The organism is Clavibacter tessellarius (assembly GCF_001618005.1).
Taxonomy (GTDB): Bacteria; Actinomycetota; Actinomycetes; order Actinomycetales; family Microbacteriaceae; genus Clavibacter; species Clavibacter tessellarius_A.
Genome location: NZ_LQXA01000003.1, coordinates 1 through 103,036 on the forward strand (window position 1 = coordinate 1; position 103,036 = coordinate 103,036).

A 103,036-nucleotide genomic window follows, 5' to 3' on the forward strand; every position below is an offset into this window, starting at 1 on the left:
CCGCCGCGCCTCCTCCAGCCGCGCCGCGAGCCGCGCGACCTCGTCGGCCTCGGTGCGCAGCGCCTCCGCGCGCGCCATGAGCGAGCGGCGCCGCTCGAGCGCCCGGGTGATCCGCTCCGCCTCCGCGAGCGCCGCCGCCGTCCGGCGCCGCGCGGCCTCGTCCTCCTCGCGCGCCGCGTCCGCCGCATCTGCCAGCTCGGCCAGGAGCCGCACGGTGTCGGCCGCGTCGTCGACCGCGAGCGCCTCCACGCGCGTCGCCTCGCGGAGGCCCGTGAGCGCCTCCGCCACCTTCGCGTCCGCCGCGTCGGTGCGCGCCTTCGCGGCCGTCCGCATCTCGGCGAGCTGCTTCGCGGTGACGTCGTAGACGGCCGTGCCGAACAGCGACTGCAGCACCAGCCGCCGCTGCTCGCCCGTCGAGCGCAGGAACTCCGCGAACTCGCCCTGCGGCAGCACGACGGTCTGCACGAACTGCGCGCGCGTGAGCCCCACGATGCGCGCGATCTCCGTGCCCACCTCCTGCGTGCTGGTGCCGAGCACCTCGCCCGCGTCGGCCTCGGGCGACGACAGCCGGAACAGCTTCGCGGTCGCGTTCTGGTTCGTGGTCCCCGTGCCGCGCGCCTTCGGGCGCTGGTGCTGCGGGCTCCGGCGCACCCGGTGGATGCCCGCGGCCGTCTCGAACACGAGCTCCACGTACGGCTCCACGCCCGGCGCCGCGTGGTGGCTGTGCAGGCGGTCGCGGCTCGACCCCTCGCTCGCGAGCGACCCGTAGAGCGCGAACACGATCGCGTCGATGAGCGTCGACTTGCCGGATCCGGTAGGCCCCTCCAGGAGGAACAGCCCCGACCTCCCGAGCTCGGCCACGTCGATGACGTGCTCGCCGGCGAACGGACCGATGGCGCGCAGGGTGAGGCGGTGCAGGTCCATCAGGCGCTCCGGTCCGCGGCGAGGGCCTGCTCGTACGCCTGGCGGAGGACGAGCGCCTCGGCGTCGGTGGGCGGCGCGCCCGTCGCGTGCTCCACGAAGTCGGCGGCGACCTCGAGCGGATCCGTCGTGGCGTCCACCACCCGCGACCGCACGCCCTCGACGCGCCCCTCCGGCTCGTGCAGCACCACGAGCGCGTGCGGCAGCGCCTCCCGCACACGCGCCACGAGGTGGGCCGGATGCACCGGATCCGTCACGTGCACCCGCAGCCACGCGTCGGCGAGGTCGGCGTGCCTGCCGTCCGTGATCTCCGCGAGCGTGCCCGTGACCTCGTCGAGCCGCCGCGGCACGGGGGCGTCGATCAGCCCGACCGTCGTGGACCCGTCGGCCCGCAGCTCGACGAGCGCGCTCGACTTGCGCTGCATCCGCTCCCCGAAGGAGAAGGCGAGCGGCGAGCCGGAGTATCGGATGACGGGCCGTGCCGATCCCGCCGCCCGCACCTCCTGCGCCCCGTGCAGGTGCCCGAGCGCCACGTAGTCCGCGCCCCGGAACGCCGAAGCCGGCACCTGGTCGAACCCGCCCACGCGGATGTCCCGCTCGCTCTCGCTGGGCGCCGCGCCCGTGACGAAGGCGTGCGCGACCACGACCACGCGCGCCTCCGGTCGTCCGGCGGCGTCGGCGCGCACCCGGTCCATCGCCGCGCCCAGCACGGCCTCGTGCGAGCGCGGCAGGGGAGGGGCGCCGGCGGCGGCGAGCGACGCGCGCACGGCATCCGGATCCAGGTACGGCACCCCGTAGAACGCCACCGGCCCGTCGGCGTCCTCCACCACGACGGGCCGATCCAGCGTCTCGACCGAGGCCAGGATGTGCAGGCCGTCCCGCAGCAACCCCGACGCGAACCCGAGGCGCGCGGCCGAGTCGTGGTTGCCGGGCGTGACGATGACGGTGGCGTGCGCGCTCAGCCGCGCGAGCGCGTCGCCGAGCAGCGTGACGCTCGGCACGCCCGGCACCGCGCGGTCGTAGACGTCGCCGGCGACGAGCACCACGTCCACCGGCCGCTCCTCCACGAGTGAGACCAGGTGGTCGAGGAACGCGGCGTGATGCGCGTGCAGGTCCTCGCCGTGGAGGGTGCGCCCGAGGTGCCAGTCGCTCGTGTGGAGGATGCGCACGCGGGTCCTTCCGTGGGGCTGCCGGCGGTGCCCGTCACGCTACCGGAGGGCGCCGACACGGCCGGGCCGCCCGGGCGGCTGCCGCAGGAGGACCGGCCGGACCGCCTTGGTAGGATCGAGTGTGACTGGAGAGAACCTGCTCGGCGTCCCCGAGACGCGCCTGGCCGACGAGCCCGAGGTCGCCGCCCGCATCGCGAACGCCGACGGCGATCACGACACGCTCGGCGCCATCGCGGCCGACCACCCGCAGTCGTCGCTCGTCTGGGCGCTGCTCGCCGACTCCGCGTACGTGCAGGGCGACCGCATCGCCTCCTACGCGTTCGCGCGCGTCGGCTACCACCGCGGGCTCGACTCGCTGCGCAAGTCCGGCTGGAAGGGCCAGGGCCCCGTGCCGTGGAGCCACGAGCCGAACCGCGGCGTCCTCCGCTCCCTCTACGCGCTGCGTCGCGCGGCCGCCGCCATCGGCGAGGAGGACGAGGTCTCGCGCCTCAGCGCCTTCCTGCGCGACGCGGATCCCACGGCCGCCGGCCACATCGAGGCCGCGACCGCCGGGGCGCTCCCGCCCACGGAGGCCATCGTCATCCGCGGCCAGGACTGACCCGCCCGCTCCGCGCAGCACCCCGCACCGCAGCTCCGCCCGCACCACCGCACGCCACCCGATCCACCCCGACCGACCCGCCCCGACGAGGAGTGAGCCATGCCCGCAGTAGTGATCATCGGAGCCCAGTGGGGGGACGAGGGCAAGGGACGCGCGACCGACCTCCTCGGCAGCCGCGTCGACTACGTCGTGAAGTTCAACGGCGGCAACAACGCCGGCCACACGGTCGTCGTCGGCGACGAGAAGTACGCGCTGCACCTGCTGCCGTCGGGCATCCTCACGCCGGGCGTCGTGCCCGTCATCGGCAACGGCGTCGTCGTCGACATCGAGGTGCTGTTCCACGAGCTCGACGCGCTCGCCGCCCGCGGCGTGGACGTCTCGCGCCTCCGCGTCAGCGCGAACGCGCACGTCATCACGCACTACCACCGCACCATCGACAAGGTCACGGAGCGCTTCCTCGGCAAGCGCCAGATCGGCACCACCGGCCGCGGCATCGGGCCTACGTACGCCGACAAGATCAACCGCGTCGGCATCCGGATCCAGGACCTCTTCGACGAGAACATCCTGCGCCAGAAGGTGGAGGCGGCCCTCGACGCCAAGAACCACATGCTCGTCAAGATCTACAACCGCCGCGCCATCTCGGCCGACGAGATCGTGGAGAGCCTGCTCTCCTACGTGGAGCGCCTGCGGCCCATGGTCGGCGACGCGTCGCTCGAGCTGAACGCCGCGCTGGACGAGGGCAAGACCGTGCTCTTCGAGGCCGGCCAGGCCACCATGCTCGACATCGACCACGGCACGTACCCGTTCGTCACGTCCTCCAGCGCCACCTCGGGCGGCGCGGCCACGGGCTCGGGCGTCGCGCCCAACCGGCTCGAGCGGATCATCGCGGTCGTCAAGGCGTACACGACCCGCGTCGGCGCCGGCCCGTTCCCCACCGAGCTGCACGACGCGTCGGGCGAGTACCTGCGCGCCAAGGGCTTCGAGTTCGGCACCACCACCGGCCGCCCGCGCCGCTGCGGCTGGTACGACGCGCCCATCGCGCGCTACACGGCGCGCATCAACGGCGTCACCGACTTCGTGCTCACCAAGCTCGACGTGCTCTCGGGCCTCGCGACCATCCCGGTCTGCGTCGCCTACGACGTCGACGGCGTGCGCCACGACGAGGTGCCCGTCTCGCAGTCCGACTTCCACCACGCCACGCCCGTCTACGAGGAGCTGCCGGGCTGGCAGGAGGACATCACGGGCTGCCGCACCTTCGCCGACCTGCCGAAGAACGCGCAGGACTACGTGATGGCCATCGAGCGCATGAGCGGCGCCCGCATCTCGGCCGTCGGCGTGGGCCCGGAGCGCGAGCAGGTCGTCGTGCTGCACGACCTCCTCGAGGCCTGACCCTGATCCAGGACGGCTGGGCCGACGACGCCCGCCTCGGCACGGACGCCGCCGACCTCGCGCGCTTCCTCAGCCGGGCCGACGCGCGCACCATGAACCGCGAGCGACTCCAGGCGGATCTCGACATGGGCCAGGAGCAGTACGTGGCGGCGTGGCGCGAGCTGCACCGCTTCGGCTACGTGTCGTCGGCGGAGCTGCGGCGGCTGGTCGTCGAGCGGTAGGGCCCCGAGGCTCGCGCGCGCATCAGGTCAGACCCGATCGATCGACCAGGATAGTTGGCGATCGACTACGATCCTGGGCATGCAACTGCAGCATCCGTTCCGCACGATCACTCCCACGATCGATGGAGACGTCCTCCGCGTGCTCGCCCGGTCGGACTCGTGGTTCACGGTCGCGCGGATCCGCAGCCTCGCGGGCTCGGGATCGCCCGAGGGCATCCGCCGGGTCCTGCGCCGGCTGGCGGAGCAAGGCGTGGTCGACACCCAGTCGGCCGGGAAGGCCGTGCTGCACAAGCTGAACCGGGACCATCTCGCAGCTCCGGCGATCCTGGAGCTCGCGCGTCTCGATCGGGAGCTCCACGACCGCATCCGGGCCTCCCTCGCGGCCTTCCGCGTCGCACCCCTGTTCGCCGTCCTCTTCGGCTCGGGGGCGCGGCTCTCCATGCGGCTCGACAGCGACCTCGACCTGCTGCTCGTCCGGGATCGGCCCGCCTCCGACGAATGGTCCGACGACGTCTCGGAGCTCGCACGCCGGATCCATCGGTGGACGGGAAACGATCCACGGATCATCGAGTACGGTCGCGACGACATCCGCGGGGCGGCCGCGGAGGAGCCGCTCCTGGAGTCGATCGCCGACGAGGGGATCGTGTTGACGGGGAGCGCGGCGCGCTTCCGGAAGGAGGTCGCAGGCACATGACGCCGACTCGCGAAGCAGGGCGGACCGAGGCGGACGGTCGATTCCGCAAGGCGAGGCAGTTCGCGGACGCCGCGGAGCTGTTCGCCGACGCGGCCTCCGATGACGCCGACGAGTTCGGCGATGCCTACGTCACCCTCGCGGTGCATTCCGGCATCGCCTCCGGGGACGTCATCTCGATCGTCGCCAGCGGTGAGTACTCCCCGACGGGCAACCACCAGGAGTCGGTGGCGATGCTCCGCCGGGCGGACCCGGTGCGGCCAAGCACCTCGAGAGGCTGCTCGCTCTGAAGACCAAGGCGGGCTACGCGCATCGCCCCGTCTCCTCGGACGACGTGGCCAGGGCGCGTCGCGCACACGAGGCGCTGCTGGAGATCGCGTCCGCGGTGGTGGCTGGATAGCGCTGCACGACTCGCGGCTCGCGGCTCGCGCAGCAGGTGGTGTCACGGCGGCTGGTCGTCGAGCGGTAGGACGCCCCCGATCGGGCTATTCCGTTGCGCTGTATATCGTCCGACTGTACAGTCGGACGATATGAGGAGGGCGCGATGACGAGGGACCCGCTGCTGCCGCTCACCGAGACGGTGGCCTGCATCCTGCTCGCCCTGCGCGAGCCGGCGCACGGGTACGCGATCATGGCGCGCGTCGAGGAGATGAGCGAGGGCGCGGTGCGCCTCGCGCCGGGGACGCTCTACGGCGCCCTCGACACGCTCGTGAAGCAGCGGCTCATCACCCGGGTGGCGAGCGAGGATCCGCGGCGCAAGGTGTACCTCATCACCGACCGGGGATCCGAGGTGCTCGCGCAGGACGCCGAGCGCATGGCCCACCTCGTGCGGCTGCACGACCGCGGCCGGGGGAGCAGGGAGGGATGACCATGGTGATCAGGTTCTTCGTCGACTTCGACGAGGAGGAGCGCTGGCTCGACCGGATGGCGGCCGAGGGGCGGCTGATGCGGAGGCGCGGGTTCGTCTACACGTCGACGGACATCGAGCCCGGATCCGCCGTCGTGCGGATCGACTACCGGCCGAGCATGACGGCGGCCGACTTCGCCGACTACGTGCAGCTCTTCGCCGACGCGGGCTGGAGGCACATCAGCGGCAGCCGCAGGAGCGGCACGCAGCACTTCGCGTCCACGACGGCGGATGCGGACGCCGAGATCTTCTCCGACGCCCGGTCGCGGGCCGAGCGGTACAAGCGCGCGCTCGACGTGAACGCGGCGGTGCTCCTGCCGCTGCTGGTGGTGGTGTTCGTCCTCGCCGCGACGGAGGGATCCGGCGTCCGCGCGATCCTGCGCCCGGACGAGTGGTACCTGACGCCCGGCCTCTGGGAGATGGAGGGGTGGCGGTTCGCCGGCGCGTTCCTGTTCGAGACGGTGTTCGTGGCGATGCGGGTGGGACTGCCGCTGCTCCTCGTGGTCGGGTGCGTCGTGATGCTCGTGACGGCGGTGCGGCAGGGGATCCTCTATCGGCGCGCGGTCGCGGCGGCGGCGGAGGCGTAGGTCCCACCGTCCTCCACGGCCAGGCCCGGCGTCGCGCCGACTCCGTCGCGGCGGCGGTATGGTCATCCCGAACACGGGAGTCCGGTAGGCCGGGCTGAGAGGAAGACCACCAGTCTTCGACCGTAAGAACCTGATCTGGATCATGCCAGCGCAGGGAGGCATCTCTTGAGGGACCGCGCATCCGCGCGCGTCCCACCCGTGCATCCGCGACCACGGAAGGCACGCGCGTGACCAGCACCGCATCCCCCACCACCCGCCTCGAGGCGGCGCCCACCCCCGAGGAGTTCGGCGTCGGCGCCCGGCTCAGCCTCGCCGTCATGCGCGACGACTTCGTCGACGTGATCCTCGGCGCGCTCGCCGCGACGCCCGCCGACGGCCTCGTCGTCGAGACCGACGACGTGAGCACGTTCGTCGGCGGGTCCGAGCAGGACATCGTCCGCTGGCTCGTCGCCCTGCTCGCGCACGCCGCCGGATCCGGCGCGCACGTGCAGGCGACCATCGCGTTCTCGCGGGGCTGCCCGGGCGAGGTCGCGTGCGGCACGGGCGTCGTGCGCGTCGGCGAGGTGCCGGCGGCGGACGCCACCGGGATCGCCGCGTCCGCGCAGTGGGCGCTGTACCCGCTGTCCGACGCGGCCTCGGCGGATCACATGAAGGACATCCACGCGGCCATCGACCACGCCCGCACGGTCGGCACCTTCGCCGGGTCGCAGCACTTCGTGACGGCGCTCCGCGGCGACCTCGCCGACGTGATCACCACGGCCGCCGCCGGCTGGGTGCTCGTGGGCCGCTCGGTGGCGCACGTCACCAGCCACCTCACCGTCTCGTTGAACAGCCCGAGCCGGACGGCCGGCGCATGAGCGCGCCCGTCGAGGCGCGGGATCCGCGTCCCACCGCCCCGCGCCGCGCGCGCTGGGACCTCCGCGACATCGTGCTGCTCGTCACGCTGGGCGTGGTCTTCGGCTTCCTCTACTGGGTGCTCGTGCAGGGCTGGACCGCGCTGTCGGTCGCGGCCGGGCCGCTCGGCGACCTGACCCAGCACGTGCTGCTCGGCGGCTGGCTGCTCGTCGCGCCCATCGCGATCGCCGTCATCCGGCGGCCGTTCGCGGGCGTCGCGGCGGAGGTGATCGCGTCGGTCATCGAGGTCGTGTTCCTCGGGTCGGCCGTGGGGCCGATCCTCTTCGTGTCGGCGGCGATCCAGGGCGCGGGCAGCGAGATCCCGTTCGCGGCCGGACGCTACCGCCGCTACGGCTGGCTGCACTACGCGGTCTCGGGCGGTCTCGGCGCGCTGCTCGTCTTCTTCTTCTCGGCGTTCCGCTCCGACTGGTACGGCACCGACCTGTTCTGGGTGCGGCTCGTGATCCAGGTGGCTTCCGGCGTCGTGTTCGGCGGCCTGCTGGCGAAGGTGATCGTCGACGCGCTGGTCCGCACGGGCGCGGTCGACGACTTCGCCGTCGGCCGGGCGCAGGGGTGACGGACGCGCGAGGCCCCGTCGTCGCGCTCGACGGGGTGGGCGTCGCGTTCCGCTCGCGGGAGGTGCTGCGGGACGTGACCTGCCGGATCGGGGCGGGGGAGCGGATCCTCGTGATCGGCCCGTCCGGATCCGGCAAGTCGACCCTGCTGCACGTCGTCACCGGCGTGGTGCCGCACTCCGTGCACGCGACCATGACGGGGAGCGCGACCGTCGCGGGGCTCGTGGACGCGCCCGTGCTCGACCGGGTGCGGCACGTGGGCTTCGTGGCGCAGGATCCGTCGGCCGCCGTCGTGCTGCCCACGGTCGAGCAGGACGTGGCGCTCGTGCTCGAGAACCACGGCGTGGATCCGGCGGAGGTCGACGCGCGCATCGACGAGGCGCTCGAGGCCGTGGGCGCCGGCCACCTCCGGCACCGGGAGACGGACCGGCTGAGCGGGGGAGAAGCGCAGCGCGTCGCCATCGCGGCCGCGCTCGCCGCCCGGCCCGCGCTCCTCGTGCTCGACGAGCCGACCGCGATGCTCGACGCCGCGGGCGTGCGCGCCGTGCGGGACGCGATCGCGCGGCTGCCGGCGGAGGTCGCCGTGCTGATGGTGGAGCACCGGCTCGACGCGCTCGGGCCGGAGGGGCTGCCGGCGCGGACCATCGCGCTGGATCCCGCCGGCCGGCTCCTCGCCGACGGCCCCACCCACGAGGTGCTGCGGGAGCACGCGGCGGCGCTCGCCGAGTCCGGCTGCTGGGTGCCGGGGTGGGCGGCGGACGCGCACACGCCGGTCCCGCGCGCGTCCGCGGCCCCCGCGGCGGAGCCGGTGCTGCGTGCCGTCGGGCTCGCCGTGCACCCGGCGGCCGTGCGGCCGCGTCGCTTCCGCCGCGCGCCGGATCCGCTCCCGCCCGTGCTCGCGGGCGTCGACCTGGCGCTCCGGCCGGGCGAGCTGGTGGCGCTCATCGGGGCGAACGGATCCGGCAAGTCGACCCTGCTGCGGACCCTCGCCGGGCTCGTTCCCCCGGTCGCCGGGAGTGTCGCGGGGGCGCGGCCCGGCATGGTGTTCCAGGATCCGGCGCACCAGTTCGTGGCCGCCAGCGTGCGCGACGAGATCGCCGTCGGCCTCGCGGACGACGACCCGCGCATCGACGACGCGCTCCGCTGCCACCGCCTCGAGCACGTGCGGGACGCGTCGCCGCACCGGCTGTCGGGCGGGGAGAAGCGGCGGCTGAGCCTCGCCGCGATGCTCGTGCACGACCGGCCGGTGCTCCTCGCGGACGAGCCCACCTTCGGGCTCGACCGCCGCGATGCCGAGGCGGCCATGGGGGCGCTCGTCGATGCGTCGCGCACGCGCGCGGTCGTGTTCTCCAGCCACGACCTCGCGCTCGTCGGGCGTCACGCCACGCGGGCCGTGGTGCTCGGGCGCGGCACGGTGATCCACGACGGCGGGGTGGACGCGCTCGTCGCGTCGCCGGCCCTCCTCGTCGCGGGCGGGATCGCGTGAGCGGCCCGGTCGTCAGCGGCCTCGGCGTGAGCGGGCCACGCGTGAGCGGGCCGCGCGCGAGCTGGCTCGCCCGGCGCAACCCGTCGGCGGTGCTCGCCGGGCTGTTCGCGGTGTCGGCCGCGCTCATCGCCGTGCGGGATCCGGCCGTCGCCCTCGGCGTGCTCGTGCTCGCCGTGGCGCTGGCGCTCGTCGGCGCGCGCGTCGGCGTCGGCGCCGTCCTCCGCGCGCAGCTCGCATTCGGCGGCTTCGCCCTCGGGATCCTGCTGGTGAACGCGATGAGCCGGCCGGGCGCGGTGCTCGCGCGGGCGGGGGCGTTCCGGATCACCGAGGAGGGCCTCGACATGGGCGCCGCGCTCGCCCTGCGGACGCTCGCGCTCGGCACGCTGTCGGTCGCGTTCCTGGCGGCCGTGGATCCGGTCGACCTCATGATCAGCCTGCACCTCGACCTGCGGCTGCCCGCGCGCGTGACCTTCGCGGTGCTCGCCGGTCAGCGGATGCTCCAGCGGCTCCCCGCGGAGTGGGCGACGATCCGCGCGGCGCAGGCCGTGCGCGCGCCCCTCGACCGGCGCGGTCGTCCGCGGCGGGGACCCTTCGCGGCGGCGGCGTTCGCGCTGCTGGTGTCGTGCATCCGCCGGTCGGCCCGCGTCGCGCAGTCTCTGGAGGCCCGGGGCCTCGGGCTCGAGCCGCGCACGGTGTGGCGACGGAGGTCGCGGGGCTGACGCGCGGGCCCGCCGGCGGATCAGGCGCCGGACGCCCCGACGAGGACCGCGCCCGCGATCCGGTCGGCCGCCTCGACCGGCGTGATGCGCGACGTGTCGACGACCTCCGCCTCCGCGTGCAGCCAGGTGCGGGCCGCCTCCTCGTAGGGCTCCACGCGGGAGAAGCGGAAGGCCGACGGGCCGAGGTCCGCATCGTGCTGGATCCGGTCGCGGAGCGTCGCCGTGTCCGCGTGCAGCACGAAGTGGCGGATGGGGATGCCGTGCGCGGCGAGGCCGGCGCTGATCTCGCGCCAGTAGGCCTCGACGAGCACTGTCATGGGCATGACGAGCGTGCCGCCCGCGTAGTCGAGCACGCGCCGCGCCGTCTCGACCACGAGCGGGCGCCACGGCGTCCAGTGCTGGAAGTCGTCCAGCTTCGGGAGGGGCGGCCGGATGTCCATGAGCACCTCGCCGACCTTCTCGGCGTCGAGCACGCGGCCGTCGGGGATCCGCTCCTGCACGAGCCGCGAGGTCGTCGTCTTGCCCACGCCGTGGGTGCCGTTCAGCCAGATGATCATGGCCGGAGGCTATCGGCGGCGTGGCGCCGACGGCATCCGTCCGGCGACGTATCCCGGTCCGCCCTGGCCGCCGGCGTGCCGGAGGACCAGGCTGGAGGGGCGGCGGGATCCGGCCCCGTCCCACGACGCGCTTCCCCGCGCACGCGGAAGGACCCCATGCTCTCGATCGTCTACTCCAGCACCGCCGAGCGGTCCTTCGACGACGTCGACCTCGCGCAGCTCCTGGCCCAGAGCCGCGCGACCAACGCGGCGCACGGGCTCACGGGCCTCCTCGTCCACCGGCAGGGGCGCTTCCTCCAGCTGATCGAGGGCGAGGAGGACGAGGTGCGCGAGCGCATGGCCGCGATCCTCGCCGACGACCGCCACGGCCGGATCGCCACGCTCATGGAGGAGCGGATCACCGAGCGTCAGTTCCCCGACTGGACGATGGGCATGGCGAAGTACGACGCCCGCGTGGCCGAGCGGATCCCCGGCTACCGCGACACCTTCGACGACCTCGAGGGCGAGCGCCCGGACGACGCCATCCGGCCCGCGCTCCGCGAGCTGATCCGCTGGTTCCAGGAGGACACCGGCCGGCTGTCCTGAGGGGCGGGGCCCGACGCCGGCCTCACCCGCCCGGGTACCGGTAGAACCCCTCGCCCGTCTCGACGCCCGTCTTGCCGTGCCGCACGTAGTTCTCGTGGAGGTACTCGGCCCAGGCCCGCACCGTCGGATCGTCCGACATGCGCGCGGTGGCGTAGGAGTTGCGGAGGCCGATGACGTCGTAGATCTGGAACGGGCCGTACGGGGAGCCGGTCGCGGTGCGCCAGGTCGCGTCGATGGTCTCGACGTCGGCGTACCCGCCCACGAGGAGCTCGGCGGCGGCGCGCATGAACGGCGCCAGCATGGTGTTGAGCACGTACCCGGACTTCTCCCTCGTCATCACGACCGGCGTCATCCCGGTGTCTGCTGCGTACCGACGCACGGCCTCCACGGCCGCCGCATCGGTCGAGGGGGAGGGCATGATCTCCGCGGTGCCGTAGCGCCAGATGCGGTTCGCGAAGTGCAGGGCCAGGAACCGGCCGGGCAGGTGCACCACGTCGACGAGATCGCTCGGCACCATGTACGACGAGTTCGTGGCGATGATCGCGTCGTCCCGCGCGAGACGGGAGACCGCGTGATGAAGCTCCCTCTTCACGGAGAGCACTTCCGGCGCCGCCTCGATGACGAGATCCGCGTCCCGCACGGCCTCGGCCAGGTCCGTCGTGATGCGGAGGGAGGCGAGCGCGGCCGCCGTGCTGCTCGGCGTGGCGCCGACCACCGCATCCTCGACGTACGCCGCGGGCAGCCCGGCCAGGCGCCGTCGGGAGGCGTCGAGCGCCGTCTCGCTGATGTCGTAGGCCGTGACGCGCCGACCGCGGAACGCGGCGTGGAAGGCGATCTGCGAGCCGAGCGTGCCGATCCCCAGCACGGCCACGGTCTGGATCTCGGACATGCGGGTCCTCCTGGGGTGGGGTGACGCGACCCACGAGGAGCGGGTGCCGGACGACGCCCGGCCGCCTTCACGCCCGGGCGTCCGCGTCACGGTAGTCAGCCGCCCACCGGCCCGGGCTCGTTCTCCTCAGCTGGCGGGCGTCGCGCCCCGCCAGAATCCCGCGAGGAGCTCCGCGCTCGCCTCCGGCTGGTCGACCTGGGCGGAGTGGCCCGCGTCGGCGACCACCTCGTAGCGGGCGCCCGTGCGCTCGGCCATGTCGCGCTGCCAGTCCTGGGGCCACGCGTCGTCGGCGTCGCCGTGCGACACGAGCACGGGGAGGCCGGTGGCGCGGAGCTCGTCGGCACGGTCGCTCTGCGCCTGCATGATCTCCAGCGCGCCGAGCAGCTGCGCCGACGCCGTGCCGAACAGGCGGGTGCGGAACCACTCCACCTCGGGGTCGGCGCCGTCGAGCTGCTCGGGCAGGAACCACAGCGGCCAGAGGCCGGCGCTGCCCGACGCGCGGACCGCCGCGATCTGCTCGGACCGCTCGCCGCGGCTGCGGGGGCCCGAGTTCCAGTGCGTGTAGCTGGCGAAGCGGCCGGGATCGCGGATCACGGCCTGGAGGCCGACGACGCCGCCGAAGCTGTGGCCGAGGAGGTGCACGGGGCCGAGCGGCGCGGCGGGGGCGGCATCGGTCGCGACGTGACGGCCGCCGGATCCACCGACGCCCGCGAGAGCGTCGACCACGTGGTGCACGTCCTGGCCGAGAGTCTCGAGCTCGTAGCCCGACGCGTCCACGGGCGGCTCGGCCTGGCCGGGGCCGGTGGATCCCCACTGCCCGCGCTGCGAGAACGCCACCACCGTGAAGCCGCGGTCGGCGAGCGGGCCGAGCAGCGGGAAGAAGTCCTCCTTCGACCCGGTGAAGCCCGGCACGAGCAGCGCGACGGGCGCGGTCGCCGGATCCCCCGTGCGGGCGGGCACGCGCACGGCCGACAGCCGCGCCGCCGGGACCTCGATCACGAGGTCCTCCGCGTCCTTCGGCCGGTGCTCGGACAGGGTGCGCGGGGCGTGGGCGTCGGTGCTCATGGGGTCAGCGTAGGCCGGGGGTGCGGCGGCGGCGCGGTCGTCAGGCCGCATCCACCACCGGCAGCGTCAGCCGGAAGCGGGCGCCCGCGCCCGGGACGGCGGGCAGGCAGACGAGGTCGCCGCCCTGGGCGCGGGCGAGCGCGCGGGCGATGGAGAGGCCGAGGCCGGCGCCGCCGTGCTGGCGGTCGCGGCCGTCGTCGAGGCGGACGAGGCGGTCGAAGACGCGCTCGCGGTCGGCCTCGGGCACGCCGGGGCCGTCGTCGGACACCGTGACGTGCACGGATCCGTCGTCGGCCGCCTCCGCCGCCACGCGCACCTCGGCCGCGGCGTAGCGGGCCGCGTTCTGCAGGAGGTTGTCGAGGATCTGGGCGAGCCGGTCGGGATCCGCCCGCACGGCCGGGGGAGCGCCGCGCACGTCGGCGTCGATCCGGATGCCCGGGGTCCGCGCCCGCTGCTGCGCGACCGCGGCCTCCAGCACGGGCGGGACGCGCACCGGGCGTCCCTCGACGGAGAGGCCCTCGTCGAGGCGCGCCATCATCAGCATGTCCTCGACCAGGCGGCCCGCGCGGATCGCCTCGCGCACGACGTGCACCGACAGGCGCTCGCGCTCCTCGGCGCTCGGGTCGGTGCGCACGAGGGCGTCGGCGGAGGCGCGGATCCCGGCGACGGGCGTCCGCAGCTCGTGGGCGGCGTCGGCGACGAAGGCGCGCATGCGGGCCTCGGCCGCGAGGGCCTGGCGCTCGGCGTGCTCGATGTCGTCGAGCATCTCGTCGAAGGCGACGGCCGTGCGGCCGAGCTCGGTGGTCGGGCGGGTGGGGCGGAGGCGGCGGCCGCGGTCGCCGCGGCCGATGGAGCGGGCGACGCCCGTCATGACCTCGAGCGGGCGGAGCGTGCCGCGGACCACGACGACGAGCGCCACCGCCGCGAGCGCGAGGAACACGAGCGAGGTGACGGCGAGGATCCCGCGGAGGGAGGCCAGGGTGTCGTCCACGGATCCGGTGCCCGCCGACAGCTCGAGCACCGTCCCGTCGCTGAGGTCGGAGCGGAGGGTGATGCCGTCGGCGGTGGAGCGCACCGAGCTCGCGGAGACGGAGACCGCGTCGGCGCGCGGCGTGGCCGGGGCGGTGACGGATCCGCGCGCGTCGCCCAGCGGATCCGGCCCGGGCAGCGTGGCCCCGAGCGGATCCCGGCCGGGCCGCACGGAGACGGCCCCGCCGTCGGGGGTCGTGATCTGCACGGCCACGCCCTGCGCGCTCAGCCGCTCGGCGAGCGCGTCGTCGTCGAGCACGCCCACGAGCGCCGCGGCCGCGGACGCGCGGTCGGCCAGCCGGTCCTGGATCTGCTGCCGCAGCTGCGCCCCGAGGATCGTCTGCACCGTGAGCGAGAGCGCCACGAGCAGCACCGCGAGGAGCGCGAGCACGGCGAGGACAGTGCGGGTGCGGAGCGAGCCCGTGCGGAGCGGAGCGTCCGGCGTGCGCGCGGGAGCGCGGCGGTGCGCCAGGCGCCGCGCGCGGGCGACCGCGCTCACGCCTCCACCCGGTAGCCGAGCCCGCGGACGGTGTGCAGGAGCCGCGGCCCACGCGCCTCCATCTTCTTGCGGAGCGCGCTGATGTGGACCTCGACGAGGTTCGGATCCGCGTGGTCGTACCCCCACACCTGCGTGAGCAGCTGCGTCTTGGAGAGCGTGCGGCCGCGGTGCGCGGCGAGGTAGGCGAGCAGCTGGAACTCGATGGAGGTGAGGTCGAGCACCTCGCCGCCGCGGCGCGCGAGGCCGGAGTCGGGATCCACCAGCAGGTCGCCGATCTCCACCACGCTCGCGAGCCGGCCGCGCCGCCGCAGCACCGCGCCGACGCGGGCCACGAGCTCCGCGAGCGCGAACGGCTTCACGATGTAGTCGTCGACGCCCTGGCCGAAGCCGCGCAGGCGATCCTCGACGGCGTCGCGCGCGGTGAGCATGATGACGCTCGCGTCGCTCCAGCGGCGGATCCGCTCGGCCAGCTGGATGCCGCTCGGCCCGGGGAGCATCCAGTCGAGCACCACGAGGTCGGGCAGGAAGCCCTTGACCTCCTCCTCGAGCTCGACGCCCGAGGCGAGGCCGCGGACGACGAAGCGCTCGGCGGTGAGGGTGGAGACGACGGCGGCGCGGATGGCCTCGTCGTCCTCCACCACGAGGACGCGTGCGGGAGGGAGCATGAGGCGACCCTAGGAGGCCCGGATGGGCGATCCCGGCCGCATGTCCGCCCGGGACGCGGAACTTAAGCAGGACTTCAGATCCGCTGCCGAGCCTGGCAGTACCGACCCGGCGCATCCCGCGCCGCGGCGGACACGGAAGGAACACCATGGACGACACCATCACGGTCTTCGAGAAGGGCCGCGGCACGCAGAAGCCAGCGCCGCGGAAGCGCCGCGCGGGCATGGCCGTCGGCATCGCCGGCGCCTCCCTCGGCCTCGTCGCACTCCTCTCCTCGGCGGCGTTCGCCGACGGGAACGGCGGCGACACCAGCGGCGCCACCGGATCCGGGAGCGGCACGACCGCCACCTGCCCGGCGCCGCCCGCGCTGCCGGACGGATCCACGCCGCCCGCGCTCCCGACGCCGTCGAAGAACGCCGACGGATCCACCGCCACCGTGCCCGCGCCGCCGACGAACGCGGACGGGACGCCGGCCACGCCGCCCACCCCGCCGACGCCGCCCACGCCGTCGAAGAACGCCGACGGATCCACCGCCACCGTGCCCGCGCCGCCGACGAACGCGGACGGCACGCCGGCCACGCCGCCCACCCCGCCCACGCCTCCGACCAACGCGGACGGATCCACGGCCACCGTGCCGGCCCCGCCCGCCGACGGCTGCGCGCCGCCCGCCCCGCCGGTCGGCAAGGACGGCACGGCACCCACCCCGCCCGCCGCTCCCGCGGCCCCGGGGACGACCGGCGGCGCCACCGCCCCGGCCGCTCCGGCCGCTCCGCAGCAGTCCGGCGGCGGCTCGGCCACGACGCCGGCGCCCACGACCGGCAGCTGACCGGATCCACCGCCCGGCCGGGCCCGCGACACCCGCGGGTCCCGGCCGGACCTCTGCCAGGCTGGCCGCGTGACCGCCAGCATCCCCGCGCCCGTGCCGCTCGTCGGCACCCACGTCCGCCTCGATCCGCTCACGCCCGAGCACGTGCCCGCCCTCCATGCCGCCATCGCGCACCCCGCGGTCTTCGCGGGCGGCTTCGGCGGCGGCGCGGCGGGCCTCCGCGCGGATCCCGACGCCTTCGCCGAGTGGGCCCGCGGCTACTTCCGCTGGGACGACCTGCCGTACGCCGTGATCCTCGTGGGCGGCCCCCACGACGGGACGCTCGTCGGCACGAGCACCCTCACCGACCTCGACGTGCGGCGCGAGCGGATCCACCTCGGCTGGACCGCGTACGACCCGCGCGTCTGGGGCACCGTCGTCAACGCCGAGGCCAAGCGCCTCCTCCTCGGCCTCGCGTTCGACTCCGGGTTCGGCCGCGTCGAGCTCCAGGCCGACGCGCGCAACGACCGCTCGCGCGCCGCGATCCGGAAGCTCGGCGCCACGCTCGAGGGCGTGCGCCGCCGCGACCAGCGCCGCGCCGACGGCACCTGGCGGGACGCCGCGGTCCACTCGATCCTCGTCGACGAGTGGCCGACCGTCCGCGCCGGCCTCGACGCGCGCATCGCCGCCCACGAGGACCGCCCGGTGCTGTTCCGCACGCCGCCCGCATGAGCCGGATCCTCGTCACGGGCATGTCCGGCGCCTGACGACGTCGGCGGGCGGGGGCCGTCCGGCGATCCGCATGGCGTCCGGCGATCCGGATGCGCCGGGCATCCGGCCCGAGACCTGCATGCGCGCGCACGCTCGGGACTCCGGCGGAGCTATCCCGCGGGAGGCCGGCGCGGCGTGCCGGGGGCCGGACGGGGGCGCGGATGCGGTCCGGTCCGGGGGCGCCGCGCCGCCGTCGGGACGCGGACGGCGCCGTCCCGGTGGGCGGTCAGGAGCGCCATGCCCGCGGGCGCAGGCCCGGGCCCGGCGTCGCTCCCGGTGATGCGGATGGAGTGCACCCGCAGCGGCGTCCCCGCGGTCCCCTCGGCCACGCGGATCACCGCGGGCCCCCGCTCCATGCGCAGGTCGAGCGTGGTGGAGCGGCGCGCGGCCCCGGGCTCCAGCGGCGGGTAGCGGACGGTGCGCGTCTGCGCGCGGTCCAGCGCGAAGCCGAGCGCGAGCGGGACCTCGGCGGCGTGGTCGTAGGTCACCGTGACGGAGTGCACCCCCGCCTCCTCGGTCGTGACGGCGAAGTCGAGGTAGCTGCGGCTGCCGGGTTCGGCGGCGTCGGGCGGGGGTGGGCTCGCGTGGACGCGGGCGGCGTCGACGGCGGGGTAGCAGCGGACGTGGACGATTCCATGCCTCCGTGGTGCGCATAGGGGGGACGTCCGCGCGATCCGTCCGGCGTCGTCGCCGGTCGGAGGATGCGGACACCCGATGCTGCGAGGAGCAGCGGAGCGTCGCGGCCGGTGGGTGGACGGCGCGGGCATCGGGGCGGGACCGCGCACGGGACTCGGGTGTCCGGTCGGCACGTCGTTCGGCCCCGGCGATGCAGGGCGACGGGCTCACCCTACGGCGTCGGCGGGCGTCGCGGGCCCGCGCGTCGAGGTCGGCGGGCGGACGCGCCCGCCGCGTACCCTCGGGAGGACGGCAGGGGGAGTGATGGGCGACGGAGGCACGCAGCCGACGCGCGACGACGACTCCGGGGTCGGGGCCCGACGTCCGGCCCGCGGATCGCTCCACCACGTCGAGCTGCAGGTGCGCGACCTCGACCGGGCGCTGGCGGCGTGGGGCTGGATCCTCGGCGAGCTCGGCTACCGGGAGGACGCCCGCTGGTCCGACGGCGCGAGCCTCCGCCTCGGCGACGCGTACGTCGTGATCGCCCGCGCACCCCGCGACGCCGCGCACGACCGCCGCGGCGCGGGCCTCAGCCACCTCGCCTTCCACGCGGGATCCGCGGCCGACGTCGACCGGCTCTGGGACGCGGCGCCCGACCACGGCTGGGCGCGCCTCTACGCCGATCGTCACCCGTTCGCCGGCGGACCGGACCACCGCGCCGCGTTCCTCGAGGACGCCGAGCGCTTCAAGGTGGAGCTCGTCGCCGACGACGATCCCGCTGCTCGGCTCCCTCCACCGGCGGCCGCCGCCGCCAGCCGGGAATCCATTCCACGGCGGCCCGCACGATACCGCGAGCGCCGGCCCGCGGTGCGTTTTCGAAATACCGGGAATACCCTTCCTTGGGGGGTTCGCACCCTTCGAGGATGATGTTTTACTCGATGGGTCGCAGCACGCTTCCACGGTGACGCGAATGCGGGACGAGTCGTGTCCCCGTCGCGCCGGCCGTCGGGTGGCGCCTTTCCGCTGCGGTTCCCGAGTCCTCACTGAATCGATTGCAGGTGCGCACGTGTCCCTTCAGGAAATGCATGGCACGGATCCTGGCGCCGTGTACTACCCGGTCTCCGAGCAGAAGATGGTCCGCGGCGAGGGGGTGTACCTCTTCGACGAGGAGGGGAACGCCTTCCTCGACTGCGCATCCGCCACCTTCAACCTCAGCCTGGGGTACTCGCACCCCGCCGTGGTGTCCGCCATCAAGGATCAGGCGGAGCGGCTGGTGCACGTGACCAGCAGCTTCCAGACCGATCAGATCAACCATCTCTCCCGCCGCCTGGTGGATCTGGCGCCGTCCTCCATCACCCGCGCCCACCTGAAGGTCTCCGGAGGCTCGGAGGCGAACGAGGGCGCGATCAAGATGGCCCAGCGCGCCACGGGCAAGCGCGACGTCATCACGCTCTTCCGCGCGCATGTCGGACAGACCATGATGATGACGAGCATGTCCGGCAACGCCTTCCGACGCGAACCGTTCCAGACGCTCTTCCACAACTCCCTCCAGGTGCCCGACCCCTACTGCCACCGGTGCTTCTACGCGCAGGACGCCGCATCATGCGGGTCGCTCTGCACGGAGCGCCTCTACGACTTCATGGAATACGCGAGCAGCGGCAGCGTCGCGGCTTTCCTGGTCGAGCCGATATCGGGGAACGGAGGGAACATCATCCCGCCGATGGGGTATTTCCAGAAGCTCCGGCAGTTCTGCGACGACATGGGCATCAAGCTCATCCTCGACGAGATCCAGACGGGCATCGGGCGCACCGGGCGGATGTTCGCCGCCGAGCACTTCGGTGTCGAGCCGGATGCGATCACCGTCGCCAAGGGACTCGGCGGCTCCGGAGCGCAGGTCGCGGCGATCCTCGCCAGCGACGAGCTCGCGGACCTGCCCAGCGACCAGCACTCCTTCACGTACGGCTCGAACATCATGGCCGCCGCCGCGGCGAACGCGACGCTCGACATCATCGACGACGAGGCCTTCCTCGCGAACGTCCGGGCGACGGGCGCGCGCATCCTGGCGCGCCTGCACGAGATGAAGAAGAGGTACCCGTTCATGGACGACGTGCGCGGCCTCGGTCTCATGATCGGCGTGGAGATCGCGGATGCGGACGGCAGCCCCAACGTCGCGCTCACGAACGAGCTCGCTCGTCGGGCCATGGACTTCGGCCTGATCCTGCGCACGTCGCGCTACGGGCGGGGCAACGTGCTGAAGATCCGGCCCCCGCTCATCCTCACCATGGAGCAGGCCGACCTCATCTGCGACCGCTTCGACGCCCTGCTGGCCACCCATGCGGGCTGAGGAGCCGGATCTCGACATCCTGTTCGTCGGCGGCGGCTTCCGGACGACGTCGTTCCTCGCGTCGGCGCCGTGGCTGCTCGGCACGCGCCTCGGCATCGTCGAGCGCCGCCCGAGCCTCGGCGGCGGCGACTACCACGACTACGGGATCCTCAGCACGTCCGTCGGCGCGCGCTTCCTCAAGGACGTGGACCTGGCGGGGGACTGGCCGGAGCTGTGGCGCTCCCCGGTCGTGCGCGAGGTCGCCACGGCGGAGGGACCCGTGGACCTGCGCGAGCTCGCGGCCGCGCTCGACCGGATCGGGCAGGCGGTCACGTCCGCGCTGCCCGACGGCGCCGTCCTGTCCGGCCGGCACGCGTCGGAGGTGGAGATCGGGGGATCGCACCCCTCGGTGAGCCTGACCTCCGGCGAGACGCTCCGCGCCCGGCACGTCGTGCTGGCGACCGGACGGCGGGAGCCGCCGCATCCGGCGCTCGCGCCGTGGCCCGACACCACGCTGCTCTCCGGTCGCGTGCTCGATCCGCGGACCAGGCCCCGGATCCTGGAGCTCGTGCGCGCGCGACCCGGTGCGCCGATCGTGGTGGCGGGATCCTCCCACTCCGCCATGTCCGCGCTCCGCGTGCTCCTCGACATGCGCGCCGCCGACCCGAGGACGTTCGCCGGGCACCGCATCGAGGTCCTCGAGCGCTCTCCCGCGCGTCTGTTCTACGGGTCCCTGGAGGAGGCGCGCCGGTCCCAGGTGCCCGAGCGGGAGATCCTCGCGACGCCCGAGGCGGTCTGCGGCGTCACGGGCGCGGTGTTCCGGGACACCGGTCTCCGACACGAGTCGAAGCTCCTCTACACGAGGCTGTGGGACGGCGCCGTGCCCGACGTGCAGCTCGTGCGGGACACCGACGTGGAGCACGAGGCCGACCGGCTCGGCGAGGCGGCGCTCATCGTCCAGGCCCTCGGATACGTGGGTCGCGCGCCCGTGCTGACCATGCGCGGGCAGGGGGTCCTCCGGGCCGCCGACTCCCGGCGACGCGTGGACGCGGACGTCCGGGGTCGACTCCTGGTGGAGGGGCGGCGGCGTGATGACGTGACCGCCCTGCGCCTGGATCCGACGCCCCCCGGGCACCGCGACAACGCCCAGTACGGCCAAGACCTCTACGCGCACCTGTCGGATCGCCTGCGCGGGCTGCTCGACCCGGCCAGGGCGGGCACGTCGTGAGCGCGCTGCCCCGCCCCACCGCCGAGGGCGCGTCCGCCGAGGCCGCGTCCGCCGAGGCCATCGCCGCCGATGCGGTGGCGCGCGCCGCCACCGACAGGCCCTTCCTCCTCGGGATCACCGGTCCGGACACATCGGGGAAGAGCCGCCTGGCAGAGGCCGTCCGCGCCGAGGTCGTGCGGGCGGGCCGACGCTGCACCGTGGTGCACGTCGACGACTTCCACAACCCCCGCAGCGTCCGGTACGACAGCAGCCTGTCGGAGCGCGACGCGTACCTGACGCGCAGCATCGACACCCGGCGGCTCGTCGCCGAGGTCCTCGCCCCGTTGCGGCAGGCCGGATCGCTCGAGACGCGCCTCCGCCATCTCGATCTCGCGACGGACACCTACTCGATCGAACGCGAGTACCGCGTGCGGCCCGGCGACATCGTGATCGTGGAGGGGATCTTCCTGCTGCGGGACGAGCTCCGAGCCCACCTCGACCGCGTCGTCCACCTCCACGTGGATCCGCAGGAGATGCTCGACCGCGGCTTCCGGCGCGACGTCCCCGAGCAGGGGCCCGACGTGATGCGGAAGTACCACGAGAAGTACATACCCGGCCAGCAGGAGCACCTGCGCGCCCACCCGCCCCGGGAGCACGCCGACGTCATCGTGGACAACACGCTGTGGGAGCGGCCCCTGCTCGTGCCGCACGCCCCCCATCCACGCGCGGTGCTCGCCCGGTCCGACATCCGGTGGATCGTGTTCGATCTCTGGGAGACGCTGGTGGACCTGCCGCGCAGCACCAAGGACCACGCGTTCGCCGCGCTGTGCGAGAGCCTGGGGGAGGATCCGCGCCTGCTCCGCACCCCGTGGCAGGCGACCCGGTTCGCGCGCGAGACGGGAGACGTCAGCAGCTACCTCGACGAGCTCGCGAGCCTCCTCGACCGCAGCTGGTCGTCCACCCGCCGACGCGAGGCGCTCGCGGCGCGGCGCGCCATCCACGGCCGCGAATTCGAGCTCGCCGCGCCCCGGATCGTCCGGCAGCTCGGGCGCATCCGGGACAGCGGCATGGGCCTCGGCCTCGTGTCGAACTGCAGCTCCGACGTGCGGGACATGCTCGACGCATCCGGTCTCACCTCGGCGTTCGACGCGGTCGCGCTGTCCGCCGAGACGGGGGTGATGAAGCCCGACCCCCGGGCGTTCCGCGCCGCGATGGCGGCCCTCCACGCGGAGCCGGACGCGACGCTCTTCGTGGGCGATGGGTCGGACGCGGAGCTGGTCGGGGCGCTCGTGGCGGGGATGCATCCGGTGCGCATCGAGGTCCACTCCCGGGTGACCTGGCCCGGCACGGTCACCGCCTCGCTGGAGGACCTCGCGGACGCCGTCGTCGCGAGCACCGCCGCATGATCCTGCCATCCACCCACGCCCCACCTCAGGAAGGACGCCCATGAACGACTACCTCGACCTCGTCATCTTCGACTGCGACGGGGTGCTGGTGGACAGCGAGGTCCTCGCCGTGGAGGTGGACAAGCGGATCCTCGCGGAGCTGGGCTGGCACCTCAGCACGGCGGAGATCGTCGACCGCTTCCTCGGCACGTCCGCGCGCAGCTTCCAGGCCCAGGTGGAGGCGCACCTGGGCATCACGATGGCGCCCGACTGGGAAGAGAGGTACCGGCCTTGGTTCGTCGAGGCCTTCGAGGCGGAGCTGCGGGCGGTGCCGGGGATCGAGGACGCGCTCGACGCGATCACGGTCCCCACCTGCGTCGCATCGAGCGGGAGCCACGAGAAGATCCGGACGACGCTCGGGCTCACCGGCCTGCTCGGCCGGTTCGAGGGGCGCATCCACAGCTCGTCGGAGGTCGCCCACGGCAAGCCCGCACCCGACATCTTCCTGCACGCGGCCGCGCGGATGGGAGCGGCGCCCGAGCGCGCGGTCGTCATCGAGGACAGCAAGTACGGGGTCCGCGCCGCACGCGCCGCGGGGATGCGCGCGTTCGGTTACGCGGGCGGCCTCACGCCGGCCGCGTGGCTGGAGCAGGAGGGCGCGATCGTGTTCACCGACATGGCTGAGCTCCCTGCCCTCCTCCGCGCGCACGCGCCCGACCCGGAGTGAGCATCCTGCGACTCGAGTCGCAACCCGGATGACGACTCCGGCACCCTGTGCGCGCGCCGCGCACCCGGGAGCGTGGAGGCATGCACACGACACCGCACCCATCCACCTCCGGGGTCCGATCCCGGCGCCTCGCGCCCGTCGTCGGCGCCGTCGCCCTCGTCCTGGCGCTGCCGCTCGCGATGGGCGCCGCCACGTCCGCCGGCCCCGCGGATCCGCCGCCGCCCGCCCCGCCGCAGCACCAGCCGGGCGGGCACGACCTCCAGAAGGACGACGTCGACGCGTGGCTCGACGGCGTGGTCGGCGCCGCGCTGCCGACCACGGGCATCCCCGGCGCGGCCGTCTCGGTCGTCGCCGACGGGAAGGTGCTCACCTCCCGCGGCTACGGCCTCGCCGACACCGGCACCGAGAGCGGATCCGCCCGCCCGGTGGATCCCGCCGACACCCTCTTCCGCGTCGGCTCCGTCTCCAAGGTGGTCTCCGCCACGGCCGTGATGCAGCTCGTGGAGGAGGGCCGCCTCGAACTCGACGCCGACGTGCAGCAGTACCTCGACTTCGACCTCGACACCCCGAAGGGCACCGTGACCCTCCGGCACCTGCTCACCCACACGGCCGGGTTCGAGGAGGTCATCACGGGCCTCATCGGCGTGCCCGGCTCGGAGCGCGCCCTCGGCGACGTGATGAGGACGGATCCGCCCGAGCAGGTCTTCGTCCCCGGCACCACCCCCGCCTACTCGAACCACGGCGCGAGCCTCGCCGGCTACGTCGCCGAGCGCGTGGCCGGGAAGCCGTTCGTCGACCTCGTGCAGCAGGAGGTGCTCGACCGCGCCGGGATGACCTCGTCGTCGTTCGCGCAGCCGCTGCCGGCCGACCTCGACGCCCGCCTCGCGAAGGGCTACCCCGGCGACTCCCAGCCCGCGTACCCGACGGAGGTCGTCAACGCGGCGCCGGCCGGCGCGCTCTCCGCGACCGCCGACGACATGGCCCGCTTCATGCTCGCCCACCTGGGCGACCTGCCCAAGGATCAGGCCCTGCTGGATCCCGCTACCCTCGACGAGATGCACCGCCCCGCCCTCGGCGCCGACCAGCTCGGCACGTTCGCGGCCGGCCAACGCATGGCCCTCGGCTTCTTCGACGACAGCACGCCGGGGATCCGCGCGTTCGGCCACGACGGCGACACCAACGTCTTCCACACGGCCATGCGCATGTTCCCGGACAGCGACGCGGGGATCTTCGTCACGTTCAACGGCAACGGCCGCGACGCCGTCGACACGCTCGAGCTCCGCACCGCCGTGCTGCAGGGCTTCGCCGACCGGTACCTGCGCGAGGACGGCGACGCCGGATCCGCCGGATCCGCCGCCGCGACCTCCGCACCCGCGGGCGACCCCGCGGCCGCCGCCGAGCTCGCCGGCACGTGGCTCTCCTCCCGCTCCCCGTTCTCGAACCCGGGCGCGCTGCTGAACCTCAGCGGCCAGACCGAGATCGTGCCGCGCGCCGACGGCACCATCGCCGTCACGCCGAAGCCGCTCGGGATCACCACGGGCGTCTACGAGAAGGCCGGCGACCACCTGTGGCGCGAGGCCGGCGGCGACGCCCTGCTCGCGACCCGCGCTTCCGCCGACGGCGGACCGGTCGACGCGATCGCGTGGGGCGCGTCCTTCACGATGCTCCGGGCCGAGCCGTGGCAGGCCGCGTCGGTGGCGATCCCCGGCCTCCTCGCCGCGGTCGCCGTGCTCGCGGTGTCGGTGGTCGCCTGGCCGGCCGCGGCCATCGCCGGCATCGGGCGCCGCCGACGGGCCCGTGCCTCCGGTGCCGACGCGGTCGCCGTGCCGCGAACCCGCCGCAGCCGCGCGCTGCTGCTGTCGCGCATCGGCCAGGCGGTGACGCTCGTCGCGCTCCTCGGCTGGGCGGCGGCCGCCGTGCAGGCGCTCTCCCTCGTCGACGTCCCGGCCGGGCAGCTCCGCACGCTCCAGGTGCTGCAGGTCGTCGGGGCGCTCGCGGTGATCCCCGCGGCGCTCGCCGCGTGGCAGGCGATCCGCACCCGTCGCGGCGTCGGGATCGTGACGGGCCGGATCCTCGTGGTCGTCGCCCTGGTCGGCATCGCGGCCTTCGCGATCGGCTTCCGGCTCCTCGCGCCGAGCGTGAGCTACTGATGCGCGGCGGGGACGGGCGCGACGCCTGGCATGCTCGGGAGGTGACCGACCCGACACCCGACCGCGCGGACGCGGCCCGCGCGGACGCGGCTCCCGCGGTCGCCCCCGCCCCCGTCCGGCCGCGGGGCGCGCTCGCCGACCGCATCCGCCAGGCGCTCGCCCGCGTCGGCATCCGCACCGCCGCCCGGCGCGACGCGGCCGCCGCGGCCGCATGGGCGCTCCTCACCATCCCGCTACTCGGCGTGCTCGGCGCGCTCGTCTGGGCGGACGGCACCGCCCGCAGCATGTCGCCGGCGCAGGGCGCGGTCATCGCGGTCCTCGCCGTCGTGCAGTGCGCGCCCCTCGCGTGGCGGCGCCGGCATCCGCGGTCGACCCTCCTGGCCGTCTCGCTCCTCCAGGCGGCGCTCGTCGCGGCGCTCCCGCCGCAGTTCGGGTTCTGGGCCGCCGCGCCCGTCGTCGCGGCCTACACGGTCGGGGCACTCCTGCCGCCGGCGTCCGCCGTCCGCATCGTGGTCGCGGCCATCGCCATCGAGGCGGTGGGCGCGTCCCTCGCCGCCACCGGGCAGGTGCGCGCGCTGCTCGTGCCCACGGCGGTGGACGCGCGGTACGGCATCGACACGGTCGTCTCGGCCGCGTCGATCCTCGTCAGCGGGCTGCTCATCGCCGCCGCGAGCGCCGCCGTCGGATCCTGGGTCGCGCTCCGCCGCCGCCACGACGGCGACGTGCTCGCGCGGGCCGCCGAGACCCTCGAGCACCAGGCGGCGCTCGGCCGGGCCGCGGTGGCCGCCGAGCGCACCCGGATGGCGCGCGAGCTGCACGACGTGGCCGCGCACCACCTCACCGCGCTCGTGGTGCAGGCGGGCGCTGCCGAGCGGCTCGTGGACCTCGATCCGGAGCGCGCCAAGGACTCCCTCCGCGGCATCCGCGTGCAGGGCCGGGAGACCCTCGACGCGCTGCGCTCCATCGTCGGGATCCTCCGCCAGACCTCCGATGCCGAGGGCGCCGAAGGGATCGGCACCGTCCCCGTGCCCGGCCTCGCCGACCTGCCCGGCCTCGTGGTGGCGGCCCGTGCGGCGGGCACGGAGGTCGAGGAGCGCGTGACGGGCGACGCCTCGCCGCTCGGGCCGCTCGCCGACGTCACCGCGTACCGGACCGTGCAGGAGTCCCTCGCCAACGCGCGCCGGCACGCGCCGGGATCCGCGGTGACGCTGACCGTGCAGGCCGAGCCGACGCGCATCGCGCTCACGGTCGAGAACGCCCTGCCCGCCGCCCGCCCCGCGACCGCGCCCGGCTACGGCCTGGTCGGGATGCGCGAGCGGGCCGCGCTCGTCGGCGGACGCCTCGAGGCCGGACCCTCCGCGACCGGCACGTGGCGCGTGCGCCTCGAGCTGCCGGTCGAGCCCGTCGCCGCCGACCGTGCGGGCGCCGCGTGATCCGCGTGGTGCTGGTCGACGACCAGTCCATCGTCCGCGCCGGCTTCCGCGTCGTGCTCGAGACGGCCGGCGGGATCGAGGTGGTCGGCGAGGCGTCCGGCGGCCGCGAGGCCGTCGCGCTCGTCGGCCGGCTCGCGCCGGACGTCGTCGTGATGGACGTGCGGATGCCCGGCGGCGACGGCATCGAGGCCACCCGCGCGATCACGGGGGCGGACGTCGACGCCGCGGACGTCGCCGACGACCCCGCCCCCGCCGTCTTGGTCGCCACCACCTTCGACCTCGACGAGTACGTCTTCGGCGCGCTCGAGGCCGGCGCCCGCGGCTTCGTGCTCAAGGACGCCGAGCCCGAGGAGTTCATCCAGGCCGTCCGCGCGCTCGCCGTCGGGCAGTCCGCGCTCGACGGCGTCACCACGCGCCGCGTCATGGCCGAGTTCACGCGCCGCCGGGCCGCCTCGGCCGTGCATCCGGGCGCCGACGTGCTCACGCCCCGGGAGCAGGACATCGTGCGGCTCCTCGGCGACGGCCTCTCGAACGACGAGATCGGCGCGCGGCTCGTGATCGAGACCAGCACCGTGAAGTCGCACCTCACCCGGATCATGACGAAGCTCGCCACGCGCGACCGCCTGCAGACCGTCGTCTGGGGCTACCGCTCGGGCCTCCTGCCCTGACCGGATCCGGCTCGGCGCGACGCGCCCGGGACGCCGCTGGCGGTCGCGCGGATCGTCCTCCGCGTTCGCCCGCGATCCACCGTCCGTGCCGCGAACGTGCATGGAGAGCGGCGCACGCTCCCAGCCCGGTCGTGGTCTGATGGATCCATGGAACCCATCTACACCGCTATCGCGCACGCCTCCGGCGGAGGACGCGACGGACACGTCCGCAGCGAGGACGACCAGATCGACTTCGACACCCGTCCCCCCAAGGAGATGGGCGGCTCGGGCGAGGGCACGAACCCGGAGCAGCTCTTCGCCGCCGGGTACAGCGCCTGCTTCCTGGGCGCCACCCACCTCGTCGGCAAGAACGCCGGCGTCGACACGAAGGACGCGGGCGTCTCCGCCAGCGTGTCCATCGGCGACAACGGCCAGGGCGGATTCGGCCTCGCGGTCGAGCTCGACGTCTACCTCCCGAACGTGCCGGCCGAGCGCCGCCAGGAGATCGCGGACGCGGCCCACCAGGTCTGCCCGTACTCCAACGCCACGCGCGGCAACATCGACGTGAAGGTCACCATCGTCGACTGACCGTCACCGCTCGACCCGCGAGGCGGGCGTCCCGATGGGGACGCCCGCCTCCGTCGTCCAGGGGCGGATGGGTAGGGTCGTGCCATGCCTGAGAACACCGGCCCCGCAGGGGCTCCCCTCGACGACGACGCCCGTGCCGCCCTCGAGGAGCTGGGGGAGATCCGCGGGAGCATCGACAACATCGACGCCGCCCTCGTGCACCTGCTCGCCGAGCGGTTCAAGTTCACCCAGTCGGTCGGCCGGCTGAAGGCCGCGCACGGGCTGCCCGCGGCGGATCCCGAGCGCGAGCGCCGCCAGATCCTCCGCCTCCGCGCCCTGGCCGAGGAGTCGAAGCTCGACCCGGCCTTCGCGGAGAAGTTCCTCAACTTCATCGTCGCCGAGGTCATCCACCACCACACGCAGATCGCCGAGGACCAGGGCGCCGCCACCTCCGCGGTCGCGCCCGAGGACGGCGGGCCGGCGGCCTGAGGCGGCGCCTGCGGCGCCGCGTTCTCGATCAATCCGGACTCACGCGCGGCTATGGCCGAATGCGAGCAGATCACCGAGTCTTCTCTTCCGCCAGTCGTTGCATCAGAACCCGCCGCGTTGCCCCTCGGAGCTCGAATCGGCGCTCGTCTGCGTGAATCAAGGCCTCACCCGGACGCGTGCGGATTACTCCGCGGAATCCCTGGGGGTCCGTCCAAAGACCTTCTCAAGCCTCCCATCCAACCAGTCCTCCGAGCCCTCTTCCAATATCTTGGTTGGGTGATTGGAGTAGAGGAGTTCGTGGGACATCTGCATGTCGAGTTGGCGCGAGACGAGGTCGTAGGTGATGCGGTATTGCGTCGGGCGCGGGACGCCGGCCTCGTCGAACTGGGCCTCTGCGGTTCTGAGGTCGTTGCGCAAGAATCGCTGTACTGCGACTACGCGCTCGTCGCTCGCGTCCACACCGCGCAGCTGATTTGCGTAGAGGACGGCCCCTTCTTGCTCGAAGAAGACGTTGGCGTAGACGTGCCCGATCTCAGAACCCGCGTAGATGTATGTCCTGGTCAGGCCCGGGGCGCCCCCGCTGTATTCGAGGGCCAGGGGCACCCACTTGGATGTGAGTTCTTGCAGGATTTCGTATTCTGTCCTCGCCATGGCTGTCCTCGGTCAGTTTCCGTTCGGCGCAGGGGCGTCATCGTCGCCGAATATCTTCCTCAAGCGTCCGTCGAGCCAGTCCTCGGCGCCTTCTTCCATGATCTTCGCGGGGTGGTTGGCGTACATGGGTTCGTGTGATAGCTGCATGTCAAGCTGTCGTATGACGGTGTCGTACGCCACGCGGTATTGCGTCGGCACGGGGGCGCCGAGCTCGCGGAGCCGCGTCTCGGCCGCCTTGAGGTCCTTGAGCAGGAAGCGCTGCACGGCCACGGTCCGGTCCGGGTCGGCGTCCACGCCGCGTAGCTCGCTGGCGTAGATGACGGAGCCATCCTGCTCGAAGAAGACGTTCGCGTACGTCCTATCTCGCTCGGAGGCGGCGTAGACGAATATCCGGGTCAGGTCCGGAGCGCCGTCGGAGTACTCGAGGGCCAGGGATACCCAGCTCTCGATGAGTTCCGCCAAGACCTGCTCTTGATCCATCCGTCGCCTTTTCTCTCTCAATGGGAAGCGATGATCATCCACTCGCCATTGCAGCGGAGATCATCGATCGAACTTGCCCAGATGCTCCCAGTCGCCGAACTGGGGCACTCGTTCCCAATGGCGATCCATCTTCACCTCTCGGTACTCTGAGACGTGAGTGAGTGGATCTGCGTCATCCATGACGACGTGCTTGGCGTAGCCTTCGGGCTTGAAGACGAACTCCTCTACGGCGTTGGCCTCGTTGATCCGATGGAAGGACCGATCGGCGGGATAGCGGTGCTCCGTCACGTTGGACATGAAGAGCCGGCCCTGCAGGTTCGTGAACCCGTATCGAAAGCGCTGGCGGCCGAGTTCGTCGAGAAATGAGACATTGACGAAGTCGGCATGAGGGATGACTTCGAGCAGGAATTCAGGCACCGTGCGATCTCGGGCGTCATCCTTGAGTGCCGCGACGGAGAACCAATGGTCGGGCTCGGGGACCAGGCCGTCGAAACGGTTCCGTGCGTCGGCCTCCGACAATGGATTGATGGGCTCGTTGAATTCGCCGTCCCATCTTTCGCAGTAGATGTACTTCACCGGGAGTCCTCGAAGGCGTGGGCGTGGTCGATCTCAGCCTCCGCTCGGCGCAGGGGCGTCATCGTCACCGAATATCTTCCTCAAGCGCCCGTCGAGCCAGTCCTCGGCGCCTTCTTCCATGATCTTCGTGGGGCGGTTCGCGTACACGGGTTCGTATGATAGCTGCATATCGAGCTGACGTATGACGGTGTCATACGTCACTCGATATTGTGTCGGAATTGGTGCGCCCAGTTCTTGAAGCTGTGTCTCGGCCGCCTTGAGGTCGCGGAGCATGAATCGCTGCACTGTCACGGCCCGATCCCGACTGGCGTCCACGCCTTCGAGCTCGTTCGCATACACGACGGATCCCCTCGGCTCGAAGAACATGTTCGCGTAAGCGCTGTCTCGCTCAGGCGCACCATATACGAATATCTTTGTCAGATCGGGGGCGCCGTCCGCATACTCGAGGCCCAGTGACACCCAGTTCCGGATGAGGTCGTTCAAGATCGCCGCGTGATCCATCCGTCGCTTTCCTCCCATAGCCGCGTCCTCGCGCCGACGCTCGGTGCGCAGAGCCGAGGTGCCCCCATCCGGGGGCATCCCGACGACGTGCCCAGCATCCCCGTGCCGCGTCACCTCGTCAAGCGCCGGATGGGATCCGCGGGTACGGCCGCGAGGCCTCAGCCCTCCGGGTACTCCTCCCGCAGCACGCGCTCCAGCAACGCAGCTACCGCGCCCGGGCCCGAGGCGGGAGCGACCGCCTCGACGCCCGCGTTGTAGTTGGTGTTCGTGTTCACGTCGTAGGTCACGAGCCGGCCGTCGGCGGTCTCGATGAACTCGATCCCGGCCACCTCGATCCCCAGCCCCGCGAGGAATGCGACGTAGCGCTGCACGAGCGGATGCTCCGCGGTGATGTCCTCCCGCAGCGAGAAGATCGTGTCGCCCGGCTGCTGCGCGATGGTCGCGCCGGGCGGCATCACCAGCGCGCCCGTCGCCGGGTCGATCGCGCACGCGTCCGCCGGGCACAGCTGGTACCCGCCGCGCGCCGTGTCGGCCTGGATCGCGTAGACGAAGCGCCCGCCCACGATCTCCACGCGCGTCACCCGCGGGGTCGCCGCCTCCAGGAACTCCTGCAGCAGCGTGATCCCGTCCTGCGGCTCCTCGAAGTCCGGCCCGTCCACGTAGGCGGCCAGCTCCTCGACGCTGTCGAACCTCCGGACGCCGAGGCCCTTGCCGCCCTGGTTGTGCTTGGTGATGAACGGCGTCGGCAGGCCGCGCGCCGCCTCGACGATCCGGTGGCTGCCGATCACGGCGCGCGTCCGCGGCACCTCGATCCCGGCGGCGCGGAGGGCCGTGAGCTGGTCGACCTTGCTCACCTCGAGCTCGATCGTGCGGCGGCCGTTGACCGTGCGGCGGCCGTGCGACTCCAGCCAGCTCATGAGCGAGCGCGTGTAGTCCTTGGACAGCGCGTGGTCGCGCGTGTGGGCGGAGGCGCTGATCCTCGACCAGAAGATCCCCTCGGGCGGCGCCTCGTCGATCTCCAGCACGCCGTCGGTGAGGAGCCACTCCTCGTAGGGCACGCCGCGCGCGTCGAGGGCGGCGGCGAACGGCCCGAACCACTCGGGGTTCTCGTGGATGGCGAATACCTTCGGTGCGGTGGTCATCCACCCAGGCTACGAGGCCGGGGAGGCCGCGCCCAACGCGTGACGCGCGAGGCGTGACGCGCGACGTCAGCGCAGGCGCACGAGCGCCTGCACGGGCAGGTGGTCGCTCATCATGCGGCCCTGCCAGGCGAAGTCGTTGACGGCGGCGGCGCGCACGTCGACGCGGTCGCTGACGAGGATCCAGTCGATGCGCGGCGCCCCCACCACCGGCGGCCGGTAGTCGGGGAACGTGCCGAAGGCGGGCGTGGCCTGCCGCGCGGTGTCGAGCCAGGAGTCACGGAGGCCGCCGCGGCGCGTGAGCGCGTCGTAGGGCGTGGAGTCGACGGGCGCGTTGAAGTCGCCCATGAGCACGAGCGGCAGTCCGGCGAAGCGCGTGCGGACGAGCTCCGCGATGGCCTCGGCCGCGCGGTCGCGGGCCTCGGCGACGTCGTGGTCGAGGTGCGTGTCGAGCACCACGAGCGGGAGGCCGGTGGCCTCGTCCTGGAAGCGGGCCCAGGTGAGGATCCGCGGCATGGGGTTGCCCCACGTCATGCTGCCGATCACGTCCGGGGTGTCCGAGAGCCACATCACGTCATGCTCGAGGAGGGTGAGGCGGGAGGCCTGGTAGAAGATCGCGCCGTGCTCGCCGTGGCTGCCGCCCTCGCGGCCCTGCCCGATCATGCGGTACGACGGCGGCAGCGCCTTGTCGATGACCTGGATCTGCGGCCACACCGCCTCCTGCACCCCGAGCACCGTGGGCCGCTCCTGCTGGAGGAACCGGGTCAGCGGCTCCTGGCGCTCGGGCCAGTGGTCGGCCTCGCCGGGGCGGGTGCCGTGCCACGGCATGCGCACGTTGAGCGAGATCAGGTGGATGTCGTCGCCGGTCGTCGGGCCGATCGCGGGGGTCATGCCCACCATTCAACCCCGCCCGCCTGATCGCCGGGCCGCGGCGCGGCGAACGGATGAGCACCCGAGCGCGATGACGACCGCGGGGTCGTCGTCGAAGCAGCGGTCGGACGCCGCCGGCGTGCGCGCGATGCGAGAGGGCTCGACGGCGCTCGGGTCAGCCCCGGAGGCGGGACGCGCCCGTGCGGGTCACGGCCCGCACCGACTCGAGCACTGAATCGATGGCACGTCCGGCCTGCTCCCCGGAGGCGTCGTACGTGCTCTGCGAGCGGCGGTACGGGTCGACCACGTCGTAGTCGTCCTCCTGCGCGGGCGGCAGGGTGACGCCCCGCTGCGCCGCGATGAGCGGGATGAGCGCGCGCAGCTGCGCCGGGACGTCGCCGTCGCACGTGATGTGCTTCTCCTCCCCGCTCACCTCGACGAGGTGCGCGGAGAGCGCCGCGAACTCGCGGAGGGTGAAGGTGGAGCGGTTGGCACGCGGCACCTGGCGCACGACGGCGCTGCGGTGCTCGCGGGCCATCGTGAGCACGAGGTCCGTGCCCCGGATGATGTCGGGCGTGAGGAACCGGGCCTGGTGCTCGCTCGGGTCGCCGCCGTAGCGGACGGACAGCTCGGCCGCCTGCTCCGGCATGCGCTGCCCGTCGGCCGCGATCGTGCCGGCGCTGGAGAAGCGCACGACCGAGTCGGCTTCGGAGGCGTCGCCGCCGAAGATCGCGCGGACCCTCGCTCGGAGCACCTGCTCTGCGAGGGGCGAGCGGCAGATGTTGCCGGAGCAGACGAACAGCACGCGGAACGGGCCGTCGTCGACGCCCGCGGTGGATGCGGCGCCGAGGGCTGCGCGTGCGGCCCTGCGGCTCGTGGGGGGGAGTTCCGACATGGAGGGGAGATGTGCCTTGATCTTCTCGATGGGCGCCTCGGTCTTCCGACCTTCCTCGCCCTCGGTGTACCCGCAACTGTAGCCGTAGTGGCCCTGGCCGTCCGCCTGCGGACCCGGGCCGTGCGGGTCAGGCGGTGCGCGCGAGGCGGACCAGCGCCTGCACGGCGGCGTGGTCCGAGGGGGAGCGACCCTGCCACGTGTACGGGTTGATGGCCGAGTCGACCACCTCGACGCCGCGACCCGCGAGGATCCAGTCGATGCGCTCGCCCTCGGGCACCGGGTCGCCGTACGCGGTGAAGGTGCCGATGCCGGGCGTCGCGTGGTGCGCGGCCGTGGTCCAGGTGTCGGCGAGGCCGGCGTCGCGCGTGAGGATGTCGTACGCCGCCGACTCCTCGGCCGGCGCGTTGAAGTCGCCCGTGACGACGACCGGGGCGCCCGAGGCGACCTCCTGCAGGCGCTCGGTGATGAGGTCGGCGCTCTTCACGCGGGCGAGCTCCGACTCGTGGTCGAGGTGCGTGTTGAGGTGCACGAACTCGGCGCCGCTGCGGCGGTCGCGGAAGCGCGCCCACGTCGCGATGCGGGTGGTGCTGCAGCCCCACGAGCGCGAGCCGATGAGCTCGGGCAGGTCGGACAGCCAGAACTGGTCCCACGCGACGACGTCGAGGCGGCGCTCGTCGTAGAAGATCGCGCTGTACTCGCCGCCGGACCCGCCGTCACGGCCGTAGCCGAGCATGCGGTGGTGGGGGAGCGCGCGCGCGATGGCGGGCAGCTGGGCCGAGAGGGCCTCCTGCACGCCGAGCACGGTGGGCTGCTCGAGCTGGAGGAAGCGGGCGAGCACGGGCTCGCGGTCGGCCCAGTGGTCGGGGTCGCCGGGCTCGGTGGAGGGGCGGGCCAGGCGGATGTTGCAGGTCATGACGTGCACGAGGTCGCCCTCGGCCGAGCCGATGGTCGCCTGCTGGGGCGGGGCGGGAGCGACGGGAGCCGCTGCCGCCGGGCGAGACGGAGGGGGGTCGGCCTCCGCGGTGCCGTCCGGGCCGTCGGTCGTGGTGGTCGTCTCGTCCGCGCGCGGCCGCTCGAGGAGCGCCGTGCCGGAACCGCGGGTGGGGCGTCCGATGCCCGGATCCGAGGATCCGGCGCCGTCGAACAGGTCGCGTCGGCTGGATCCGCCGCTCGCCATCATGGAGATCTCCTCGGGTCGCACGTGTCTCGCATGATCAGCCTGCGCGTGCGTGCCCCTGCGGGGCACCAACGGCGCATGGCGGATGCGTGAACTGCACGGACAGGTCTACGCGAGGGGTGCGGGGATGGCAACCCGGGGGCGGCGTGTCGGCCCGTCGCGGAGGGATCCGCCAGGCGATGCCAGGCCCCCGGACAGACGCGCGCGCCGCCGGCGAGTTCCGGCGGCGCGCGGATCGGTGCGGGGAGCGGGTCAGCCCACGTGCTCCGCGAGGAAGTCCGTGAGCGCGCGCCAGGAGCGGCGCTCGGCGCGGTCCTGGTACTGCGCGCCGTGCTCGGGCGAGTCGACGCCGGGCACGGAGAACGCGTGCATCGCGCCGCTGTAGGTGACGACCTGCCAGTCGATCGCGGGACGCGTGCGCATCTCGTCCTGGAACGCGGCCAGCTTCTCGTCCGGGACCATCGGGTCGTCCGCGCCGGTGAGGACGAGGATCGCGGCCTTCACGTCCGCGACGTCGGCCGGCTCGTGCACCACGAGGCTGCCGTGCAGCGAGATGGCGGCCTTGATCTCGGCGCCCGCGCGGGCGACCTCGAGGGAGGCGCTGCCGCCGAAGCAGTAGCCCATGACGGCGATGCGCGACGGGTCGACGTCGGGCTCGGCGGCGAGCCGGTCGATGCCGGCCTGCACGCGGGCGCGCATGAGCGGCAGGTCGGCGTAGTAGGCGCCGGCCACATCCGCCGCCTCCGCGGGACCGGGGCGCACGTTGCGGCCGTACACGTCGGCGGCGAACGCGACGTAGCCGAGGCGCGCGAGCATCTGGATGCGCGCGGCCACGTGCCCGCCGACCCCGAACCAGTCGTGGATCACGAGCACGGCCGGGCGGCGGCCACCCTGCGACGCGTCGCGGGCGAGCAGGCCCTCGAGCTCGGTGCCCTCGTGCTCGTACAGCACCGGGCCCATCTGGATGTCCGCGCCCGCGGGCAGGGGCACGCGCTCGGTGAGCTCGGCGAGGGACGGCGACCAGACGGGGGTCGATGCGGGATCGGTCATGCTCAGGCCTCCACGGCGGTGCCGAAGCGGGCGGGCAGCGCGGCGCGGTGGATCCCGCGCAGCTCCTCGACCGACAGGGTGAACAGGCCCTGCAGCTCGAGGCCGGGCGCCTGCGCGTCCGTCACCCCGATGCGGAGCACGGGGTAGCCGCGCCCCTCGCAGAGGCCCTGGAACTTGACGTCGTCCTCGCGGGGGACCGTGACGAGCATCCGGCCGGTGGACTCGGAGAAGAGGGCGGTGGCCTGGTCGACGCCGTCGCGCTGGACGATGCCGTCGAGCCAGACGCGCGCGCCGACGCCGAAGCGCATCACGGACTCCGCGAGCGCCTGGCCGAGGCCGCCGTCCGAGAGGTCGTGCGCGCTCGCGACGAGCGACTGCGTGGCGCCGGCGGCGATGAGGGAGGCGAGCTCCTTCTCCGCGGTGAGGTCGACCACGGGCGGGACGCCGCCGAGGTGGTCGTGCACGGTGCCGGCCCACGCGGATCCGTCGAGCTCCTCGCGCGTGACGCCGAGGAGGTAGATGTTGTCGCCCTCGTCCTGCCAGCCGGACGGGATGCGGCGCGCGACGTCGTCGATCACGCCGAGCACGCCCACGACGGGCGTGGGGTGGATGGCCTGCGTGCCCGTCTGGTTGTAGAGGGAGACGTTGCCGCCCGTGACGGGGATCTCGAGCTCGAGGCAGCCGTCCGCGAGGCCCTCGACCGTGCGGCTGAACTGCCACATGACCTCGGGGTCCTCGGGGCTGCCGAAGTTGAGGCAATCGCTCACGGCGACGGGCGTGGCGCCGGATGCGGCGACGTTGCGGTACGCCTCCGCGAGGGCGAGCTGCGCGCCGCGGTACGGGTCGAGCTGGCAGAAGCGCCCGTTCGCGTCGGTCGCGACCGAGAAGCCGAGGCCGCTCTGCTCGTCGACGCGGACCATGCCCGCGTCGTCGGGGAACGACAGGGCCGTGTTGCCCATGACGTAGCGGTCGTACTGGTCGGTGATCCACGACGCGTCGGCCAGGTTCGGGCTGCCGAGCAGCTGGAGGAACTGGTCGCGGATGTCGTCGGGCGCGGTGGGGCGCGCGAGACGCGACGCGGAGTCGGCCTGGAGGGCGTCGATCCACGTGGGGTAGGAGACGGGCCGGTCGTACACCGGGCCGTCGACCGCGACCGTGCGCGGCTCGACGTCGACGATGCGCTCGCCGTGGTGGTCGATGACGAGGCGGCCGGTGTCGGTGACCTCGCCGAGCACGCTCGTCTCGACGTCCCACTTCGCGACGACCGCGAGGAAGCCGTCGAGCTTCTCCGGCTTCACGACCGCCATCATGCGCTCCTGGCTCTCCGACATGAGGATCTCCTCGGCGGTGAGCGACGGGTCGCGCAGCAGCACCTCCTCGAGCCGGATGTGCATGCCGCCGTCGCCGTTCGAGGCGAGCTCGCTCGTGGCGCAGGAGATGCCCGCGGCGCCGAGGTCCTGGATGCCCTCGACGAGATCCTCCCGGAACAGCTCGAGGCAGCACTCGATGAGCACCTTCTCCGCGAACGGATCGCCCACCTGCACCGCGGGGCGCTTGGTCGGGCCGCCGTCGGCGAAGGTGTCGCTCGCGAGGATGGATGCGCCGCCGATGCCGTCGCCGCCCGTGCGGGCGCCGAACAGCACGACCTTGTTGCCCACGCCGCGCGCGTTGGCGAGGTGGAGGTCCTCGTGGCGGAGCACGCCCACCGCGAGCGCGTTGACGAGCGGGTTGCCCTGGTACACGCGGTCGAAGTAGGTCTCGCCGCCGATGTTCGGGAGGCCGAGGCAGTTGCCGTAGAAGCTGATGCCGGAGACCACGCCGTGCACGACGCGCGCGGTGTCCGGGTCGTCGATGTCGCCGAAGCGGAGCGCGTCCATCACGGCGACCGGGCGGGCGCCCATCGAGATGATGTCGCGGACGATGCCGCCGACGCCGGTGGCCGCGCCCTGGAACGGCTCGATGTAGGAGGGGTGGTTGTGGCTCTCGATCTTGAAGGTGACGGCCCAGCCCTCGCCCACGTCGACGACGCCGGCGTTCTCGCCCATGCCGACCATGAGGTCCTTCTTCATGGACTCGGACACCTTCTGCCCGAACTGGCGCAGGTACTTCTTCGAGGACTTGTAGGAGCAGTGCTCGCTCCACATGACCGAGTACATGGCGAGCTCGCCGCTCGTGGGGCGGCGGCCGAGGATCTCGCGGATCCTCAGGTACTCGCCCTCGGTGAGCCCGAGCGCCGCGTACGGCTGCTCCTTCTCGGGGGTGCGCTCGGCCATCTCGACGGTGTCGGCGACGTGGCGGCGGGCGCTGCGTCCCTCTCCCGCGGGGTCGGTGGGGACGGAGGCGGGATCGGGGTGGACGCTCACTGCGCGAGGACTCCTTCGAGGACGGACGTGAAGAGACGGAGGCCGTCGACACCGGAGCGCATGGCGGCCGGGGTGTCCGGTCCGAAGCCCTCCTCGACGGCGTGCTCGGGGTGGGGCATGAGGCCGACGACGTTGCCGCGGGCGTTGGTGATCCCGGCGATGTCGCGCAGGGATCCGTTCGGGTTGCCGCCGAGGTAGCGGAAGGCCACGCGGCCCTCGCCCTCGAGGCGGTCGAGCGTGTCGGCGTCGGCGATGAAGCCGCCCTCGCCGTTCTTGAGCGGGATGGTGATCTCCTCGCCCTCGGTGAAGGCGTTCGTCCACGCGGTGCCGGCGGCCTCGACGCGGAGGCGCTGGTCGCGGCAGACGAAGTTGCCGGCCTCGTTGCGGATCAGCCCGCCGGGCAGCAGGTGCGCCTCGGTGAGCATCTGGAAGCCGTTGCAGATGCCGAGGACGGGGACGCCGCGCTCGGCCGCGTCCACCACCTCGCGCATGATCGGCGCGAACGCCGCGATGGCGCCGGCGCGCATGTAGTCGCCGTAGCTGAATCCGCCGGGGAGCACGACCGCGTCGACGCCCTGGAGGTCGTGGTCGCCGTGCCAGAGCGCGACGGGCGTGGCGCCCGCGAGGCGGACGGCGCGCTGGGCGTCGCGGTCGTCGAGGGATCCCGGGAAGGTGATGACCCCGACGCGCATCAGCGCTGCTCCGCCGCGGCCGAGCCGTGGGGGAGCGGGTGCGCGGCGACGTCGGTGTCGGCCGTGCCGCCGTCGGCGACCGTGTGCTCGTCGGTGACGTTGCCGGTGGACATGTCCGCCTCGGCGGTGAGGCCGAACCCGTCGAGCCCGGCGACGTGGACGCTGATGACGTCCTCGATGACGGAGTTGGAGAGCATGTCGGCGGCGAGCGACTGGATGTCGGCGAGCAGCGCGTCGTCCACCTCGCCCTCGACGGTGAGCTCGAAGCGCTTGCCGATGCGGACGCCGGTGAAGCGGTCCTTGCCGAGGCGGGCGAGGGCGCCGGCCACGGCCTTCCCCTGGGGGTCGAGCAGCTCGGCCTTGGGCATCACTTCGACGACGATCGTTGGCACGATGGGACTCCGGATTCCTGGAGGCGGGTGGATGCGCTCAGCGTACCGGACGGCCGCGTCCCGCCGGGCTGGTCCGACGGGGCGGTCGCGGGCAGCGTCAGCCGATCGCCTCGGGCAGCAGCTCCACGCGGTAGGCGGCGTCGATGGTCTCGCCCGTGGCGGGGTCCTCGAGCTGCACGCGCCAGCGCGACGCGAACTGGTCGACGCCCGGGACCATCGCGACCGTGCCCGAGATGAGCACCGTGCCGGGCACCCGGAGGCCGCGCTCGGCGAGCACGTCGAGCCAGTGGTCGGGCGTGAGGAGCGCGGCGAGCGTGGCGTCTTGGATGAGCTCCTCGGCGCCCTCCTCGCCGACCCAGCCGCGCAGGCGGATCGCGTCGAGCCGGTCGCGCACGTCGGCGAGGCGCCACGCCTTCCGGCCGAGCACGTCGGGTCCGGCGTTCTTGCTCCACGCGACGCCGTGCACCTCGAGCGCGCGGTCGGTGTGGTCGCACGCGACCGTGAGGAGCACGTCGTCGTGGGTGATCACGAGCGCCCACTCGGCCTCGCCGGAGGTGCGGCCGTGCTGCGCGGGGACGGCGTCCGCCTGCGACGCGAGGTAGGGCGCCACCGGGTAGAGCGCGGGCGTGACCTCGGGGCCGGGGACGCCGAGCTCGGCGAGCTCCGCGATGTGCGCCTGCACCTCGGCCTGGTCGCGGCCCGCGTAGCCGGCGTTGAGGAGGCGCACGACCTCGACGCTCGTGGTGGATCCGTCGGGCAGCTGGAAGCGCAGGGTGGTCATCGGTCCTCCGGTGGTGTTTCGAGCGTGTGAAGAGATGCGGATCCGGTCGCCCGGCCATGGTCATCGGCGTCCGGTATGCCTACTGTATACAGCACACCGACCGGACGCCCGGCGGGGTCCGCCAGCCGGATCCGCGGCGGCTCCCCACCCGGTCCCGCACCCGAGGAGACCCATGGCCGACGACCCCACCGCCGCTGCGGCGACCACCGCATCCGCCGCCTACGCGCCCGCATCCGGCGCGCCCCACGACACCCCGAGGCCGTCGCGCCGCGAGCTCGTGAAGGCCTTCACCGCGAGCCTCACCGGCACCTCGCTCGAGTGGTACGACTTCGCCGTCTACTCGGCAGCCAGCGCCGTCGTGTTCCCGATCGTGTTCTTCCCCGCCTCCGATCCGTACACGGCGATGATCCTCGCGTTCTCCACCTACGCGGTCGGCTACGTGTCGCGCCCCGTCGGCGGGTTCGTGTTCGGGCGGCTCGGCGACAAGATCGGCCGGAAGCCCGTCCTCGTGCTCACGCTGCTGCTCATCGGCATCGCGACGTTCCTCATCGGCGTGCTCCCGGGGTACGCGACCATCGGGCTCGCGGCGCCGATCATCCTCGTGCTCCTCCGCTTCGCGCAGGGCGTGGGCGTCGGCGGCGAGTGGGGCGGCGCGGTGCTGCTCTCCAGCGAGTTCGGGGATCCGCGGAGGCGCGGCTTCTGGTCGTCGGCCGCGCAGGTCGGCCCGCCCGCCGGCAACCTGCTCGCCAACGGCGCGCTCGCTCTGCTCACGGTGCTGCTCACCGAGGAGGACTTCCTCGGCTGGGGCTGGCGCGTGGCCTTCCTCCTCTCCGCGCTGCTCGTGGCGTTCGGCCTCTGGATCCGCCTGAAGCTCGAGGACACCCCTGTGTTCAAGGCGCTGCAGGAGCGCGGCGACCGGCCGAGCGCGCCCATCTCGGAGATCTTCCGCACGCAGGCCCGCCCGCTCGTGGCCGCGATCCTCAGCCGCGTCGGGCCCGACGTGCTCTACGCGCTCTTCACCGTCTTCACGCTCACCTACGGCGTGAACTCGCTCGGCTTCGAGCGCAGCCAGGTGCTCGTGGCGGTGCTCGTCGGATCCGCCGTGCAGCTGTTCACGATCCCGTTCGCGGGGGCCGTGAGCGACCGGATCAACCGCCGGGCGCTCTACGCGACCGCGGCGGTGGGAGCGGCCGTGTGGGCGTACGTGTTCTTCGCGATCACGGACGGCTCGTCGACCTTCGTGCTCGGCGTGGGCATCGTCCTCGGCCTGTTCTTCCACTCCTTCATGTACGGGCCGCAGGCGGCGTACATCATCGAGCAGTTCTCGCCCCGGCTCCGCTACACGGGCGCCTCGCTCGCGTACACGATCGCCGGCGTGATCGGCGGGGCCATCGCGCCGCTGATGTTCACGATCATCTACGAGGAGACCGGCAGCTGGGTCGGCATCGCGCTGTACCTCACCGCCGCGGTCGTGCTCACGCTCGTGGGCCTCGCGATGGGCCGCGACTCCGACGTGGCCGAGGACGAGGAGTACGTGCGGACCGGCGCCGAGGGCGTGGCCGCGCCGCGCGTCTGACGCTCCCCGCACGCGGCGACGCCCGGATCCCGTCGGGGTCCGGGCGTCGCCGTGTGCGGTTCGGGCCGCCGCGTCAGGCGCGCAGCAGCACGTCGAGCGTGACGGCGAGGTGCCGGTCGATCGCGTCGCGGGCCGCCTCGGCGTCGCCCGCCGCGAGCGCGTCGACGATGCCGGCGTGCTCCTCGCAGACCCGGTCCTGCCGGTCCACCGCGCGGTAGAGCGCCTCGACGCCCACGAGGATCTGCCGGGCGCGGAGCTTCGCGTAGGTGCGGCTCATCAGCTCGCTGCCCGCGGCGTCGACGAGCAGCTGGTGGAAGCGCCGGTCGTGCTCGATGAACTCCCGGCCGCTCTCGCGCGGCGGGCTCTGGACCATGGCGCGCTGCTGCTCGAGCACCTCGCGCATGGCGTCGAGCGGGGTGCGGTCGTGCTCGACGGCGCTCGTCGCGGCGTGCCGCTCGAGCACGCCGCGCAGCTCCATCAGCTCGGCGATCTCGCGGCCGGTGATGACGGGGATGCGGGCGCCGCGCTTCGGGATCATCTCCACCAGGTCGTCGGCGGCGAGCAGCAGCAGGGCCTCGCGGACGGGCGTGCGCGAGACGCCGATGCGCTCCGCCAGCTCCTGCTCGTTGAGGAACGCGCCCTGCTGGTCCGGGTCGGTGAGGACGTGCGCGTGCAGGAACTCGTAGGCCCGCGCGCGGCCGGAGAGGGCGCTCGCCGAGGTGCCTGGATCGCCCGCGCGTTCTCGCATACGCTATGTATACATCACCAGGAGGACCATGAAGATCGCGCTCGCACAGATCATCAGCTCGCCGGATCCCGCGGACAACCTCGCACGGATCGAGCGGTTCGCGGAGGATGCGGCCCGGCAGGGCGCCGAGCTCATGGTGTTCCCCGAGGCGGCGCAGCGCGCGTTCGGCAACCCGCTGCCGGAGGTCGCGGAGCCGCTCGACGGGCCGTGGGCGTCCGGGGTGCGGGCGATCGCCGACCGGCTCGGGGTCGTGATCGTCGCGGGCATGTTCACGCCGGGCGCCGACGGCCGGGTGCGGAACACGCTCCTGGTCGCGCGGCCCACGGGAGCGCAGGCCGAGGGCGCCTCCTCGTACGACAAGATCCACCTCTTCGACGCCTTCGGGTTCCGCGAGTCCGACGCCGTCGACCCGGGCGATGCGGTCGCGGTGATCGAGGTCGGCGGCACCCGCGCGTCCCTCGCCACCTGCTACGACGTGCGCTTCCCGGCCCTCTTCCTCGCGGGCGCCGACCGCGGCGCCGCCGTCAGCATCGTGTGCGCGAGCTGGGGCGCCGGCCCCGGCAAGGCCGACCAGTGGGACCTGCTGCTCCGGGCTCGCGCGCTCGACTCCACGACCTTCGTGGTCGCGGTCGGCCAGGGCGATCCCGCGACGCTGCCGGCCGGATCCCGCGGCCATGACCCCGCGTCCGGCGCGCCCACGGGCATCGGCCGGAGCGCTGTCGTCTCCCCGCTCGGCGAGGTGCTGCACCGCCTCGGCGGCGAGGAGGAGCTGCTCGTCGTGGACGTGGATCCGTCGGCGGTCGAGGCCGCGCGCGGCACGCTGCCCGTGCTCGCGAACCGGCGGCGGGGGCTCGAGCGCGACGCCTGACTCCGCGTCTCCCGCCGGCGACACGACGCGGGCCCGGCCGCCTGGGCGACCGGGCCCGCGGGCATGCGAGCGGATCAGCGCCCGACGGGACCCATGTCCGCGTAGCGGTCGCCGACCGGGGTGGGCAGCGACGAGAGGCGCGCGAGCTGGTCGGCGGAGAGCGTCACGGCGTCGGCCGCCACGTTCTCGTCGAGGCGGCTGACGCGCTTGGTGCCGGGGATCACGGCGATGTCGTCGCCCTGCGCGAGGATCCACGCGAGCGCCACCTGGGCCGGCGTCGCGTCGAGCTCGCCCGCGACGTCCTTCACGGCGTCGACGATGCGCATGTTCTGCGCGAAGGCCTCCTCCGCGAAGCGCGGCGAGGAGGAGCGGTAGTCGGCCTCGGACAGGTCGGCGGCGCTCGAGATCGCGCCGGTGAGGAAGCCGCGGCCGAGCGGCGAGTACGCCACCAGGCCGATGCCGAGCTCGCGCAGCACCTCGAGCACCGGACCCTCGGGGTCGCGCGTCCAGATGGAGTACTCGCTCTGCAGCACGGCGATGGGGTGCACGGCATGCGCGCGCCGGATCGTGTCGGGCCCGGCCTCCGAGAGCCCCAGGTGCAGGACCTTGCCCTCGTCGACGAGCTCCTTCATCGCGCCGACGGTCTCCTCGATCGGCACGGCCGGGTCGACGCGGTGCTGGTACAGGACGTCGATGCGGTCGGTGCCGAGGCGCTGCAGCGAGGCCTCGACGGCGATGCGGATGCTCGTGGGCGAGCTGTCCATGCCGCGCTCGTAGTCCTCGGCGTCCTTGCCCGGCGCGTGCTTCAGCAGGCCGAACTTGGTGGCGATGACGATGTCGTCGCGGCGGCCGGCCAGCGCGGATCCGACCAGGCGCTCGTTCGTGAACGGCCCGTACGCCTCGGCCGTGTCGAACAGCGTGACGCCCTGGTCGACGGCGCGGTGGAGGGTGCGGATCGATTCCGCCTCGTCCTGCCCGTGGCCGTCGTAGAAGGCGCTCATGCCCATGCAGCCGAGGCCGATGCGGCCGACGTCGAGGCCCGTGCCGGTGTGGATGTGCTTCATGCGGTGCTCCGATCTCCCGCGGCCGGATGGGCCGCCCGTCGAGCCTAGGCACGTCCCGGGACGGCGACGCGCCGTCGTCCCGCTTCTTTTGAATGGCTCAAGGGAAGTGTGCTTGACTGCGGCGATGCCCACCGACCTCGCGCACCACCACGCGCCGCCCCTCGACGCCGACGCCCTGCGCGCCGCGCTCCGGGAGGCGGGTCTCCGGGTGACCCGGCCGCGCGTCGCCGTCCTCACGGCGGTCGACGCGCAGCCCCACTCGGACGCCGACGAGGTGCTCCGCGCGGTCAAGGGCGATCTCCCGAGCACGAGCATCCAGGCGGTCTACGGCGTGCTCGGCGCGCTCGCGGCCGCGGGTCTCGTGCGCCGCATCGAGCCCGCGGGATCGTCCGCGCGCTACGAGCGTCGTACGGGCGACAATCACCATCACCTCGTGTGCACGTCATGCCGGAAGATCGTCGACGTGGACTGCGCGGTGGGGGAGTCCCCCTGCCTCGCGCCGTCCGACTCGGCGGGGTTCCTCGTGGCGAGCGCCGAGGTCACCTACTGGGGCCTGTGCCCCGCCTGCCGGACCGCATCCGCGGATCCCGGTGTCACCGTCGCGACCTAGCGGTCGCCACCGGCCCGCCCCACGGCCGACTGCCCGAGCCAGCACCGCCCCGTTCCACCGCTGACAGGAGAAACACCATGACCGACCAGAAGTACACGACCACCGACTCCGGCGCCCCGGTCGCCAGCGACGAGCACTCGCTGTCCGTCGGCCCCGACGGCGCCATCCCCCTCCACGACCACTACCTCGTCGAGAAGCTCGCGCAGTTCAACCGGGAGCGCATCCCGGAGCGCGTCGTGCACGCCAAGGGCGGCGGCGCGTTCGGCATCTTCCGCACCACGGGCGACGTCAGCGCCTACACCCGCGCCTCCCTCTTCCAGCCCGGCGCCGAGGTCGAGATGCTCGCGCGCTTCTCCACCGTCGCCGGCGAGCAGGGCAGCCCCGACACGTGGCGCGACCCCCGCGGCTTCGCGCTGAAGTTCTACACGGACGAGGGCAACTACGACCTCGTCGGCAACAACACGCCCGTCTTCTTCATCCGCGACGGGATCAAGTTCCCCGACTTCATCCGCTCGCAGAAGCGCCTGCCGGGCTCGCACCTCCGCGACCACGACATGCAGTGGGACTTCTGGACGCTCTCGCCCGAGACCGCCCACCAGGTCACCTGGCTCATGGGCGACCGCGGCCTGCCGAGCTCGTGGCGCCACATGGACGGCTTCGGCTCCCACACCTACCAGTGGATCAACGCGGCCGGCGAGCGCTTCTGGGTGAAGTACCACTTCAAGACGCAGCAGGGCATCGAGATCCTGAAGCAGGAGCAGGCCGACCAGATCGCCGGCGAGGACGCCGACTTCCACATCCGCGACCTCACCGAGGCCATCGACCGCGGCGACTACCCGGAGTGGAAGCTCGAGGTGCAGATCATGCCCTACGAGGAGGCGAAGTCGTACCGGTTCAACCCGTTCGACCTCACGAAGGTCTGGTCGCAGAAGGACTACCCGCGCATCGAGGTCGGCACCATGACCCTGAACCGCAACCCGGAGAACTACTTCGCGCAGATCGAGCAGGCCGCGTTCGCGCCCTCGAACTTCGTGCCCGGGATCCAGACCAGCCCCGACAAGATGCTCCTCGCGCGCATCTTCAGCTACGCCGACGCGCACCGCTACCGCGTGGGCACGAACCACGCGCAGCTGCCCGTGAACGCGCCCAAGTCGCCCGTGCACAGCTACTCGAAGGACGGCCAGGGCCGCTACGCGTTCCAGGACGCCGGCACGCCCGTCTACGCGCCCAACTCGCTGGGCGGCGCGCACGCCGACCCGGCTCGCGCCGCCGAGAGCGCCGGCTGGGAGCAGGACGGCGAGCTCGTCCGCGCGGCCGCCACGCTGCACGCGGAGGACGACGACTTCGTCCAGGCCCGGATGCTCGTCAACGAGTCGATGGACGACGCCCAGCGCGAGCGCCTCGTCGGCAACATCGTCGGTCACGTGAGCAAGGTCACGAGGCCCGAGCTGCGCGCCCGCGTCATCCAGTACTGGACGAACGTGGACGCCTGGCTCGGTGCGGCCGTCGCCGCGGGCCTGCCGCCGCTCGCCGGATCCGCGCCCGTCGCGGAGGCCACGCCCGGCCCGACGCGCGACGCCGAGGAGGTCTCCGTCGCGGCCCACTGAGCCGCGGCGGTGATCCGCTGGTCGCGTGACACGACGCCCGTCCCCTCGACGAGGGGGCGGGCGTCGTCGCGTGCGCCGCCGGCCCGCACGCGACCGCACCGGGCCCGCCGGGCGCCCTGCTCCTGTGCGATGCGCCCCCGCCCGGGGGCGCGGCCGTGTCAGCGTCATGCCGCGCGTCGATCGACGCGCACCCCTCACACGAGAACAGGACGGAACCATGGCACTCGCCACCCGCTCCACCATCCTCGGCACGGCGGCCTGCGCCGCGCTGGCCGTCGGCATGCTCGCCGGCGGCGGCGCCGCGACCGCCGCCACCGTCGTCCCCGGCACCGTCGGGTCCGGCGTCCTCCAGCAGTCGGTCGCGCGCGGCTCGACGGCCTCGACGTCGACCTACTGGACCCCCGCGCGCATGCAGGCGGCGAAGTCGAACGCCTTCGTCGATCCCGACCCGGCCGACGGTGACGGCCCCGGTGCCGCCCCGGACAGCGCGGTCGCGTCGCGCGCGGGCTCCGCGGTGACGGCGCCGACCGGGATCCCGGGCTTCGACGAGTCCCAGCCCGTCCCCGGATTCGCGCCGCAGGACCACCTCGGCGTGGTGTTCTTCCGCAGCGGCGGCGTCGACCAGCGCTGCACGGGCAACGTGGTGGCATCCGTGTCCGGCGACCTCGTCGCCACGGCGGGGCGGTGCGTCTCCGCGCTGGCCGGGCAGTTCGTCTCCCAGCTCGCGTTCGTGCCGCAGTACGACGGCACCGCGCCCCACGGCGTCTGGGGCGCGGTGGCCGTGTCGGCTCCGGCCCGGTGGGTCACCGGCCGCGAGGTCGCCTTCGACTCCGCGTTCTTCCAGGTGAAGGCACCGGCGGGAGCCGCCGCCGGCGCCACGCTCTCGTCGACCGTCGGCGCATCCGGCGTGTCCTTCACGGGGGCGAAGGACGACGACGACTTCCGCTCGACCGGCTACCCGCTCGACGGCGGCCACGACGGCACGAAGGCCGTCTCCGTGGAGAGCGGCGCCGAGCCGAACCCGTGGATGAACCGGGACGACGCCATCGAGGGGCTGCAGATCGAGTCCCGCGCCGGCATCAGCGGATCCCCGTGGGTCTCGACGGACGACGCGCCGGTGCGCGACGTGCAGCGCGGCATGACCTCGTTCGCCTACCAGCACTTCACGCACTCGGCCTTCGGCCCGCAGTGGAAGGCCGATCTCCACGCGACGTACCTCGCCGCGGCCGCCGCGTCCTGACCCACCGGGCGGATCGCTGACCCGCGGATCGCTGACCCGCGGATCGCCGCACACGACGCCCGTCCCCGCTCGGCAGGGGACGGGCGTCGTCGTGCTCCGGCGGGACCTGCGCAGCGGCTCCGAGCCTCGTCGCGGGGGTGCCGGCCATGGCACCGTGGGCGCATCGACGCCGAACCCCCGGAACCGGAAGGACACCGCATGCGCAGCACCCGCCCCATCCCCGGCGACCCGTGGCCGCACGACATGGTGCTCCGGATCGACGAGCCCCGCGAGCTCACGTCCCTCCTGTTCGTGCGGGAGGCGTGGCGGCTGGCGATCGACGACGTGCCGGCGCTCGACGGCGTGCCCGATGTCGGGGCCTCGGCGCGTCCGGCCGGGCTGGGCGACGCCGAGGCGGTGGAGCGCTGGCGCAGCGAGTGGGCCAGGGCCTGGCCTCGTCTCGCGGCGCTCCGTGAGGCGATGCACGCTCCGCAGGAGGAGAGGATGCGCCTGCTCCGCGGGATCGCCCCCGACGGGCAGGCCGCCGGGCGCCTCTCCCTCGGGGAGGGCATCGACCGGGACGCGTTCGAGGCGTGGCACGCGACCCTGCACGACGACCACCGGCTGCCGCTCGCCGAGCACCCGGAGCGGATCTGCGTCGAGGCCCTCGCCGACGCCTGGCGGGCCGGGCTCGCGAGCATCGTGCAGCTGCCCTACGCCGGGTACCACGCCGAGCGGATCGACCCGGCGACGCTCGTCGTGTCGCGGACGACGCGGCATGATCCCGCGATGTACCGGCGAGCGCTCGCGACGCCGGTGTCGCGCACCGAGGGCTGACGGCCCGTCACTCCACCGCGAGCGCGGCGACCGGGGAGATGCGCGTCACCCGGCGCGCGGCGCCGAGGGAGGCGACGACGGTGAGCAGCGTCGCGGCGACCGTCACCGCGGCGATCAGCCACAGCGGCACCACGGGCTCGATGAACCCGCCCGTGCTCGGCAGCGAGGCCAGCAGCGACTGCGCGCCCGCCCAGCCGTAGACGGTGCCGAGCGCGAGCCCCACGAGCACCGCCGTCACGGTGAGCTGCGCGCTCTCGACCGTGATCATGCGCCGCAGCTGCCGCGTGGTGAAGCCGAGCGCGCGGAGCAGGCCCAGCTCGCGGGTGCGCTGGAGCACGCTGAGGGCGAGGGTGCTCATCATGCCGATGGCCGCGATCAGGGCGCTGAACCCCGTGAGCACGGAGAAGACGACGACCATGGCGACGAGCGTCGGGGCGACGGCCTGCATGCTCTCCGGATCGTGCGCGTAGTGGCGGGCGATGGCGTGCTCCACGCTCGCGGAGGCGACGGCGAACATGGTGACGAGGGCGACCCCGATGACGAGCCCGGTGGTGGTGCGCGTGCTCCGCTCGGGGTAGCGGACGGCGTTCTCGGCGGCGAGGCGACCGCTGGGGCCTCGGCCGAGCACCCGGCCGACGAGGCGCAGGGCCGTCGGCATGACGACCGGGGCGCCGAGCACGAAGCCCGAGAACGAGAGCAGGCCTCCCGCGGCGGACGGCAGGATCCCGATCGGATCCTCGAGGCCCTTCACGATGCCGAGCGCGAGCAGCCCGATCCCGAGCACCAGGAGGACGACCGCCACGGCGTCCCGGCCCCGGTGGCGCCGCGCCTCCTCGTGCCGCATCTCCTGCGCGCCGCCGACGGCCTGCATGGGCGAGACGTCCAGCACGCGCCGGGACCCGATCCACGACGCGAGCCAGGTGGTGAGCAGCACGGCGACCACCGGCAGCGCGACGGCGGGCTGGACGAGCGCGTACGGCAGGTCGGGGACGAGACGCAGCGACGTCGCGACCGCCAGGAGCGCGGCGGTGGCCGCGATGCCGACTCCGACGCCGAGGACGCTGCCCACCGCGCCCACGGCCAGGCCCTCGCGGGCGACGGCGCGCCGCTGGCTGGACGCGCTCGCGCCGATCAGTCGGAGGAGCGCGATGGTGCGCGTGCGCCCGGCGATGATCGTGGCGAAGGCGTTGGCCGTGACCACCGCGCCGACGAAGGTGGCGATGGCGATGAACACGACGCCCACGGCGGTGAGCATCGCGATGACGATGTCCTTGCCGCCCGTGTAGCCGTTCGCCGAGATCATCGTGGAGAGGTCGCCGACCACGAGCAGCAGCGTGGTGCCGAACGCCGACGACAGCGTGGCGACGAGCACGCTCGGACCGTGCCCCCGCAGCGCGGAGACCTTCACGCGACGCCCTCCATCCCCAGCATGTACCCACTGATGTCGGCCGCGCTCGACCGGCCGCGCTCCTCCACCACGCGGCCGTCGGCCACGAAGACGACGCGGTCGGCGTAGCTCGCGGCGACCGGATCGTGCGTCACCATCGCGATGCTCTGGCCGTGCTCGGAGCTGGCCGCGGCCAGCAGGGTCAGGACCTCGCGCCCGGTCCGCGAGTCGAGGTTGCCCGTCGGCTCGTCGGCGAACACGAGGTCGGGCCGCGTGCCCAGCGCGCGCACGATCGCGACGCGCTGCTGCTGGCCGCCGGACAGCTCGTGCGGGCGGTGGCGGAGGCGGGGCGCGAGGCCGAGCGACCCGATCAGCCCGTCGATCCACCGGCGCTCGTCGGCGTCGGGTCGGCGGCCGTCGAGCTCGAACGGGAGCAGGATGTTGCCCTCGACGTCGAGCGTGGGCACGAGGTTGAAGGACTGGAACACGAAGCCGACGCGGCGGCGCCGGAGCAGGGTGAGGGCCGTGTCGTCGAGGGCGGAGACGTCGGTGTCGCCGATCCAGACGCGGCCGGACGTGGGGGTGTCGAGGCCGGCGAGGATGTGCATCAGGGTGGACTTGCCGGATCCGCTCGGGCCCATGATCGCCGTGAACTCGCCGCGGCGGATCTCGAGGGTCACGTCGTCGAGGGCGGTGACCGCGGTGCTCCCGCTCCCGTACGACTTGCACAGGCGCTCGGCGCGCGCGACGACACCGGAGGACTCGGGGGATGTCTGCATGCTCCGACAGTAGGGAGGAGCCGGGGGCGGCGCGTCGGTCTCTCGGACCATCCCGGGCGGGCTCCGGGCCGGTCCCGGGTCGGGTCCCGCCCTACGCGGTGCGGCGGACCGGGCCCGCGGGCGCGCTCACCCCAGCGGCAGCTCCATCTCCAGGTCGCGCTGCGAGCGGTCGAGCGCGTACGGGACGCTGCGGCCCGTGAGCGCGAAGCCGCGGCGCGCGTAGTAGGCGCGGGCGCGCGGGTTGTCCTCGTGGACCTCGAGCCGCACGGCGCGGACGTTCGGCCGGTCGCGCGCCCACGCGATCACGGCGTCGAGGAGCATGTCGGTGACGCCCGCCGCGCGGCCGCGGGCGTCGGGGGTGATGTAGACGCTCACGAGCATCACGCGCGTGGGATCCGCGGCCACGAACGCGTTCATCGCGCCGAGCCAGCGGCCGGTCGCGCGCTCCACGGCGACGTAGGCGGTGCTGCCCGGCTGCTCGGCGCGCGCGGTGCGGGCGCGCCAGTCCGACTCCGGCTGGGCGCGCGCGTGCTCGAGCGTCTCGAGGTACGCGAGCGGGGTGTCCTCGAGCATCTCGAGGCGGAGGGCGCGGTACTCGCGCCAGTCCTCAGCGCGGAGGCGGTGGATCACGGCGTCCATCGGGATCAGACCAGCTGGCCGTTCACGTGGAGGTCGCCCGCGGGGAGGGCGTCCGCGGGCGCCGTGACGGGGAGCGCCATCCAGCCGTGGTCCTGGTGCACGACGCCCGCGGCGCCGAGGAGCGTGAAGCCGTTGTAGTGGCCCCTGCGGCCGTCGAGCGGGAGCCAGCCGTGGCGCGCGTAGTAGCCCGTGGTCTCGGCGCCCGTCTCGAGGAGGCCGAACGGGACGGCGAGGCGCGCGAGGGCGCCGCGGATCCCGTCGGCGAGCAGCGTGCCGAGGCCCTCGCCCTGCCGCTCCGGGCGCACGGCGACCATGCCGGTGGATCCCATGAGCAGGTCGTCCGCCGGGTCGCCCCGGCCGTCGCCCACCTCCACGAACACGCGACGGATCCCCGCGTGCGCCACGAGCGCGTCGCCGTCGTGCACGAGGATCCGCAGCTCGGGCTGCGCGCCCGCCCAGCTGCGCGCGCCCGCGTAGCCCGCCGCGAAGTCGGGGAAGGCGAGCGCGAGGAGCGCCGCGATCCGCTCGTGCTCGGCGACGTCGAGCGCGCCCTCGCGGACGACGGAGAGGCGGGGTCCCATGGGTCGAGGGTATCGGCCGGCCGCGCCGGTGTCCGGGCCCGGCCGCAGCCCGGACGCGCGCGCCGCCCGCCCGTAGGGTGGAGCGCATGACCACCCCGCAGTCCGTCTGGCAGGACAAGCTCGGCCGCCTCTCCATCCGCTGCGTGCAGATCCTGGCGGTCCTCGTGGTCGCCATCGCGATCGTGTACGCCGCCATCTCGCTCAAGCTCGTCGTGATCCCGGTGATCATCGCGCTGATCCTCGCGTGCGCCGTGCGCCCGATGGTGCTGTGGATGGAGCGCCGCGGCGTCCCGGACGCGCTCGCCGCCGCCATCGCGCTCCTCACCGGCCTCGTGCTCTTCGGCGGCGCGATCACGCTCGTCGTCTTCGGCGTGCAGAGCCAGTGGCCGACGCTCGTGAAGGCCACCAGCGAGGGCGTCGACCAGTTGCAGGCGTTCATCCAGGAGGGCGGGCTGCCCATCGACTCGGCGCAGATCGACTCGCTCCGCACGTCCGCGGTCGACTTCCTCACCAGCAGCCAGTTCGGATCCGGCGCCATCGCGGGCGTCTCCGCCGCGGCCGAGGTCGTGACGGGCGCGGTGCTCGGGCTCGTGGTGTTCTTCTTCTTCGTCAAGGACGGGCCGCAGATCTGGGCGTTCCTCATCCGCCCGTTCCGCGGTCGTGGCCGGAAGCGCGCCGTGCGCGTCGGCCACGAGGGCTCCAAGGTGCTCGGCGGCTACATCCGCGGCACGGCGACGGTCGCGCTCGTCGACACGGTGTTCATCGGCGCCGGCCTCTTCATCCTCGGGGTGCCGCTGGCGCTGCCGCTCTCGCTCGTGGTGTTCATCGGCGCGTTCGTGCCGATCGTCGGCGCGACCGTCGCGGGGATCCTCGCGGCGCTCGTCGCGCTCGTCACCAACGACCTCAACACGGCCATCGTGGTCGTGATCATCGTCGTCGCCGTGAACCAGCTCGAGGGCAACCTGCTGCAGCCGGTCGTGCTCGGCAACGCGCTCAAGCTGCACGGGCTCGTCGTGCTGCTGGCGCTCACCGCCGGCACGATCCTCGGCGGCATCATCGGCGCGATCCTCTCGGTGCCGCTCACCGCCGTCGCCTGGACCGCCTGGAAGATCGTGATGGAGCCCGACGAGGAGGAGCCGGCCGACGCGAGCCCACGGCAGGCGGAGGCGCCACCGGGGAAGCGCGGCGTGCGCGGCCTCACCTCGCTGCTCACCGGCCGCTCCTCGGCTCCCGCGACCACGACGCACGCCGACCGATGAGCGCCAGCGGCGCCGCGTCCCGCCTCCAGCGCGAGCCCGGGTTCGCCGTCGCCGCGCGTCTCGGGCACGCGGTCAACGGCCTGCTGCACCTCCTCATCGGCGTCATCGCGTTCCGCCTCGCCACGGGCACCGGTGGCGGCGGGGCCGACCAGTCCGGCGCGCTCGGCTCCATCGCCCAGACGCCGGGCGGCCGCATCCTCGTCTGGGTCATCGTGGTCGGCCTCGTCGGCCTCGGCCTCTGGCAGCTCGTGGAGACCGTGCTCGCGCGCGGCGACGACGCGAAGGGCACCTGGGCCGCGCGCGCCAAGGAGCTCGGCAAGGCCGTGGCGTACCTCGTGATCGCGTCGACGGCCCTGCGCTTCGCGACCGGCGGATCCAGCGACTCGACCGAGCAGACGCAGTCGCTGAGCGCCCGCGTCCTCGCGGCGCCCGGCGGCGTCGTGATGCTCGTGCTCGTCGGCCTCGGCGTCATCGCGGTGGGCGTCTACTTCGCCCACAAGGGCGGGACGAAGCGCTTCCGCGAGGACATCTCCGTGCCCGCGGGCTCGCTCGGCCGGGGCATCACCGCGCTCGGCGTCGCCGGCTACATCGCCAAGGGCGTGGCGCTCGTCGCGGTCGGCGTGCTGTTCGTCGTCGGCGCCGTGACAGCCGACCCGCGCCGCGCCACGGGCCTCGACGGCGCGCTCCAGTCGCTCGCCGAGCTCCCCGCCGGCGTCGCCGTCCTCGCGATCACGGGCCTCGGCCTCATCGCGTACGGCCTGTACTGCGGCGCCCGCGCGCGCTACGCGGACCTGTGACCGGGCGTCCGGTCGTCGCCCTCGACGGCGTGCGGCCGGACGAGGTGCACGTCGTGCGGGTGTTCGCGGACGCGCACGGGCAGCACGGCAACGAGCTCGGGATCGTGCTCGCGTCGGCGCGCACGGACGGTCGCGAGGCGGGGATCGCGCGCGAGCTGCCGTTCGCCGGGCACCCGACGGTCGGCGCCGCGTGGTGGCAGGCGTCGCGTGGGGCGACCGTCGCGGACGCGAGCGTGGACCACCTCTACGCCTGGGCGTGGATCGACGAGGCCGCGGGCGGGATCCGCTCGCGCATGGGCGCTCCCGCGCTGGGCATCGCCGAGGACGAGGCGACGGGATCCGCCGCGCTCCGCATCACCGCGCACCCCGGTCGCGACCTGCGGATCACGCAGGGCCGCGGCAGCGAGCTGGTGACGCGGCTGCTGCCCGACGGCCGGGCCGAGGTCAGCGGGCGGACGGTCGCGGACCGCGTGGTCCCGCTGCCCTGATCCGCGCGCCCGACGCCCTGACGCGCTGCCGCGCCGGCTCCGCTACGCCGTCGTGCGCTCGGCCGTCCCGTCGTCGTCGTCCGCGTCCGCCGGCTCCTCGCGCGGCACGACGAGGATCTCCGAGATCCGGCGCCGGTCGAGCGCGGTCACCTGGAGGGTCACGCCGTCGACCGCGACCGAGTCGCCGACCTGCGCGAGCCGCCCGAGGTTCTCGATCACGAAGCCCGCGACGGTGTCGGACGCCGAGTCGGGGAGCCTGACGCCCGTCGCCTCCTCGAAGTCCTGGAAATTGAGGCGGCCGTCGATCGTGCCGCCGTCCTCCGCGAGGTCGCGCGCGGCGGAGTCGGTGTCGTACTCGTCGAAGATCTCGCCCACGACCTCCTCCACGAGGTCCTCGAGCGTGACGATGCCGTCGGTGCCGCCGTACTCGTCGACGATGACGGCGATCTGGTGGCCCTCGGCGCGCATCATCGTGAGCGTCGGCAGCACGCGCGCGGTCGCCGGGAGGTACGGGATCGGGCGGAGGATCTCGGCGACGGGCCGCTCCGGATCCGCCGCGATCGCCTGGTACAGGTCGCGCACGTGCACGAAGCCGATGACGTCGTCGATGCTCTTGTCCATCACGGGATAGCGCGAGTACGGCCGGTCCTGCACGTCGATCCCCGCGTCGCGCACCGTGCCCGCGCCGTCGAGCGCGGCGATCTCGGGCCGCGGCTTCATCACCTCGCTGAGCTGGCGGTGGCGGAGGGAGAGCACGTCGTCGAGGATCCGGCGCTCGTCGTCCGGGAGGCCCTCGTGGCTGGAGACGATGTCGCGGAGCTCCTCCTCGCTCATCTCCTCGCCGGTCTTGTGCGGGTCGCCGCCGAGGAGGCGCACGACCAGGTCCGTCGACGCGGAGAGCAGCCAGATCACGGGCCGCATGAGGATCGCGAAGCCGTTGAGCACGGGCGCGACGCCGTACGCGAACCCGGCGTTGCGCTGGATCGCGAGGCGCTTGGGCGCGAGCTCGCCGAGCACGAGGGACAGGTACGCGATCACCAGCGTCAGCAGGAGCGTGGCGAGCGTGGAGGCGAAGCCGGCCTCCAGGCCCCACGACTCGAGCAGCGGGACGACGGACGGGGCGATGGACGAGGCGCCGTAGGCGGCGGACGCGAACCCGGCGACGGTCACGCCGATCTGCACCGCCGCGAGGAAGGTGTTGGGGTTCCGGGCGAGCGCGGCGACCTTCTCACCGCGGCGGCCGCGGGCGGCGAGGGCGTTGAGCTGGCCCTCTCGGAGGGTGACGAGCGCCATCTCGGTGGCGGCGAACACGCCGCCGACGAGGACGAACACGACGACGAGGACGATGTTGAGGAGGAGGTCGCCGTTCACGAGCGGGTGCCGGCCCGGCGGATCGCGGTGAGGCGGGCGGCGCGGAGGGTGCGGGGCGTGCCCGGGGTCGTCCGGGCGCCGAGACTGTGGCTGTCGGGAGCGGGCTCCCGCGCGGTTCTGTGCATGGATCGAGGGTAGTGGAGCGGGTGGGGAAATAGCCGGGGCGGGCGGTCGTGCCCTAGCGTCGGGGCATGGATCACGGCATGGATCAGCAATGGAACGCCCCATGGGTGTGGCTCGCCCTCGCGCTCGTCAACGCCGGCCTCGCCGAGCAGAAGAACCGGTCGAGGTGGACGTGGTTCCTCGTCTCCCTGTTCCTCGGCCCGATCGCGACCCTCTTCATCGTGACGTGGGAGCGCGTCCCCGAGCGGCCCGTCGCGCCCCGGCAGGAGGGGCCGACGAACGGGCTCCTCGCGGTGGGCGTCGGGTTGGCCATCCTGGCGGTCGCCAGCGCCGTGGTGGCGGCGATCGGCGGGGACACCGGCATGTGGACGCTCGCGGGCGCGCTCGCCCTGGTGGCCGCGGTCTCCCTGGTGCTCCACGTCCTCGCGCATCGGCGGTGGGCGGCGCTGCGGTCCGCGCGCGCGGAGGCCGGCGGCGACCGGTCGTGATCCGGATCCGCGGCGAGCTGGTGTGCGCCGACGCCGCCGAGTCGGATGCCGTGGACCATCACCTTCCGGAGCACGCCGAGCGCACGCGTGCTGAGCCCGGCTGCCTCGCGTTCGAGGTCGTGCCGACGGCGGACCCGCTCGTGTGGCGCGTGGACGAGCTCTTCCGCGATGACGACGCGGTCGGCGCGCACCGCGAGCGCATGGATGGGAGCGCGTGGGCGCGGGCGACGGCCGGGATCGAGCGGCGTTACGCGCAGGTCGTGACGGAGGCTGAGACCGGCTAGTCCGCCGCCGTCCGTGGCTGACGCGCGTGCGCCGGCGACTGCGATCCGGCGTCGAGCAAGACGCCGGTCGGAGCGACGCGACGTCGCCGATCCGGCCGCGGCGCCGTCAGCCGCGCAGCGCCGGGTACTCCGCGAGCGTCGGCGCGTGCCGGGCGCTCGTCAGCAGGAAGCGGTCGCCGAACCCGCGCACGGGCCGCGACGCGGCCACCCGCACGGCGCCGCGCAGCGCCTTCTGCCCGAGCGCGGACGACGGGTGCGTGATGCGCGCCCCGCCCGGCGGCAGCCCCTGCGCGCTGTCGGCGTAGCGCCGCAGCTGCGCCTCGTATCGCGCGAACGCGGCCGGGAAGGTGTCGCCCGTGTCCGCGAGCGCGCGTCCCAGCTCGCCCGCGAGCACGTGGGCGGCGACCAGCGAGAGGGTCGTGCCCATGCCCGTGGGGCCGGATCCCCAGGCCGCGTCGCCGAGGAGCGCGATGCGTCCCTTCGACCACGTCGAGACGATCACCTGCTCCATGCGCTGCGTGTAGAACTCGTCCGGGCGCGCTTGGAGGCCGTCGAGGATCCGCTCGACCTGCCAGCCCGCGCCGCGGAAGCGCGCGCGGAGCACGGTCATCTGCGCGTCGAACGGCAGCTGCTCGAACCCGGAGGGCTCCGACTCGAACGACAGGCTCGCGCGGATCGTGCCCACGTCGTCGGGCCGGATGGTGGCGTTCCGCGCGCCGCGCCCCGTGAGGAAGTCCCAGTAGCCGGTGTCGCCGGGGATCCGGTCGATAGTCCCGTAGGCGATGCTCACGCCGTGGTCGCGGAGCGTGGTCTCCTCGGCGAAGGCCAGCCGGCGCGTGCGGGAGCTGCGGCCCTCGGCCACGAGCAGGAGGTCGTAGCGCTCGCGGGATCCGCTCGCGAGCTCGACGTCGACCCCGGTCGCGTCCTGGCGCACCCCCGTCACGAAGTCGCCGTAGCGGAGCTCGACGTCGTCCCGCACGAGGTCGACGAGGATCCCCGCGAACCGGCCGCGCAGGATCTCCACCTCCGCCGTCGGCCCGTCCTTCCCGGCGGTGCGGGGGAACGTGGCGAGGACGCGCCCCTCCTCGTCGACGAAGCGCGTCCCGTCCTCGCCGGTGAGGTTCGCCATGACGATGTCCTCGACGCCCATGCGCCGGAGCACGTCGCGGCCGAGCCCGCGCACGTCGATGTTCTGCCCCGCCTGGCGCGGCTCGGCCGAGCGCTCGAGCAGGGTCACGTCGAAGCCCTCGCGGTGCAGGCCCCAGGCGAGCGCCGGACCGGCGATGCTGGCTCCCGTCACGAGGACCCTCGGGCGGTGGTGGGTGGTGTCGGCCATGCGGTGATCTCCTCGGTCGTCGAGCGGACCCGGGATCCCGGGCGCGAGTAGACTCTATGGCGCAGATACTTCATGGTGAAGCATTCGCGTCGACTCGGAGGAACACGACATGTCCCACACCATCGCGGTCCCGGGGGACCGCTCCGAGGTGCTCGAGCGGCTCCGAGACCACACGACCGCGTTCGACGAGTCGGTGCGGCAGCTGGCCGCAGCGCTCGGGCTGCCGACGACCGACACGACGGCGCTCGCCGAGGTGATCTGGGCCGAGACCGCCGGCCGGGCGCTGTCCCCGGCCCGCCTGTCGGAACGGCTCCACCTGACCTCGGGGGCCACGACCGCGCTCGTCAACCGGCTCGAGGGCGGCGGGCACATCGTGCGGAGCCGGGAGAGCGACGATCGGCGGATCGTGACGCTGCGGCCGACGGCGGGGTCCAAGGCGCGCGTGATGGCCATGCTGCAGGGCGCGCAGGTCGAGGTCGACCGGGCGCTCGACGGGTTCACCGCCGACCAGCTCCGCACGGCGGCGGCGGTCGTGCGCGCGGTCACGGAGGGCACGGCGGCGGGGACGCGCGCACTGGCCGGCGACGGCGCGACCGGGAGCTGAGGGGCGGTCGTCGGGTCAGCCAGCGGAGACGCAGGGGCTGTCGCAGCCCGCGCGCTCCGCCGCCCGCGTCGCCGCAGCGCGTTCCGCAGCCCGCTCGGCCGCTCGCGCCAGCAGCGACACGTGCAGGTACCCCGCGTAGCCGCCGGGCGTCCGGCCGTCGCGCCGGCTCGAGGTGAGCACCTCGCCCGCGGCCGACGCCGTGATCCGCGCGCCGTGGGAGCGGAGCCGGGCGACCAGGTCCACGTCCTCGTGCTCGACGACCGCGGGGAAGCCGCCGGCCGCCGCGTACGCGTCCGCCCGCACGCCGAGGTTGGCGCCGTGGACGTGCCCGTTCGCCTCGCCGGGCACGCGCGTCGCCCGCCAGGCCGCGATCTGCGCCGGGCTGAGCGCCTCGAGCTCCGGCCGGACGGTGCCCACGACCACGTCGGTCCCGGCGTCCGCGAGCTGCAGCTGGCTGGTGATCCACGCGGCCGGCACCTCCGAGTCGGCGTCGGTGCACGCGAGCCACAGCTCGGCGTCCGCACCGTCCCAGCCGGCGCGCGCGGCGTCGACTCCCCGCGCCCGCGCGGCGCCGACCCGGCCGGCCGAGCTCTCGATGACCTCGACGCCGGCCGCCCGGGCGATCTCCGCGGTGCGGTCGCGGCAGTCGTCGGCGACGAGGATCACGCGCACGTCGACGCCCGCGGCCCGGGCGCGCTCCGCGGCGACCTCGACGGACGCGAGGCAGCGCCCGACGAGCGCCTCCTCGTCGCGCGCGGGGATGACGACCGCGACCGCGCGGATCCGCCGCCGCCCCCGCTCCGGCTCCTCCGCGCGGTCGGACGCGGCCGACGCCCCCGTCACCGGAGCCCCGTCCGGGCGGCGACCGAGCGCGGATCCGCCGACAGCACCTCGAGCAGGAAGTCGTCCTCCTCGTGCCGGAGGATGCGCGTCAGCCCGGGCACGCCGGCCAGCCGCGCGTGCACCTCGTCGCCCGAGCGGCGGAAGTCGCCCTCGGGGTGCCGCCAGTGGCAGGCGACCAGGGTGCCGGAGGGGCCGAGCGCATCGGGCAGCGCCGCGAGCACGCGGTCGAGCGCGTCGTCGTCGAGGTAGTAGCCGACCTCGCTCATCACGACGAGGTCGAAGGCGCCCGCGGGCCAGTCGGCGCCCACGTCGCGCACCTCCACCCGCACGTGCGGGGCGTCGGCGAGCCGGGCACGGGCGCGCTCGACGGCGGTCGGGGCCACGTCCACGGCGAGGAGCTCGTCGACGCGCTCGGCCAGGCCCGCGCTCGTCACGCCGATGGAGCAGCCGATCTCGAGCGCGCGCCCGTAGCGCTCGTCGGGCAGCGCCGCGAGGGTCGCCAGGCGCTTGCGACGCTCGTACCAGCGGGTGGTGACGCGCCACGGATCCTCGTCGCGCGCGTACGCGGCGTCGAAGCGCTCGGCCGCGGACGGCGATCCGGCGGGCGTCGGCTCGGCGGAGCGGTCCGGGACGATGAGGACCTCCCGGTCGCGCTCGGCGTGCCGCAGGAACGCGGGCAGCAGCACGGCGCGGTCCTCAGGGGCGTCGGAGAGCGGCCGCACCTGGCTCGCGTGCGCGTCCATCGCGGCGCGCTTCGCCTGCCGCGCGGCCGGATCCAGCGGGAGCGCCCGCAGGTCGGCCCACGGCACGCGCGCGTCGTCGGGCGTCGCCCAGTGCCACATCCAGACGGGGTACTCGACGAGGCGGAGGCCGCGCTCCGCCGCCTGCGCGGCCACCAGCTCGGCGACGACCTCGCCCGTGACGCGGTGGTCGCGGTGTCCGTCGCCGCGCCAGGGTGCCGCGACCCAGGTGCCCGCCGCCGCCGCGGCGACGAGCGCGGCGAGGTCCGCGCGCACGGCGTCGCGTGCCTCGCGCACACCGCCGTCGGGATGGCCGAGCAGCACCAGGCGCGCGCCGGGGGCGACCGCGTCGAGCGCCGCGCGGGCCTCGTCGCGGCGGATCGCGGCGAGACCGGCGGGCGTGACGGTGGGGGATCCGGGGTGCGATGCCGCGCCGTCGGTCACGATCGCGAGGGTCACCGGCACGCCGCGGGCGGCGGCCGCGGCGAGCAGTCCGCCCGCGCCGACGGACTCGTCGTCCGCGTGCGCGGACACCACGAGCAGGGCCGGCACGTCGTCGAGGCGCAGCTCGGGGATGGCGTCCCAGCGCGGATCAGCGGGCCACACGTCCGCGTCGACGCCCGGCTCGCGCGCGTCGAACGCGACGCCGGTCGCGGGCGCGGCGTCACCCGGGCGCTCGACGGGCTCCCGCGCGGCCTCCCGCGTCGCCGCCTCGACCAGCGCGCCGCCGAGCGACGCGTCGTCGCGCTCGGCGTGGTGCTGCCGCACGTACAGCTCGAGGTCGGCGACGCGCTTGGCGTGCACCGGATCCTGCGCGAGCGGCGCCGGTCCGAGCGCGTGCGCGACGTGCATCAGCGTCTCCTCGGCGGCGCGGGCGGCGATGCCGCGGACCCGCTTGGCGAGCAGCCGTCCCTCCTCGCCCTCCGCGAGGCCCCGGTCCACCAGCCGCGCGGCCTCGTCGAGGGCGCTGCGCGACGCGGCGAGGGCCGCGTCCACCGCGCCCAGGTGCATCAGCGTCAGGCGGTCGGCGCCCGGCCGCTCGGCTGCCGCCAGCAGCGTGCGGGCCAGCCCGACCGCGCCGCCGTGCCAGCAGGCGGCGACGCCGATCGCGCCCCAGTGGAACCCGGCGCGCTCGAGGTACCAGCCGGGGGCGCCGACGCGGCGCGCGGGCACGCCGGTCATCCGCAGCGGACCGCTCGGCACCTCGACGAGCCCCCGCGCCGCCCAGGCGCCGGGCACGACCTCCACGCCGGGGTGGTCGAGGCGCACCGCGTAGAGCGCGCGCGTCCCGTCGGCGGCCGTCGCGGTGATCAGCGCGTGCGACAGCGATCCCGCGAGCGAGCACCACGGCTTCGTCCCGGTCAGCACGGCGTCGCCGGGGGCGGGGGCAGGGCCGTCGGCCGGCCGGTCGCTGGCGTCCTCCGCCGGCACGGCCCGCAGCGGATCCCCGCCTCCCTCGGCCGCGAAGACCCCCCACGTGCCCGCGAGTGGATCCGCGGCGGCGCGCACGCCACCGGCCTCCCGCTCCTGGTCGAGGATCGCGAGCGCGTCGAGGTGCGGCTCCACCGCCCGGGCGATCCCGAGGTCCGCGGCCGCGAGCGTGGCGAGCGCTTCCCACAGATCGCGCGTGCGCCCGCTGCCGGGCAGCGCGCCGTCGGCGCCCAGCGCCACGGCGAGCTCGAGCGCGCGCTCCGTCGGCCACGCGTGCGCCGGGCCGTCCGTCGCGGCGAGCGCTGCGACGACCCGCCGCGTCGCCGGGCCCGGCGCGTCCTCCGCGAGCGGCACCGCCGTCGACGCGAGCCGGACCCGGATGCCGGGGAGTTCGGGGAGGATGCGGTCGCGCGGGGAACCGGAGGTCACAGGGGGTGGATCCACTTCGTCGGTCGGTCGACCGGTCGTCGACCGGCGTCTCCCTTCGAACCTACAAGCGTCGCGCCCGCGGTGACGCGGTGCTCCGTCCCGGGTGTGCCGCGGGCGCGATCGTGGCGGACGTCCGCGGGGATGTGGGACCCTGGCGGCAGGGAAGGGGCGCGATCCGCCCGCCCACGCACGACTGGAGGGGACCACCATGACCGAGCACGCCACCGAGCCGTCCGAGTCGATCGACCCGACCGCGTCCGCACCTGACGCGCAGCCCACCCCCGAGGCGGTCGAGGAGTTCGAGCGCCTGGCCGTCCTCCGCATGGGCGGCGAGGACATCGAGGGCGCTCTCGACGCCCTCGCCGACGAGGAGGCCCGCGACGTCGCCGAGGTCGCCATCGACCGCGTCGTCCGGAACTACGAGAACCTCTAGCCCCAGCCGCAGCCGCAGCCGCATCCGCAGCCCCAGCCGCGCGCGTCCACCCGGCGGACGGGCCGACCCGCGGCGGGCACGACCGGCCTAGTGCCCGGTCAGCCGCGCGATCAGCTCGCGGTACCGCGCCGCCGTCCGCTCCACGATCTCGTCCGGCAGCACGGGGGGCGTGCCCGTCCGGTCCCAGTTCGCGGCGAGCCAGTCGCGCACGATCTGCTTGTCGAAGCTGTCGGTGCGGTTGCCGGTCGCGTACGCCTCGGCATCCCAGTAGCGGGACGAGTCGCTCGTGAGCACCTCGTCCGCCAGCGTCGTGATGCCCGTGCGCGGGTCGATGCCGAACTCGAACTTGGTGTCCGCGAGGATCACGCCGCGCTCCTCCGCGATGGCCGACGCGCGGCGGTACACGTCGAGCGAGAGGTCGCGCAGCCGCGCCGCCTCCTCGTGCCCCACGAGCTCCTCCGTGCGGGCGAACGTGATGTTCTCGTCGTGCTCGCCCTGCGGCGCCTTCCAGGCCGGCGTGTAGATGGGTTCGGGCAGCCGGTCGCCCTGCTGCAGGCCGGCGGGCAGCGGGATGCCGCACACGGTGCCGTGCTCGCGGTACTCCTCCCAGCCGGATCCGGCGAGGTAGCCGCGCACGACGCACTCGATGGGCAGCATCTCGAGCACGCGGCAGAGCATCGCCCGGCCGCGGACGGGCTCGGGCACGCCGATGCGCGCGAGGGTCGCGGCGTCCACGAGGTGGTTGGGCACGTCGAGGCGGTCGAACCACCACAGGCTCAGCTGCGTGAGGAGCTCGCCCTTGCCGGGGACGCCCGGCTCGAGCGCGAAGTCGTAGGCGCTCACGCGGTCGGTCGCGACGACGAGCACGTGCGGCTCGCCCTCGAGCGCCCGGTCCTCCGTGTCGTCCATGGCGGGGCTGAAGAGCTCGCGCACCTTGCCCGAGTAGGCGTGCTCCCAGCCCGGCAGCTCCCACTCGGAGGCGTGCCCGGCCGGCACGGCGCCCGTGGGGACCGCGCCGCTCATCGGATGACCTGCGCCGCGATGTCGGTGCGGTGCTGGGCGCCGTCGAGCGATATCCGCCCCACCGCCTCGTACACCCGCGACCGCGCCTCGTCGAAGCCCGCGCCCGTCGCGACCACGCTGAGCACGCGCCCGCCGGTGGCGACCAGCCCGGCGTCGGACTCGGCGGTGGCGGCGTGCGCGATGCTCACGCCCTCGACCCGGCCCGCCTCGTCGAGGCCCGTGATGACACGGCCGGTGCGCGGCGACTCGGGGTACCCCTCGCTCGCGAGCACGACCGTGACGGCCACGTCGTCGGAGAACTCCGGCCGCGGCACGCCGCCGAGCTCGCCGGACGCGGCGGCCAGCAGCAGCCGCGAGAGCGGGGTGACGAGGCGCGGCAGCACGACCTGCGTCTCCGGATCCCCGAACCGCGCGTTGAACTCGATGACCCGGATGCCGTCCGACGTGAGGATGAGGCCGCAGTAGAGCAGGCCGATGAACGGCGTCTGCTCGGCGGCGAGCTTCCGCACGGTGGGGAGCGCGATGGTGTCGATGACCTCGTCGACGAAGCCCTCCGGCAGCCACGGCAGCGGCGAGTACGCGCCCATGCCGCCCGTGTTCGGTCCCGCGTCCCCGTCGCCGAGGCGCTTGTAGTCCTGCGCGGGGGAGAGGGGCAGCACGTCGTGCCCGTCGGAGAGGAGGAAGAGCGACACCTCCTGGCCGGCGAGGAACTCCTCGACGAGCACCGTGCCCTGCCCGAGGTAGTGGCGGGCGTGCTCGAGGGCGAGCGAGCGGTCGGCCGTGACGAGCACGCCCTTTCCCGCGGCGAGCCCGTCGGCCTTGATGACGTAGGGAGCGCCGTACTCGTCCAGCGCGGCCTCGACCTCGTCGACGGTGCCGGCCTGGGCGGCGCGGCCGGTGGGCACGCCCGCCTCCTCCATGATGCGCTTGGCGAAGGTCTTGGACCCCTCGAGCGCGGCGGCGGCGCGGCCCGGCCCGAAGACGGGGACGCCGCGGGTGCGGAGCGCGTCGGCGACCCCGGCCACGAGCGGCGCCTCGGGCCCCACGACGACGAGCTCGAAGCCCTCGGCGAGCGCGTGCTCGGCGACGACGACGGGGTCGTCGATGTCCATCTTCACGACGGGCACGTCCCGCGCGATGCCCGCGTTGCCGGGGGCGGCGACGACCTCGTGCCCCGCGTCCTCCCGGAGCAGGGCCGTGACGATGGCGTGCTCGCGCGCACCGGAACCGAGTACCAGGATCTTCACGCCCCCACCCTATCGACGCGGTGCCCGGCGGACGGGGCTCGCGCGGCGCCCTGCGGAGACGCGCATCCGCGCCCCGGGTGCACGGGGCGCGGACGGCGGGAGGCCGACCCGCCGCGGGTACGGTCCGGGTCGGCTCCCTGCCCCTCCCGACGTCGTTCGGGTCCGTCGGGAGGCGCATCGTCCGATCCGTCGACGCCCGGGAAGGCGGCGGCGGGGGACGCCGTGCGGTGCCCCGCGGGTGATGTCACCGCCGGGCACTTCCATACACGGTAATGGATGTCCCCCTAAATGCGGACTCCTCCCGGCGCCCCACTTGGAGGGGCGCGCGGGGTCGGTGAGCCCGCCGGCTCTGGCATCCTGGGGCGATGGCCAAGGCGCGCATCCACCCCACCGTCGGACAGCCCGCGGTGCGGGCCGCGCTCGCCGCGGGGGCGGACGCCGACCGCGAGACGCGCGCCACCGCCGTGCGCTTCCTGCTCCAGTCGCTGGCCGACCTCGCGCCCGGCGGCACCGTCGAGGTCCGCGTGCCGCCGTTCGGCGCCGTGCAGTGCATCGAGGGGCCGGGCCACACGCGCGGGACGCCGCCCAACGTCATCGAGACCGATCCCGCCACCTGGATCGCGCTCGCCACCGGCGGCCTCGCCTGGGACGCGGGCGTGGAGGCGGGAGCCGTGCGCGCGTCGGGCCTCCGGGCGGATCTCCGCGGCCTCCTGCCGGTGCCGTGGCAGCTGCCCGCCGACCGCTGAGCGGACGCGGCGCCGTCCGCGGGGCGCCCGGTCCGCGCTGACGGGCCACCCGGGTCGCCGGGTGTCCGGGGCGCGGGGGATGATGGACCCATGACCGACGCCCGACCCCAGCCCGACGACGAGCGCCGCACCGAGGTCCTCGTCCGGCGCTCGCCCCGCTACTTCCGCTTCATGGGCGTCGGCGCCGTGCTCGGCATCGTCGTGGCCATGATCCTCACGCTCACGTTCCCCGCCAACGCCGAGTTCTCCGGGGCGCAGGTGCTCGCGTTCCTGGCGCTGTTCGCGGTCGTGCTCTTCGGCGGGCTGGCGGCGCTCCTCGCGCTGCTGCTCGACCGCGCGGCGTCGCGCCGCTCCCGGGTCCTCACGGCCGAGCGGGAGCGGGGCGAGCCGGGCGCCTGACCCGCGTCGCGGATCCGCGCGGCCCGCCCGCCACGCGCCCCGGTCAGCTGAGCTGCGTGCGCTCGAGCCAGGACAGGTACTCCGGCGTCACGTTGCCGGTGATGTACTCGCCCGTGAAGCAGCTCATCTCGAGGTCCTCGACGCCCGTCGACCCCTCCAGGATGGCGTCCCGCATGTCCGCGACCTCCTGGTAGATGAGGTGGTCGGCGCCGAGCTCCTGCGCGATCTCGGGGATCTTCCGCCCGTGCGCGATGAGCTCCTGCCTGGACGGCATGTTGATGCCGTACACGTGCGGGTAGCGCACCGGCGGCGCCGCCGACGTGAAGGTGACCTTGTTCGCGCCCGCCTGCCGCGCCATGTCCACGATCTCGCGGCTGGTCGTGCCACGCACGATGGAGTCGTCGACGATGAGGATGTTCTTCCCCTTGAACTCCGAGCTCATGGCGTTGAGCTTCTGCCGCACCGACTTCTTGCGCTGCGCCTGGCCCGGCATGATGAAGGTCCGGCCGACGTAGCGGTTCTTGTAGAAGCCCTCGCGGTACTCGATCCCGAGCGTCTGCGCGACCTGCATGGCGGACGGCCTGGACGAGTCCGGGATCGGCATGACCACGTCGATGTCGCCCGCCGGGCTGTGCTCCGCGATGGTGGCGGCGAGCCGGTTGCCCATGCGCAGGCGCGCGTCGTAGACGCCGATGCCGGACATGACCGAGTCGGGCCGGGCGAGGTACACGAACTCGAAGGCGCAGGGGATGAGGCGCGGCGTCGGGTGGCACTGGCGCGCGTGCATCTCGCCGTCCATCGTGATGAACACGGCCTCGCCGGGCGCGACGTCGCGCACGATCTCGTAGCCCAGGGACTCCATGACGAGCGACTCGCTCGCCACGACCCACTCCATGCGGCCGCCCTCGAGCTCGCGGCGGCCGAGGGTGAGCGGGCGGATCCCGAACGGGTCGCGGAACGCGAGCATGCCGTGCCCCGCGATCATCGCGATGGACGCGTACGAGCCCTCGACCCGCTCATGGACGCGCTCGACGGCGGTGAACACCTGGTCGGGATCCAGCGCCATGCCGGACACCTGCGACTGCAGCTCGTGCGCGAGCACGTTGACGAGAAGCTCGGTGTCGGAGCTCGTGTTGGTGTGGCGGCGGTCCACGTGGAAGAGCTCCTGCGCGAGCTCCCGCGTGTTCGTGAGGTTGCCGTTGTGCACCAGCACGATGCCGTAGGGCGCGTTCACGTAGAAGGGCTGCGCCTCGTCCTCGTCGGCGGCGCTGCCGCGGGTGGCGTAGCGCACGTGGCCGAGGCCCATCGTGCCGAGCAGCGAGCGCATGTCGCGGGTGCGGAAGGCCTCGCGGACCTGGCCGCTCAGCTTCTTCACGTGGAAGGTGTTGCCCTCCGCGGTGGCGATGCCGGTGGAGTCCTGACCGCGGTGCTGCAGCAGCAGGAGGCTGTCGTAGACGAGTTGGTTGACGGGTTCGGACGATACGACGCCGACGATGCCGCACATGCTTCGGCTGACTCCTGAAGAGTAGAAGAGGTGGGGGAGCGGCCAGTCTCCCACACGGGAGCGACGCGCCCGGCCGCTACTCTGTGTCTCGTGACCACCAAGAGCTCCTATGCAGAGGCCGGCGTCGACACGGAGGCCGGCGATCTCGCGGTCCAGCTGATGAAGGAGGCCGTCTCCCGCACGCACGGCCCCGAGGTGGTCGGCGGCTTCGGCGGGTTCGCGGGGCTGTTCGACGCGAGCGCCCTCACGCGCTTCCGCCACCCGCTTCTCGCGACGTCCACGGACGGCGTCGGCACCAAGGTCGCCATCGCGCAGGCGATCGACAAGCACGACACCATCGGCCAGGACCTCGTGGGCATGGTCGTCGACGACATCGTCGTGGTCGGCGCGCGCCCCCTCTTCATGACGGACTACATCGCGTGCGGCAGGGTCGTGCCGGCGCGCATCGCCGACATCGTCGCCGGCATCGCCCGCGCGTGCTCCGACACCGGGACCGCGCTCGTCGGCGGCGAGACGGCGGAGCACCCGGGCCTCCTCGGCCCGGACGACTACGACGTCGCCGGTGCCGCGGTCGGCGCGGTCGAGGCGGATGCCGTGCTCGGCGCGGAGCGCGTGCGCGACGGCGACGTCGTGCTGGCCCTCGCATCGAGCGGCCTGCACAGCAACGGCTTCTCGCTCGTGCGCCACATCCTCCGCGTCGCGGGCATCGGGTTCGGCGACACGTCCGCCGAGCTCGGCGGCGTGGTGGGCGAGGTGCTCCTCGAGCCGACGCGCCTCTACACGACGCCGCTGCTCGACGTGCTCGCGCAGCCGGAGCTCGGCCCGGCCGTGCACTCCATCAGCCACGTCACGGGCGGGGGCATCGCCGCGAACCTCGCGCGCGTGCTGCCGCGCGGGTCCTTCAGCGAGGTCGAGCGCTCCACCTGGTCGCCGCCTGCCGTGTTCCGCGCGCTGTCGGGCATCGCCGGCTCGACGCTCGAGAGCGCCGAGGGCACGTGGAACCTCGGCGTGGGGATGTTCGTCGTCGTCGACCCGGCCGCCGCCGAGGGCATCGCGCAGGCGCTCACCGCCGCGGGCATCCCGACGTGGGAGGCCGGGCGCGTGGCGATGGGCGAGGCGCCCGCGGGCACCGGGTTCGAGCAGGGCGCGAAGGGCGTGGACGGCGGGGCCGTGCGCCTCACCGGCCGCTACCGCGACTGATCCGCCCGCCTTCGAGGCGCCCGGGACGTCGACAGCCCGCGCCCCGCGTGTGCGGGCACCGGGCGCGACGGCACCGGGCGCACGTGAACGGACCCGCCTCGCGAGGAGACGGGTCCGCAGCTCACCCGGCTCTCGCCGGGGATGGGATCAGGCGCGCTTCTGCTCGTCGCCCGGGACGTAGGCGTCCGGCTCGTCGGCGTACTCGTCCCACTTGGCGGCCTCGGCCGCGTACTGCTCGTCGACCGCCCCGTGGGTGGTCAGCTCACGCTCCAGCTGCGTGTAGTCCACATTGGGACTGAACGACTTCAGCTCTCGCGCGATCTTGGTGTGCTTAGCTTTTTGACGGCCGCGCCCCATGCGAGACCCCCTCACGACTCAGGCCCCGACGGGCGGCGACAACGCTGGAAACAGCGGACAGGGATTGGAGAAAACCTAGGGGCTACCCTAACATGTGGCCTCCGGCGTCCCGGGCGTGTCCTCCCGCCGGACGCTCCTGGCCGCATCGTACGGCTCCGCCCTCCGCACGGGATCCGCGCGGGAGCGGGCGCTAGCCTGGCAGTCCCATGAGCCGCGCACCCGCCGAATCCCAGGTCGTGGTCATAGGTGCCGGGCAGGCCGGCCTCTCCGTGGCGTACCACCTGCAGCGGCTCGGGCTCCGCATGGGCACCGACGCCGTCGTGCTCGACCGCGGGCCGTCCACCGGCGGAGCGTGGCAGCACCGCTGGGCGGCGCTCCGGCTGGGGTCCGCGCATCGCGTCGCCGACCTCCCTGGCATGTCGCAGCTGGGCCTGTCGTTCGCGACGGCCGACCGGATGCGCCCGGCGCGCGAGGTCGTCCGCGAGCACTACGCGCGGTACGAGGAGGCGTTCGACCTGCGCGTCGCGCGGCCGGTCGAGGTCCGGGCCGTGCTCGACGCCGACGTGCCGCCGCCCACGGCCTCACGGCGTCGCGCCGCGCATCCGTCGGACGGCGTGCGGCCGCTCCTCGTCCGCGCCTCCGACGGCGATCGCGTGAGCCGGCTGGTCGTCAACGCCACCGGCACCTGGGGCGCGCCGTTCGTGCCGTCCTATCCCGGGCTCGCGTCGTTCCGCGGTCGCCAGCTGCACACGTCCGGCTACCGCTCGGCGGCCGATCTCCGCGGGCTGCGCGTGCTCGTCGTGGGCGGCGGCACGTCGGCCATCGGGTTCCTGCTGGAGCTGGAGGGCGTCGCGGCGCGCACGATGTGGTCGACGAGGCGCCCCGTCGACTTCCTCGAGGCGGGCGAGCTCGACGTGGAGGCGGCCGTCCGCGCCGTCGAGCTGCAGGACCGGGCGGCACGGGCGGGGGAGGCGCTGCCGAGCATCGTCAGCGGCACCGGCGTGCCGCGCACCCGGCGCATCGCCGCGGGGATCCGCCGGGGCCTGCTCGCGAGCCGCGGGCCGATCGACCGGTTCGAGGAGCGCGGCGTCGTCTGGGCCGACGGCGCGCGTGAGGAGGTCGACGCCGTGATCTGGGCCACGGGCTTCCGTCCCGAGATCCGCCATCTGGCACCGCTCGGGCTGCGGGAGAAGGAGGGCGGCGTGCGCGTCGAGTCCGGTGTCTCCGAGCGGGATCCCCGGCTGTTCCTCGCCGGCTACGGCCCGCAGGCGTCGACGATCGGCGCGAACCGCGCGGGCCGGCGCATCGCGCGGCAGGTCGTCGCCGCGCTGGGCTGAGGGGCGGCGCGCGTCGCCGCGCCGGGCGTCGGGGGAGTCGCGGGGGCCCGCGCCGTCTGCGGGAACTCGCGGCGCGTGCCCCCGCCTCGATCCGGACCTCACGGGTCGGCCCGGACGTCGACCGGCCGGCTCGGTGCGCATCGGCGTCGATGCGTCCGTCGTCCGGTCGGGCCCGCACGACCTCCCGGGGTAAGAGTTCGTGCACCAACGACCCTACATCCGTGTCCCCCTTTTCGAGGACACCCGTCCGTCCGGCGTGGCCCGCGACCTGCCCGGGAGCACGCGCGAGGGGAGCCGGGTCGCGCGACCCGACCCCCCTCCGGAGCGCGTGCGGGGATCAGCCGCGGGCGTCGTCCTGCACGGTGCGCTTCGCGTCCCGCGCGCTGTCCTCGACGTCCTGCGCGGCCGACTGCGCCTCCGACCTGACCGTCTCAGCCGAGTCGCGCGCCGTGCCCGCGACCTGCTGCGCGGCCTGCTGCGCGGGCTCCTTCAGCTCACCCGCCACGTCCTTGGCGGCGTCGGTCGCCTTCTCCACCAGGGGCTGGGCCTTGTCCTTGACGGTCGAGGCCAGCTCCTTCTCCTTGTCGCTCGCGGGGATCAGCGAGGCGATGAGGAGGCCCGCGCCGAACGCGACGAGGCCGAGGCCGACGGGGTTCCCCTTCGCCTTCGCCTTCGCGCCGCCGGCGGCGTCGCCCGCGCGCGACTGCGCGTCGCTCGCGGATCCGAGGACGCTGTCCTTCACGTTGGACAGGGCGCCGCGCACCTTGTCGGTCTGGCGCTGCGCCACCTTCGCGGGCGTGACCTTGTCGGCCACCGCGTCCACGTCGATGCTCAGATCGTTCCGCGTGCGCTCGATCTCCGCACGGATCTGCTCCGGGTTGTCGCTCATCGGTCTGCCTCGTTCCTCTTCATCGCTTCGGGGATCTTCTTCACGCTCTCGGCCGTGCGGGGCGCGCCCTGCACGGTCCTGAGCTGCTTGCGGCCCTGCAGGTACATCACGAGGCCGATGACGGCCCAGACGACGGCCACGACGACCGCGCCCCAGGCCTGGTCGTCGAACAGGTAGCCCAGCCCGACCATGAGGGCGACGGACAGGAAGAACACGGCCATGAGGCCCGCGTATCCCGCGCCGCCCAGGAGGCCGGCGCCCTTCCCGGCCTTCTTGGCCGAGTCGCTGATCTCCGCCTTGGCGAGGGCGATCTCCTGGCGCATCAGCGTGGAGACGTCCTTCGTCACGTTCCCGAGGAGGTCGCCGAGGCTGGTGGTCGCGGCCTTCTCCTCGGAGGGGGTGCGTCCGTCGGTCATGCGCGCGATCCGTCGGTGCGGTCGCCCGCGCCGAAGGTCTCCGTGAGCGGGTCGACGGGGCGCGTCTGGTCGTAGAGCGGGGTGGGGGCGACGGACGCGGTGTCGTCGGCGTCGTCGTACGGTCCGACGCCGAGCGGGTCGTCCGCGCCGAGCTGCGTCGACGGCAGGTCGGAGGCCGCGGCAGCGGGCGCGGCAGGGGCGACGTCTCCGGGCGCGGTGGCGCGCGCGGTCGTCGCGGTCGACGTGCCGGTCGTCGTGGTCGTGGACTCCTCCGCCTCCTTCGCGTCGTGCGCCTCGCTCGTGAGCGAGCGCGCGAGGCGACCGGCGGCGACGCCGGCGACGAGGGCCAGGCCGACGAACAGGCCGGGACGGCGGCGCGCGAAGTCCGTGACGTCCTGGAGGAGCGTGCCCGGGTCGCGGCCCTCGAGGTACGAGGCGGCGCTGCCGGCGCGCTGCGACGCCTGCGCGACGAGCTCGCCGGCGAGGCCGGTGCTCTCGGACCGGTCGCCCATGTCCCGGAGCTCGTCGCTGAGCGTGCGGAGGCTGCCGGCGGCGCGCTCCTGCTGGACGCCGGTCTGCTCGCGGAGCTGGTCGCGCGTCTGGGCGACGAGGTCCTGCGCCTGCGCCTTGGCCTCGGACGCGACCTTGCGGGTCTCGTCCTTCGTGACGCCGGCGACGTGCTGCGTGCCGGCCTTGGCGTCGTCGGCCACGCCCGCGGCCTGCTCCTTCGCGGTGTCCGCGGTGCTGCTGGTGCTGCTGCTGGCGGTCGTGCCGGTGGTCCCGGTCGTGCCCAGGGTGGACGCGGGGGCGACGGCCGGGTATGCGTCGTCGGCGGCGGATCCACCGCTCACGGGCGACGCCGGTCGGAGGTCGTTCGACATGTGGTTCCCTCTCGGTTCTCGTGGGGTTCGAGCTGCCGCAGGGCTCGGGCCCTGCTGTCTGCCACAGAACTCCGGGAGAGGGGGAAGTGCATAGGGGCTTGCCCCAGAAAGCTAGCGCCCTAATGATTTGCACGCGCGAGCATGCGCCTGCGTTGCGCTACGGCGTCTCGCGACCGCTCGTGTGCTTCACGGGCGTGGGCGGCGGCGGCCCGGGCCGGCGGCTGACCGGGCGCACGGGCTCCCCGCGACGATCCTGTCCGGGGACGGGCCGAGAGCGGCGGCCGTAGATGATCTCGGACGAGTCGAGCAGCCACGGCACGAGGGCGAGCGTCACGCCGTGCACGAGGAGCAGCTTCTGGCGGATCCGCCGGGCCTTGTGGTTGTGCAGCAGCGTCTCCCACCAGTGGCCGACGATGTAGACGGGCGTGTAGACCGTGATGATCTCGCTGCCGTGATCCGCGCGACGCGACTTCAGGTACTTGATGAGCGGGAAGCTGATGTCCCGGTACGGCGAGGCGACGATGCGCAGCGGCATCTCGATCTCCATCTCGACCCACTGCCGCTCGAGGAGCGTCGTCGCCTCGTCGTCGACGGACACGTGCACCGCCTCGATGCTGTCGTGGTTCGCGGCGATGGCGTAGTCGAGGGCCTTGAGCACCGGCTTCTGCATCCGCCCGACCAGCACCACCGCGTGGTCGCCCGTGGAGCCGAAGACCGTGACGGGGTCGACCTCGATCTCCTTCTCGACGTCGCGGTAGTAGCGGTTGACGCCGAGCATGAGGAGGAACAGCACCGGCATGATCGCGAAGACGAGCCAGGCGCCGTGCGTGAACTTGGTGATCGTGACGACGATGAGCACGAGCGCGGTGAGCAGCGCGCCGAACGCGTTGATGGCGAGGCCGCGGATCACCTCGCCGCGGTTCGCGCAGCCCTCGCGGAGCATGCGGGTCCAGTGCACGACCATGCCCGTCTGCCCGAGGGTGAACGAGACGAAGACGCCGATGATGTAGAGCTGGATGAGCTGCGTGAGGTTCGCCTGGTAGACGACGAGGATGAGCGTCGCGCCGAGCGCCAGCAGCAGCATGCCGTTGCTGTAGACGAGGCGGTCGCCGCGCGTGAGGAGCGACTTGGGCGCGTACGCGTCCTTCGCGAGCACGGAGCCGAGCAGCGGGAAGCCGTTGAACGCGGTGTTGGCCGCGAGGAGGAGCACCGCCGCGGTCGTGGCCTGCAGCAGGTAGAACATCACGCTGCCGCCGCCGAACGTGGCCGCCGCGACCTGCGCCATGAGGCTCTTCTGCGGCTCGGTGGCGCACTCGGCCCAGCCCTGGAGGTCGCACGGGTGCTCGCCGTAGTGCACGCGGGCGATGAGGGCGAGGGTGGTGAGGCCCACGAACAGGACGATGGCCGTGCCGCCCATGATCACGAGGGTGGCCTGCGCGTTCTTCACCTTGGGGGTGCGGAACGCGGGAACGCCGTTGGAGATGGCCTCGACGCCGGTGAGCGCCGAGCATCCGCTCGAGAACGCGCGCAGCAGCAGGAGGATGAACGCGACCTGCGACAGGGTCGGGGTGTCGACCGTGTAGGCCGCGGACTCGGCGACGGGCGGGTCGCCGAGCGCGGTGCGGACGAGGCCCACCACGATCATGACGCCGACGCTGCCGATGAAGAGGTACGTCGGCACGGCGAAGGCCTTGCTCGACTCGCGCACGCCGCGGAGGTTCACGGCCGCGAGGAGCGCGACGAAGAAGACCGCGATCTCGACGCGGAACGGCGCGATCTCGGGGACCGCGCTGATGATGTTGTCGACCCCGGAGGCCACCGACACCGCCACCGTGAGGATGTAGTCCACGAGGAGCGCCGACGCGACGACGAGGCCGGCCTTCTCGCCGAGGTTCTTGTGCGCGACCTCGTAGTCGCCGCCGCCGGACGGGTAGGCCTTGATGAGCTGGCGGTAGCTGAGCACCACGACGACCAGCAGGATCACGACGCAGGCCGCCACCCAGGGCGCGAAGCTGAGGAACGCGAGGCCGCCCAGCGTGAGGATGAGGAGCAGCTCCTGCGGCGCGTAGGCCACCGAGCTGAGCGGGTCGCTCGCGAAGATGGGGAGCGCCAGGTGCTTGGGGAGCAGCTGGCCCTCGAGCTTGTCGCTGGCGAGCTTCTCGCCGATGAGCAGACGTTTGGCGGGACTGCTCTCGGGAGCCTGGGGGTCCGGAGTCACGAGCGGCCACGATACATGGCGACGCGCCCGGGACGCGACGGAGCGGGGAGCGGGCCGTGAGGCCGCTGGATCCGCGTCGCCGTGCGGACTAGCCGGCCGTCGTGACGGGTCCCGTCGAGAGGGTGCCAGCCGGGTCGGCGGGGGCGGCGTCGCCGCGTCGCCGACGCCGCTCGCGGACGGGGACGGGGAGGTCGAACAGGGGGAGCGTGCGCTGGACGATCGGGCCGATCAGGAGCGCGAACGCGAGCGTGCCGAGGCCCACGTCGCCGCCGAGCGCCCAGCCGATCAGGAGCACGACGAGCTCGATGCCGACGCGCACGCGCCACACCGGCCAGCCCGTGCGGCGGTGGATCCCCGTCATCAGCCCGTCGCGCGGGCCCGGCCCGAAGTGCGCGCCGATGTAGAGGCCGGTCGCGATGCCGAGCAGGACGAGTCCCGCGGCGAAGAGGGGGATGCGGAACCCGAGGCTGTCGACGGCCGGCACCACCGCGAGCGCGAACTGCGCGCTGTAGCCGACGAAGAGGACGTTGAGGACGGTGCCCCAGCCCGGGCGCTGGCGGATGGGGATCCAGAGCAGGAGCACGAGCGCGCCGATGATGTTCGTGACCAGCCCGAAGGGGAGGCCCGTGCGCAGCGTCACGCCCTGGCTGAGGACGTCCCACGGCGAGACGCCGACGGCGGCCTGGAGCATCATGCCGATGGCGAAGCCGTAGAGGAAGATGCCGACGGCGAACTGGACTGAGCGACGGAGCATGAGGGAGATCCAATCGCGTCGCCGGTTGCGGGACAAGGTGCCAATCGCCAGGCTGTGGCCTCATGACCCGCTCTGGATCCGCGCCCTCCGCCGTGCTCGGCCCGACCGCCCTCACCGCGCTGCTGGGGGAGTGGACCCGGCCCGGCAGCCCGGCCTACCAGGCGCTCGCCGACGGGATCCGCCGCCTCGTGCTCGACGGCCGCGTGCCCGTGGGGGCGCGCCTGCCCGCGGAGCGCGAGCTCGCCGCGTCGCTCGGGCTCAGCCGCACGACCGTCGCGGCGGCCTACGCGGCGCTCCGCGGGACCGGCCACCTGGCGAGCCGGCGCGGCTCCGGCAGCGTGACGCGGATCCCGCGACGCGCGCCCGACGCCCGGGGGGAGGGGCGCGAGGTCGCCGACATGAGCCGCGCAGCCGTGCCCGCCGCGCCCGGTCTCGCCGAGGCCGCCATGCGCGCGGCGGCCCGGCTCCCCGCGCACCTCGACGGGCACGGCTACGACGTGGATGGGCTGCCCGAGCTGCGCGAGGCGATCGCCGCCCGCTACCGAGCCCGCGGCCTGCCGACCGAGGCCGACGACGTGCTCGTCACCGTCGGCGCGCAGCACGCGATCGGGCTCCTGGCGTCGGTGCTGCTGCACCGCGGCGACCGGGCGCTCGTCGAGCAGCCGAGCTACCCGCACGCGATCCAGGCCCTGCGCGACGCGGGCGCGCGCCTCGTCGGAGCGGGCGTCGGCGCCCACGGTTGGGATGAGGACGTGCTCGAGCAGACGATCCGCCGCACCCGTCCCGCGCTCGCCTACCTCATGCCCGACTTCCACAACCCGACGGGCCGCACGATGCCGGAGGGCCAGCGCGCGCGGGTCGTGGCGCTCGCCGAGGCGCACGGCGTGACGGTCGTGGCGGACGAGACCACGGCCGAGCTCGACATCGACCGGGCGGAGGCGCATCCGCCGCTGGCCGTCCACGGGTCGCCGGGCGCCGTCGTGCTCGTGGGGTCGGTGGGCAAGACGGTGTGGGGTGGGCTGCGCGTGGGCTGGATCCGCGCCGGCCGGCCGCTCCTCCGGGAGCTGGCCCGCGCGCGCTCGGCCCGCGACCTCGGCACGCCCGTGCTCGAGCAGCTCGTGGTGGCGGAGGTGCTGGGCGGCATGGACGGGATCCTCGCCGAGCGCCGCGCGCGCCTCCGCGAGACGCGGGACCACGTCGAGGCCGAGCTCGCGCGGCGCTTCCCCGGCTGGGAGGTGCCGCACGTCGACGGCGGATTGGCGGTGTGGGTCGGGATCGGAGCGCCCGTGAGCACGGAGCTGGCGCTCGCCGCCCGGGCGCGCGGCCTGTCGATCACGGGCGGGAGCCGGTTCGGGCACGACGGCGCGTTCGAGCGGTTCCTCCGGATCCCCATCACGTCCCCGCCCGCCGCCACCGACCGCGCGCTCGACATCCTCGACGAGGCGTGGCGCGGCCTCGCCCCCGTCGCAGGGCTCGGGCGCGACGTGGAGGACCGCTCGATCCTCGTATGAGGAGCCGACCGCCCTGGGGAGGCGGCCGATGGCGCGGGTGCGGCCCGCGGTAGCGTTCCGGCATCCGTGCGACCTCCCGCGAGCGGCGTTCGTCCCGATGTCCCGTCTCGACGGGCCCCGGCGGAGGGTCGCCAGCCGACCGATCCTGGAGGAACAACTCATGCGCATCCGTCCGCGATCCACCCCCGTCTCGACCCCGTCGGCGGCCGCCGGCCGACCCCGTCACGCGTTCGCCGCGCTGGCGCTCGCCGGCGGGCTCGCCGCCGCCGGTCTCGCCGTGCCGTCGTCGGCGTCCGCCGCGCCCGTCGCCGACGGGTCCGTCGTCGTCCCCGCATCCGTCGATCAGGCCGCTGCCGCCACGCACTGGACGCCCGCCGCCCGTGCCGCCGCCCTCGCGGCCGATTCGCCGACCGCCGCCGGGTCCGCCTCGGCCTCGGCCTCCGCCCTGTCCACGTCGGAGGACGGGAACGCCGCGGCCTCCACCCCGGTCCCGCACCCCGACCAGCCGTTCGTCGGCGTCCTCTTCTACGTGTCGGGCGGGCGGAACCACGCCTGCACCGCGAGCGTGGTCGACACCCCGGAGGGCGACGCGATCGCGACCGCCGCCCACTGCCTCGTCGACCGGCGCACCGGTGCCGCGACCACGCTGGCCACCTTCATCCCCGGAGCCCAGGGCGCCACGGCGCCCCACGGCATCTGGCCGGTGCGCGTCGCGGCCGTCTCCTCCTCGTGGACCACGACGGGCCGCGCCTCCGACGACGCCGGCTTCGCGCGCGTCAGCGGGCCCGCGGGCGAGGTGCTCGCGGCCCAGGTCGGCGCGGCCGAGCCCGTGTTCGGGACGCCCCTCGTGCCGGCGACCGGGGAGGCGCCGCGCCTCGCGATCCTCGGGTACCCGGCCGCCGGATCCGCCACGGCCGCGCTCGAGGCGTGCGCCGGCCGTCCCCAGCACGACACGGGCGGCCAGACGTCCCTGCCGTGCGCGCTCGGGAAGGGCGCGGCCGGATCCCCGGTGATCACGGCGGCCGGCGAGCAGCGCTCCGTCGTCGCGCGTCCCTCCGCAGGCCGCGGCGTGCTCCTCGCCACGTGGGGCGCCGAGGCGCAGTGCGCCTTCTCCTCCCTCCAGGGGCGGTAGTGGATGCCCGGGCAGCGGTCCGCCGTAGCCGCCGAGCGCCGGTCTCGGACCGCTGTCTGGGTAATCCCCTTCGTGCACGAACGGGTTGGGCGGGCACGAGCATACTGAAGCCGTGACCATCGACCTGCCTCCCATCAGCCGCTCCTACATCAGCCGTCCGTACCCGCTCGGCGCCACCGTCGTGGCCCGCGACGGCGGACTGCCCAGCGGCCTCAACGTCGCCGTGTACTCCGAGACCGCGGAGGCCGTCGAGGTCTGCGTGTTCGACGAGTCCGGCACCGAGACCCGCACGCGCCTCTCCGAGCGCACCGGCCACGTCTTCCACGGCCTCGTCGAGGGCGCCGGCATCGGCACCCGCTACGGCCTCCGCGTGCACGGCGAGTGGGACCCGTCCCGCGGCCTCCGCCACAACCCCGCGAAGCTCCTGCTCGACCCGTACGCCATCGCGATCGAGGGGCACCCCACCTGGGGCGAGGACGTCTTCGCGCACACCTTCGACGATCCGTCCGTCATGAACGAGGCCGACTCCGCCGCCTCCATGCCCCGCTCCGTCGTGGCGGACCGCCGCTTCGACTGGGAGGACGACGAGGCCCCGCGCACGGCGTCGGACGAGACCGTCGTCTACGAGGTCCACGTCAAGGGCTTCACCGAGCGGATGGAGTCGGTGCCCGAGGAGATCCGCGGCACGTACGCGGGCCTCGCGCACCCGTCGGCCATCGAGTACCTCACCGACCTCGGCATCACGAGCGTCGAGCTCCTGCCGGTGCACCACTTCATGCAGGACTCGCACCTGGAGGAGAAGGGACTCCGCAACTACTGGGGCTACAACTCCATCGGCTTCCTCGCGCCCTACTCCGACTACAGCTCCGCGGGCGACGGCGGGCAGCAGGTCGTCGAGTTCAAGGAGATGGTCAAGGCCCTGCACGCCGCGGGCCTCGAGGTCATCCTCGACGTGGTCTACAACCACACCGCCGAGGGCAACCACATGGGCCCGTCGCTGTCGCTCAAGGGCATCGACAACGCCTCCTACTACCGGCTCATGGAGGGCGACGAGGCGTCGTACTTCGACACCACCGGCACGGGCAACAGCCTCAACGTCGGGCACCCGGCGGCGCTCGCGCTGATCATGGACTCGCTCCGCTACTGGGTCGAGGAGATGCACGTCGACGGCTTCCGCTTCGATCTCGCCACGACGCTCACGCGCCAGGACGGCGACGCGGAGCTGCACAGCGCGTTCCTCACCCTGATCCACCAGGACCCGGTGCTCGCGCCCGTGAAGATGATCGCGGAGCCGTGGGACACCGCGGGCTACCAGGTCGGCGGCTTCCCCGCGGACTGGTCGGAGTGGAACGGGAAGTTCCGCGACGACGTGCGCGACTTCTGGCACAGCGGGCAGAACGTGCTCGGCGCGCTGGCCCAGCGGATCACCGGCAGCCCCGACGTGTACGAGTCCGGCCGCCGCTCGCCGCTGTGCAGCGTGAACTTCATCACGGCGCACGACGGCTTCACGCTCGCCGACCTCACGTCGTACGACGCGAAGCACAACGAGGCCAACGGCGAGGACAACAACGACGGCGAGAGCGACAACCGCTCCTCCAACGCCGGCGTGGAGGGCCCGACCGACGATGCCGAGGTGAACGCGATCCGGGACCGCCAGCGCCGCAACATGCTCGGCACGCTGCTGCTCTCCTCGGGCATCCCGATGGTGCTCGGCGGCGACGAGATCGCGCGCACGCAGGGCGGCAACAACAACGCCTACTGCCAGGACAACGAGATCTCCTGGTTCGACTGGGAGAACGCGGACCGCGAGCTGCAGGACTTCACGCGGAAGCTCATCCGCCTGCGCCGCGGCAACCGGGCGCTGCGCCCCATCTGGTTCCGCGGCGACGACGTCGAGGGCGCCGAGGAGGCTGTGCGCTTCATCCGCGCCGACGGGCAGACCCTGAACCCGGAGGACTGGACGGACCCGAACGCGTTCAGCATCGGCGTGATCATGAAGGGCCGTGACAGCGACGCGTTCTTCGTCGCGTTCAACGCGGCCGAGGGCCCGGTCGAGTTCCAGCTGCCCTCCGGGCTCGGCGTCTCGTGGCACCTCGCCATATCGTCCGACTCGGAGCAGAACACGGACGAGGACGCGACCAGCATCCTCGTGCGCGACCGCTCCTTCACGGTGCTGCGGGCCGCGCGCTCCTAGCCGCCCCGCCCGCACGACGGGCCGATCGACCACGCGCCCCCGGGAGACCGGGGGCGCGTCGTCGCGTCCGGACCGGGGCGCGCGGGCGGCGCGCGTCGGGGACGCGCGCGCGAGGGGCGTACCGTGGACTGCCCCGTTTCCTCTCCCGGGGAGATCGGATGGCCGCGTGCCCGCATCGCCCGCCCCACGGCCGTCGTCCACCCGCACGCTCGACCTCGAGGCGGCGATGCGCGCGAGCGTCGGCCTCCTCGTGCCGCTCCTGGTGCTCCTCGCGATCGGCCGGCTCGATCTCGCGCTCTACGCGTCCTTCGGCGCCTTCACCGGGTTGTACGGCCGGAACGAGCGGTACCGGTTGCGGCTCGCGAGCGTGGGCGCCGGGGCCGCGATGATGCTCGTCGCCATCGCCACGGGCGTCGTCCTGTCGCTCGCCGACGCGCCCCTCGCGCTCGAGGCGGCGGGCCTCGTCGTCGTGCTCGGCGGGGCGTCGCTCGTCTCGACGGCGATGAGCCTGGTGCCGCCGCATCCGCTGTTCCCCGTCTTCGGGCTGGTGGTGTGCGCGGCCGTGCCGGTGGATCCGGCGCAGGCGCGCGACGCGCTCGTGACAGCCGTGGCCGCGATCGCGTTCTCCGCCGGCGTCTGCATGTCGGGCTGGCTGCTCCGCCGCTGGGCGCCCGAGGCGCACGCCCACCGCTTCCGGGCACTGCCGCGGATACCCGTGCGCGACGCCGCCGTGCACCGCGATCCCGCCGCGTGGACCGCGGTGGCCGCCAACGTCCTCGGCGCGCTGGTGGCGGGCGGGATCGCCGTGGCGCTCGGGCTGGGCCACCACTACTGGGCGGTCGTGACCCTGGTGGCCGTGCTGCCGGTCGTCCGCGGGCCGCTGTCGTTCACGCGCGTGGCGCACCGGGTGCTCGGGACGCTGGCCGGCGCGGTGGTGGCCTCGGGCATCCTCGCGCTGCACCTGCCGGCGCCCGCCGTGATCGCGGTGGCCGTGGCCTGCCAGTTCGCGGCCGAGCTCGCGGTGGGGCGGCACTACGGGCTGGCGCTCGTCTTCATCACCCCGCTCGCGCTCGTGATGGGCGGCCTCGGCCGGACGCTGCCCGTGCTGCCGCTCGTGACGGACCGGGTGGTCGACACGCTCGTGGGCGCGGCCGTCGGGGTGGCCGTGATCCTGGTCCTGCGGGCGCTCGCCGCCGGGCGTCAGCGGCGCGCAGCCGGCACCGCGTAGCGGCGGAGGAGGCAGACGATCCCGCCGGTCAGCGCGAGCGCGGCGACCGCGCCGGCGAGGACGGCGCGGCGGACGAGGGCCTCGTATTCCGGCGACGTCGGCGTGCCGAGGTCCGGCTGCGGGAGCCGGTCGACGAGGACCGCGCTCTCGAAGAGGGCGGCGAGCGCCGTCGGAGCCGCCGCCGCGAGGATGACGAAGCAGAGCACGGCGCCGGTGAGCAGCAGGCGGTCACGGGGTCGTGACGGGCGTGCGGCCGGGGCGGACATGGTGCGGCGGCCTAGGGGAGGACCGTGGTGCTCCACCCGTACAGGTGGCCGTTCGCGCCGAAGACGTTCCAGCCGCCGGCGCAGGTGACGGTGGCCGGGTCGATCTTCGGCGGCCACCAGGTGTCCTCGATGGTCGACATCTGCAGGTCGGTGCAGCCGCCGGGTGCGGGCGCGGCCTGCCCCGTCTGGACGGCGACGATGCTGCCGGCCTTCGCCTCGGACTTGGTGCGGATGAGGGTGCCGTCGGCCGGGATCCACGTCGGCAGCGCCGTGCCGATGGCGGTCTGGGCGTCCGCCGTGGTCGCGTAGATCTCGGTCGTGGGCGCCGTGAACTGCGCGCTGGCCCCGCATCCGGACAGGAGCGCCGCGCTCGCGACGGCGGCCAAGACGGTGAGGGTCGGTCGATGCATCCCCCTAGTGTGCCTGGTCAGCGCCGACGGCGGATGCGGATGGGCCCACGGGCGGTGGAGGGATCGACGACCGAGCCCTTCTGGGTGATCTCGACCTCGCCCGCGTCCACGAGCCGCCGGGCGGCGCGGCGGGCGGGTTCCATCAGGTCGCGCCAGTCGTCGGGCGACTCGGCCCGGGCCGCCTCGGAGGGGCAGATGGTGGCGCCGCCGGCGCGGTGCGCGAGGAGGTCGAGGATCCGCCGCTCGAGCGCGGCGTCGACGTCGGAGACCCCGCGGCGCCGGCACGCGTCGCTGCAGAAGCGCACCTGGTCCCAGTCGCGCTCCCACTTCCTGCGCCACTCGATGGTGCGACCGCACGAGGCGCAGGTCTTGGGCTCGGGGACCGCGTCCCTGGTCGTCGATGCCCGGTGTGCCATCCCCCCAGCATGCTCCGTGCGGCCGGGCATCGGCCGAGCGCGGCGCCTCCCGTTCGAAAACCCGTCGCGAACGGGGGATCTCCCGGTCGCGGATGCGATACTCCTCACGACGGGGCGGGTTCCCGGTGCGGGCGATCAGCGGTCCGAGCGACCGCCGCCCCCGCGGCCCGCATCGCACAAGGAGCACCCCCTGCATCTCCTCTCCGTCTTCAGCCTCCGCAACCGGGCGCTGATCGCGCTCGTCACGATCGTCATCGGGGTCTTCGGCGGCATCGCGCTGACGACGCTCAAGCAGGAGCTCATCCCGTCGGTGTCGTTCCCGCAGCTCGCGGTGGTCACGGCGTATCCGGGCGCATCGCCCGCGGTCGTGGACACCGACGTGTCGACGCCCATCGAGCGCGCGATCCAGGCGGTGCCGGGCCTCGAGTCCTCCACCGCGACCTCGCGCACCGACTCGTCCGTCATCTCGGCCTCGTTCACGTACGGCACCGACCTGGCGACGGCCGAGCAGAAGATCGACCAGGCCATCAACCGGATCCGCACCACGCTGCCCGACGGGATCGACCCCGTGGTCATCGCGGGCAGCATCGACGACCTGCCGGTCATCCAGATCGCGGTGACGAGCGACCTCAGCCCGCAGGACCTCACGGCCGCGCTCGAGCGCTCGACCCTGTCGGACATCCGCAAGCTCGACGGCGTGCGCGACGCGAGCCTCCTCGGCACGGTCGGGCAGCGCGTGGTCATCACGCCGGATCCCGCGAAGGTGCAGGCCGAGGGCCTCTCGAACCAGGCCATCCGCGACGCGCTCGACGCCAACGGGAAGCTCCTGCCCGCGGGCTCGGTGACGGAGGACGGCACCACGCTGTCCGTGCAGTCGGGCACGCGCCTCGGATCCACCCAGGACCTCGCCGCGCTGCCGCTGCTGGGTGCGACGGGCGGCCGCGCGCTCACGATCGGCGACGTCGCCAAGGTGGAGCTCGGCCAGGATCCGACCACCGGCATCTCGCGCGTCGACGGCCAGCCGTCGCTCACCATCGCCGTCACGAAGACGCCGGCGGGCAACACGGTCGACGTGTCGCACCTCGTCACGGAGCTCCTGCCGCAGCTGTCACAGGACCTGGGGAACGGCACGGAGTTCACGGTCGTGTTCGACCAGGCGCCCTTCATCGAGCAGTCGATCTCGAGCCTCACCACGGAGGGCCTGCTCGGCCTCGTGTTCGCCGTGCTGGTGATCCTCGTGTTCCTGCTGTCGATCCGGTCGACCATCGTCACCGCGATCTCCATCCCGGCGTCGGTGCTCATCACCTTCATCGGCATGCTCGCCTCGGGCTACACGCTCAACATCATCACGCTCGGCGCGCTGACCATCGCGGTCGGGCGCGTCGTGGACGACTCGATCGTGGTGATCGAGAACATCAAGCGGCACCTCTCCTTCACGCCCGACCGGCTCGAGGCGATCCGCGCCGCCGTGAAGGAGGTCGCGGGCGCGGTCACGGCGTCGACCGCCACGACCGTCGCGGTGTTCCTGCCGATCGCGCTCGTGGGCGACATCACGGGCGAGCTGTTCCGGCCCTTCGCACTCACGGTGACGATCGCGCTCGCCGCGTCGCTGTTCGTCGCGCTGACCATCGTGCCGGTGCTCGCGTACTGGTTCCTGCGGCCGGAGGGGGAGTCGCGCCGGGCGCGCCGCAAGGCGGCCGCCGCCGCATCCGCATCGACCTCCGCCGTGGAGGGCGCCGCCCGCACGGGAGCCCACGCCGCGATCGCCGGCCCCGTCGACGACCGCGAGCTCGCCGACCGGCCGGCCCGCGGATCCCACGCCGCGCACGACGAGGGCGAGGGGATGGGCGCGCCCACGCGCCTCCAGCGCGGCTACCTGCCGATCCTCGCCTGGACGCTCAAGCACTCCGCGGTCACGCTGGTGCTCGCGATCCTCGTGCTCGGCGGCACGGTCGCGCTCATCCCGAGCATGAAGACCAACTTCCTCGGCGACAGCGGGCAGAACACGCTGACCGTCTCGCAGGAGCTGCCGAGCGACACGAGCCTCGAGGCGCAGGACACCGCCGCCACGAAGGTGGAGCAGGCGCTCATCGGCGTCGAGGGCGTCGACACCGTGCAGACCTCGATCGGCTCGGACAGCACGTCGCTGACGGCGGCGTTCAGCGGCGGCGGCGGGATCACGTTCGCGCTCACGACCGACTCGGACGCCGACCAGGACGCCATCCGCGAGCGCGTGCGCTCCGCGGTCGACGGCCTCACCGACGTGGGCGACGTGTCGCTCGCGGCGGCCTCCGGCGGGTTCTCGTCGAGCGACATCGCGGTGCAGATCACCGCGAACGACGCGGACGACCTCAAGGCGTCCGCCGACGCGATCCTCGCGGCCGTGAAGGACCTGCCCTCCATCGAGCAGGCCACGAGCAACCTCTCGGAGACGCAGCCGTTCATCGCCGTGAACGTGGACCGGGCCAAGGCCGCGGCGGCCGGGCTCAGCGAGCAGGCCGTGGGCGGCATCGTCACCGCGAGCCGGCTGCCGGCCTCGGTCGGGCAGGTCGTGATCGAAGAGAAGACGCTGTCCATCTACATCCAGGACCCGGACGCCGCGCAGAGCCTGCAGGGGCTGCGCGACTTCCGGATCCCCACCGCGCGCGGCCTCGTGCCGCTCAGCGACCTCGCGACCGTCGAGGTCACCGACGGGCCCGCGACCGTGACGACCACGGGCGGCTTCCGCAGCGCCACCGTGAGCGCGACGCCGGGCAGCGACGACGTGGGCTTCGCCTCGTCCGAGGTGTCGCGGGCCGTCGCCGACGTGCAGCTGCCGGCCGGCGCGCAGGCGTCGCTCGGCGGCGTCGCGTCGCAGCAGTCGAACGCGTTCGGGCAGCTCGGGCTCGCGGTGCTGGCGGCGATCCTGATCGTCTACATCATCATGGTGGCGACGTTCCGGAGCCTCATCCAGCCGCTCGTGCTGCTCGTCTCGGTGCCGTTCGCGGCGACCGGCGCGGTGCTGCTGCAGGTGGTGACGGGGATCCCGCTGGGCGTCGCGTCGATCATCGGCCTGCTGATGCTCGTCGGCATCGTGGTGACGAACGCGATCGTGCTCATCGACCTCGTGAACCAGTACCGGACGCGCGGGCTCGAGCTCCGGGAGGCGATCCTGCAGGGCGCGTCGCGGAGGCTGCGGCCCATCCTCATGACGGCGCTCGCGACGATCTTCGCGCTGCTGCCGCTCGCGATCGGCCTCACCGGGCACGGCGGGTTCATCTCGCAGCCGCTCGCGATCGTCGTGATCGGCGGCCTGCTGTCGTCGACCGTGCTGACGCTCGTCGTGCTTCCGTCGCTGTACTCGCTCGTGGAGCGGGCGGGGCTCAGGATCCGGGCACGGGGCGAGCGCAGGCGCGGCGAGCGCGGGCTGCCGGTCGGTGGATCCGCGGCGACGACCGAGGGCGGCACGGCGAGCTGATCCGGCTCCCGACCCCGCCCGGGGGCGCCGCACGGCGCGCCCGGGCGGGGCGCTGCCCTGGTGCCAGCGGCCGGCGTCCGGTAGTGTTCTCCAGTCGGCTCTTGACACCGCTACCGGACCATCCATCCGGGCGGATGGATTTGTCAGTCAGGTGGGCCGGTTTCCCCCTCTCGTTCCGCAGAGGGGTACGTCACGCGATGACACGGCCCCCGGTCGACGACTGCCCGGGTTGAGAGCAGCTCTGCGCACCCTGATCCTGTAGCGCGCTGCTTCGCACATGCGCATTGTCATGCATCCGAGCAGAACGAGGAATCCCTCATGCCCTACAACAACGACTCCCCGCGCGGCGCCAAGCGCGCCCCGGCGGGATCCCGCAGCCCGAACCACCGCGGCTACAACTCCGATCCCGCGCCCAAGAAGCAGCGCTGGAACGCCGACGAGCGCGCCCAGCGCTCCGGCCAGGACGACCGCCCCCAGCGCGGCGGCGCCGCCCGTCCCGCACGCGGCGCCGACCGCCCCAACTGGGAGCCCCGCGCCGAGCGCCCCGCCGGTCGCGGCGAGCGTCCCGCGTACGGCGACCGCCCCAACCGCGCCGGCCAGCGCCCCGAGCGCGGCGACGCCCGCCCGCAGCGCGGCGAGCGTCCCTCGTACGGCGGCGGCGCCGACCGCGGCCAGCGCAGTGAGCGTCCCTCGTACGGCGCCGAGCGCGGACAGCGCTCCGAGCGTCCGTCGTACGGCAACGAGCGTCCCGCCCGCGGCGGCGAGCGCTCCCAGCGTCCGTCGTACAACGACCGCGCGCCGCGCAACGACCGCCCGTCCTACGGGAACGACCGGCCGCAGCGGTCGGAGCGTCCGTCGTACGACGACCGGAGCGCTCGCACGGAGCGACCCGCGTACAACGACCGGAGCGCTCGCACGGAGCGACCCGCGTACAACGATCGTCCGGCTCGTTCCGAGCGTCCCGCGTACGACGACCGCGCCGAGCGTCCCTCCTACGGCGACCGCGCCCAGCGCAGCGAGCGTCCGTCGTACAACGACCGCCCGGCTCGCACCGAGCGTCCGTCCTACAACGACTCCCGTCCGGCCCGCACGGAGCGTCCCGCGTACAACGACCGGAACGCTCGCACGGAGCGTCCCGCGTACAACGACCGGAACGCTCGCACGGAGCGTCCCGCGTACAACGACCGTGCGGCCCGCACCGAGCGTCCGTCGTACAACGACTCCCGCCCGGCTCGCACGGAGCGTCCGTCCTACGGCGACCGCCCCGAGCGATCCGAGCGCCCGTCGTACGGCGACCGCCCGCAGCGCTCCGAGCGTCCCTCCTACGGCGACCGGCCCCAGCGCAGCGAGCGCCCGTCCTACGACGACGCGCGCCCCAAGCGCGACAGCGACTTCTACCCGAGCAAGGAGGGCGCCCCGCGCCACGCGCCGTCCGAGGACGTCGTGCTCGAGCGCCTCGAGGCGCAGGCCACCACGGCCAAGGACGTCGACGGCGTGACCTTCGCCGCGCTCGGCCTCGGCCAGAACATCGTCCGCGTGCTCGAGGAGCTGGGCGCGTCCAGCCCGTTCCCGATCCAGGCCGCCACGATCCCCGACGTGCTCGCGGGTCGCGACGTGCTCGGCCGCGGCCGCACCGGATCCGGCAAGACCATCGCGTTCGGCGCGCCCCTCGTGGAGCGCCTGCTCGAGAACGACGGCGCGAAGAACCGCAAGATGGGCCGCAAGCCCCGCGCGCTGATCCTCGCCCCGACGCGCGAGCTCGCCATGCAGATCGACCGCACGGTGCAGCCCATCGCCCGCTCGGTGGGCCTGTTCACCACCACGATCTTCGGTGGCGTGCCGCAGTTCAAGCAGGTCGGTGCGCTGCAGCGCGGCGTCGACATCCTCATCGCGACCCCCGGCCGCCTCGAGGACCTCATCGACCAGGGCCGCCTCGACCTCTCCGAGATCGTCGTCACCGTCCTCGACGAGGCCGACCACATGTGCGACCTCGGCTTCCTCGAGCCCGTGCAGCGGATCCTCCGCCAGGTGAAGAAGGACGGCCAGCGCCTGCTCTTCTCCGCCACGCTCGACAAGGGCGTCGCGACGCTCGTCAACGAGTTCCTGCCGTCGCCGAGCGTCCACGAGGTCGCGGGCGAGGACCAGGCGTCGTCGACCATCGACCACCGCGTGCTCCTCATCGAGCAGCGCGACAAGGCCGCGATCATCGAGCAGCTCTCCAGCGGCGAGGGCAAGACGCTGATCTTCGCCCGCACCCGCGCGTTCGCCGAGCAGCTCGCCGACCAGCTCGAGGACGCCGGCATCCCGGCCACGTCGCTGCACGGCGACCTCAACCAGGCGCGCCGCACGCGCAACCTGCAGCTCCTCACGAGCGGCAAGGTCCGCGTGCTCGTGGCGACCGACGTGGCCGCCCGCGGCATCCACGTGGACGACATCGGGCTGGTCATCCAGGCCGACGCGCCGGATGAGTACAAGAGCTACCTCCACCGCGCCGGCCGCACGGGCCGCGCGGGCAAGCAGGGCACCGTCGTGACGCTGATCACGAAGGCCCGCCGCCGTCGCATGGACGACCTCCTGGGTCGCGCCGAGATCAAGGCGACGACGGTCATGGCCGCCGCCGGGGACCGCATCATCGCGGACCTCGCGCGCGTCTAGCGACCACGCACGACCCGACGGCCGTCCCACCCCTCAGCGGGTGGGGCGGCCGTCGTCGTGCGCGGGGCGGCACGGCGGTCTGGCATCCTCGGTGCCGTGCCCGACCGGATCCGACTGCTGACGCCCGACGACGCCCCCGCCCTGTCCGAGCTGCGCCTGCGGAGCCGCGCCCACCTCGCGCCGTGGGAGCCGATCCGGCCCGCTGACCACGACACGCCCGCCGGCCAGCGCGCCGACGTCGAGGCGGCGCTCGCGCAGCACGCGCTCGGGTTGGGCGTGCCGCTCGCGATCCTCGACGACGACGGATCCGTCGCCGGTCGCGTCAGTCTGACGGGCATCGTCCGCGGCGCCTTGGAGTCGTGCGCGATGGGGTACTGGCTCGCGGCGGATCGCACCGGCCGCGGGCTCACGACTTCCGCCGTCGCGGCTGCGGTCACCCTCGCCTTCGACGATCTCAACCTCCACCGCGTGCAGGCCGAGACGCTGGTGCGCAATGCCGCATCGCAGCGGGTGCTGGCGCGCACGGGCTTCACGCGGTACGGCCTCGCGCCGCGCTACCTCCGCATCGCGGGGGAGTGGCAGGACCACGTGATGTTCCAGCGGCTGGCGGACGACGCGCCCGCCTGAACCGGGATCAGTGCGACCCGCCGTACGCCGCCGGCACGAGATCAGGAGACGGCGTGCCGACCACGGGATGCTGTCGGCCACGAGGCGACGGATTGCCTGAACTCGATCGCCTCCGCGGCATCGGAGAATTCGAGCAGATTGCCCACCTTGCTGAGCAGCACCTCACGCACCTCGCTCGGCGTCGCGAAGAAGAACTCCTTGCGTGAGTTCGCCTGATTGAGGGCGCGGGCGGCGAAGTGCCGGTGCAGCTCGTTCTCCAACGTGACGGCATCCTCGGAGAAGAAGAGGGTGTGCACGTCGAAGCGGAAAGGCACGGATGCGCCGCTGAGCTCGCTGATGCGCTCGGCGGGCTTCAGGCGGCGCGTCAGTCCGATCTTCACCACGCCCGGTCCGAATGCGCCCTCGTTGGAGATGACGTAGACGTAACCCGCGCGGATGTTCGCCGCTCGGAAGTCGTTGTCCGCGATGGCGCCCTCGACGGCCGCGAGGCGAGCGAGCAGGTCCGCATCCGTCTGTCCCTGGGACGTGAGGACACCGAGCGCGGTGAGCAGATGCGCGCGCTCCTTGTCGAGCCGCGCGCGCTCCTCGTCGAGCTCCTTCTGCACGCGCTGCTCTTCCCTCAGGCGAGCCCGCTCTTCACGCGCCTCCTCGCGCTCCACCTGCTTCTTCATGAGCCAGTCGGCGGTCAGCTCGATCTCCTCCACCCGGAGGGAATGGAACGCGTCGCTGATGCGCATCTCCATCAGCTTCCCGAGCTTCGCGATCGCGACACGCGATGCTTCGAGCCGGCGCGTCGCCGTCAGCGCGTTTCCTGCACGCAGGGTCCTGAGCGCGTTGTCGGCTTCCGCGTTGTAGGCACGGAGCATGAGACGGGCCAGGTCGGTCGTCATGCGCCGTCCCTGCGCCAGCGAGTTGTTGAACGTGAACATCTCGGACTTCTCTATCGCCCGATCGTCGCGCACCACATCCGCGATCCGCGACTCGACGTCCGTCAGCCTGTCCTTGTACGCAGCCGCGGTTTCGAGCGGGTGATGGAAGCGGTAGATGCCGACGGCTTGCAGGACACGTGCATCATCGAGGTCGATGAGGTCCTCGGATTCTCCGCCCGCGAGCCTCTCGCGCAACCGCGCGTTCTCCGCTTCCAGCGCCTGCAGGCGTGTGTCGCGGTCGTCGTCGGGATTCGCAGAGGACGCCTCCGTGGACGCAGGCGGCGACGGGGTGCCCTCGTCGGTCCCGGCCGGCGCTTGATGAGCATCCGGATCGGCATCGAGCCAGAGGACCCACCCTCGAGGAGCAGGCGGCCAGGAGGGGTCCGGCGTCCATCCGGCAGGAGGCGTCCAGGTCGCAGGCGGGCGCGGCCAGCCGGGAGGTGGGTTGAACGTCATTCCTCCCGACGTCATGCCCGTCGCACGCCGTCCGCCTCGACGCCGATCAAGGCCAGGGGGTTCTTCGAGACGACCGCATTCAGATAGTCGAGCGTGGCGCTGGGAACCACCGCCGAGAGGTCGAGTTCCGCGAATCGCTCTCGTGTCGTCGCGACAGCGACGAAGCGGACGTAGATGTCTCGTCCCGTGGCGGGGTTGATGGTCTCGGTGCCCAGCTCCAGCGATACGCCACGGATGAGCCCGCGGCGGTCGGCCTCGAAGACCTCGTGCAGGCTGCGCAACGCGACATCATGGACGGCCTTGGCGTAACGGTCCCTCGTGTCCTTCTGCGTGGACGGTGAGGGAGAGATCTCGTCGGACGCCTTGACGTACCGGTATCCCTTGATGGCCGGGACCAGGTCAGGGCCCGGAATGGTCACGCGGAGATTGAGCTCGGCCGTCGCGGGATCGAAGTCCGCACCGTGCGACACCTCGAACCACTCCGGATAGACGGAGTTCGCGAGCACGATGCCGACATATTCCTCGACGGCATCGACCGTCCCGTACGCGAGGCCGGAGATGAGCGCGTCCAACTCGGCGTTCTGTGCGGCTGCGTCGGCTTCGTTCTCGGCGATGAGGAGGGCGTGAGCGTTCTCGACGTCAGCCAGCTGGCGCTGTCGAGCCTCCTCTGCCGCAGCGTGCAGCGCGTGTTGCTCAGCGCGGAGGCGAGGAAGCGCCTCCGTCGCGGCCTGCCAGGCGTAGTAATCGGTGGCGTACTGCGCATCCACCGCGGCTTGCGCCTCCTCGATCTTGCGCTTCTTCCCGAAGAGGCCGGTCGGCGGCTCCGGTTCATGCTGGACGGGAAGAGGCGGGTCGGGGATGGGCGTGGGGTACGGGATGGGATCGCGCAGTTCGGGGCGTGGGAAGGGCGGACGCTCCGCGACGACGCGCAACTCCTCGAGGTCGACGTGGTCATCCCGATCCAGGGTCGCGGTGAGCAACCCGTCCAGCTCTGCGTATCGGGCGGCGAGGTCGTCGTTCATGTGCTCGGCGCGCACCTGCATGAATTCGACATGGGCAGCAGAGGCTTCCTTCTCGAGGCGCTTGCGATCGGCTTCGGACGCACGAGCGGCGGCGGCCTGCGCTCGTGCAGACGCCTTGCGTGCGCGTTCCAGGGATCGCACGTGAGCTTCGTGTTGACGCATGGCCGCGCGTTGCCGTTGCTCCGCGAGGCGCGCCTGATGCTGCATTTCCGCAAAGAATCCGCGCCGACGCGCCATGCCAACCTCTATCTGCTCCCGTGAATTCTACGGGCGAGGAACTGCCGATTCTGTGTCACCCGGGGTCCCAGAACGAGGGACGTATCCACCCGCCAGTGCCGTCGTGTCCGCATGTCCCGAGTCGGGCGCCGGCCCCCGGATACCCTCGACCGCATGCAGATCCGCCCCGCCACGGATGCCGACTGGCCCCTGATCCACCCCTTCTACCGGGCGATCGTCGACGCCGGCCGCACCTACGCGCTCCCCGCCGGGCAGTCGCGGGAGGAGGCACGGCCGAACTGGATGGCGGAGGCGCCGGGCCGCACGTTCGTGGCGGTCGACGACGACGGCGCGATCCTCGGATCCGCCAAGGCCGGCCCGAACCGGCCCGGCCGCGGGGCGCACGTCGCCACGGGGTCCTTCCTCGTGGATCCGGCGCACGCGGGCCGCGGGATCGGCCGCGCGCTCGGCGAGCACGTGATCGCGTGGGCGCGCGCCGAGGGCTACCTGGCCATCCAGTTCAACGCGGTCGTGGAGACGAACCGCGCCGCCGTGCACCTGTGGGAGTCGCTCGGCTTCCGCATCGTCGGCACGGTCCCGCAGGCGTTCGACCACGCGGAGCACGGGCTCGTCGGCCTGCACGTGATGCACCTGCCGCTCCACGGTGTCGTGCGCTGAGAGTCGTGCGCTGAGGGCCGGGCCGCAGGCCGGCCCGGCTACAGTCGCACCGTGACCGACGACCGCCGCGATGACCTCCCCGCGAGCGGTGGCGGCGACGGCATCGTCGGCGACCTCGACGCCCGCCACGGCGGCTCCCGCCCCGTGCTGCGCGAACTCCCGGCGCACGCTCCGGCTCACCGTCGCTTCCGGTTCCATGTCGCAGTGACCATGGCGTCCACGGCCGCCTACGCCGCCTTCGTGGTCGTGATCGCCCTCGTGACGCCGCTGACGCAGGCCGTCCCCGTCGGCATCCTCGTCCCCCTGTTGCTCGTCGCACTGCTCGTCGTGCTCGCCGGCGTCGATGAGGCCTTCCGCGGACCTGGCGGTGCCATCTCCCGCGGCCTCGGCCAGCTGGTGCCCGCGCTGTGCGGCTCGTTCCTCGGTGGCCTCGCCTCCTCCGCGATCCCCGTGCCCGGGCTCCTGGTCGTCGTGGGCCTCGCGCTCGGCGCCGGCTTCGGGGTCGGGATGACGCGCGGCCGATGACCCGGGTCGCGGGCGGCGGCGGGATGACGACCGTAGGCGCGCGGACCCATGTGCCTATGTCAGAACATGCGCTACGTTGGACGGACCGCAGCACCCGACCACCGCCCTCCACCGCCGGAGAGGAAGCAGCGCCGCCATGAGCACTGCCGATAACGCAGCCACTGCCGAGAACACGGCCCCCGCCCCGACCCCGATCCACGACGTGATCACCATCGGCCGCGTCGGCGTCGACCTCTACCCGCTCCAGGACGGCGTGGGCCTGGAGGACGTCGCGACATTCGGCAAGTACCTCGGCGGGAGTGCCGCGAACGTGGCCGTCGCGGCGGCCCGGCACGGCAGATCCGCCGCCCTCGTCTCCCGCGTGGGCGACGACCCGTTCGGCCGCTACGTCACCCGCGAGCTCGAGCGGCTCGGCGTCTCCGCCGCCTTCGTGCCCCCGGTCGACGACCTGCCCACGCCCGTCACCTTCTGCGAGATCTTCCCGCCCGACGACTTCCCCCTCTACTTCTACCGCCGGCCGAAGGCCCCCGACCTCTGCATCGAGGCGGAGACCCTCGACCTGGCGGCGATCCGGGACGCGCGCGTCTACTGGTCCACCGTCACCGGGCTCAGCGAGGAGCCGAGCCGCTCCGCCCACCACGCCGCCTGGGTGGCCCGCGCGCGCCGACCGCTCACGGTGCTCGACCTCGACTACCGGCCGATGTTCTGGTCGTCGCCCGCGGACGCGACCCGCGAGGTCGGCCGCGCGCTCGAGCACGTGACCGTCGCCGTGGGCAACCGCGAGGAGTGCGAGATCGCCGTGGGGGAGACGGATCCGCTGCGGGCCGCCGACGCGCTGCTCGACCGCGGCGTCGAGCTCGCCATCGTGAAGCAGGGGCCGAAGGGCGTGCTCGCCAAGACGCGCGACGAGACCGTGGAGGTGCCGCCGTACCCGGTGGAGGTCGTCAACGGGCTCGGCGCGGGTGACGGCTTCGGCGGCGCGCTCGTGCACGGGCTGCTCGCCGGGTGGGACCTGGAGCGGATCCTGCGCTTCGCCAACGTCGCGGGCGCGATCGTGGCGTCCCGCCGCGAGTGCTCCACCGCCATGCCCACGACGGCCGAGGTCGAGGCCGTGCTGGAGGGGATCCGATGACCGCCGTCGATGCGACGATGACGCCCGCCGAGCTCGTCCGGGCCGGTGACCTGCCCGGCGCGTTCGCCGCCCTCCGCGACGTGCGCGCCACGGATCCCGCCGCCGTCGCCCGCGCGCTCGCCGGCCGGATCCGCCGCCCGCTGATCCGCGACGACGGCCGCCTGCTCATCGTCGCCGCCGACCACCCCGCGCGCGGCGCCCTCGGCGTCGGCGACGACCCGATGGCGCTCGCCGACCGCTACGCCCTGCTGGAAGGCCTCGCCACCGCCCTCACCCGCGACGGCGTCGACGGCGTGCTCGGCACCCCGGACATCGTCGACGACCTCGCGCTCCTCGGCCTCCTCGACGACAAGGTCGTGGTCGGATCCATGAACCGTGGCGGCCTGCGCGGCGCCGTCTTCGAGATGGACGACCGCTTCACGGCCTACGACGTCGACGGCATCGTGCGCGACGGACTCGACTTCGCCAAGACCCTCGTGCGCGTCAACCTCGGCGACGCGGGCACCGCGGCGACCCTCGAGGCCAACGCCCGGGCCGTCGACGCCGCCGTGCGCGCCGGCCTGCCGATCATGCTCGAGCCCTTCCTGAGCGCGTGGCAGGACGGCCGGATCGTCAACGACCTGTCGGCCGACGCCGTCATCACGTCCATCGCCATCGCCTCGGGCCTCGGCTCGTCGTCCGCCCGCACGTGGATGAAGCTGCCGGTCGTCGACGACATGGCCCGCGTCATGGCCGCCACCACCCTGCCCACGCTCCTGCTCGGCGGCGATCCGCAGGGCGCGAGCGAGGACACCTGGGCCGGCTGGGATCACGCGCTCGGCCTCCCCGGCGTCCGCGGCCTCGTCGTCGGGCGCACGCTGATCCACCCGGCCGACGGCGACGTCGCCCGCGCGGTCGACCAGGCCGCCGCCCTCGTGCACGGCCGCGCCCGCTCCTGACCCCGAAGACCGACCCGATCCCGAACTCGACCCGCCGACCGCCAGAGGACACCATGACCGACACCGCCCCGCTCCCCGTCGTCCCGCACTGGATCGACGGCGCCCGCTCGCCCTCGACCTCCGGCCGCACCGCGCCCGTCTACGACCCCGCGCGCGGCGTCGTCACGAAGGAGGTCGCGCTCGCGGACGCGGACGAGATCGCGCGCGCCGTCGCGTCCGCGCACGCCGCGTTCCCCGCCTGGCGCGACCTCTCGCTCGCCAAGCGGCAGGCGATCCTCTTCCGCTTCCGCGAGCTGCTCGAGGCCGAGAAGGGGGAGCTCGCGGAGATCATCACGTCGGAGCACGGCAAGGTCGTGAGCGACGCGCTCGGCGAGATCACCCGCGGGCAGGAGGTCGTGGAGTTCGCGACCGGCCTCGCGCACCACCTCAAGGGCGAGTACTCGGAGCAGGTGTCGACCGGCGTCGACGTGTACTCCACGAAGCAGCCGCTCGGCGTCGTCGGGATCATCTCGCCGTTCAACTTCCCCGCGATGGTGCCGATGTGGTTCTTCCCCATCGCGATCGCGGCCGGCAACGCCGTGATCCTGAAGCCGAGCGAGAAGGACCCGAGCGCCGCCATCTGGATCGCCGAGCTGTGGAAGCGGGCCGGCCTCCCCGACGGCGTCTTCACGGTGCTCAACGGCGACAAGGAGGCGGTGGACGGTCTGCTCGCACACCCGGACGTGCGCGCGATCTCGTTCGTCGGATCCACGCCCATCGCCCAGCACGTCTACGAGACGGGCACGAAGCACGGCAAGCGCGTGCAGGCCCTCGGCGGCGCCAAGAACCACATGCTCGTGCTGCCCGACGCCGACCTCGACCTCGTCGCCGACTCGGCCGTCAACGCGGGCTTCGGCTCGGCGGGCGAGCGCTGCATGGCGATCTCCGTGGTCGTCGCGGTCGAGCCCGTCGCGGATGCGCTCATCGAGCGGATCTCGACGCGCATGACCGGCCTCCGCGTCGGCGACGGCCGCCGCGGCTGCGACATGGGCCCGCTCGTCACCGAGGCGCATCGCGACAAGGTCGCCTCCTACATCGCCATCGCGGAGGAGGACGGCGCGCGCGTGGTCGTCGACGGCCGCGGCATCGAGGTCGACGGCGAGGCCGACGGCTTCTGGCTCGGCCCGACCCTCATCGACGAGCTGCCCACCAGCTCGCGCGCCTACACGGAGGAGATCTTCGGGCCCGTGCTCGGCGTCGTCCGCGTGCGCTCGTACGAGGAGGGCGTCGCGCTCATCAACGCCGGCGCGTTCGGCAACGGCACCGCGATCTTCACGAACGACGGCGGGGCCGCGCGCCGCTTCCAGAACGAGGTCCAGGTCGGCATGATCGGGATCAATGTCCCCATCCCCGTGCCCGTCGCCACGTTCTCGTTCGGCGGCTGGCGCTCCAGCCTCTTCGGCGACACCAAGGCGCACGGGGCCGAGGGCGTGCGGTTCTTCACCCAGCAGAAGGCCATCACCAGCCGGTGGCTCGACCCGTCGCACGGCGGCGTCGACCTCGGGTTCCCGCAGACCTGACCCTGACCCGCACCACCGCCAGCACCCCATGACGACGACGGAGACGAGCATGACGACGAACGAGTGGCTGCACCCCCGCGGCACCCTCGGCCGGGACGGCTGGGAGACCGTGGTCGACGGATCGGTGCCCGGCTGGGAGCACACCGGGCTCCGGGTCGCGGTGCTCGCCGACGGCGACGCGCTCGAGCTGCCCGCGTCGGGCGTCGAGCGCATGGTCGTGCCGCTCGCGGGATCCTTCGCCGTGCGGCACCGCGAGGGCGACGGCGAGGAGCGCGTCACCGACCTCGCGGGCCGCGCCTCGGTCTTCGCCGGCCCGACGGACGTGCTCTACCTCTCGTGCGCATCGAGCGCGGTGCTCACCGGATCCGGCCGGGTGGCCGTCGCCGAGTCGCCCGCCACCCGGCGCGTGCCGAGCCGCCGGATCGCCCACGAGGAGGTGCCCGTGGAGCTGCGCGGCGCCGGCCGGTCGAGCCGCCAGGTGCACAACTTCGGGACCCCCGGCACGCCCGGATCCCTCGACGCCGAGCGCCTCATCGTCTGCGAGGTCGTGACCCCGGCCGAGAACTGGTCGAGCTATCCCGCGCACAAGCACGACGAGGAGAGGCCGGGGGAGGAGTCGCGGCTCGAGGAGATCTACTACTTCGAGACCGCCGTCGGGAAGGGCCTCGAGGCGCCGGCCGACGCGGATCCGTTCGGCCTGTTCCACACGTCCTCGTCGCCCGCGGGCGAGATCGCCATCGACGCGGTCGTGCGCACGGGCGACGTCGCGCTCGTGCCCTACGGCTACCACGGGCCCGCGGTGGCGGCGCCGGGCTACGACCTCTACTACCTCAACGTGATGGCGGGGCCGGGCGCCGACCGCGCCTGGCTCATCAGCGACCACCCGGCGCACGGCTGGATCCGCGGCACCTGGGCCGGGCAGGAGATCGACCCGCGCCTGCCGTACCTCGCCGACGACGCGACGCCCGCACACGACCAGGAAGCCCCGACCCGATGACCGAGCCCACCACCCGGATGACCGTCAGCCAGGCGCTCGTCGCGTTCCTCGCGGCCCAGTGGACGGTCGACGGCGACCACCGCGAGCGCACCATCCCGGGCGTCTTCGGGATCTTCGGCCACGGCAACGTCGCCGGGATCGGCCAGGCGCTCATGCAGGCGAACGCGCAGGATCCCGACCTCATGCCGTACCACCAGGCCCGCAACGAGCAGGCGATGGTGCACCAGTCGGTCGGCTTCGCGCGCATGCACCGGCGGCTCGCGACCTACGCGAGCGCCGCCTCGGTCGGGCCCGGCGCCGCGAACATGCTCACGGGCGCCGCCCTCGCCACGGCGAACCGGCTGCCGGCGCTGCTCCTGCCGAGCGACACCTTCGCCACCCGGGTCGCGGATCCGGTGCTGCAGCAGCTCGAGCACCCGCACGACACCGGGATCAGCGTGAACGACGCGTTCCGTCCGCTCTCGCGCTTCTTCGACCGGGTGCAGCGGCCCGAGCAGCTGTACTCGATCGCGCTCGCGGCCATGCGCGTGCTCACCGACCCGGCCGAGACGGGCGCCGTGACCATCGCGCTGCCCGAGGACGTGCAGGCGGAGGCGCTCGACGTGCCGCTCGCGTTCCTCGCGCCGCGCGAGTGGCACCTGCGCCGGCCCCTGCCGGAGCGCGGGCCGCTCGCCCGGGCCGTGCAGGCGATCCGCGACGCGCGCACCCCGCTCATCGTGGCGGGCGGCGGCGTCATCTACTCCGCGGCCGAGCAGGCGCTGCTCCGCTTCGCCGAGGCCACCGGGATCCCGGTCGGCACCACGCAGGCCGGCGGCGGCGCGCTCGTGTGGGACCACCCGCAGTACCTCGGCGGCATCGGCGCCACCGGATCCACCGCCGCGAACCGCCTCGCCGCGGAGGCCGACGTGGTCATCGGCATCGGCACGCGCTACTCCGACTTCACGACCGCGAGCCGCACGGCGTTCCAGCGCCCGGACGTGACCTTCGTGAACGTCAACGTCGCCGCCTTCGACGCCTACAAGCACGGCACGCAGCTGCCCGTGATCGCCGACGCGCGGGAGACCCTGGAGGCGCTGACCGACGCGCTCGCCGGCACGCGCGTCGACGCCGCGTACGCCGACCGCATCGCCCGCGAGAAGCGCGAGTGGGACGCGCTCGTCGACCGCGCGCTCGCGCCCACGGGCGGCGCGCTGCCCGGCCAGCCCGAGATCGTCGGCGCCGTGCAGGCCGCGAGCGACCCGCGCGACGTCGTCGTGCAGGCGGCCGGATCCCTGCCGGGCGACCTCCACAAGCTCTGGCGCGTGCGCGACGCGCTCGGCTACCACGTCGAGTACGCGTTCTCGTGCATGGGCTACGAGATCCCCGGCGGGCTCGGGGTCAAGCGCGGCGCGGAGGCGTACGGCGACGACCGCGACGTGATCGTCATGGTCGGCGACGGCTCGTACCTCATGCTGCACACCGAGCTCGTGACCGCGGTGGCCGAGGGGATCAAGATCATCGTGGTCGTGATCCAGAACCACGGCTACGCGTCCATCGGCCACCTCTCCGAGACGGTCGGCACCGAGCGCTTCGGCACGCGCTACCGCCAGCTCGACCCGGCGACGCGGAACTTCGAGGGCCGCGAGCCGCTGCCCGTCGACCTCGCGGCGAACGCGCGCAGCTACGGCGTCGACGTGATCGAGGTCCCGCCCGGTCCCGACGCCGCCCGCGACCTCGGCGATGCCGTGCGCCGCGCGAAGGCGTCCGACGGCACCACCGTGATCCACGTGGAGAGCGACCCGCTCGTCTACGGCCCCGACGGCGAGGGCTGGTGGGACGTGCCCGTGCCCGGCGTCTCCGAGATGCCGTCGACGCAGGCGGCGCACGCCGAGTACGTGGAGCGGAAGAGGGCGCAGCGGCCGCTGCTCGGCTGACGGGGTCGCGGTCGTCGCGACGGCCCTGGCCGCCCGAATGCTATTTCCTATAGGATCTGGATCCCGGGCATCCGGGACCCGACGACCGCGATGGAGCAGCATGCCGGAGACGACCGCGACGACCGTGACCACCCCGGGATCCCCGGCCGCGCCGGCGTTCACCGCGGCGGACTGGCCCATCGCCACCTGCCTGCACGGCTTCGCGACGGTCGGCCGCGACGGCGTCGCCCTGCACGACGCCGACACCGCGGTCTGGGACCGCATGTTCGCCGACATCGCGCGCGAGGGCTTCACCCTCGCCGAGCTCGCCGACAGCCACATCCGGCCCGCGGACCTCGACCCGTCCCGCCGCGACGAGCTCGTCGCCGTCGCCCGAGGCCACGGCGTCGGCATCCCGTCCGTGCACCTGCAGCGGCAGAGCGTGATCATGCCGGGACACGAGGAGCGCAACCTCGCCTACGCGCATCGCACCATCGACGCGATCGCCGAGATGGGCATGGAGGTCTTCTCGACCGGGCTGCACCAGCCGTTCAGCGACGCGCAGCGGAAGGCGCTGTGGTTCTGGACCGCCGAGGGCCCGAAGGACCCCGACGATCCGGAGGTGTGGGCCGCCGCCGTCACGCGCCTCCGTGAGCTCGGCCGGCACGCCGCCGACCTGGGCCTCCGGATGGCGCTCGAGATGTACGAGGACACCCACCTCGGCACGGCCGACAGCGCCGTGCGGCTCGTGCAGGAGATCGGCCTCGACAACGTCGGCCTCAACCCCGACGTCGCGAACCTCATCCGCCTGCACCGCCCGGTCGAGAGCTGGCGCGAGCTGTACGCGAAGACGCTGCCGTACGCGAACTACTGGCACGTGAAGAACTACATGCGCGACGAGGCGGCCGACGGCAGCTGGGCCACGAGCGTGCCCACCACCATGAGGGCCGGCCTCATCGACTACCGGCAGGTCATCCGCGACGCGGTCGAGCTCGGCTTCGACGGGATCATCCTCACCGAGCAGTACGGCGGCGACAGCCTCGGCGTCTGCGCGGAGAACCGCGACTACATCCGCACCCTGCTCCCGCAGGGCGCACGAGGGGAAGGGGCGTCATGAGCGACGCGCAGAGCACGCCGAAGGACATCGCCATTGTCGGATCCGGCTACATGGGCGGCGGCATCGCGCAGGTGCTCGCGCTCGCGGGCGCCCGCGTGCGCATCGCCGACATCTCGGAGGAGATCGCGGTCGCGAACCACGCGCGCCTCATCGCCGAGGCGGAGCGGTTCGTCGCGGACGGCCTGTTCCCGGCGGACGCCGTGGAGCGGATCCGGGCGGCCGTGACGCCCGCCGCGTCCATCGAGGAGGCCGTCGCCGACGCCGACCTCATCGAGGAGGCCGTGCCGGAGAAGCTCGAGATCAAGCACGCGACGCTCCGGCGGATCTCGGCGGCCGCGCGGCCCGACGCGATCATCGGGTCCAACACCTCCACCATCCTCATCGGCTCGCTCGCCGAGGCCGTCACGAACCCGGAGCGGTTCCTCGGCGTGCACTTCTCGAACCCGGCGCCGTTCATCCCGGGCGTCGAGCTGATCCCGCACGCGGGCACCGACGAGTCCGCCATCCGGGCCGCCGAGGCGCTCGTCGCGTCCACCGGCAAGGAGACCGCGCGCGTCACGGACTCCACGGGCTTCGTGCTCAACCGCCTCCAGTACGCGCTCTTCCACGAGGCGACGCAGATCGTGGAGGAGGGCATCGCGACCCCCGAGGACATCGACACGATCGTCCGCACCACCTTCGGCTTCCGCCTCCCGGTCTTCGGCCCGTTCGCCATCGCGGACATGGCCGGCCTGGACGTGTACGCGTTCTGCTACGCCTCGCTGCAGACCCGCTGGCCCGAGCGCTTCGCGACGCCGGCGTCGCTGCAGGAGCACGTCGACGCGGGCGAGTACGGCACCAAGACCGGATCCGGCTACCTCGACGTGCCGGCCGAGCGCACCGAGGCGCTCGTGGCGTACCGGAACAGGGCGTACGTGGCGATCAAGCAGCTGATGGACGAGCTGGGGCCGGCGCCGATCTAGGCGCCGGGGCCGGCGGTGCGGCCGCGCCTGCCGCGCGAGCCCTGCCGGGCGACACGGGCGTCAGCTCGCGGGTGCGTCGTCCGCGTCCCGTCGCGACCGCTCGCGCACCCGCTCGATGTGCGCGCGCATCGCGGCGGCCGCGGCCTCGGGGCCCTCGGCGACCGCGGCGATGATGGCCCGGTGCTCGTGCACGGCGTCGTCCGCGTCGTGCACGCCCGTGCGGAGGTTCTGGCGCATGCGGTGCACGCGCGTGGAGATGGCGTCGGACATGTCGAGGAGGAAGGGGTTGCCGGTGGCCTCGAAGATGCGGTGGTGGAAGTCCCAGTCCACGACGAAGTACTCGCGGATGAGGCCGACCGGCATGTCGGCGGCGTCGCCGGATGCGCGGATCCGCCGGGTCGTCTCCTCGTGCGCCGCGAGGGCCTCCTCGAGCGCGGGCACGAGGCGCGCGGGATCCGCGGACGCCAGCGCCGTCGCCCCGCCCTCGAGCACGACGCGCGCGTCGAACAGCGCCTCCAGCTGCTCGCCCGCGATGGGCGGCGCCACGCGGTAGCCTTTGTGCGCCTCGCGCGCCACGAGCCCGGTGCGCTCCAGCTGCACGAGCGCCTCGCGGACCGGAGTCGGCGAGACGTGCAGCTCGCGGGCGATCTGGTCGATGGCGAGGCGGGAGCCGGGCTCCATCTCGGAGCCGAGGAGCATGTCGAGCACGAGGTCGTAGACGCGGTCGCGGAGGCCGCGACGCGCGTGCATCGAGGAGGCGTCGAGCGGGAGGCCGGTGGTCACCAGGACAGTCTGCCGTCACCCGGGTCGTGGTCCGGCCGGGACGCCAGTGCGTGCACCTCGTCCAGCACGGCCGCGAGGCCCGCGGGATCGTGCGCGCGGCGTCCGAGGAACAGGCCGTCGACGTCCTCCGCGATGCGCGTGAGGAGCCCGGGCCCCGCGCTGCCGCCGTAGATGACGGCGGATCCGGGGTGCGCGTCGAGCTCGTCGACGCGCGCCCGCAGGCGGCGGCACACCGCCATGATGTGCGCGTCGGACGCGGGCTCCTCGGCCCCGATCGCCCAGATCGGCTCGT

General features: G+C 73.7%; 104 protein-coding genes, 1 pseudogene and 1 riboswitch. Of the genes and pseudogenes, 57 read left to right on the forward strand and 48 right to left on the reverse strand.

Annotation, left to right across the window (positions count from 1 at the left end):
- Both AWH51_RS00125 and AWH51_RS00130 read right to left on the reverse strand, forming a co-directional pair.
- Positions 1-924 (reverse strand): AAA family ATPase (locus AWH51_RS00125; RefSeq protein ID WP_131798077.1); only part of this gene is annotated, 924 nt, incomplete at its 3' end.
- Positions 924-2,090 (reverse strand): exonuclease SbcCD subunit D, encoded by a 1,167-nt coding sequence (locus AWH51_RS00130; protein ID WP_063070117.1) that lies wholly within the window; start codon positions 2,088-2,090, stop codon positions 924-926. The genes AWH51_RS00125 and AWH51_RS00130, both read right to left, overlap by 1 nt.
- Before the next feature lie 121 nt (positions 2,091-2,211).
- Between AWH51_RS00130 and AWH51_RS00135 the strand changes: the two genes are divergently transcribed.
- The 11 genes from AWH51_RS00135 to AWH51_RS00180 all read left to right on the forward strand — a co-directional run bounded on the left by AWH51_RS00135 (position 2,212) and on the right by AWH51_RS00180 (position 10,157).
- Positions 2,212-2,688 carry a DUF3151 domain-containing protein gene (locus AWH51_RS00135; RefSeq protein WP_063070118.1) on the forward strand — a complete coding sequence of 159 codons (477 nt, stop codon included), beginning with the start codon at positions 2,212-2,214 and terminating at the stop codon, positions 2,686-2,688.
- A gap of 99 nt (positions 2,689-2,787) precedes the next feature.
- Positions 2,788-4,077 carry an adenylosuccinate synthase gene (locus AWH51_RS00140; RefSeq protein WP_063070119.1) on the forward strand — a complete coding sequence of 430 codons (1,290 nt, stop codon included), beginning with the start codon at positions 2,788-2,790 and terminating at the stop codon, positions 4,075-4,077.
- A gap of 92 nt (positions 4,078-4,169) precedes the next feature.
- Positions 4,170-4,298 carry a hypothetical protein gene (locus AWH51_RS16545; RefSeq protein WP_011931910.1) on the forward strand — a complete coding sequence of 43 codons (129 nt, stop codon included), beginning with the start codon at positions 4,170-4,172 and terminating at the stop codon, positions 4,296-4,298.
- A 79-nt stretch (positions 4,299-4,377) separates the two neighbouring features.
- Complete coding sequence (locus AWH51_RS15795) at positions 4,378-4,992, forward strand: hypothetical protein (RefSeq protein WP_063070120.1); 615 nt, start codon at positions 4,378-4,380, stop codon at positions 4,990-4,992.
- The gene (locus AWH51_RS00150) at positions 4,989-5,279 is read left to right on the forward strand and encodes a hypothetical protein (RefSeq protein ID WP_063070121.1); all 291 of its coding nucleotides are present in this window, start codon (positions 4,989-4,991) and stop codon (positions 5,277-5,279) included. Before AWH51_RS15795 ends, AWH51_RS00150 begins: the two co-directional genes overlap by 4 nt.
- Before the next feature lie 254 nt (positions 5,280-5,533).
- Positions 5,534-5,857, forward strand: a complete 324-nt coding sequence (locus tag AWH51_RS00155; RefSeq protein WP_063070122.1) for a PadR family transcriptional regulator — start codon at positions 5,534-5,536, stop codon at positions 5,855-5,857.
- Positions 5,854-6,483 (forward strand): DUF2812 domain-containing protein, encoded by a 630-nt coding sequence (locus AWH51_RS00160; RefSeq protein WP_081234712.1) that lies wholly within the window; start codon positions 5,854-5,856, stop codon positions 6,481-6,483. The genes AWH51_RS00155 and AWH51_RS00160 overlap by 4 nt, the downstream gene beginning before the upstream one ends.
- A 67-nt stretch (positions 6,484-6,550) precedes the next feature.
- Positions 6,551-6,653: riboswitch (TPP riboswitch) on the forward strand.
- 57 nt (positions 6,654-6,710) lie between these two features.
- Entirely contained in the window at positions 6,711-7,340 is a 630-nt protein-coding gene (locus tag AWH51_RS00165; protein ID WP_063070124.1) for a YkoF family thiamine/hydroxymethylpyrimidine-binding protein, read from the forward strand.
- A complete protein-coding gene (locus AWH51_RS00170) occupies positions 7,337-7,954 on the forward strand; it encodes an ECF transporter S component (RefSeq protein ID WP_063070125.1) in 618 nt (205 codons plus the stop codon). The genes AWH51_RS00165 and AWH51_RS00170 overlap by 4 nt, the downstream gene beginning before the upstream one ends.
- The gene (locus AWH51_RS00175; protein ID WP_063070126.1) at positions 7,951-9,438 is read left to right on the forward strand and encodes an ABC transporter ATP-binding protein; all 1,488 of its coding nucleotides are present in this window, start codon (positions 7,951-7,953) and stop codon (positions 9,436-9,438) included. Before AWH51_RS00170 ends, AWH51_RS00175 begins: the two co-directional genes overlap by 4 nt.
- Positions 9,435-10,157 (forward strand): energy-coupling factor transporter transmembrane component T family protein, encoded by a 723-nt coding sequence (locus AWH51_RS00180; protein ID WP_063070127.1) that lies wholly within the window; start codon positions 9,435-9,437, stop codon positions 10,155-10,157. The genes AWH51_RS00175 and AWH51_RS00180 overlap by 4 nt, the downstream gene beginning before the upstream one ends.
- Positions 10,158-10,177: 20 nt before the next feature.
- Here AWH51_RS00180 and AWH51_RS00185 read toward each other — a convergent pair whose 3' ends face one another.
- Entirely contained in the window at positions 10,178-10,714 is a 537-nt protein-coding gene (locus AWH51_RS00185; protein WP_063070128.1) for an AAA family ATPase, read from the reverse strand.
- 156 nt (positions 10,715-10,870) lie between these two features.
- On the opposite strand from AWH51_RS00185, the gene AWH51_RS00190 reads away from it, so the two are divergent.
- Positions 10,871-11,299: a BLUF domain-containing protein gene (locus tag AWH51_RS00190; RefSeq protein ID WP_063070129.1), complete on the forward strand. Its 429-nt coding sequence runs from the start codon at positions 10,871-10,873 to the stop codon at positions 11,297-11,299.
- A gap of 22 nt (positions 11,300-11,321) precedes the next feature.
- Here the strand turns inward: AWH51_RS00190 and AWH51_RS00195 are convergent, their stop codons facing one another.
- The 4 genes from AWH51_RS00195 to AWH51_RS00210 all read right to left on the reverse strand — a co-directional run bounded on the left by AWH51_RS00195 (position 11,322) and on the right by AWH51_RS00210 (position 15,446).
- A complete protein-coding gene (locus tag AWH51_RS00195) occupies positions 11,322-12,188 on the reverse strand; it encodes a 3-hydroxyacyl-CoA dehydrogenase (RefSeq protein WP_063070130.1) in 867 nt (288 codons plus the stop codon).
- Between the two features lie 126 nt (positions 12,189-12,314).
- Positions 12,315-13,253, reverse strand: a complete 939-nt coding sequence (locus AWH51_RS00200; RefSeq protein ID WP_063070131.1) for an alpha/beta fold hydrolase — start codon at positions 13,251-13,253, stop codon at positions 12,315-12,317.
- Between the two features lie 40 nt (positions 13,254-13,293).
- On the reverse strand, positions 13,294-14,781 hold the full coding sequence (locus AWH51_RS00205) for a sensor histidine kinase (RefSeq protein WP_063070132.1): 1,488 nt from the start codon (positions 14,779-14,781) through the stop codon (positions 13,294-13,296).
- On the reverse strand, positions 14,778-15,446 hold the full coding sequence (locus AWH51_RS00210) for a response regulator transcription factor (protein WP_063070133.1): 669 nt from the start codon (positions 15,444-15,446) through the stop codon (positions 14,778-14,780). Before AWH51_RS00210 ends, AWH51_RS00205 begins: the two co-directional genes overlap by 4 nt.
- 146 nt (positions 15,447-15,592) lie before the next feature.
- On the opposite strand from AWH51_RS00210, the gene AWH51_RS00215 reads away from it, so the two are divergent.
- Both AWH51_RS00215 and AWH51_RS00220 read left to right on the forward strand, forming a co-directional pair.
- Positions 15,593-16,270 (forward strand): hypothetical protein, encoded by a 678-nt coding sequence (locus tag AWH51_RS00215; RefSeq protein WP_063070134.1) that lies wholly within the window; start codon positions 15,593-15,595, stop codon positions 16,268-16,270.
- Between the two features lie 69 nt (positions 16,271-16,339).
- Positions 16,340-16,981: a GNAT family N-acetyltransferase gene (locus AWH51_RS00220; RefSeq protein WP_063070135.1), complete on the forward strand. Its 642-nt coding sequence runs from the start codon at positions 16,340-16,342 to the stop codon at positions 16,979-16,981.
- Between the two features lie 149 nt (positions 16,982-17,130).
- On the opposite strand, the gene AWH51_RS16125 is transcribed toward AWH51_RS00220, so the two are convergent.
- On the reverse strand, positions 17,131-17,523 hold the full coding sequence (locus AWH51_RS16125; protein ID WP_175345437.1) for a hypothetical protein: 393 nt from the start codon (positions 17,521-17,523) through the stop codon (positions 17,131-17,133).
- 436 nt (positions 17,524-17,959) lie between these two features.
- Here AWH51_RS16125 and AWH51_RS16635 point away from each other — a divergent pair, with 436 nt between their 5' ends.
- From AWH51_RS16635 to AWH51_RS00275, 10 genes are all read left to right on the forward strand, one after another.
- Positions 17,960-18,562, forward strand: a complete 603-nt coding sequence (locus AWH51_RS16635) for a VOC family protein (RefSeq protein ID WP_414146340.1) — start codon at positions 17,960-17,962, stop codon at positions 18,560-18,562.
- 178 nt (positions 18,563-18,740) lie between these two features.
- On the forward strand, positions 18,741-19,979 hold the full coding sequence (locus tag AWH51_RS00235) for an aspartate aminotransferase family protein (RefSeq protein WP_217491892.1): 1,239 nt from the start codon (positions 18,741-18,743) through the stop codon (positions 19,977-19,979).
- Complete coding sequence (locus AWH51_RS00240; protein ID WP_063070137.1) at positions 19,969-21,186, forward strand: hypothetical protein; 1,218 nt, start codon at positions 19,969-19,971, stop codon at positions 21,184-21,186. Before AWH51_RS00235 ends, AWH51_RS00240 begins: the two co-directional genes overlap by 11 nt.
- A complete protein-coding gene (locus AWH51_RS00245) occupies positions 21,183-22,571 on the forward strand; it encodes an HAD-IA family hydrolase (RefSeq protein ID WP_063070138.1) in 1,389 nt (462 codons plus the stop codon). The genes AWH51_RS00240 and AWH51_RS00245 overlap by 4 nt, the downstream gene beginning before the upstream one ends.
- Before the next feature lie 40 nt (positions 22,572-22,611).
- Positions 22,612-23,277: an HAD family hydrolase gene (locus tag AWH51_RS00250; RefSeq protein WP_063070139.1), complete on the forward strand. Its 666-nt coding sequence runs from the start codon at positions 22,612-22,614 to the stop codon at positions 23,275-23,277.
- 80 nt (positions 23,278-23,357) lie between these two features.
- On the forward strand, positions 23,358-25,427 hold the full coding sequence (locus tag AWH51_RS00255; protein WP_063070140.1) for a serine hydrolase domain-containing protein: 2,070 nt from the start codon (positions 23,358-23,360) through the stop codon (positions 25,425-25,427).
- A 41-nt stretch (positions 25,428-25,468) separates the two neighbouring features.
- A complete protein-coding gene (locus AWH51_RS00260) occupies positions 25,469-26,860 on the forward strand; it encodes a sensor histidine kinase (RefSeq protein WP_063070209.1) in 1,392 nt (463 codons plus the stop codon).
- Positions 26,857-27,528 carry a response regulator gene (locus AWH51_RS00265; protein WP_063070141.1) on the forward strand — a complete coding sequence of 224 codons (672 nt, stop codon included), beginning with the start codon at positions 26,857-26,859 and terminating at the stop codon, positions 27,526-27,528. Before AWH51_RS00260 ends, AWH51_RS00265 begins: the two co-directional genes overlap by 4 nt.
- Before the next feature lie 147 nt (positions 27,529-27,675).
- On the forward strand, positions 27,676-28,095 hold the full coding sequence (locus tag AWH51_RS00270) for an organic hydroperoxide resistance protein (RefSeq protein ID WP_063070142.1): 420 nt from the start codon (positions 27,676-27,678) through the stop codon (positions 28,093-28,095).
- A gap of 84 nt (positions 28,096-28,179) precedes the next feature.
- The gene (locus tag AWH51_RS00275; protein WP_063070143.1) at positions 28,180-28,563 is read left to right on the forward strand and encodes a chorismate mutase; all 384 of its coding nucleotides are present in this window, start codon (positions 28,180-28,182) and stop codon (positions 28,561-28,563) included.
- Between the two features lie 183 nt (positions 28,564-28,746).
- Here the strand turns inward: AWH51_RS00275 and AWH51_RS00280 are convergent, their stop codons facing one another.
- The 13 genes and pseudogenes from AWH51_RS00280 to AWH51_RS00340 all read right to left on the reverse strand — a co-directional run bounded on the left by AWH51_RS00280 (position 28,747) and on the right by AWH51_RS00340 (position 40,130).
- Positions 28,747-29,214 (reverse strand): hypothetical protein, encoded by a 468-nt coding sequence (locus AWH51_RS00280; protein WP_063070144.1) that lies wholly within the window; start codon positions 29,212-29,214, stop codon positions 28,747-28,749.
- A 12-nt stretch (positions 29,215-29,226) separates the two neighbouring features.
- A complete protein-coding gene (locus AWH51_RS00285) occupies positions 29,227-29,694 on the reverse strand; it encodes a hypothetical protein (RefSeq protein WP_063070145.1) in 468 nt (155 codons plus the stop codon).
- 60 nt (positions 29,695-29,754) lie between these two features.
- Positions 29,755-30,270, reverse strand: a complete 516-nt coding sequence (locus AWH51_RS00290) for a hypothetical protein (protein WP_063070146.1) — start codon at positions 30,268-30,270, stop codon at positions 29,755-29,757.
- Positions 30,271-30,303: 33 nt separating this feature from the next.
- Positions 30,304-30,771 carry a hypothetical protein gene (locus AWH51_RS00295; RefSeq protein WP_063070147.1) on the reverse strand — a complete coding sequence of 156 codons (468 nt, stop codon included), beginning with the start codon at positions 30,769-30,771 and terminating at the stop codon, positions 30,304-30,306.
- 158 nt (positions 30,772-30,929) lie between these two features.
- Positions 30,930-31,913, reverse strand: a complete 984-nt coding sequence (locus AWH51_RS00300; protein ID WP_063070148.1) for an ATP-grasp domain-containing protein — start codon at positions 31,911-31,913, stop codon at positions 30,930-30,932.
- A gap of 66 nt (positions 31,914-31,979) precedes the next feature.
- Positions 31,980-32,801 carry an endonuclease/exonuclease/phosphatase family protein gene (locus AWH51_RS00305; protein WP_254654410.1) on the reverse strand — a complete coding sequence of 274 codons (822 nt, stop codon included), beginning with the start codon at positions 32,799-32,801 and terminating at the stop codon, positions 31,980-31,982.
- Between the two features lie 154 nt (positions 32,802-32,955).
- On the reverse strand, positions 32,956-33,675 hold the full coding sequence (locus AWH51_RS00310; RefSeq protein WP_063070150.1) for a protein tyrosine phosphatase: 720 nt from the start codon (positions 33,673-33,675) through the stop codon (positions 32,956-32,958).
- A 127-nt stretch (positions 33,676-33,802) separates the two neighbouring features.
- Entirely contained in the window at positions 33,803-34,855 is a 1,053-nt protein-coding gene (locus tag AWH51_RS00315; protein ID WP_063070151.1) for an endonuclease/exonuclease/phosphatase family protein, read from the reverse strand.
- 249 nt (positions 34,856-35,104) lie between these two features.
- Positions 35,105-35,902, reverse strand: coding sequence for a dienelactone hydrolase family protein (locus AWH51_RS00320; RefSeq protein ID WP_063070152.1), 798 nt, complete (start codon positions 35,900-35,902; stop codon positions 35,105-35,107).
- A gap of 2 nt (positions 35,903-35,904) precedes the next feature.
- Entirely contained in the window at positions 35,905-38,265 is a 2,361-nt protein-coding gene (purL, locus tag AWH51_RS00325) for a phosphoribosylformylglycinamidine synthase subunit PurL (RefSeq protein WP_063070153.1), read from the reverse strand.
- Positions 38,262-38,957: a phosphoribosylformylglycinamidine synthase subunit PurQ gene (gene purQ / locus AWH51_RS00330; RefSeq protein WP_063070154.1), complete on the reverse strand. Its 696-nt coding sequence runs from the start codon at positions 38,955-38,957 to the stop codon at positions 38,262-38,264. Before purQ ends, purL begins: the two co-directional genes overlap by 4 nt.
- 152 nt (positions 38,958-39,109) lie before the next feature.
- Positions 39,110-39,349 (reverse strand): annotated as a pseudogene (purS, locus tag AWH51_RS16595) (phosphoribosylformylglycinamidine synthase subunit PurS); the annotation flags it as partial.
- 97 nt (positions 39,350-39,446) lie between these two features.
- A complete protein-coding gene (locus AWH51_RS00340; RefSeq protein WP_063070156.1) occupies positions 39,447-40,130 on the reverse strand; it encodes a DUF2848 domain-containing protein in 684 nt (227 codons plus the stop codon).
- A 172-nt stretch (positions 40,131-40,302) separates the two neighbouring features.
- Here AWH51_RS00340 and AWH51_RS00345 point away from each other — a divergent pair, with 172 nt between their 5' ends.
- Positions 40,303-41,706, forward strand: coding sequence for an MFS transporter (locus AWH51_RS00345; RefSeq protein WP_063070157.1), 1,404 nt, complete (start codon positions 40,303-40,305; stop codon positions 41,704-41,706).
- Between the two features lie 73 nt (positions 41,707-41,779).
- Here AWH51_RS00345 and AWH51_RS00350 read toward each other — a convergent pair whose 3' ends face one another.
- The gene (locus tag AWH51_RS00350; protein ID WP_063070158.1) at positions 41,780-42,454 is read right to left on the reverse strand and encodes a GntR family transcriptional regulator; all 675 of its coding nucleotides are present in this window, start codon (positions 42,452-42,454) and stop codon (positions 41,780-41,782) included.
- Between the two features lie 28 nt (positions 42,455-42,482).
- On the opposite strand from AWH51_RS00350, the gene AWH51_RS00355 reads away from it, so the two are divergent.
- Complete coding sequence (locus tag AWH51_RS00355) at positions 42,483-43,322, forward strand: carbon-nitrogen hydrolase family protein (protein ID WP_063070159.1); 840 nt, start codon at positions 42,483-42,485, stop codon at positions 43,320-43,322.
- A gap of 74 nt (positions 43,323-43,396) precedes the next feature.
- Here AWH51_RS00355 and AWH51_RS00360 read toward each other — a convergent pair whose 3' ends face one another.
- The gene (locus AWH51_RS00360) at positions 43,397-44,386 is read right to left on the reverse strand and encodes an aldo/keto reductase (protein ID WP_063070160.1); all 990 of its coding nucleotides are present in this window, start codon (positions 44,384-44,386) and stop codon (positions 43,397-43,399) included.
- Positions 44,387-44,510: 124 nt separating this feature from the next.
- Between AWH51_RS00360 and AWH51_RS00365 the strand changes: the two genes are divergently transcribed.
- The 4 genes from AWH51_RS00365 (at position 44,511) to AWH51_RS00380 (ending at position 48,659) form a co-directional block, all read left to right on the forward strand.
- Positions 44,511-44,996, forward strand: coding sequence for a Fur family transcriptional regulator (locus tag AWH51_RS00365; RefSeq protein WP_063070161.1), 486 nt, complete (start codon positions 44,511-44,513; stop codon positions 44,994-44,996).
- A gap of 77 nt (positions 44,997-45,073) precedes the next feature.
- A complete protein-coding gene (locus AWH51_RS00370) occupies positions 45,074-46,603 on the forward strand; it encodes a catalase (protein WP_063070162.1) in 1,530 nt (509 codons plus the stop codon).
- A 217-nt stretch (positions 46,604-46,820) separates the two neighbouring features.
- Complete coding sequence (locus AWH51_RS00375) at positions 46,821-47,843, forward strand: hypothetical protein (RefSeq protein ID WP_217491893.1); 1,023 nt, start codon at positions 46,821-46,823, stop codon at positions 47,841-47,843.
- Positions 47,844-48,041: 198 nt separating this feature from the next.
- Positions 48,042-48,659, forward strand: a complete 618-nt coding sequence (locus tag AWH51_RS00380; protein WP_063070163.1) for a hypothetical protein — start codon at positions 48,042-48,044, stop codon at positions 48,657-48,659.
- Positions 48,660-48,666: 7 nt separating this feature from the next.
- Here the strand turns inward: AWH51_RS00380 and AWH51_RS00385 are convergent, their stop codons facing one another.
- The 4 genes from AWH51_RS00385 to AWH51_RS00400 all read right to left on the reverse strand — a co-directional run bounded on the left by AWH51_RS00385 (position 48,667) and on the right by AWH51_RS00400 (position 52,045).
- Positions 48,667-50,067 carry an ABC transporter permease gene (locus AWH51_RS00385; protein WP_063070164.1) on the reverse strand — a complete coding sequence of 467 codons (1,401 nt, stop codon included), beginning with the start codon at positions 50,065-50,067 and terminating at the stop codon, positions 48,667-48,669.
- On the reverse strand, positions 50,064-50,825 hold the full coding sequence (locus tag AWH51_RS00390) for an ABC transporter ATP-binding protein (RefSeq protein ID WP_063070165.1): 762 nt from the start codon (positions 50,823-50,825) through the stop codon (positions 50,064-50,066). The genes AWH51_RS00385 and AWH51_RS00390 overlap by 4 nt, the downstream gene beginning before the upstream one ends.
- Before the next feature lie 126 nt (positions 50,826-50,951).
- Positions 50,952-51,455 carry a GNAT family N-acetyltransferase gene (locus AWH51_RS00395; protein WP_081234730.1) on the reverse strand — a complete coding sequence of 168 codons (504 nt, stop codon included), beginning with the start codon at positions 51,453-51,455 and terminating at the stop codon, positions 50,952-50,954.
- Between the two features lie 14 nt (positions 51,456-51,469).
- Positions 51,470-52,045 (reverse strand): acyltransferase, encoded by a 576-nt coding sequence (locus tag AWH51_RS00400; RefSeq protein WP_063070167.1) that lies wholly within the window; start codon positions 52,043-52,045, stop codon positions 51,470-51,472.
- A gap of 86 nt (positions 52,046-52,131) precedes the next feature.
- Between AWH51_RS00400 and AWH51_RS00405 the strand changes: the two genes are divergently transcribed.
- The 3 genes from AWH51_RS00405 to AWH51_RS00415 are packed head-to-tail and all read left to right on the forward strand — an operon-like array spanning position 52,132 to position 54,589.
- A complete protein-coding gene (locus AWH51_RS00405) occupies positions 52,132-53,304 on the forward strand; it encodes an AI-2E family transporter (protein WP_063070168.1) in 1,173 nt (390 codons plus the stop codon).
- Positions 53,301-54,101, forward strand: coding sequence for a DUF1206 domain-containing protein (locus AWH51_RS00410; RefSeq protein ID WP_063070169.1), 801 nt, complete (start codon positions 53,301-53,303; stop codon positions 54,099-54,101). Before AWH51_RS00405 ends, AWH51_RS00410 begins: the two co-directional genes overlap by 4 nt.
- The gene (locus tag AWH51_RS00415; protein ID WP_063070170.1) at positions 54,098-54,589 is read left to right on the forward strand and encodes a PhzF family phenazine biosynthesis protein; all 492 of its coding nucleotides are present in this window, start codon (positions 54,098-54,100) and stop codon (positions 54,587-54,589) included. The genes AWH51_RS00410 and AWH51_RS00415 overlap by 4 nt, the downstream gene beginning before the upstream one ends.
- 42 nt (positions 54,590-54,631) lie before the next feature.
- Here AWH51_RS00415 and AWH51_RS00420 read toward each other — a convergent pair whose 3' ends face one another.
- Both AWH51_RS00420 and AWH51_RS16550 read right to left on the reverse strand, forming a co-directional pair.
- A complete protein-coding gene (locus AWH51_RS00420) occupies positions 54,632-55,960 on the reverse strand; it encodes a hemolysin family protein (RefSeq protein WP_063070171.1) in 1,329 nt (442 codons plus the stop codon).
- The gene (locus AWH51_RS16550; protein WP_302621236.1) at positions 55,957-56,085 is read right to left on the reverse strand and encodes a hypothetical protein; all 129 of its coding nucleotides are present in this window, start codon (positions 56,083-56,085) and stop codon (positions 55,957-55,959) included. The genes AWH51_RS00420 and AWH51_RS16550 overlap by 4 nt, the downstream gene beginning before the upstream one ends.
- A gap of 78 nt (positions 56,086-56,163) precedes the next feature.
- On the opposite strand from AWH51_RS16550, the gene AWH51_RS00425 reads away from it, so the two are divergent.
- Together AWH51_RS00425 and AWH51_RS00430 are read left to right on the forward strand one after the other, a co-directional pair.
- Positions 56,164-56,571, forward strand: coding sequence for a hypothetical protein (locus AWH51_RS00425; RefSeq protein ID WP_063070172.1), 408 nt, complete (start codon positions 56,164-56,166; stop codon positions 56,569-56,571).
- On the forward strand, positions 56,568-56,855 hold the full coding sequence (locus AWH51_RS00430) for a putative quinol monooxygenase (RefSeq protein ID WP_063070173.1): 288 nt from the start codon (positions 56,568-56,570) through the stop codon (positions 56,853-56,855). Before AWH51_RS00425 ends, AWH51_RS00430 begins: the two co-directional genes overlap by 4 nt.
- Positions 56,856-56,961: 106 nt before the next feature.
- On the opposite strand, the gene AWH51_RS00435 is transcribed toward AWH51_RS00430, so the two are convergent.
- The gene (locus AWH51_RS00435) at positions 56,962-58,191 is read right to left on the reverse strand and encodes an FAD-dependent monooxygenase (RefSeq protein WP_063070174.1); all 1,230 of its coding nucleotides are present in this window, start codon (positions 58,189-58,191) and stop codon (positions 56,962-56,964) included.
- 109 nt (positions 58,192-58,300) lie between these two features.
- On the opposite strand from AWH51_RS00435, the gene AWH51_RS00440 reads away from it, so the two are divergent.
- Positions 58,301-58,795, forward strand: a complete 495-nt coding sequence (locus tag AWH51_RS00440) for a MarR family winged helix-turn-helix transcriptional regulator (protein ID WP_063070175.1) — start codon at positions 58,301-58,303, stop codon at positions 58,793-58,795.
- A gap of 15 nt (positions 58,796-58,810) precedes the next feature.
- Here the strand turns inward: AWH51_RS00440 and AWH51_RS00445 are convergent, their stop codons facing one another.
- Positions 58,811-59,638: a glycosyltransferase gene (locus AWH51_RS00445; protein ID WP_063070176.1), complete on the reverse strand. Its 828-nt coding sequence runs from the start codon at positions 59,636-59,638 to the stop codon at positions 58,811-58,813.
- Complete coding sequence (locus tag AWH51_RS00450; RefSeq protein ID WP_063070177.1) at positions 59,635-62,238, reverse strand: PIG-L family deacetylase; 2,604 nt, start codon at positions 62,236-62,238, stop codon at positions 59,635-59,637. Before AWH51_RS00450 ends, AWH51_RS00445 begins: the two co-directional genes overlap by 4 nt.
- A 208-nt stretch (positions 62,239-62,446) precedes the next feature.
- On the opposite strand from AWH51_RS00450, the gene AWH51_RS00455 reads away from it, so the two are divergent.
- Positions 62,447-62,671 carry a hypothetical protein gene (locus AWH51_RS00455; RefSeq protein ID WP_063070178.1) on the forward strand — a complete coding sequence of 75 codons (225 nt, stop codon included), beginning with the start codon at positions 62,447-62,449 and terminating at the stop codon, positions 62,669-62,671.
- An 87-nt stretch (positions 62,672-62,758) separates the two neighbouring features.
- On the opposite strand, the gene AWH51_RS00460 is transcribed toward AWH51_RS00455, so the two are convergent.
- The gene (locus tag AWH51_RS00460; RefSeq protein ID WP_063070179.1) at positions 62,759-63,694 is read right to left on the reverse strand and encodes a phosphoribosylaminoimidazolesuccinocarboxamide synthase; all 936 of its coding nucleotides are present in this window, start codon (positions 63,692-63,694) and stop codon (positions 62,759-62,761) included.
- On the reverse strand, positions 63,691-64,941 hold the full coding sequence (gene purD / locus AWH51_RS00465; RefSeq protein ID WP_063070180.1) for a phosphoribosylamine--glycine ligase: 1,251 nt from the start codon (positions 64,939-64,941) through the stop codon (positions 63,691-63,693). Before purD ends, AWH51_RS00460 begins: the two co-directional genes overlap by 4 nt.
- Positions 64,942-65,306: 365 nt before the next feature.
- Between purD and AWH51_RS00470 the strand changes: the two genes are divergently transcribed.
- Positions 65,307-65,687, forward strand: a complete 381-nt coding sequence (locus AWH51_RS00470; protein WP_063070181.1) for a sterol carrier family protein — start codon at positions 65,307-65,309, stop codon at positions 65,685-65,687.
- Between the two features lie 90 nt (positions 65,688-65,777).
- Positions 65,778-66,086, forward strand: coding sequence for a hypothetical protein (locus AWH51_RS00475; protein ID WP_063070182.1), 309 nt, complete (start codon positions 65,778-65,780; stop codon positions 66,084-66,086).
- 43 nt (positions 66,087-66,129) lie between these two features.
- Here AWH51_RS00475 and purF read toward each other — a convergent pair whose 3' ends face one another.
- Positions 66,130-67,590, reverse strand: coding sequence for an amidophosphoribosyltransferase (gene purF / locus AWH51_RS00480; RefSeq protein ID WP_063070183.1), 1,461 nt, complete (start codon positions 67,588-67,590; stop codon positions 66,130-66,132).
- Between the two features lie 90 nt (positions 67,591-67,680).
- On the opposite strand from purF, the gene purM reads away from it, so the two are divergent.
- Entirely contained in the window at positions 67,681-68,790 is a 1,110-nt protein-coding gene (purM, locus tag AWH51_RS00485; RefSeq protein WP_063070184.1) for a phosphoribosylformylglycinamidine cyclo-ligase, read from the forward strand.
- Between the two features lie 147 nt (positions 68,791-68,937).
- On the opposite strand, the gene AWH51_RS00490 is transcribed toward purM, so the two are convergent.
- A complete protein-coding gene (locus AWH51_RS00490; RefSeq protein ID WP_012037444.1) occupies positions 68,938-69,147 on the reverse strand; it encodes a DUF3073 domain-containing protein in 210 nt (69 codons plus the stop codon).
- A 206-nt stretch (positions 69,148-69,353) separates the two neighbouring features.
- Between AWH51_RS00490 and AWH51_RS00495 the strand changes: the two genes are divergently transcribed.
- Positions 69,354-70,484, forward strand: a complete 1,131-nt coding sequence (locus tag AWH51_RS00495; protein ID WP_063070185.1) for an FAD-dependent oxidoreductase — start codon at positions 69,354-69,356, stop codon at positions 70,482-70,484.
- 337 nt (positions 70,485-70,821) lie between these two features.
- Here the strand turns inward: AWH51_RS00495 and AWH51_RS00500 are convergent, their stop codons facing one another.
- From AWH51_RS00500 to AWH51_RS00520, 5 genes are all read right to left on the reverse strand, one after another.
- Positions 70,822-71,373, reverse strand: coding sequence for a DUF3618 domain-containing protein (locus AWH51_RS00500; RefSeq protein ID WP_063070186.1), 552 nt, complete (start codon positions 71,371-71,373; stop codon positions 70,822-70,824).
- The gene (locus tag AWH51_RS00505) at positions 71,370-71,789 is read right to left on the reverse strand and encodes a phage holin family protein (RefSeq protein WP_063070187.1); all 420 of its coding nucleotides are present in this window, start codon (positions 71,787-71,789) and stop codon (positions 71,370-71,372) included. The genes AWH51_RS00500 and AWH51_RS00505 overlap by 4 nt, the downstream gene beginning before the upstream one ends.
- A complete protein-coding gene (locus tag AWH51_RS00510) occupies positions 71,786-72,670 on the reverse strand; it encodes a hypothetical protein (RefSeq protein ID WP_063070188.1) in 885 nt (294 codons plus the stop codon). Before AWH51_RS00510 ends, AWH51_RS00505 begins: the two co-directional genes overlap by 4 nt.
- A gap of 157 nt (positions 72,671-72,827) precedes the next feature.
- Complete coding sequence (locus AWH51_RS00515) at positions 72,828-74,888, reverse strand: APC family permease (protein WP_063070189.1); 2,061 nt, start codon at positions 74,886-74,888, stop codon at positions 72,828-72,830.
- Between the two features lie 88 nt (positions 74,889-74,976).
- Positions 74,977-75,642, reverse strand: coding sequence for a YczE/YyaS/YitT family protein (locus AWH51_RS00520; protein WP_063070190.1), 666 nt, complete (start codon positions 75,640-75,642; stop codon positions 74,977-74,979).
- A 62-nt stretch (positions 75,643-75,704) separates the two neighbouring features.
- Here AWH51_RS00520 and AWH51_RS00525 point away from each other — a divergent pair, with 62 nt between their 5' ends.
- The 4 genes from AWH51_RS00525 (at position 75,705) to AWH51_RS00540 (ending at position 81,707) form a co-directional block, all read left to right on the forward strand.
- On the forward strand, positions 75,705-77,153 hold the full coding sequence (locus AWH51_RS00525) for a PLP-dependent aminotransferase family protein (protein WP_063070191.1): 1,449 nt from the start codon (positions 75,705-75,707) through the stop codon (positions 77,151-77,153).
- 160 nt (positions 77,154-77,313) lie between these two features.
- A complete protein-coding gene (locus AWH51_RS00530) occupies positions 77,314-78,285 on the forward strand; it encodes a trypsin-like serine peptidase (protein WP_063070192.1) in 972 nt (323 codons plus the stop codon).
- 112 nt (positions 78,286-78,397) lie between these two features.
- The gene (gene glgX / locus AWH51_RS00535) at positions 78,398-80,479 is read left to right on the forward strand and encodes a glycogen debranching protein GlgX (RefSeq protein ID WP_063070193.1); all 2,082 of its coding nucleotides are present in this window, start codon (positions 78,398-78,400) and stop codon (positions 80,477-80,479) included.
- 166 nt (positions 80,480-80,645) lie between these two features.
- On the forward strand, positions 80,646-81,707 hold the full coding sequence (locus AWH51_RS00540; RefSeq protein WP_063070194.1) for an FUSC family protein: 1,062 nt from the start codon (positions 80,646-80,648) through the stop codon (positions 81,705-81,707).
- Here the strand turns inward: AWH51_RS00540 and AWH51_RS00545 are convergent.
- From AWH51_RS00545 to AWH51_RS00555, 3 genes are read right to left on the reverse strand one after another with little or no spacing between them, the layout of a single operon-like run.
- On the reverse strand, positions 81,680-81,973 hold the full coding sequence (locus AWH51_RS00545; protein ID WP_063070195.1) for a hypothetical protein: 294 nt from the start codon (positions 81,971-81,973) through the stop codon (positions 81,680-81,682). The two genes, AWH51_RS00540 and AWH51_RS00545, sit on opposite strands and share 28 nt — an antisense overlap.
- Before the next feature lie 11 nt (positions 81,974-81,984).
- Entirely contained in the window at positions 81,985-82,383 is a 399-nt protein-coding gene (locus tag AWH51_RS00550; protein ID WP_063070196.1) for a hypothetical protein, read from the reverse strand.
- 17 nt (positions 82,384-82,400) lie between these two features.
- Positions 82,401-82,799 (reverse strand): DUF2256 and DUF3253 domain-containing protein, encoded by a 399-nt coding sequence (locus tag AWH51_RS00555; RefSeq protein WP_063070197.1) that lies wholly within the window; start codon positions 82,797-82,799, stop codon positions 82,401-82,403.
- Positions 82,800-82,989: 190 nt separating this feature from the next.
- Between AWH51_RS00555 and AWH51_RS00560 the strand changes: the two genes are divergently transcribed.
- From AWH51_RS00560 to AWH51_RS00570, 3 genes are all read left to right on the forward strand, one after another.
- Complete coding sequence (locus AWH51_RS00560) at positions 82,990-86,256, forward strand: efflux RND transporter permease subunit (RefSeq protein ID WP_063070211.1); 3,267 nt, start codon at positions 82,990-82,992, stop codon at positions 86,254-86,256.
- A 318-nt stretch (positions 86,257-86,574) separates the two neighbouring features.
- Entirely contained in the window at positions 86,575-88,911 is a 2,337-nt protein-coding gene (locus AWH51_RS16405; protein ID WP_063070198.1) for a DEAD/DEAH box helicase, read from the forward strand.
- A gap of 96 nt (positions 88,912-89,007) precedes the next feature.
- Positions 89,008-89,538: a GNAT family N-acetyltransferase gene (locus AWH51_RS00570; protein WP_081234718.1), complete on the forward strand. Its 531-nt coding sequence runs from the start codon at positions 89,008-89,010 to the stop codon at positions 89,536-89,538.
- Between the two features lie 41 nt (positions 89,539-89,579).
- Here AWH51_RS00570 and AWH51_RS00575 read toward each other — a convergent pair whose 3' ends face one another.
- Together AWH51_RS00575 and AWH51_RS00580 are read right to left on the reverse strand one after the other, a co-directional pair.
- The gene (locus AWH51_RS00575; RefSeq protein WP_063070199.1) at positions 89,580-90,923 is read right to left on the reverse strand and encodes a DUF4041 domain-containing protein; all 1,344 of its coding nucleotides are present in this window, start codon (positions 90,921-90,923) and stop codon (positions 89,580-89,582) included.
- A gap of 11 nt (positions 90,924-90,934) precedes the next feature.
- Positions 90,935-92,086 carry a hypothetical protein gene (locus AWH51_RS00580; RefSeq protein ID WP_254654411.1) on the reverse strand — a complete coding sequence of 384 codons (1,152 nt, stop codon included), beginning with the start codon at positions 92,084-92,086 and terminating at the stop codon, positions 90,935-90,937.
- Positions 92,087-92,335: 249 nt separating this feature from the next.
- Here AWH51_RS00580 and AWH51_RS00585 point away from each other — a divergent pair, with 249 nt between their 5' ends.
- From AWH51_RS00585 to AWH51_RS00625, 9 genes are all read left to right on the forward strand, one after another.
- Entirely contained in the window at positions 92,336-92,839 is a 504-nt protein-coding gene (locus tag AWH51_RS00585; protein ID WP_063070201.1) for a GNAT family N-acetyltransferase, read from the forward strand.
- Between the two features lie 51 nt (positions 92,840-92,890).
- Positions 92,891-93,364 carry a hypothetical protein gene (locus tag AWH51_RS00590; RefSeq protein WP_063070202.1) on the forward strand — a complete coding sequence of 158 codons (474 nt, stop codon included), beginning with the start codon at positions 92,891-92,893 and terminating at the stop codon, positions 93,362-93,364.
- Between the two features lie 136 nt (positions 93,365-93,500).
- Positions 93,501-94,496 carry a 5-dehydro-2-deoxygluconokinase gene (gene iolC, locus AWH51_RS00595; RefSeq protein WP_063070203.1) on the forward strand — a complete coding sequence of 332 codons (996 nt, stop codon included), beginning with the start codon at positions 93,501-93,503 and terminating at the stop codon, positions 94,494-94,496.
- A complete protein-coding gene (locus AWH51_RS00600; RefSeq protein ID WP_081234722.1) occupies positions 94,493-95,434 on the forward strand; it encodes a Cgl0159 family (beta/alpha)8-fold protein in 942 nt (313 codons plus the stop codon). Before iolC ends, AWH51_RS00600 begins: the two co-directional genes overlap by 4 nt.
- A gap of 53 nt (positions 95,435-95,487) precedes the next feature.
- A complete protein-coding gene (locus tag AWH51_RS00605; protein WP_063070204.1) occupies positions 95,488-96,993 on the forward strand; it encodes a CoA-acylating methylmalonate-semialdehyde dehydrogenase in 1,506 nt (501 codons plus the stop codon).
- A 49-nt stretch (positions 96,994-97,042) separates the two neighbouring features.
- Positions 97,043-97,990, forward strand: a complete 948-nt coding sequence (gene iolB, locus AWH51_RS00610; RefSeq protein WP_063070205.1) for a 5-deoxy-glucuronate isomerase — start codon at positions 97,043-97,045, stop codon at positions 97,988-97,990.
- Positions 97,987-99,903, forward strand: coding sequence for a 3D-(3,5/4)-trihydroxycyclohexane-1,2-dione acylhydrolase (decyclizing) (iolD, locus tag AWH51_RS00615; RefSeq protein ID WP_063070206.1), 1,917 nt, complete (start codon positions 97,987-97,989; stop codon positions 99,901-99,903). The genes iolB and iolD overlap by 4 nt, the downstream gene beginning before the upstream one ends.
- Before the next feature lie 100 nt (positions 99,904-100,003).
- Complete coding sequence (locus AWH51_RS00620) at positions 100,004-100,999, forward strand: sugar phosphate isomerase/epimerase family protein (protein WP_063070207.1); 996 nt, start codon at positions 100,004-100,006, stop codon at positions 100,997-100,999.
- Positions 100,996-101,961, forward strand: a complete 966-nt coding sequence (locus AWH51_RS00625; RefSeq protein ID WP_063070208.1) for a 3-hydroxyacyl-CoA dehydrogenase family protein — start codon at positions 100,996-100,998, stop codon at positions 101,959-101,961. Before AWH51_RS00620 ends, AWH51_RS00625 begins: the two co-directional genes overlap by 4 nt.
- A 60-nt stretch (positions 101,962-102,021) precedes the next feature.
- Here AWH51_RS00625 and AWH51_RS00630 read toward each other — a convergent pair whose 3' ends face one another.
- Together AWH51_RS00630 and AWH51_RS00635 are read right to left on the reverse strand one after the other, a co-directional pair.
- Entirely contained in the window at positions 102,022-102,744 is a 723-nt protein-coding gene (locus AWH51_RS00630) for a GntR family transcriptional regulator (protein ID WP_254654412.1), read from the reverse strand.
- A partial coding sequence (locus AWH51_RS00635; RefSeq protein ID WP_175345438.1) for a triose-phosphate isomerase occupies positions 102,741-103,036 on the reverse strand: 296 nt, incomplete at its 5' end. The genes AWH51_RS00635 and AWH51_RS00630, both read right to left, overlap by 4 nt.

Coding starts and splice junctions, on each gene's coding strand:
- AWH51_RS00380 (WP_063070163.1), top strand. CDS start 48,042: ATGCGCAGCACCCGCCCCATCCCCGGCGACCCGTGGCCGCACGACATG.
- AWH51_RS00425 (WP_063070172.1), top strand. CDS start 56,164: ATGGATCAGCAATGGAACGCCCCATGGGTGTGGCTCGCCCTCGCGCTC.
- AWH51_RS00410 (WP_063070169.1), top strand. CDS start 53,301: ATGAGCGCCAGCGGCGCCGCGTCCCGCCTCCAGCGCGAGCCCGGGTTC.
- AWH51_RS00625 (WP_063070208.1), top strand. CDS start 100,996: ATGAGCGACGCGCAGAGCACGCCGAAGGACATCGCCATTGTCGGATCC.
- AWH51_RS00315 (WP_063070151.1), bottom strand. CDS start 34,855: ATGATGGCGAGCGGCGGATCCAGCCGACGCGACCTGTTCGACGGCGCC.
- AWH51_RS00360 (WP_063070160.1), bottom strand. CDS start 44,386: ATGAAGCACATCCACACCGGCACGGGCCTCGACGTCGGCCGCATCGGC.
- AWH51_RS00300 (WP_063070148.1), bottom strand. CDS start 31,913: ATGACCACCGCACCGAAGGTATTCGCCATCCACGAGAACCCCGAGTGG.
- AWH51_RS16405 (WP_063070198.1), top strand. CDS start 86,575: ATGCCCTACAACAACGACTCCCCGCGCGGCGCCAAGCGCGCCCCGGCG.
- AWH51_RS00510 (WP_063070188.1), bottom strand. CDS start 72,670: ATGTCGAACGACCTCCGACCGGCGTCGCCCGTGAGCGGTGGATCCGCC.
- AWH51_RS00620 (WP_063070207.1), top strand. CDS start 100,004: ATGCCGGAGACGACCGCGACGACCGTGACCACCCCGGGATCCCCGGCC.
- AWH51_RS00520 (WP_063070190.1), bottom strand. CDS start 75,642: ATGCTCCGTCGCTCAGTCCAGTTCGCCGTCGGCATCTTCCTCTACGGC.
- AWH51_RS00440 (WP_063070175.1), top strand. CDS start 58,301: ATGTCCCACACCATCGCGGTCCCGGGGGACCGCTCCGAGGTGCTCGAG.
- AWH51_RS00195 (WP_063070130.1), bottom strand. CDS start 12,188: ATGTCCGAGATCCAGACCGTGGCCGTGCTGGGGATCGGCACGCTCGGC.
- AWH51_RS00390 (WP_063070165.1), bottom strand. CDS start 50,825: ATGCAGACATCCCCCGAGTCCTCCGGTGTCGTCGCGCGCGCCGAGCGC.
- AWH51_RS00305 (WP_254654410.1), bottom strand. CDS start 32,801: ATGACCCCCGCGATCGGCCCGACGACCGGCGACGACATCCACCTGATC.
- AWH51_RS16635 (WP_414146340.1), top strand. CDS start 17,960: ATGGGCGACGGAGGCACGCAGCCGACGCGCGACGACGACTCCGGGGTC.
- AWH51_RS00250 (WP_063070139.1), top strand. CDS start 22,612: ATGAACGACTACCTCGACCTCGTCATCTTCGACTGCGACGGGGTGCTG.
- AWH51_RS00215 (WP_063070134.1), top strand. CDS start 15,593: ATGGACGACACCATCACGGTCTTCGAGAAGGGCCGCGGCACGCAGAAG.
- AWH51_RS00320 (WP_063070152.1), bottom strand. CDS start 35,902: ATGACCGATCCCGCATCGACCCCCGTCTGGTCGCCGTCCCTCGCCGAG.
- AWH51_RS00525 (WP_063070191.1), top strand. CDS start 75,705: ATGACCCGCTCTGGATCCGCGCCCTCCGCCGTGCTCGGCCCGACCGCC.
- AWH51_RS00470 (WP_063070181.1), top strand. CDS start 65,307: ATGGCCAAGGCGCGCATCCACCCCACCGTCGGACAGCCCGCGGTGCGG.
- AWH51_RS00370 (WP_063070162.1), top strand. CDS start 45,074: ATGACCGACCAGAAGTACACGACCACCGACTCCGGCGCCCCGGTCGCC.
- AWH51_RS00500 (WP_063070186.1), bottom strand. CDS start 71,373: ATGAGCGACAACCCGGAGCAGATCCGTGCGGAGATCGAGCGCACGCGG.
- AWH51_RS00155 (WP_063070122.1), top strand. CDS start 5,534: ATGACGAGGGACCCGCTGCTGCCGCTCACCGAGACGGTGGCCTGCATC.
- AWH51_RS00170 (WP_063070125.1), top strand. CDS start 7,337: ATGAGCGCGCCCGTCGAGGCGCGGGATCCGCGTCCCACCGCCCCGCGC.
- AWH51_RS00365 (WP_063070161.1), top strand. CDS start 44,511: ATGCCCACCGACCTCGCGCACCACCACGCGCCGCCCCTCGACGCCGAC.
- AWH51_RS00600 (WP_081234722.1), top strand. CDS start 94,493: ATGACCGCCGTCGATGCGACGATGACGCCCGCCGAGCTCGTCCGGGCC.
- AWH51_RS00505 (WP_063070187.1), bottom strand. CDS start 71,789: ATGACCGACGGACGCACCCCCTCCGAGGAGAAGGCCGCGACCACCAGC.
- purF (WP_063070183.1), bottom strand. CDS start 67,590: ATGTGCGGCATCGTCGGCGTCGTATCGTCCGAACCCGTCAACCAACTC.
- AWH51_RS00280 (WP_063070144.1), bottom strand. CDS start 29,214: ATGGCGAGGACAGAATACGAAATCCTGCAAGAACTCACATCCAAGTGG.
- AWH51_RS00310 (WP_063070150.1), bottom strand. CDS start 33,675: ATGTCGGAACTCCCCCCCACGAGCCGCAGGGCCGCACGCGCAGCCCTC.
- AWH51_RS00340 (WP_063070156.1), bottom strand. CDS start 40,130: ATGACCACCCTGCGCTTCCAGCTGCCCGACGGATCCACCACGAGCGTC.
- AWH51_RS00545 (WP_063070195.1), bottom strand. CDS start 81,973: ATGTCCGCCCCGGCCGCACGCCCGTCACGACCCCGTGACCGCCTGCTG.
- AWH51_RS00295 (WP_063070147.1), bottom strand. CDS start 30,771: ATGGATCACGCGGCGATCTTGAACGACCTCATCCGGAACTGGGTGTCA.
- AWH51_RS00210 (WP_063070133.1), bottom strand. CDS start 15,446: ATGCTCCCTCCCGCACGCGTCCTCGTGGTGGAGGACGACGAGGCCATC.
- AWH51_RS00150 (WP_063070121.1), top strand. CDS start 4,989: ATGACGCCGACTCGCGAAGCAGGGCGGACCGAGGCGGACGGTCGATTC.
- AWH51_RS00550 (WP_063070196.1), bottom strand. CDS start 82,383: ATGCATCGACCGACCCTCACCGTCTTGGCCGCCGTCGCGAGCGCGGCG.
- AWH51_RS00435 (WP_063070174.1), bottom strand. CDS start 58,191: ATGGCCGACACCACCCACCACCGCCCGAGGGTCCTCGTGACGGGAGCC.
- iolB (WP_063070205.1), top strand. CDS start 97,043: ATGACGACGAACGAGTGGCTGCACCCCCGCGGCACCCTCGGCCGGGAC.
- AWH51_RS00200 (WP_063070131.1), bottom strand. CDS start 13,253: ATGAGCACCGACGCCCACGCCCCGCGCACCCTGTCCGAGCACCGGCCG.
- iolC (WP_063070203.1), top strand. CDS start 93,501: ATGAGCACTGCCGATAACGCAGCCACTGCCGAGAACACGGCCCCCGCC.
- AWH51_RS15795 (WP_063070120.1), top strand. CDS start 4,378: ATGCAACTGCAGCATCCGTTCCGCACGATCACTCCCACGATCGATGGA.
- AWH51_RS00240 (WP_063070137.1), top strand. CDS start 19,969: ATGCGGGCTGAGGAGCCGGATCTCGACATCCTGTTCGTCGGCGGCGGC.
- AWH51_RS00190 (WP_063070129.1), top strand. CDS start 10,871: ATGCTCTCGATCGTCTACTCCAGCACCGCCGAGCGGTCCTTCGACGAC.
- AWH51_RS00475 (WP_063070182.1), top strand. CDS start 65,778: ATGACCGACGCCCGACCCCAGCCCGACGACGAGCGCCGCACCGAGGTC.
- AWH51_RS00530 (WP_063070192.1), top strand. CDS start 77,314: ATGCGCATCCGTCCGCGATCCACCCCCGTCTCGACCCCGTCGGCGGCC.
- AWH51_RS00275 (WP_063070143.1), top strand. CDS start 28,180: ATGCCTGAGAACACCGGCCCCGCAGGGGCTCCCCTCGACGACGACGCC.
- iolD (WP_063070206.1), top strand. CDS start 97,987: ATGACCGAGCCCACCACCCGGATGACCGTCAGCCAGGCGCTCGTCGCG.
- AWH51_RS00375 (WP_217491893.1), top strand. CDS start 46,821: ATGGCACTCGCCACCCGCTCCACCATCCTCGGCACGGCGGCCTGCGCC.
- AWH51_RS00575 (WP_063070199.1), bottom strand. CDS start 90,923: ATGACGTTCAACCCACCTCCCGGCTGGCCGCGCCCGCCTGCGACCTGG.
- AWH51_RS00255 (WP_063070140.1), top strand. CDS start 23,358: ATGCACACGACACCGCACCCATCCACCTCCGGGGTCCGATCCCGGCGC.
- AWH51_RS00350 (WP_063070158.1), bottom strand. CDS start 42,454: ATGCGAGAACGCGCGGGCGATCCAGGCACCTCGGCGAGCGCCCTCTCC.
- AWH51_RS00460 (WP_063070179.1), bottom strand. CDS start 63,694: ATGAGCGGCGCGGTCCCCACGGGCGCCGTGCCGGCCGGGCACGCCTCC.
- AWH51_RS00140 (WP_063070119.1), top strand. CDS start 2,788: ATGCCCGCAGTAGTGATCATCGGAGCCCAGTGGGGGGACGAGGGCAAG.
- AWH51_RS00605 (WP_063070204.1), top strand. CDS start 95,488: ATGACCGACACCGCCCCGCTCCCCGTCGTCCCGCACTGGATCGACGGC.
- AWH51_RS00160 (WP_081234712.1), top strand. CDS start 5,854: ATGACCATGGTGATCAGGTTCTTCGTCGACTTCGACGAGGAGGAGCGC.
- AWH51_RS00185 (WP_063070128.1), bottom strand. CDS start 10,714: ATGATCATCTGGCTGAACGGCACCCACGGCGTGGGCAAGACGACGACC.
- AWH51_RS00285 (WP_063070145.1), bottom strand. CDS start 29,694: ATGGATCAAGAGCAGGTCTTGGCGGAACTCATCGAGAGCTGGGTATCC.
- AWH51_RS00455 (WP_063070178.1), top strand. CDS start 62,447: ATGACCGAGCACGCCACCGAGCCGTCCGAGTCGATCGACCCGACCGCG.
- AWH51_RS00495 (WP_063070185.1), top strand. CDS start 69,354: ATGAGCCGCGCACCCGCCGAATCCCAGGTCGTGGTCATAGGTGCCGGG.
- AWH51_RS16545 (WP_011931910.1), top strand. CDS start 4,170: ATGAACCGCGAGCGACTCCAGGCGGATCTCGACATGGGCCAGGAGCAG.
- AWH51_RS00405 (WP_063070168.1), top strand. CDS start 52,132: ATGACCACCCCGCAGTCCGTCTGGCAGGACAAGCTCGGCCGCCTCTCC.
- purQ (WP_063070154.1), bottom strand. CDS start 38,957: ATGCGCGTCGGGGTCATCACCTTCCCGGGATCCCTCGACGACCGCGAC.
- AWH51_RS00490 (WP_012037444.1), bottom strand. CDS start 69,147: ATGGGGCGCGGCCGTCAAAAAGCTAAGCACACCAAGATCGCGCGAGAG.
- AWH51_RS00400 (WP_063070167.1), bottom strand. CDS start 52,045: ATGGGACCCCGCCTCTCCGTCGTCCGCGAGGGCGCGCTCGACGTCGCC.
- AWH51_RS16550 (WP_302621236.1), bottom strand. CDS start 56,085: ATGCACAGAACCGCGCGGGAGCCCGCTCCCGACAGCCACAGTCTCGGC.
- AWH51_RS00555 (WP_063070197.1), bottom strand. CDS start 82,799: ATGGCACACCGGGCATCGACGACCAGGGACGCGGTCCCCGAGCCCAAG.
- AWH51_RS00345 (WP_063070157.1), top strand. CDS start 40,303: ATGGCCGACGACCCCACCGCCGCTGCGGCGACCACCGCATCCGCCGCC.
- AWH51_RS00585 (WP_063070201.1), top strand. CDS start 92,336: ATGCAGATCCGCCCCGCCACGGATGCCGACTGGCCCCTGATCCACCCC.
- AWH51_RS00270 (WP_063070142.1), top strand. CDS start 27,676: ATGGAACCCATCTACACCGCTATCGCGCACGCCTCCGGCGGAGGACGC.
- AWH51_RS00355 (WP_063070159.1), top strand. CDS start 42,483: ATGAAGATCGCGCTCGCACAGATCATCAGCTCGCCGGATCCCGCGGAC.